We start from the raw sequence: 115,343 nt of genomic DNA on the forward strand, positions 1-115,343 counted from the left end.
AGACACCCGTAGCCCAACCTTCGCCGCCACTGTTGATTCGATGATCAAGTTGTGACAAAAGGAGAGCATGACCGCTAAAATGAACACTTCCTTCACAGGCAGCTCTAATGTCAAGATGGCTGCAATACCCGCATACAAGTTCAGCATATTTCCTAAAACAAGCGGAATGGCCGCTTCCCCTGAAAGACCAAACAGGCCCATAAATGGACGGATGAATTGTATAATCCAATCCATTACAGGTGTATGCTGCAAGATACTAACGAGAATGGTAACCGGAAAAATGACTTTTCCAAGTGTCCAAGTTGTCGATAACCCTGCTTTCAAGCCGTTTTTCCATGTCTCCCTCATCTCTTATCCCCCTTGCTTAATTTGATGAGTTGTTCTCTTTATACGGTATAGATGCATATCCCTTGATTCTTCTAAACACAATGAGCAAAACAGCCACTGCAAATATAGCAATTGAAATCATCTGTGCAATTCGAAGATGCTCGGTCAGCATTAAGCTGTCTGTTCTCATTCCTTCAATGAAGAAACGACCGATTGAATACCAGATTAAATAAGACAAGAACATTTCGCCTCGACGCAATGATGTTCTACGTAATAAGATTAATATCAAAACGCCTGCGATATTCCATAATGATTCATATAAGAACGTAGGGTGATAGTAAGTCCCGTCAATGTACATCTGATTAATAATAAACTCAGGCAGGTGCAAATTTTCTAAAAAGGCTCTTGAAACAGCCTCACCATGCGCTTCCTGATTAATAAAGTTCCCCCAGCGCCCGATGGCTTGCCCTAGTAAAATACTAGGCGCTGCGACATCGGCGATTTTCCAAAAGGACACCTTTCTCACTTTAGTAAAGACAATCGCTGTCAGCACCGCCCCTATCAGTCCGCCATGTATGGCAATTCCACCATTCCAAATCTTGATGATTTCATTTGGGTGCTGCTGATAATAATCCCATTCAAAGGATACATAATAAATTCGTGCACAAATAATGGCGATAGGAATGGCAAATAAGATGAGATCAATAAACATATCTTTATTGATGCCTCTTTTTTCACACTCCCTTAATGCGAGCCAGAGTCCAAGCAGGGCTCCGACCCCAATAATCACACCATACCAATGAACCGAAAGAGGTCCGAGCTGAAAAGCAATCGGATCAATTGGTTGAATTGCTTCATTCATATAGACAGCTCCTATTCATCCTGGCCATTGTCTTCAATGACATCGGCAAGTTTACTTGTAAATTGTTCCGCTGCATTATGTCCCATTCGTTTCAATCTGAAGTTCATTGCAGCTACCTCGATGATGACCGCTAAATTTCGTCCCGGACGTACAGGGATGGTCAGTTTTGGTACATCTGTATCGATGATCCGCATTTTTTCTTCCTCAAGTCCTAAACGGTCATACTGTTTGCCTTGTTCCCAAAGCTCAAGGTTCATAACAATCGTAATTCTCTTATAGCTTCTGACAGCGCCCGCTCCAAATAAGGTCATCACATTAATAATGCCTAATCCACGGATTTCTAGAAGGTGCTCAATCAGCTCTGGTGCGCTTCCAACTAACGTATCCTGATCCTCTTGCCTAATTTCCACGCAATCGTCTGCAACCAGCCTGTGTCCTCTCTTCACTAATTCTAAAGCCGTTTCACTTTTACCTACGCCACTTTTTCCAATTAACAGCACACCTACACCATATACATCTACGAGTACGCCATGAATCGCAGTCGTTGGTGCAAGCTTGCTTTCTAAGAAGTTCGTTAATCGACTCGAAAGTCTTGTCGTTTTTAAGCTTGAGCGTAAAACCGGCACTCCATTTTCGTTTGATGCTTCGATCAATTCTTTTGGGACTTCACGATCTCGTGACAAAATGATGGCAGGGGTAATATCTGTACAAAGAGACATCATTCTCTGCTTTCGTTCGCGTTCTGGGAGCTGTTCAAAAAAAGAAAGCTCTGTCTTCCCTAAAAGTTGAACTCTTTCTTTTGGGTAATATGTAAAATATCCAGCCATTTCAATACCTGGTCTGGAAAGATCACTGATTGTAATGGGACGATTAATCCCTTCTTCCCCACTTACCAGTTCAAGATGAAATTGTTCCATTATGTCCTTCGTACGAACTTTCGGCACGCTTCTTCCTCCTTTTATCACAGGCGTTTCAGAAATACAGCTCTATTTTATCACTTTCAATGATGAACCCAAAATAGTATTTTATCCTGATCCTGTTTCATCACATTTACTGGTATAGACAACTATACTTAAAAAAGGTAAACTGAATCTAACGACGAGAATAAGGGGGCACAATCATGAGCAGTTCTTTATTGCTCTCCAATATTCATATTGTGACAAAGACAGAAATCATTGAAAACGGTTTTGTCGGTTTACGCAATGGCAAGATCGACTATATTTCAACATCACCGCCGACAGGAAATTATGAAAAAGTATATATTTCCCGGGAAAACTTTTATTTACTCCCCGGAATGATTGATATTCACATCCATGGGGGATATGGTGCAGATATGATGGATGCGACACCAGAAGCCATGAATACACTTGCTGATCACTTACCCGCAGAAGGAACGACAAGCTTTTTAGCAACAACCATTACACAAAATCATCAAGAGATTGAGCAAGCACTTAAAAATGTCGCACAGTGGAGACCCTATAATAAAAAGCAGGCTGGAAGTCAGGCACAATGTTTAGGCATTCATCTAGAAGGTCCTTTTATTTCTAAAGATAAAGCTGGAGCGCAGCCTGCTCAATGGATTACACAGGCTAACCTTCCTCTTTTTGAGAAATGGCTGAGTGCATCAGATCAGCTGATTCGAATTGTCACTTTTGCTCCTGAGGAAGATACTGATTTTGCATTTCTTTCCCTGCTAAAAGAAAAAAATATCATTCCTTCTATTGGACATACAAATGCCCCTCATGACATGATTGAACTAGCAGCAAAGCACGGTGCGCGTCATGTCACGCATCTTTATAATGCGATGAGTTCATTTCAGCATCGTGAGCCAAATGTTGCAGGGGCTGCGCTTACAAACGAAAAGCTTTTAACTGAGCTGATTACAGATGGCATTCATTCACATCCTCTTTCCGTAAAGCTTGCGTATTTGGCAAAGGGTAGTGAACGTTTGATCATGATTACAGACTCAATGCGTGCAAAAGGACTTGGAGAGGGAACCTACGAATTTGGCGGACAGACTGTGACAGTCAGCGGTGAAAAAGCATTGCTGGCAGATGGAACACTTGCAGGATCGATTTTACAAATGAAAGATGGGGTCAAACGTATGAGACAGATCACACAATGTGGATGGACAGAAATTGCTCAAATGACCTCAACAAATGCAGCCACTCAGCTCGGGATCGATCATCAGCTCGGTTCGATCGAAGTTGGAAAACTAGCAGACTTGGTCATTTGGGATGAATCTGGCGAACTCATGATGACGATCTGCCATGGACAAATCGTTTATGAAAAAAAGGAGGCCACACACTGATGAACATCATCGAATTTGCAGATAAAGATCAATTAGGAAAAGCAGCAGCTGCTTTCATTGCACGTACCATTAAATCAAAAACAGATGCGGTTCTCGGTCTGGCAACTGGCGGTACACCAATTGAGACTTATAAAGAGTTAATTCAGTTGCATCAAACAGAACAATTATCTTTCAAACAAGCAAGAACAGTGAATCTGGATGAGTACGTGGGAATTGATCCAAATCATGAAAATAGTTATATGACTTACATGAAGCGTCATTTATTCGACCATATTGATCTCCCATCAGATCAATATTTCCTCCCCAATGGTGCTGCTTCTCACTTGGAGGAAGAGTGCTTAAGGTATGATCAGCTCATTGAAGATTTAGGGGGTATTGATCTTCAGCTACTTGGTATCGGACAAAATGGACATATCGGGTTTAATGAACCTGGTACTCCCTTTGACTCAAAGACGCATGTCGTCCAATTAGATGAACACACTCGCCAAGCCAATGCAAGGTACTTTTCTTCTATAGATGAGGTACCTACACATGCCATTACAATGGGAATTGCAAGCATTCTTTCAAGTAAAAAAATTCTCCTTCTCGCATCAGGAAAATCAAAAGCGAACGTGATACAATATTTAGAACGAACAGAGATTCACCCAGACTTCCCTGCATCTGCTCTGAAACTTCATGAAGATGTGACGATTTTTATTGATCGAGAAGCTGGTTCACTACGCTAAACACGAGAGGATTTTCACATGTTTATTGATAAGCAGTCACCTATCCCCATGTACCATCAGATTATGGAGAACTTGAAAAAGCAGATTGAGGATGGAACGTTAGCACCTGATACACTCATTCCTTCTGAAAGAGAATATGCCGAACGCTTTGGTATTAGCCGAATGACTGTCAGACAAGCCTTATCGAACCTTGTGAACGAAGGATATTTATACCGGCAAAAAGGAAAAGGAACATTTGTTAGCCGAAAGAAATTTGAACAACCGCTTCAAGGCTTAACAAGCTTTACAGAAGATATGCGTCAACGTGGGCTCAAAGCTTCAAGTCAGTTGATTGATTTCAAAAAAGTCGCATGCCCAGAGCACTTGCTGCAATCATTACAGCTGTCGAACAGTGAAGATGTCTATGAATTAAAACGAATCCGCCTTGCAAACGATGAACCAATGGCTATTGAAACGAGTTATATTCCTGAAAAATTTGCTGGCGAGCTCACAAAGGACCATTTAACTGGATCTTTATATGAATATATAGAAGCGAACACAGGTCTAACCATTGCCCATGCCAAGCAGGAGCTTGAAGCCAATGTTGCTTCAAAGGAAGAAGCTAACGTGCTGTCTATTTCATTAGGGGACCCTGTTCTCTCCATTGCAAGAACAACTTATTTTCAAAATGACCTTCCATTCGAGTATGTCATGTCCGTTTATAGAGGGGATCGATACAAGCTCACTCACACAATGGAAAGATAAAACTGTGCTCCTGAAAGCACAGTTTTTTATTTCCTAAGAAATGTTGATTGATCATCATTTTTTGTATGGATTTTCCATATAGGCGAAATCGCTTTCCCTTCGAAACGGTCTTTTGCGACAGTGTACCAATAATATTCTTGATTTGGCTTTAACCCTTTCCATTCAAAGGTTGCTTTTTTACCACTTTTCACACCTTTGACTTCTCCAAGAAGAACGTTTGTGTAGACATTCAATTCAAAATAATTGGTTTTAACGGATTTCATTTTTGGTGTTAAATCGACATCAATTGAAAATTCATCTTGATCTCCATACGTTTTTGGATCATAAAAATGTTCTTGATTCAAGTAAGGTGAGTATGTGGTGAAATGAAGCTTATTTTTTTCTTGATCCGCAGTGATCAGCCGCATAAAACCTTGACCGCCTTCAGGACCTGACTGGTAATCTGCAAGGATTTGATATACTTTTCTGTCCACTTTTCCATCATGATCATCGTCAATCTCATCTACTTTTCGACTGGCTCCGTGGTAGTGGCCACTAAATACTGCGACAATATTCGGGTGACGCTTTACCACTTGATGGAAGATCAAATCTCCAATTGGGCTTCGATTGCCGCTCACTAACAAATACTCATGGAAATTTAAAATGACAATGCGATCTGGATGTTCAGAAATGACTCGATTTAACCAGTCAATCTCATTTTGCTTGATCCCCCAGCCCATATACACCATCATATAATCATTGCCACCAGCAGAGATAAGATCATAATGACCTCGATTGTTTTGATAGGATTCACCGTAATATGGCTTGTCTTCAAAGCGTTTCGCTCCAAAGTATCTCCCATATTCCCTATAATGGCCGTCTTTGTGTCTGACATCATGATTACCAGCTAATACACCGTAAGGAATCTGATGCTGATCTAACACACGCATAAATGTATCGGCACGATTCCATTGCTTATCCTTTGAATCATCCACAATATCACCTGTATGGAACACATATTGAATATTCAATGGGTCCCTTTGATCTCTGATCCACTCGACCATTTTTTTGAAGATATGAGGATAACTTCTGGCATAATATTGAGTATCAGACATCCACACCATCTTATAAGGCTTTAACGTCTGACTGATCTCATCTTGTACAAGCAAATCAAACGTTTGATTTTTCATATACTGTCTGACTGACAGCAGCCCTTTCAGGTAAAATTCCTTTTCATCCTTGGCAAAGTGATGAGTGATTTTATCCCACTTTTCTTGCTGATGATTCCAAGCGTACATCGTTACCTTTCTCCCTGATAATGAGCTTCCTTTCCATACAGCCTCGACAACATCCTTTTCACGTACATCGTGATGAACCTTGATTTGAAAGCGATGATAAGGAAAATGCTGTAGATCTTTCGTTTCCACTGATTTACCATCAGCAAATGCAATGCGATTTCTTTCTCGATTAGAAAAAATCATTTCCCCTGTTTCATTTAAATGTTTTGGCGGCTCTGTTTCCGCTGCATATTTGAAAATCTTCATGGACGGATGCAGCGATGTATATTGATAGGCACGGTAAAAGGAGTAATCTAACTGATCATTAGTAGGATCATTGGTTAGCACTGTTTGCTTAGATGATTCCTTTTTTGTCCTATCTGACACTCTCTCTGGCGTTTCAGGGTGTTCATGTACCGTCTTAAAAACCTTTTTCAAAGTTGATTTGTTTCCAGCGGCATCTTTTGCTTTTATCTTCAATGTGTGTTCTCCAGGTTCTAATTCGCTAGAGGACGTTTGATAAGGCAAAGAGATCGGTTTTCCATCTAAAAACGCCTTCATCTCCGCTATGTCACTCCAACGATCCGTCACCTTTGCCTTTAACGTAAAGACGCCTTTATATTGGTCATTTGCCTGTATATTACTCTTGATTTTCGGACCCGTGTTATCGACTTTCACACGTACAGATTGAGATTCGTCTGCGGTTTTAGCCTGAACAACATGTACTCCTTCTTTCAGCCTTCTTGTATCCCACTGAATATAGCTTGAAGCATATGCCTGCTTCGGGATTTGAAACTGAAATGCTCTTACCTTCTTAGCGCTGCCACCGTCGCCCATTTTCCATTCCTCATGCTGGCTCGCATTTAGAGGCAGAATTTGAGTTCCATTCGATAAAATCATCTGGACATTTTTCAATTCAAAATCATCGTGATTTTCTCCAGGAAATCGGTCAAACGGCGATGACTTCGTCCCAGCATGAAATGATATCGTTTGTGGACCTGCCTTTTCTAAGTGTTTTTCTGGTATTGGTATCGTATAGGTGCGATACACTTTTGTCGAATCATCAAAAATGGAAAGTAAGTGCTTACCTATAGACACACCATTCTTAAAATATAAATTTGTCCCTTTGACATCAAATGCAAGATATGGATCTGCTTCAAGTGCAGGGAATACTTGTCGAATCGGTTTTCCATCTATCATTAATTTTATGCTTTTTTTCTGATCTGCTGTTGCTTTTAAGTGAAATACGCCAGAAACCGTATCTCCTTCTTCTACATTCAATCGAAGGCCGTGAGCTTTGCTTACTTGTTCCACATCAATTGTTTTTTTCATTGTCATTGCTTGATTTTCGCCGTCAGACGCTTCAATCTGATATTCCAATCGATCTTTACCGATGAGCTCAGGTGAATAAATAATATAGTGAAACAGCCGATCATTATGATCCTTTTGAAGCAGCACCTCTTTAAAATCTTCATGACGATTGGTTCGATATCGCAATTTGACTGTTTTGACGGACTGATCATCCTGCACATCTGCTCTCATTTCAATGCCTTCAGTTGGTTTTATCGGTTGATTGTCTGTCATATCTTCGATCACAGGTTTATGAACATCTTGTGATATTTCTTTTTTTTCAGTTGGAATTTGTGCTTTTAACACTTTTCCGGGTGTTGGCTCTTCCTCCACTTTCGAGATCAGCTTCATTTGTGTCGTACCATCCATTGGATACTTGAACAGTAACGATCTGTGCTCGCTAAACAATGAAGGCTTTAAACGATAGGATGCCGACGATACCTCTTCTCCTATATTTGTTGTGATAGAAACAAGGCGGGATTTAGAATTGGACAATCCTTTACTCTCAATGACCGATAGTTGCTCGCCCTCTTTTAAATGGCTTTTGTACATCGCATTAAAGTCCGCTACCGTTAAATGCTCCTGCCCTTTTTTTCTAAGCCAAAATACGTACGGCTTTCCAGGAGAAATGGTGATAGTACTTGTGTGAAATGAATATATATCATCCATCTCCACGCCTTGTGATGGATTGCGATAGCGAAGCTGGTAATGTCGAAGTGAAATGGGTGCATGAGTTGTGTTATACACCTCGATGAATTCAAAAGCATCCTTGCCTTTGCGGTTTTTTGAATTCACGACGATTTCTGTCATCAATAGCTCAGGAATTTGTGAGAGATCCTCTTCAAATCCGTTTAAGTGAACTGCTTGTTCGGTTGTTTTGATGACAGACTTCTGCGTCAGGAATTCTGTATAGTAATGAACTGTTGGATTCCACAATTGATCTGTCGGGATTTTCGCTGTGAATTCTGGTTTCATCCCCGGCAATCGTTCCATTGGGATCAATCGATATCCTAGCTCATCACTCTGTTTATAGTACAAGTTTGCAGACAAAATTTGCTCTGACTGACTAATAGATGCCCTAAATTGAAGATCACGTTTTTTTCCTTGAACCGGACGGACATCTACTTGAAATTGATCAAAGATAAAAGGTGAAAAGGGCTTATTTCGTATGTTCACTTGTGTTTGTGTCAAAGATCCTGCTGAAGCAGGCTGACTGAAACAAAAAAGAATGCTCAAAAAAAGGAAAAGAATGATTTGTCTGCTCACATTCACCATCGTGCACCGCCTCCCTTCGGATATTGTGTCTCCTGAAGACGGTTTTTATGACAGATGGAACGGGGAAACGATATAAATTCACACAAAAAAACCGTTAGCTTTTTTTCGCTAACGGTTCCACGATTCCTTTCTGTATGAGCAGATGGAAAATGGATAAAATGACAGCCATCCAAATGGCCGTTCCAAACCCATCAATGTTAAAACTATCTCCCATAAAGCTTGAGGTCATCATCAGTGTGATGGCATTAATGACAAAGAGGAACAATCCTAGTGAAAGTACTGTCACTGGCAGCGTTAAAATGATCAAAAACGGCTTCACTAAAATATTGAGCAAGGACAAAATAATACTTGCTACAATCGCTGCGCCAAAGCCTTCAATATACACACTACCAAGGCCTGGCAGAATGCCTGAATCAAAATATCCAGCAATGACGATTAAAAGTAATGCATTGACGAAAATACTAACGATCCATCTAAGCATTTAGTTAGTGCCTTCTTCCGGAACAACAAAATACCAGATGAAGTAGATCAAGAAGATCGGCATAAATGCTGTCATAAATCCGATGATCACCGTTAAAATACGAAGCAGGGATGCATCGACACTTAAGTATTCAGCAAGTCCACCGACAACTCCCGCTATTTTTTTATCTGTCGCTGAACGATAAAGCTTCTTCATGTAGAATCACTCCTTGTCTGATTGGTGCTTTACTTGGATTGAGCCTGTTTTTGTTTCTGCAAAAATGGATATATTGTGCTCCGCCTGTTGATTGGCTTTGATCATTTTCTCTTTTTGCAGCGTTTCATTTTTCTCTTTAATCATATTTGCATCAAGCAGCTCATGAGAGATCGATCCGAGATTGCTTTTCAGCTCTGCAGTCACTGCACAAGCACGCGGAATCTGAACGTCCACACTGCCTGTTGTCGTTTTTGCATAGATCGAACGGCATTTCTCATCTGACAGCTGAACAGCAATGTTCCCATTGAAGCTCTGTGCATCAATTGATTCACTTTTCCCGCGCAGGTCAATGAGCCCATTAATGGTTTCTACTTCAATCATACCACACTCGTGATCAGCCAGTTTGATTTGTCCATTTGCTGTTTCAATTCCGACCTTTTCTGCTTGTAAAGAGGCAAAAGAGACGACGCCATTTGTTGTTTTTGCAGCCAGTTCTTTTGTCTTTAGCTTTTCCCCGCGAATCGGTCCATTAAACAGTTTGACTTTGATTTTATCGTATTGGATACGTGGTACATACAGGGTGACATTGACCTTCATGGTCTTCTTTTCAGTTCGGATAAAAAATTTGTCCCCTTCAAGCCCGCAATCCAGATGTTGAAGAAATTGCTGTCTTGCCTGCTCTCCATCCTCTGCACGGTAAATTTTTGCATGACACTCTGCCCGAACATCCCCATCATCCCAAGGCATCAAATTGAGACTGCCGTTTGCCAATTGAATATCTAAATGGGACAGTGCCGCGTCTTTGAATTGAAAAATGTGTTCAACGTCGACGGACTGTCCAAAGTTCAAATCAAGATCTACATCTTTGACCTTTTTCACCGCCGAATCTAACCATCCAAACAGCTTTGCACCGAGGTTTTCAGTACCAGTTCCTTTATTCTCTGTGCCAGCTTTTTCTTCATGAAAAGTATGATCAGCCGTTGATTTTTCTAGTGAAATGGACTGATTTTCTTCTAGTTTTTCAAGCAGCGTAATCGCTTCTTTTGCAGATAATGTCCCGTCTTCTACTAATTTTAAAATGCGTTCTTTTTCATTCATACAAAGCCCTCCTACGATTTGATGGATTGAAGCACTTTAATACCTTGAATGATATTCCAAATGACAGAGATCAAAAAGCCAATGGCGACTAAAAAGGACAAGATAAGTACGGTGAACACTGGGATGAGTGAGTCGCTTGCCTGTGTCGTCAATAAAAAGGGGATAGCTCCAAAAACCAACAGCACGCACGCTGCGACTGGCAAAACATGTGACCACAATGCACGTAGCGAATGCCGTTTCGTTTCCTTTTGATCCACTACAAAATATGCCACGATCGGTACAATAAACGGCATGAAAAATACACTAAAATAACAAATAGATGCAATGATCGACTGATCTCTGTTCATATATATTCGCTCCTTCATGATGAAAATTCCTTTCTAACTCATACGTTTATGGCGTATAAAAAGTTTCAAACTCATTCGATTTACATATGACCTTAGACACAAATTATTTCTTTTTGCACCTAAGTGTAGATTCTTCATGGATTACCCTTTAAAATATGTTGAAAAGATGGTGATTATCATTATAGGGGGTAATTATTTTGACAGATCATCATAATGCTAACCACACGGCACAAACGCTTTTAGACCTTATACAGAAACAGAAAAGCATGAACAGCGATATGATCAAGGAGCTAGAGGCCATTCATCCGTCTCATCCGAAGTATGGTGATATCCGTTATTTAAAAGTACTGCTCGATAGTAGCAGCACTCATATTTTAAAGGATTTAACGCACCTCAGTAACTTAATGCCAAAGGAAGATGTGCAATAAAAGGAAAACCCCTCTTTCGGAGGGGTTTCAAATTGTTGACAAAGGGCTAAAATGAACTTGATTTTAGCCCTTTGTCTTCTTTTCAGCGTGATAGAAAACCTTTGCAGTCTAGGAAGGACGAGTACTGGCGCGGAGCGAATTTGACATTCGTGAGCACCGGCACGCAGGACTGACAAAGAATGCGAGGGTTTGTCTACACGCTGAAACCCCTCTTTCGGAGGGGTTTTTCTTTATGAGGATGTCACACTTTCTGTTTCTTTGACTAACTGTTTCATTCGCTCACGATCACGCTCTAAAATCGGTTTTAAGTATCGACCGGTGTAAGAAGCTTCTTCTTTAGCAATGTGTTCAGGTGTTCCTGAAGCAATAATCGTTCCTCCACCAGCACCGCCTTCTGGTCCTAGATCAACAAGGTAATCGGCTGCCTTAATAATATCAAGGTTGTGCTCAATGACCAATACCGTATCCCCGTTTTCGACCAAGCGCTGGAGCACTTTTAACAACCTAGCAATATCATCCACATGAAGACCGGTTGTCGGTTCGTCTAAAATATACAAGGATCTTCCGTTTGAACGGCGGTGAAGCTCAGATGCCAATTTCACACGCTGCGCCTCTCCACCAGACAATGTCGTGGCAGGCTGCCCAAGTGTAATGTATCCTAATCCAACATCAAAGATCGTTTGCAGCTTCCGCTTAATTTTCGGGATATTCTCGAAAAATTGAAGTGCGTCCTCTACCGTCATTTCAAGCACATCGGAAATATTTTTCCCTTTATACGTGACCTCTAACGTCTCGCGGTTATAACGTTTCCCGTGACACACTTCACAAGGCACATATACATCAGGTAAAAAGTGCATTTCAATTTTAATAATGCCATCTCCACGACATGCTTCGCAGCGTCCACCTTTCACGTTAAAGCTGAATCGCCCTTTTTTATAGCCTCGTACCTTCGCTTCATTGGTTTGCGCAAACACATCCCGCACGTCATCAAATACACCTGTATACGTAGCAGGATTGGATCTTGGTGTACGTCCAATTGGAGATTGATCAATATCAATGACTTTGTCTAAGTGATCCATTCCTTTGATTTCTTTGTGCTGTCCTGGCTTCGCTTTTGCTCTGTGCAGTTTTTGGGCAAGGGATTTCAATAAAATTTCATTCACAAGTGTACTTTTCCCTGATCCTGACACACCCGTCACAGCGGTAAAGACACCTAAAGGAAACTTCGCATTCACGTTTTTAAGGTTGTTTTCTTTTGCCCCTTTAATTTCAATGAATCGGCCGTCAGGCTTTCGTCTCTCAATCGGAAGCGGGATGAATTTCTCACCAGATAAATATTGTCCAGTCAACGATTTTGGGTCTTTCATGACTTCTTCTGGTGTTCCAGCTGAAATCACTTCTCCTCCATGAACCCCTGCACCTGGTCCAATATCAATGAGATAATCAGCGGCAAGCATCGTATCTTCATCATGTTCTACGACAATCAGTGTGTTTCCGATATCGCGCATGTTTTTCAATGTTCCAATCAATCGGTCATTATCCCGTTGATGCAGACCAATCGATGGTTCATCTAAAATATAAAGAACGCCTGTCAGTCTTGATCCAATTTGTGTCGCCAAACGAATCCGCTGCGCCTCCCCGCCTGATAATGTGCCAGCAGACCGGCTTAATGTCAAATAATCTAATCCGACATTATTTAAGAAGGATAAGCGCTCTTTGATTTCACGTAAAATGAGCTGGGCAATCTGCAAATCTTTCTCAGATAACTCAATTTTCTCATAGAAATCAAGGGCATCAGATACAGACAAATCGGTCATTTCTCCGATATGTTTGCCATTGATGAGAACCGCAAGTGTTTCTTTTTTCAGGCGATATCCTTTACAGGTCGGACATGGCTGATTGGCCATATATTTTTCCATTTGCTCCCGGATATAATCGGAGCTCGTTTCCTTGTAGCGCCGTTCAATGTTACGAAGCACACCTTCAAACTCGATTTCATTTTCACGGACCTGGCCAAAATCATTTTCATATTTAAAATAAATCAGCTCAGAGCCGCTGCCATATAAAATTTTATCAAATAAATGCGCCGGAATATCTTTTACTGGAATATCCATGTCAATTCCATAGTGTGTACATACCGCCTCAAGAAGCTGCGGGTAATATTGTGAGCTTTGAGGCTCCCATGGGGCAATGGCATGCTGACGTAAAGTCAAATCCTTATTCGGAATCACAAGCTCTGGATCTACTTCTAGTTTAGAACCAAGCCCATCACAGCTTGAGCAGGCACCGAAAGGGCTATTAAACGAGAACATTCTCGGCTCAAGTTCCCCAATAGAGAATCCGCAGTGCGGACAAGCATGATGCTCACTAAATAACAGCTCCTCTTGTCCAATCACATCAATCATCACACGACCTTCACCAAGTCGAAGTGCCGTTTCAAGAGAATCAGACAACCGTGCAGCCACACCTTCTTTCACGACAATTCGATCAATCACCACTTCAATGGAATGCTTTTTATTCTTTTCAAGCTCAATCTCTTCTGACAGGTCTTCCATCTCGCCATCAACTCTGACTCGAACGTAGCCCTGCTTCCGAATTTGATCAAGTATTTTCACGTGTGTTCCCTTACGTCCAGATACGATCGGAGCAAGCACTTGCAGTTTCGTTCGTTCTGGATACTCTAAAATACGGTCTGTCATTTGCTCAATCGTCTGTGATGTGATTTCGATCCCATGAATAGGACAAATCGGTTTTCCGACTCGAGCATATAATAGACGCAAGTAATCATAAATTTCTGTAACAGTCCCAACGGTTGATCGAGGGTTCCTGCTTGTCGTTTTCTGGTCAATACTAATCGCTGGAGAAAGCCCTTCAATCGCATCTACATCTGGTTTGTCCATTTGACCGAGAAATTGACGTGCATAGGCTGACAGTGATTCAACATACCTGCGCTGACCTTCTGCATAAATGGTATCGAAGGCAAGCGACGATTTTCCCGAACCAGATAAACCCGTAATGACCACTAGCTGATCGCGCGGGATATTGACATCAATATTTTTAAGGTTGTGGGCTCTTGCCCCTTTCACCTCTATTCGTTCCATAGCCATCTGGCATTCATCCTTCCGCTTTTAGCTCTAGCAATAGATCTCTTAATTCTGCTGCTTTTTCAAAATCAAGCGCTTTTGCTGCATCTTTCATTTCCATCTCGATGTTTTCGATCACTTTTTCTCGTTCTTTTTTGCTCATTTTTGACAACTTTGGTGCTGCTTTTGTTTCGTATTCTTCTGAATCCTCATGTACTTTTGTTGCCTTGATCACATCTCGAATCTTCTTATGGATCGTTTGCGGAGTGATACCAAATTTCTCATTATACGCTTCTTGCTGCTCACGTCTCCGCTTTGTTTCTTGTATGGCAATGTCCATTGATTTCGTCATATTGTCTGCATACATAATAACCCGGCCTTCTGCATTTCTTGCAGCACGGCCAATCGTCTGGATGAGGGATCTTTCTGAACGTAAAAAGCCTTCTTTATCCGCATCTAAAATCGCCACAAGCGACACCTCTGGAATATCCAAACCTTCTCGAAGAAGGTTGATCCCTACAAGCACATCATATTTTCCGAGACGTAAATCACGAATAATCTCAATCCGCTCTAGTGTCTTAATTTCTGAGTGCAGATAATTGACCTTGATTCCGATTTCTTTCAGATAATCTGTCAGATCCTCAGACATTTTCTTCGTTAAAGTCGTCACAAGTACACGCTCATTTTTTTCAACCCTTGCATGAATTTCCCCAATTAAGTCATCGATTTGTCCTTCAATCGGACGGACTTCAATGATTGGATCAAGCAAACCGGTTGGACGAATAATTTGTTCCACAACCTCTGGCGTTTTCTCAAGCTCGTATGGGCCAGGTGTTGCGGATACATGCACAATATGGTTAATGTGCTTTTCAAACTCATCAAATGTGAGTGGTCTATTATCAAGTGCTGACGGCAGACGGAACCCGTGATCAACAAGCACTTGTTTTCTTGCCTGGTCCCCATTGTACATGGCGCGAATTTGCGGGATGGTCACGTGTGACTCATCGACAACAATCATAAAATCATCCGGAAAATAATCAAGCAATGTATAAGGTGTTGAACCAGGCGGACGTAAGGTGAGATGTCTTGAGTAGTTCTCAATCCCTGAACAAAAGCCCATCTCTCTCATCATCTCAAGGTCATACCTTGTCCGCTGCTCAAGACGCTGTGCTTCAAGCAGTTTTCCGTTTTCACGAAGCTTTTCCAACTGTTCCTCAAGCTCTTTTTCAATATTAATGATCGCTTTTTCCATCTTTTCTTCTCTTGTGACGAAGTGAGATGCTGGGAAAATAGCAACGTGGTCACGATCACCGAGAATTTCTCCAGTGAGAGCATCTACTTCACGAATACGTTCAATTTCATCACCGAAAAACTCCACTCTGATACAATGCTCATCTCGTGAAGCAGGAAAAATTTCAACGACGTCTCCTCGAACTCTGAAGGTTCCGCGCTGAAAATCTATATCATTACGAGAATACTGAATATCCACAAGCTTACGCAGCAGCTGATTGCGTTCAATTTCCATTTCAGTTCGTAAAGACAGCACAAGCTCTCTGTATTCTTCAGGAGAACCTAAGCCATAAATACAGGACACACTGGCAATGATGATGACATCTCTCCGCTCAAATAATGAGGATGTGGCGGAGTGCCTTAGCTTATCGATCTCATCATTAATGCTGGCATCCTTTTCAATAAATGTATCAGTTTGAGGCACATACGCCTCAGGCTGGTAATAATCATAATAACTCACAAAATATTCAACAGCATTATTTGGAAAGAATTCCTTAAACTCGCTGTATAATTGTCCAGCAAGTGTCTTGTTATGCGCAATGACAAGTGTTGGTTTGTTCACTTCTTTGATCAGGTTGGATACAGTAAAGGTCTTTCCCGTACCTGTAGCACCTAACAGCGTTTGATGCTGTTTCCCCTGATGGATGCCCTCCACAAGCTTTTCAATGGCTTTTGGCTGATCTCCTTGGGGCTGATAGTTAGAAACTAATTCAAAGCGGTCACTCACATCAAAGCCTCCGTTTCGTTACGAAATCTATCTAATGAATATATTATCATAAAAGAACACAAAAATACGAACTAAAGTTCGTGTCTGACTTGATTTTTATTTCCAATACAACCATACCCTCTCTGCCGTGGCTCATAACCCTCTAAAGAAACCTTCCTTTCAGTATGGAACATTTTGGAGCGAGATATTCGATCAGCAGAAAAACCACAAAAAAGAAAGCTGCACTCACTAGAATCGTAAGCACAGCTCCTGCAATCAAAAACATTTTCTTTTCATCAAGAGGGATCACATCAATGATGTTTTTCAGCCTTCTCTCTTTTTTCGACTTCTTTCTTGGCCATAAACAATGCCCCGGCCACTAAAGAAATAATATCTAATCCTACGATAAAGTAGGTTTCTGTATAGCCTTTCATATACGAAGCAAATAAAAGCGCTGCTGTTAATGCAATGCCAACGTAATGATTATAAGTAACCTTTGAAAATAAAATAACGAGCAAGAAAGGAAAAACAAGTGCAAATATGGCTTTTGTAATCACAAAAACCCTCCCTCTACATGGTCTACTCCCTTGATTATAGTAAAGATTGGCATAATGAACAATTCACAGTTTTCAATTTCAGCTTTTTTCTTCTCGGTTGAAGACTTTTGATATAGATGAGGAGGAAAATTAGTGAAAACGTCCCCTTTCTAAAGATAGGTCTTTACGTCTTTGACAGTTACATCCAATAAATTCTATGATGAAAATGATAGTGCGCACTATCATTTTAAAAAACAAAAAGAGACAAATGAAACCATTGGCTATTTGGATAAGGGGGCATTCCCATGTATTCAGTATTATTTCATGCGGCTGAAGAATCCGCATCACTCGCAGGGGCAAAAGGCGTGAATTTAATTAAATTAAACAATCACGGACTGCCAGTTCCAGATGGATTTATTATTAAAACGAACAGCTTTGCAAGCTTTCTTTCATATCACAATTTCCATCCAACTGATCAAAATCTTGCCCGAAAAATCACAGAAGCTTCGTTTCCTTCACAAATGGAGACAGAATTACTTTCATCCTTTCAATCATTGTTGAAAACATATCCGTCCGTTGCAGTGCGATCCTCTTCTGTTTCGGAAGATCTTGAAGGCGCCTCCTTTGCAGGTCAATACGAGACCTATTTAAATATCAAAACAAATGAAGAATTCTTGCAAGCCGTCAAAGAATGTTGGTCGTCTTACTTCGCAGCAAGAGTCACAGAATATAAGGAAGAAATGATTGAGAACGAGGAAGAGATGCCGCTCATGGCTGTTGTTGTACAAGGATTGATCCATTCTGACATCTCTGGTGTCATCTTTAGTGAGAATCCTGTATCAGGAAAAACAAACGAAGTCATGATGACTGCAAGCTATGGACTAGGAGAAGCCATCGTCTCCGGCCTTGTGACGCCAGATACATTTATTGTAAACAAAGAAACGTACTCTATTGAAAAATCACTAGGAACAAAAGAAGTCCAAATTGTCCCCTGTCAAGAGGGCGTCATTGAACAACCCGTAGGTGAGGAGATGGCTGGCCAATTTTGTCTTCAAGATGATCAATTGATCCAAATCACGAAAATGACAAAACAAGTAGAAGAACTTTATGGACATGGAGTAGATATCGAATTCGGCATGTCAGATGGTACTTTTTATTTACTTCAAGCAAGACCGATTACTGCTTCTTTTTCCAATACAGCAAATGGCTCCTCAGGTGCAGCCTTTCAAATGAAACCTGAAGAGCTGCAAGACTTCTGGATCTCAATGGACGATCATATGCCTGGACCCACAAGTCCTCTTTTTTCAAGTTTGATCATACCTGCTTTAAAAAACGGGATGAAGAAAAACGGAGAGAAGTATCAAGTACCAGACCTTAATATTAAAGATATCAAGCTTTATAGAGGTCATTTGTATTCTTCACCGTCTATGCCAGAAGCGTCAGAGGAACCAGTTTTTGACGAGAGCCTATTCGAAATGTTTCCTCGTTTAAGCGAAAGAATGTATCGCATTTTAAAGCAAAACTTGTTCCCATTATACGAAAAACTTGATCAGCAAATCACTCAACCGCTAACAATTGAGGAAGCCATTAATGGCTTTCAAGAATTAAAGGAGATTTATCTAAGAGCGTATGACGACCATTTTGATATTGTCATACCTCAAGTCATTCTATCAGCGATCATTGAAGACATGCTTGTCACATATACTGGGGATCAAACACAAGTCGTTCTGCTGCATGAAATGATGATAGGTGTGATGAACAAGTCTCTTGAAACAGATCAAAAGCTATCTCACTTGGCAAAAGACGTTCTTCAAGATTCCGAGCTTCTTCAGGCATTTAAAGATCATTCAACGAATGCTGAACTATTATTTGCCCTCAATCACACAGATAAAGGAAAAAACTTCATTTCCGACGTAGAAGCTTTTCTCCAAGTCTATGGTTGGCGGTCTGTTAAAAGCCATGATTTCACAGAGGAAACATGGGTGGAAAATCCTGAATTTGTCTTGGACATCATTAGAAACAACATTCGGCACCAATCTGATTTTGATGAAGAATTTGCACAAGCCGTGATCAAAAGGCAAGAAACGTATGAACAGTTTATCAGTCAAGTGACAGATGAAGCGTTTAAAACAAAATTTGAGGAACTTTATCATTTTGCACTCCATGCAGCCAATATTCGAGATGATCATCACTTTTACATTGATGCCATGTTAGATGCAAAAGCGAGACTCTATCTCTTAAAAATTGGTGAACTTCTTGTTCAAAAAGGAGCGATCCCTCATCAAGAAGACCTTTGGTATCTTTACGATGATGAAGTACTCAATGCGCTCACAACTTCGACCACATACGATTCGATCATTCAGCAAAGAAAAATTGAAATGAAGGAAAATGAATCCATCCAACCACCAGCTTATACAGGAACGCCTTCTGAAGCTGAATTGCAGCAAGTAGAAAGAATGCTTGGTTCGCTAAGGGAAAATGAAAACAACACAGACGATGCAATCTATGGAATTGGTGCATCTAGCGGCATTACTTCCGGAAGAGTCAGAGTCATTACATCTGCTGATGAATTTTCACAATTTGAAAAAGATGACATTTTAGTTTGTAAAACAACGACACCTTTATGGACCAGCTTATTTAGAGACGCAAAAGCAGTCATCACCGATTCTGGCGGCATTTTGTCCCATTCCGCTATTATCGCTAGAGAATATATGATACCTGCTGTCTTAGGTACACGGATCGCAACTGAAAAACTAAAATCTGGTGACCTCGTGACAGTAGATGGAGCCAATGGGCGTATCCAGTTATTAAATCAGCATTCACGGGCATAGTCGTCACTGTTTGGATCATATTGGCGGTCACAGATTTTATCGGTATACTTACTTTGTTGCAAACACATTCATAACCTGAGGTGAGTATGCTTGTTAAAATCAACAAATCAGCGGATCATTCGCGCAACAATGGAATTATTGTCTGAAAAGGGCTATCAAAAAACAACGACAAAAGAAATTGCGACAAAAGCGAATGTAAGTGAAGCGACAATTTTTCGTAACTTTAAAAACAAACGCGGCGTGATTGCTGCCATTATGAAAATGAAATCAACACCGACCAAAACCCTTGAAGCTGAATTTAAAGACGATTTATACACCGATTTAAAATTTCTCGGTAGCTATTTCCTTGAAGATTTGACTTCAAAAAAAGAATTTATCTATATCAGCATGAGAGAACCCGCTATGTTTAAAGATTTAACAGACCATGAAAAAATTTATCCTCAAGAATTGAGAGATATGCTGATTCATTATTTCAAAAAAATGAGTGCTCAGCATCGTGTATTAGAAGGAAAAGAAGACATCTATGCAGATATATTTATTAGCACGTATTTTGGCTTTTTCATTCAACAGCTAGAGCAAGACATTCAGCTTGTTTTAACACAAAAAGAAGACTTTATTGAGACATGCACACACATTTTCATGAGAGGAATTTCCCCCACTTAATTGGGTGAAATTCTTCTTTTTTACAAAGGTGGTAAACACATTGAATCTTAAAAAAGAGAACTTGATCATTTATTCTTTGCTGCTTGGAGCTATTTTAGTTCCAGTCAATTCAACCATGATCGCAGTCGCTCTATCATCCATATCAACTTATTACGATCAATCCATATCAAACATTACTTGGGTGGTCACGATTTATCTAATTGTCATGGCAGTCACTCAACCTATTGCGGGTAAGCTGGGAGATATATACGGCCACCGTAGCATGTATTTAGCTGGTGTGATACTCTTTTTGATTGGCTCCATTGGATGTGCTTTCGCACCTAATCTTGCTTTTCTTATTAGCTTCCGATCAATTCAAGCGGCAGGCGGAGCTATATTAACACCGAACAGCATTGCTTTAATTCGAGCAACAGTATCACATGAAAAGCTTTCTAAAACTATGGGTTTTTTCGGTTTTGGAGCGGGAATTGGTGCCGCACTCGGACCTTTTATCGGCTCTATTCTCATTCAGAGCTTTGACTGGCATTCCATTTTCCTAGTGAATATACCATTTTTGATTCTCACACTTGTGACAGGCGTTTTTATGATTCCGAAGATGAAACATACGCGTTTACAAGCCAATGTAGATATCATCGGTTCGTTATACTTAACAATCGGGATCGCCACACTCATTTTGTTTACTAAAAGCCAATTATTAAACGAATACATGATCTATGGCGTTCTAGCGGTCATTTCCATTCCTTTATTTTTCAAACACGTACGGAAATTTACAAATCCCATCATTGATTTGACATTATTTAAAAACAGTACCTTTACGAACGCTAACCTTTCTATCATGCTTAGTAATTTTGTGATGTACGCGATTCTTCTCATTATGCCGCTGTTTATGGAGCAAAAACTCGCGCTTTCTCATACACAAAGCGGGATTTTCCTTTCGATCTTTTCACTCTGTATGTCTATTAGTGGATTACTCGGGGCAAAGCTCCATCCAATAAAAGGTGCCAAAAAAATGATTCGATTTTCATTTCTCTGTCTTACTTTATCAGGTGTTATGCTGATCACACTAAGCAGCTACCCAAATTTACCACTCCTTATCATCACATTAGTCGCTGGGGGGATCTCATCAGGTATTGGCATGACTAGCATGCAGATGGCTTCTTTAACATCTGTTGATCAGAGTTTATCCGGCTCTGCATCTGGGATTTTTTCCACCTTTAGATATTTCGGAAGTATCATTTCATCTACTTTAATTGGTATATTAAGTGGTTTTCAATCTTTATTTATCATATTAATGGGCGCAGGTATTCTTGGTTTCCTCCTCTCTCATCGTCTAAAAACGAAACCCACTTCTCATTCATCTGAACACTCTGCTTAATGACTCCCTTCGCTCTATTTAGGGCGGGGGAGCTATGATTATTTGTTACTGTAACCGATTATGGATACAATGATCAAACTGTGAAAATGATCTTTTACTCATGAAAAAATGTCATATGAATAAACGAAAAAGAAATTTCAGCTTTCATTTACCTCTACTTCCCCACCTAAAAACTTCTTTTCATTTCTTCCAGCATTCATAACTTCGATTTTTTTTCACAATTTTTGTGTTATGCTTTTTGAAAATAGAGCACAAAAGGAGCAGAAGGATGAAACGAGTGAAATATTTTTTAATATGCTTGTCAGCTCTACTATTTTTCCTAGCAGGCTGCGGAAAAGACCAGCAATTTACGCCCCCTGGCAGCTCTCAATCAATTGCTGTCATTTCTCAACTAAAAAAAGCCTCCTTTTCAATCGTTGATTTACAAAAAAATAAAATTGTCTCTTCCGTTGATTTAAAACATCCTCTCACTGATCTTGTTCACATCAACAAAGACGTGATCATTGCATCAAGTAAGGAAGGACAATCTCTTATAGAAATCAATTTAAAAAAAGGAACAGCAGCGGACTATATGGATGTGAATAAAGGTCTGACTTCACTTGCGTATGATGCAGATACCAACACTTTACTTGTGACCGATTCAGAGAAAAATGTCGTTTATTTTATCGATACAGTGCACAAGAAAATAAAAGCAACTGTGAAGACCGGGACATTACCCTCTTCTATGGCGTTGTCTTCTTCTGGAAAGTTGTTTGTTTTAAATGCAAAAAGTCATTCTGTTTCAGTCATTGATATTGAAAAGAAAAAAAAGATACGAACGATTTCCGTTCTAGAACGGCCATCTGGCATTCATTTCGATGGGCATTCCATTTGGGTTGGAGGACACGGTAAACCGGGCACATTAAATAAGAGCATTTTTGCTTACGACCCTAAAACAGGTAAGAAACAGCGAGAAATCAAACTAGGTGTTATGCCAGTCGCATTTTTTTCAGAAAAAAACTCTTCTACTTTATATGTATTATGTCATGGAGACCATACACTATATAAAGTAAATACCGAGAAAAACAAACTACTTTCCTCTGTTGAGACCGGTCAAAATCCGAATTATATCACTGCTGCTTCCTCATCTATATATGTCAGTAACTTAGATGACAATTCAGTATCCGTCATCGACAAACATACATTTATGTTGAAGAACCGACTGAACATCCCAGCAGGACCTTATGCTATCATGTTGGAGGAAAAGAAATGAAAGAACAGATGAATATTTTAATAGTAGATGATGAATTAGATATGCTTGAGTTAATCGAATCCTTTTTGCAAAGACAAGGCTTTCACGTGATAACTGCAAATAATGGCACGGGCGCCTTACATCAGCTTGAAAAAGAGGCCATTGACCTTGTTGTATTGGATATTATGATGCCAGATATGGATGGATTCGAAGTCTGCCAGCGCATCAGGCAAACCTCTCAAATCCCCATTTTATTTTTAACAGCTAGAAGTTATGAAGAGGATCGCATTAAGGGGCTGGAAATTGGAGCAGACGACTACATCATGAAGCCTTTTAGTCTACGTGAGCTTGCAGCTAGAATTGAAACGACATTAAGACGAATTAGAGGTCTTTCTTTAAAGCGCAGTCGAATCATGATTGGTGACTTGGAGATCGACCAAGATGGCAGACAAGTCTATCTCAAGCAAGAGCCCATCAATTTAACAAGAAGAGAATTTGATTTACTTATGTTTCTTCTGCTCAATCAAGGCCAAGTCTTTTCCCGTGAACAGCTCTATCAAAAATTGTGGGAATCACACTCACCTAGTGGCTCTTTAAGAACAGTCGATACACATATTAAAACACTAAGACTGAAATTAAAGGAAGCGGAACGGTATATTAAGACCGTTTGGGGTGTCGGCTATAAGTTTGAGGAGGACAAATGAAGCCATTATCTATTAAAAGGAAAGTGCTTTTCTTAATCCTTTCCGTTATAGGCATCGTTGCTGCCTCAGCTCTTGCCCTGACTTATTACTTATACCAGCACTTATATATAGATAAACAGATTGACTCTTTAAGTTTACAAGGAAAGAAGCTGGCAGAAATCTATCACAAACACGGGAAAGACACATATTTTACTGACAGAATGAAGTGGGCAAATGACTCAAGTCAGGCAAGTGTTATTTTTACTGATGATCCTATGGAGCTTTCAAGCGGTATTCCTTTTGATACGAATACAAACGATAACCTCATTACGTTTAAAGAACGCCAAAAGCTTCTTCAGGGGAAAACAGTTGTGTTAATTAGAGAACACCCCCAGTTTCATCAAGATATTCTCGGGATTGCCATCCCTGTGTTCTCAAACAAAAATGATTTATCAGGAACCATTTTCCTCTCTATGCCTTTATCTGATGTGTATGAACCGTTTGTTCAAATTCGATTAACGCTTGGCATCTCTATTTTAATTATCCTGCTTTTGATTTTCTTTATTGGATATAAAAGTTCTAATAAAGTCGTAAGGACGATCAATCAAATGAAAGAAATTGCAATGGAAATGGAATCTGGTGATTTTTCAAAACGCATGGCTGTGACCAAAAAAGGGGATGAGTTAAATCAGCTGAGCCGTTCCTTTAATAAACTGTCCTCTACCTTAGAAAAAGTTGAACAGCATCGCAGAGAGTTCCTTGCCAATGTCTCCCACGAACTGAGAACGCCTTTAAGTTATATGAAAGGCTATGCTGAAGGAATTGAAGAAGGCATTATTGATCAAAAGAAAGGCATGCAGATTATTCAAGACGAATCCACACGATTAAGCCGGCTCGTACATGACCTTCTTGATCTCGCACAGTTAGAGGGGGAATCTTACCCACTAACGATGGAGCCGATCGTCTTTGCGCAGCTTATTCATGATGTTCTTGATCAAATGACATTCATTGCTAGTCAAAAGAGAATCTCGTTCAACCGCGAACTCGAAGAGGATTGTATTATTTATGGTGATAGCGATCGACTTGAGCAAGTCGTTCGTAATTTATTGGACAATGCCATCCATTACACGCCTTCAGGAAAATCGATTTCGATTGAATTATTCGTTCACCAACAAACTGCTGAATTGAGAATTACAGATGAAGGCAGCGGAATTCCAAAAGGAGATCTCCCTCATGTTTCTGAGCGTTTTTATCGAGTGAATAAAGCCCGCACAAGAAAAGATGGCGGCTCTGGTCTTGGACTAGCCATTGTTTATCAAATTATAAAAAAACATCGTGGCACGTTCGTTCTTCAATCTGAACAAGGCCTAGGTACGACCGCTATTATACAATTACCAAGTGCAGAGACCACTGAAACTCCGCCTGTCTCCTCATAAAATAAGATGACATCTTAAACAAAACAGCTCTTTTCTAGAGCTGTTTTTATTCAACAGAAAAATAAAGAATTGGCCTTTTTTTATTAACAGTTTATTCATATTTGCTTGTTACACTTTTTTCAAGTTAAGAAAAAGGAGTGACAAGCTTTTGATTAGACGCTTTCAGAAATTTGATCTTTATTTATTTTTCATATTGATTTTATCTGCCATTTTAAACATTTATAACATTTGGAACGACGATACGGTGAACGCTTATTATACAGCGGCGGTCACAAGTATGATGCAAAGCTGGCATAATTTCTTCTTTGCTTCGTTCGATCCCTCAGGTTATGTCACGGTTGATAAACCACCGCTCGCCTTCTGGCTGCAAACGATCAGTGCCAAAATTTTCGGCCTGCATGGCTGGAGTGTGATCTTACCCCAAGCTTTAGCTGGCATTGGATCTGTTTATTTAATCTACCGCCTAGTCAAACCTACATTTGGCCAGGCTGCTGCAAGACTGTCAGCGCTTATTATGGCGTGTACACCAATCGCAGTTGCTGTATCTCGTACAAATAACATTGACAGCTTACTCGTCTTTATTCTTTTACTCGCAACAGCCATGATGTTCAAGGCTGTGAAACAGCAGAAAGTGCTTTGGGCGATTGCTTCTTTTGCAATGATCGGTGTCGGCTTTAATACAAAAATGCTACAAGCGTATATGATTGTACCGGCTCTCGTCCTGTTTTACATCATTGCCTATCGAACGACATGGAAGAAAAAGTTGTTATCGCTGATGATTTCAATGATTGTTCTTTTAGGTGTATCTGCTTCATGGTCTATAGCGGTTGATCTCACTTCCAAAGACAATCGTCCTTATATGGGATCAAGTCAATCGAACTCAGCACTAGAATTAGCCTTTGGTTACAATGGTCTGCAGCGGTTGACTGGTCAACAGTCTGGCGGAGGAGGCGGCACAAATCAGGGTGAGGGACAGCCACCTTCACAGCAGGGCGATCAGCAAAATGACAATAATTCATCCACCATGCCTCAGCCGCCATCAAATGGAACTCAAAACAACTCAGACAGTTCAAACCAATCATCCAGTCAGGAACAGCCCTCAATGCAAGGACCACCAAGCAGTGCAAACGGCACAACACCACCTGATATGCCTTCAGGCGGTAATGGTGATGGACCGCCAAATGGTGGGGGCGGAAAAATGGGAAGTGGTTCTGGCATGTTTGGAACAGGAACAAAAGGGCCATTACGTCTGTTCCAATCTGAACTGTCCGATCAAATCAGCTGGCTGCTTCCATTTGCGCTCTTTGGTGCGATTGGTCTCTTCTTCTCGACAGCCTTTGAAAGAAGACGTCTCAATACAAAACAAAAAGAAACACTATTTTGGTTAGCTTGGCTTATACCTGTTGCTGCATTTTTCAGTGTAGCAGGATTTTTCCATCACTATTATTTAATCATGCTGGCACCGCCAATTGCTGTATTAGCAGGAGCCGGATGGGTGTCTATGACTCAATTGTTTCAAACGGGAACTGGCTTTAAAAAATGGCTACTGCCAATTGCGATATTCGTCACAACCGCATTTGAAATCTTTATCCTATCCACATTTACAAGCACAATCGGTCTTGGATTAAGCATTGCAGTCGGTATCATTGGTATTGGAACGATCCTTTCTCTACTTTTGATAAAAGGAAAAGAAAAACTAAAACAATTCATGTCTCTCATTGCCATCCTTGGGATGCTGATCGCACCCCTATACTGGGCAAGCACACCTCTTCTTTACGGAGGAAACAGTATGCTGCCAGAGGCTGGTCCTCAGCTTGCAACTTCAAGTGGCAGCATGAGTTCACAAGTCAATGAAAAGCTGATCAGCTATCTTGAGAAAAACAATACGGGAGAAGAATTCCTATTCGGGACAACAGATGCAACCACTGCTTCGCCTTACATTATTAAAACAGGAAAAGCTGTTATGGCATTAGGTGGATTTAGTGGATCTGATAACATTCTCACGCTTAATGAATTCAAACAGCTCGTTAAAGACGGTAAAATCAAATACTTCTATATTTCTGGTATGAGAGGCGGCAGCTCTGACATTCTCACTTGGATTCAAAAAAATGGCAAAGAAGTATCTGCTTCTAAATGGCAGAACAGCTCTACATCCAAAACGAATCAGCAAACAGACAGCCAACAATCAAAACAAAATGATCAGTCAAATGGACGAATGGGCGGAATGGAGAGCGGTACTCTTTATGAACTATTCGTTGATTAATTCATCTATTAAAAGGGAGGAACGATGACTGATGGAAAAGAACATACAATACTCTGTTGTAGTCCCAGTGTATAATGAAGAACTTGTGATCCATGAATCGTATCAGCGCCTCAAGACCGTCATGGATTCGACGGGAGAAGCATATGAGCTTCTCTTCGTCAATGACGGCAGTATGGATCGAACAGCTGAACTGATTAAAGGGTACTGCCAGACCGATCCGCATGTGAGACTTATTGATTTTTCTCGTAACTTTGGGCATCAAATTGCCATTACAGCGGGAATGGATTATGCAAAGGGAGAAGCTGTCGTAGTGATTGATGCGGATTTACAAGATCCACCTGAATTGATTTTAGACATGATTGAAAAATGGAAGGAAGGCTATGAGGTCGTATACGCGGTCCGCACGCAACGAAAAGGCGAAACAGCTTTCAAAAAGTACACGGCTTCCCTTTTCTACCGAGTGCTACGTCAAATCACCGAAGTAGATATTCCTATTGACACCGGCGACTTTAGATTGATGGATCGTAAAGTGTGTCATGAAATGAAAAAAATACGCGAGAAAAACCCATTTGTCCGCGGATTAGTGAGCTGGGTTGGCTTCAAACAGATTGCGGTAGAATATGTTCGGGATGAGCGGTTGGCAGGAGAAACAAAGTACCCTCTCAAAAAGATGCTCAAGCTCTCGATGGATGGGATCACATCTTTTTCTTACAAACCTTTAAAGCTAGCCAGCGTGGCAGGTATTGCCCTTTCAGCTATTGGCTTCATTTCGATGTTTCTAGTTTTATATTTAAAGCTTTTTACAAACAGCACCATCACCGGCTGGAGTTCATTAATTGTCATTCAGCTATTCTTTAGTGGGATCATCCTCTTTATGTTAGGCATGATTGGGGAGTATATCGGCCGAATCTACGATGAAGCCAAGGACCGGCCGCTTTATATCGTCAGGGATAGCTATGGCCTTCAGGCAAAGCCACATCCCGTTCAATCCCCTGTCCACTTCAAGCAATATAAACAGCATTAAAAAAAGCGTGCGAGACCCTTCAGAAGGTCCTGCACGCTTTTTAATAAATTAGACGGCTGTTTCAAACCGTTTTCTGTTAATAAAGAAAGATAGTGTAATGATTAAATAAATGCCCATGGTGACCAGCGTTTGAACAATTGGTGTATTGAATACAACGCCGACAAAAATGGCCATGATCGCAATAACTGAAAACCACGTTGTGAAAGGATACAGCTTCACGCGATATCCGCCTGGCTGTGCGACGCTTCGAGATTTCAAATGACCGACGGCAATGATAAACCAGATGAATAGAACTGTGTAACTTAAAGAGCCCATTAAGTAATTAAACGTTTGACTTCCTACAAAAAGAGAAATCAATACAGCTGCATACAAGGTAGATGTACATACAAGGATGGCTCGAACAGGCACCTGCTGTTTTGACAGCTTGGAGAATCCTTTCCATACACGGCCATCCATTGCCTGTGTATAAAGCACCCGTGATGAAGCATACAAGCCAGAGTTCATAGAAGACAAAATCGCTAGTAAGATAATACCATTCATGATGTCACTAGCATACGGTACTCCGATTGTTGCAAACACTGTCACAAATGGACTTACTTGCTCATTGTTGACTTGATTCCAAGGGATTAAGCTGACAATGATAAAGAACGGTAGTACATAAAAACCGATGATGCGTACAAACGTACTTTGAATGGCCTTTGGGATGACTTTTTCAGGGTTTTTTGTTTCTGCTAAAGTGACCCCAATCATCTCCGTCCCACCATATGAATACACGACAACCAGCATTGCTGCAATTAATCCGCCAGTACCATTTGGGAAAAATCCACCGTGATCCGTTAAATTAGACAATCCAGGTGCTGCATGCTGTCCGAATGAGACAAATAGCATGGTAAATCCAATGATAATAAATAAGATGATGACAGCAATTTTAATAGAAGCTAACCAATACTCTGTCTCAGCAAACATTTTGACTGAGCAAACATTAATGATTGTGACTACAAGTGAAATGATTAACACAAGCATCCAGATTGGCACTTGTGGGAACCAGTACTGAATAAAGATGGCCGACACAATCGCTTCTGCTGCAATGTTCAGCACCCACATCTTCCAATAGATCCAGTCTAAGAAATAGGCCGGATACTTTCCTAACACAGGTTCAATCAAGTCACGGAATGTTCTTGCTCCAGGTCGTGCAACGGTCATTTCGGCAAGTCCTTGCATAATAAATAATAAAATAAGACCACCAATCATGTATGCCAAAATGACAGCAGGACCCGCAATATCAATGGCAGAACTGCTTCCTTTAAACAGACCAGCACCGATGGCACCGCCAAGCGCAAGCATCATAATATGCCTTGATGTCATTGTTCGTTTTAACTGCACATGTTCCTTTTCCATTTTCTATAGCTCCTTTAAATTTGAATCTTCAGACAAATATGAGATAAAAGCATATAAAAAGGCCAGCCATCTCCTGGAAGAGACGACTGACCTTGCAACCGCGTTACCACTCTTATTGATTCAGCCATGGCTGAATCCAACTTAAAACCCGATAACGGAGGTCACACGTAAAGACTTACTATTCATTCAGTCTTACCGCTCTTTGAGCGAGTTCAATGATTCGTTTTACTGCGTTGCACCGACCCGCAGCTCTCTTAAAAAACGGATGTTCATTTACTATTCTCAAGTCAAAGCGTTTATAGTCAAATTTGTATATTCGTCAAAGATTTTATTTTTTAAATATACTGACTAACCACGCAATTGTCAACAGCCTTTTTCAGACAAACAGCGATTAACGAATCCAAACAGCTACTTCATCCATCGGGCGACGTGTTTTGCCGCGTTTTGGCTCAGTGACACGATAACCGAAGGCTGCCATGACAGAGATGTCGTATTGACCATCCACCAGTAACCCTTCTTCTTCTAAGATACGATGGATGTGATCGTAGCTAAATCCTTCAACTGGGCATGAATCAATGCCGATCTGTGCCGCAGCTGTCATCATGTTACCTAAGGCAATATACGTTTGTTTTGAAGCCCAATCAAATAATGTACGGTCATTTTCTAGTAGATGAAGATCGTTCTCTTGGAATTCTCTGTAGCGCCCCTTGACCATTTCAAACGTTTCGTCTGTCATTCCTTTGATTTGCTTGTTGATGTATTCTGCATATGCTGAATCATAGCGGGCATCTGTTCTTGCCAAGATGATCACAAAATGGCTGGCAGTTGGAAGCTGCTTTTGCGCCCCCCATGTATACTCTTTTAATTTTTCTCTGAATGCTTCATTTTGAATAACGAGGAACTTCCAAGGCTCAAACCCTACAGAGCTTGGAGAAAGTCTTCCTGTTTCTAAAATAAATGCAAAATCATCCTCTGGAATCTTTTTCGCTGGGTCAAACTCTTTTGTCGCATGACGGAATTCATACGCCTCAATGATTTCTTTTTTTAATAGCTCTTTGTCTCGCATATTATTCATCCTTTCTAATGAACAGGTGTGTTCCCACAATCCAATTTCTTTCCATTCCCTAATAGAAATTGTTATGATAGGAAAACAAACAACCCGAATGTGTGATGTCTATCTCTATGGTAAAAGAAAAGCTTCCATTGATTCAAGTACGCACATTTTTGTTCGTTAGGTACAAACATGTTCGTTTATGACCATTTTCGTTTAAGAAAGGAATGTTGAGATGAGTGCACCATCCAATCCAGTCAGTATTGTGAATCATGGCTGTCCCGTGTCTATCACTACAAATGTCATCGGAGGGAAATGGAAAGGCGTCATCCTTTATCATTTGACTTGCGGTCCAAAGCGTTACAACGAAATACGCCGGCTTCTGCCAAGAATTTCGCAGCGTGTCCTGACGTTGCAATTACGAGAACTTGAACAAGACGGGATTGTTCACCGTGAAGTCTATGAGGAAGTTCCTCCTCGTGTCGAGTATTCACTGACTTCTCTTGGAAATACGTTAAAGCCCATTATCTTTGCCATGCGTGAATGGGGCGAATCCTATGGAAGAGAAACGCGCCCAAAAGAAAAAAGCTGCCATCTCTAGCAGCTTTTTTAAGATGAAATCGCCGTTGGCTCTTGCTGAGGATCGTCCTTCACAAACAGGATACCAAGCTGGTGATGCTCCCCTTCGTAAGAGGCGCGTTTCTCAAACCTTGTCTGACCATTGAGACCAATGATCTCAAGCTTTGTCAGAGCACGATTGGTTTGTAGTGCTTCATAAAATTCTGAAACGGTTTTGATCTCGATTCCATTGACCTTTGTAATAATTTCTCCGATCTCAAGCTTTAAATCAGCCGCAGGGGTATTCGGAATGATACCAAGCACCATAAGCCCTTGATTCCGCTTAGAGAAAAAGAATGGTGCAGCGTTGTCATTCGCCCTCTGCTTCCATGATAAAAAGGCTCTTCCTGCAATCGCTAGAACAACAGCTCCCCACGCAATCGGCTCAAACCAAATACTTGCCGCACCTACTGCAGCAACAACTAGACCGAGCATTATTATTCGGCGTGACGTAATTTGAATACTCACAATTGGCAGCGATCCTTGAATACGCTGGCCAAAGCCGATGATGTACGGGATCACAATAAATGAAAAGCTTTGATCGTGCACTTGAAGCACAGGCCACCATGGCAGAGAAGAAGTCCATTCACCTGCCGGCATCAGCAAAACAAGTGGTAAAAGCCACAGACGGTTTGCTCGCTGCTGGCCGATCAAAAGTCCTCTCGCACTCATCACCATTGCAGGCGATGTACGTAAATGCGCCGTTCGATAGGCTAAGATGCCTTCGGTCATTAACAGTAGCCCTAACAGGATCACAACGGCTGATGCATTCATCATTGAAAGCTGCGGCAGCCAAGAATGGCTCACTTGAACAGACATCAGTCCAAATGCCGCAATAAAACTGAAACCGAGTGTGTATGCAGACGAAAGCGCACTCGCCTTAAAGAATAAAGAGAAAACGATGGTCATCGCTGCAATCAGCACGATGAATCCAGGCGGAAGTGAAATCCCTAAGCCTACAGATATGATCGATAGACAAATTCCTGGAACCCATCCCTTTGAATATGTAAATTTCAGTTCATCGTAAACATCTTCTATTCTTGTTTGAAACGCTTTTCTCTCCCGCTTTACGCGGATGTAGCCATATAATAGGCTGATTAATATCATAAAATAAAAAAGAGGATGGATTAAAAACAGACCGACCGCTTTTAATCCGGCTCCCATCCACTCCGAGCTCATTATCGTTCACCGCCCAAGTCAAGCATTTTCTCTTATTCTATCAAATAAATCGATGCTTGACATCAGGTTTATTTCTCCTGATTCATCCAAAGTGTGACATTCGACAGTGAAAAATCTTTTAAATAGTGATTTACATCTACATCTAGTATGCCGCCGAGAAGCTGCATGGACCTCTTGATGTCGGTTAAGTTTATACCAAGTCTCTTATGATTATCCATTAAATAATTGAAGTATATCTCAGCACAGTCTTCATCGATCTCGTCGACTGATTCTACCGTTGTGTAATTGACCAAGTACCTGCTTAACAGCATGAGTAGACTTAATGCCTTTGTAGCCGAAAACGTCACATCTTTCGTACGACTCTTAAGCTCCTCTACCAACTCGTAATATTTTTTCTCTCTCACAATACTTGCCCTTTTCAATTGTGTACCCCCATTTACTAGTTCTTTTAAGAAAAGCGCAAACCTCGGTACAGCTCAATGCTTAAGCTGAATATCCGCAAAAAATAAAATATTTAAAATGAGTGCTACTTTTTATTGTAAGAATTATTTATGTAACATACAACTTTCAAAAGTTTCATTTTCATGACATGTTTAAATCAACAGAAAGTCTCTTATATAAATATGTTATCGGGTAAATTCGAAGGAATGTTATGTTTTTTGTAAAATAAATGAATATATTTCTCGATATAATATATTTTTAAGAATAAATTATTACATGTTCGTAACACTTATGAACCAAAAAAAAGAGGCATTTATTCGCCTCTTTATTTTTTGAGATATAGTGCTTTTAGTGCAGTTTGTAGCTGAAGATCATTCTTTTCATAAGATTTCACTTCATCTACCATCTTGTTCATCATTTTCGCTGTCTTTAAATCAATCACACCTGATTTTTCGAGATTGTATGTGCTTTGAAATGCGAGTACAGCCTTTTTCGTTTCTTCGTCAAAATATCCATCTACTCTGCCAGGGTCAAATGATAACCCTTTTAACAATGTCTGTGCTTGTCTGACTTCTTCGTTGTTCATATCAAGCTGAAGCGGTTCTTTCAGCTGGAGCGGGCCAACGGTGAAGTAATCTGGTTGATGAATCGCAATGGTCGGCACAACGCCTTTTTTGTGAATCCAATTCCCTTTCGGTGTCAGCCACTTATACAGCGTTAATTTAATGTTACTTCCATCTCCCATTGGTACCGCCTGCTGCACAGTCCCTTTACCAAAGGAAACGTCACCTACCACTTCATACTTCCCTGCTTCTTTCATGGCACCAGCCAGAATTTCAGAAGCGGATGCACTTCCTTTATCAATTAAGACATTAACCGGGTATGGTTTTTGTTCTTTTCGTTTTGAAAAATATCGTTTTCGATCGCCATTCCGTTCTGCAATTTGAATATATGGCTGATCCTTTGTGATAAAATGTTTCAAAATGTCTTCCACACTTTGTAGATAGCCGCCAGGATTTCCTCTCACGTCCAGCACAAGGCCTTCCATGCCCTTTTTCTCGAGCTTATTCAAGCTTGCCGTGAAATCCTTCGCCGTATCTTCAGAGAAGCTAGAGATCGCAATATAGCCTGTTTTATGACCATTGACCTCTTTCATTGAAGCCGTTACGGTTTCAAGCGGGATTTCTTCTCGTTTGATATGGAATGTTAGCTCTTTTTCAATTCCATTTCGTCTGATTTTCAAGGCGACAGACGTTCCTTTTTTTCCTCTTATTTTCAGTACAGCATCGTTTAGGCTTTTTTCTTTCATCGACTCACCGTCAATGCTGATGATTTCATCTTTCGGTTTCAGACCCGCCTTTGCCGCAGGGGATTTTTTAAAGGCAGAGACAATGATAATCTTTCCTTCATCCATTCCAACTTCTGCCCCAATTCCTTCAAATGAGGAATCAAGTGAATCCGAAAATTGCTTTGCGGTTTGCTTGTCCATGTATACTGAATACGGATCATTTAAGGTTGAAAGCATTCCTTGTATGGCACCTTCAAGCAGCTTTTGACGATCCACTTCCTCTACATATTCATTCGAAATGAGGTCATAGGCTTTCTCAATTTTCTCCATTCCGTTTTCCTTCGCTCGATCACTTGATTGAGCTTGTCCAGCCACTGCAGCCGCTTTCGGTGACTCCGCTTGAGTCGCCTCTTTATGCGTCATAACCCCTGCACTGATGATGAGAATGACACTTGCCATGATGGATGCGATTTGTTTTTTCATATTTGGCCTCCTTCTTCAACTCTTCCTGATGACCTGAGTTATTATATGCCAGAAGAAGGGATTTCATGTAAAGACATTCTCCTAAGGAGGCTTGACTAATCATTTCAATAGGTGTAATTTTTATTTTGTTACGATCGAGAAGGAGTCTTCGCTATGTATATTATATTGACGATGCTTTTATTAGGAATTTTACTAGGGTTTGTAGGAGCTGGCGGGGCTGGTTTTGTCATCGCATTGCTGACGTTAATCTTTGATGTACCAATCCATACTGCACTTGGGACATCTTTAGCTGCTATGGCATTTACGACTTTATCTGGTGCATACAGCCACTACCGGGAAGGAAATATCCAGCTCAAATCAGGTTTGATTGTCGGTGCACTAGCTTGTATTGCTTCATTTGCCGGAGCAAAAGTGGCTCCTTTTATTCCAGAGGATAGCCTGCACTATTTAACAGCTGGTATGCTCTTTTTATCTGCTGTTTTTATGATGATCAAATTGTTTGTCCTAAAAGAAGATGCTGAGCAGCAGCCGCTTTCTTCACGCCAATTGCTGATCAGGGGCATTATATTAGGCCTTGTATCAGGGATGCTTTCAGGGATGTTCGGTATCGGATCAGCACCATTTATTCAAGTGGGGCTTTTGATTTTGCTGAAGCTGTCTATTAGACAAGCTGTTGGCACAACGATGCTAGTGATTATTCCAATCTCTATTGGCGGTGGAATTGGTTATATTTCAGAAGGCTATGTTGACTTTATCCTGCTCGTTCAGATCTTAATCGGTACCGTATTAGGAGCTTTTATTGGGGCAAAATTTACACGCCTTGCGCCGAAACCTCTCTTAAAATCCGCTGTGCTTTTAACACCTATTATTGCCGGATTACTGCTGTTATTTTAACTTCATCTACTTGAAAAAAGCCGATAACATGCTGTTATCGGCTTTTTGTCAGCGGATATATTGCGCTGGATTGACTGCATTTGATTTCGCGCCATTCCATAATCCTTTATGAATTTCAAAATGAAGATGCTGGCCATAAGACTGACCTGTGTTGCCCATATATCCAAGGAATTGACCTTGCTCGACTCTTTGACCTGTTGACACACTTCTTGTTGAAAGATGAGCGTATACCGTTTGATACGTTTGGCCATTGATGTTATGTGTAATGAACACCACGTTCCCATAACTCGACGAGTAGCTTGAGTTCGTGACTGTTCCAGATGCGGCTGCAACGACAGATACAGTGCCTTTTGCAGCGATATCTAATCCGTAATGCTGTCCGCCAGAACGTCCGCCAAAGCCTGATGAGAAACGGCCTGCAGCTGGTTTAATGAAACCTGAGCTACTTGCTGGTGTATCTGACACTTGATCAGATCCTCCACTTGGTGCAGGTGCACTTTTCTCAGCAGCTGCTTGTTCTGCTTTCTTCGCTTCTTCTTTTTGACGACGTGCCTCTTCAGACTTTACCGCCGCTTTTTGATTCGCTAAAATTTCTTGTTCATTTTCAAGCTTTCCTAGTTCATCATGTGCATGTTCTTTTTCTTCCGTTACATGACCAAGGACTTTTCCTTTTTCTTTTTGCTGTTTAGATAGGTCCTTTTTCAACGTTTCAAGCTCTTTCAAAGATGTTTCAAGTCCACTTAGCTGTTTATTTAGCTCTGCTTCTTTTTGCTCTACTAGCTCCAAATCATTTTCGTGTTCTGTAATCATGTCTTTATCTGCTTCGACGATGGTTGTAACAGCTCCCACACGACTGACAAAATCACTAAAGCTACGAGCACCTAGCAGCACATCTAAATAGTTGATTGTACCGCCACTTTTTTGCATAGAACGAATTCGATCTTTGAAAATCGCTTTTCTCTTTTCAATTCGCTCGTTGATGACTTCAATTTCTTTTTTTAGTTTTTTGATCTCTTGTTTCGTCTGTTTGACCTCTTTTTCTTTTTCTGCGACTTTTTCAGTTGCGGCACTTACTTTTTGGTCAATTTTTTCAATTTCTTGCTTTAGCTTTGATTCTTTCTTTTCAAGCTTTGCCAGTTCTGATTTCTTTTTCTTCAAGGTTGATTCAGTCTTCGATGTTTTCTCTTCAATTTGTTGACGTTTTTGATCTAGGTCTTCGTATGCGAATGCACGATTTTCGTTCCCTGGAATGTATAGCCACGTTGTTCCAATAAACGCTGCCATTCCAGCCATTATCAGCTTTCTTTTCAAAACGATATTCCCCTCCCATGACAACTGCCTGCATGAAGAGTCGACCGGATGAATTGGATCAACCGGTCACACCTTCTATAGAATCTTCGAGTGCTGCCATCAATATAAATAGATTTATACTTTCAAGAATTTACGGATGGACGTTAAACTTCCCCACACACCGATAATGGCACCGATCAATAGAAGGATCAGTGATACTTGATAGACAAACGGATTGTATGGAAGCATTGAAATAAATGAACCTTGTACCCTTGGCGCCACCCAGCCGACAGCATAATGATATGTGCCAAGCAATACAGCGATTGGTATAATCGAGCCAAATACACCAAGTAGTAATCCTTCGATGAAGAACGGCCAGCGGATAAACCAGTTCGTTGCACCTACTAGTTTCATAATCTCAATTTCTTTACGTCTAGCAAAAATCGTAATTTTGATCGTATTGGAAATCAAGAACATCGCTGTAAATAAAAGCCCAATAATAAGTGCGATGCCGACATTACGCGCCACTCCGACAACATTAAAGAGTCGGCTGACCTCTTCTTTTCCATAAGTGACTTTATACGTCCCTTTTAGGTTTTCTAATTTCTTCGCTACTTTTGGTGTATCGTGAGGATCTGTTGTTTTCACAATAAACGCATCATTTAATGGGTTTTCTTGATCAACCAGTCCCATAGATTGTCCATTTTCACCAAAGCTTTTAATGAGTGCTTTTAGTTCATCATCCTTGGATGAGTATTTCACATCACTGATTTCAGGAATCTTCTCAATTTCTGCTTTTAATTCATCCTGCTGCTTTTGATTCGCAGTTAAATCGATGAGAACTTTTACTTCTACTTCTTTCTCAGCGTTCGATGCCATGTTATTCAAGTTGAGCATAATGACAAGAAAAACCCCAACTAAAATCAAAGTGACAGTGACCGCACTAATTGATGCAAATGTCATCCACGTGTTTCTTCCAAGTGAACGGAAGCTCTCACGTAAATGCCGCGAGAGAGTTTTAATCATAAATTCCGTACTCCCCTCTTGCTTCGTCACGCACAATCATTCCATCTTCGATTGCGATGACGCGTTTCTTCATGCTGTTTACAATCTCTTTGTTGTGTGTCGCCATGACGACTGTTGTTCCGCGGTTATTAATCTCTTCGAGTGTCTTCATGATTTCCCATGAAGTATCTGGATCAAGGTTTCCTGTCGGTTCGTCTGCAATGACAACCTCAGGATGATTGACGATCGAACGAGCGATCGATACACGCTGCTGTTCACCGCCGGAAAGCTGATCTGGAAATTGACGAGCTTTGTGCTTTAATTGCACCAAATCAAGTACCTCAAGCACTTTTTTCTTAATAATACTTGGCTGTTCACCAATGACTTCAAGAGCAAATGCCACGTTCTCAAAGACCGTGAGACTTGGAAGCAGTTTGAAATCTTGGAATACTACGCCAATTTCTCTTCTCACATAAGGAATTTCTTTTTCCTTCATCGAGCCTAAATCTTTGTTATTAATTAAGATTTTCCCTTTTGTTGGCTTCTCTTCACGATACATCATTTTAATGAACGTGGATTTACCAGCACCACTGGGACCAACAACATACACAAACTCTCCTGGATGGATAGAGACATTGATTCCATTGATCGCCTTTACACCATTAGGATAGATCTTATAGACTTCCTTCATTTCAATCATGTAATCACCTAATCTTTTCTTATTCGCTGTCAAACAGCTTATCATGATGTTCTGACACTTCTCGTCAAAAAACGTTATGTATGGTCACGCACATACCCTTCGATACGCACAAGCAATTTATGTCCTTTTCATCCAAAAAGATGAAAAAATTGAATCGTCTAAATTTCAACAACTCCAATTATACGTCATGAATCGACGCAATGGTATTACATTTATATTTCAAAACTTATAAATAAAAGGTAAATAGAGCAATCAAAACCGAAAAACGTGTCTTTTTACCCTTATTTTTTAAATAAAATTTAATATAATACGTTTTCATACTATCCAAAAGTCTTTTTCTACAAATAGAAAATAAAAAAACCTTGTCGATTAGACAAAGGTTTTATTTTTTCTCTGCAAGCCATTTGGCGACTTCTTTTGCTTGTTTTTCATCTACCATTCCGCTTGGCATAGATCCTTTACCGTTCTGGGCAATATCTGCAATTTGGCTTTCATTATATTTCTTCCCGACTTCTTTCAGGCTTGGGCCGCCTCCGCCAGATAAGTCTTTTCCATGACAGCCAATACAGTTTTGCTGATAAATCTCTTCACCACTGCTCACATTTGAAGCACTTTTACTGCCTTCTTTGTCACTGCTGCTTGAATTTCCTCCACAGGCCGCAAGTACAAAAAGCATAGCGACAAAAAGAAGCGTTAATCCGCTCTTTTTCATGTATTTCCCTCCCTTACAATCATTTGGTCAACGTTATTATATCCTTGTTTACGCCCTTTTAAAACCCTCACCAAGCACCTCTTTTGCATCCATGACGATGACAAACGCTGATGCATCGATCGCTTTTACCACTTGTTTCAACTTTGTGAATTGTGACTGCCCTACCACACACATTAAAATAGGCCGGTCATGGTCGGTGTACCCACCTACTGCTGAAATCTTCGTTACACCACGATCAATTTGATCAAACACCGCCTGTCTGACCTCATCCTCATGGTCCGTAATAATCATGGCCATCTTCGAGTGACTAAAGCCAGCCTGAACCACATCAATCGTCTTACTAGAAATGAACACTCCGATCACAGCGTACAGTCCTTCTTCAATCCCAAAAACAGTCATGGCCGCCAAAACAATCAAACCGTCCATCATCGCTAAACAAGTACCTAACGTCAGCCCTGTATATTTATTGATGATTTTGGCCGCAAGTGCCGTTCCTCCCGTTGAACCATTGCCGAGGAAAACGAGCCCAATCCCGATCCCAATCACTACACCGCCAAATATTGCGGCGAGCAGTGCTTCATGGGTGACAGGAGCAATGTGTCTTGTTAAGAACACCATTAAAGGTAAAAAGACAGAACCAACGAGCGTTTTTACCCCAAATGTTCCACCTAATAAATAAAAGCCTGCGATAAAGAGCGGAATATTGAGACCCCATTGTACATATGCAGCTTCAAAACCGAATGACTGCATAATGGTACTGATTCCGCTCACACCGCCAGCAGCAATCTGATTTGGTAATAATAACGTATTAAAGCCAACCGCCACGATGGCTGATCCTATTAAAATGAGTACATAATTTTTCACTTCAATCCAAAGTTGAGAATGTTCCTGCTTCATGTCTTTCTTCCTCCGTTACTTCTGAATGCACACCTATTTTAAGCCCTCTCATTCAGATTGTAAATAACAGCCAAATGCAGTGCTAATGGATTAATACTTTATCACACAGCCGGATCAGCGTACTTGCCGTTTGGCAGAAGAGTAAATGATGGTATATTTAATATGTACATGAGAAAGAAGGGACATACGATGAAGAAAATACTGAAGGTCACCGGTATTACATTACTTGCACTCATCATCTTAGCTTTTGGTGCTTTCTATACATGGAGCCGCTTTACATATGGACCATCGGAAGCGTTAAAAAAGCAGATGAAGATTGAGCAGGTCGATCATAAAAATGGGGTATATTCATTTGAAGCATCAAAAAGCGATACTGGCATCATTCTATATCCTGGGGCAAAAGTTGAACCTCTTGCTTATGCCTATCTAGGGAATGCGCTGATGAAGAAAGGCTATTCGGTCTTTATCCCAGACATGCCATTTTCCTTCGCGATTTTTAATACGAAGAAGGCAGAGGATATCCTCAAAAGTCATCCAGCCATCAAGCATTGGTACATTGGCGGACATTCGCTAGGCGGGACAGCTGCCGCTATGTATGCAGAGAAAAATCAAAGCAAGCTGGACGGCCTCTTTTTCCTTGCCTCCTATCCTGCATCAGATGATTTGAAACAGGCTTCCTTGCAAGTATTATCTATTTCAGGCGAAAAAGATGGGCTGGCGACACAAGAAAAAATCAAAAAATCGAAAAAACAGCTACCTTCTCAAACGGTGTACCATGAGATAAAAGGCGGTAATCATGCTCAATTTGGCATGTATGGCAAACAAAAAGGGGATCAGCCTGCAGATATTCCAGTCCTCACGCAACAAAAAGACATCGTTCAGACGATGCTGGAATGGTTAAAACCAGCAAAAAAGCTCCCGTAATGGGAGCTTTTCATTTTTTATGCCTTCGTCGCTTCTAAAAACTCTTCAGCATCTGCCACAGCCAGTGAAATGGCCTCTTCCCAAAATGCTTTTTGAGTCAGGTCGACACCTAGGTGCTTATATGCCAAATCTTCTACAGTCATTGACGCTGTATCTTTTAATAGCGCAATATATTTCTCTTCAAATGATGCCCCGGCTTGCAATGCTTTCGCGTAAATACCTAGCGAGAACATGTACCCGAAGGTGTAAGGGAAGTTATAAAACGGGACCCCTGTAATATGGAAATGCAGTTTAGACGCCCAGAAATGCGGATGGTATTCATCTAAAGAGTCACCAAAGGCTTCCTTCTGTGCTTCTACCATCAACTCATTCAAGCGGTCAGCTGGCACTTCTCCTTGTTTGCGCTCTTCATAAAAACGTTGTTCAAATAAGAAGCGTGATTGAATATTCATAAAGAATGCCACACTGCGCTGCAGCTTATCCTCTAGCAAACTGAGACGCTCTTCTTCATTGGCCGCCTCTTTTAATGAAGCATCTGCCACAATCATTTCTGCGAATGTCGACGCAGTTTCAGCTACATTCATCGCATATTTACGATTTAACATCCGAACATCCTGCATGACTTCCTGATGGAACGAATGACCAAGCTCATGTGCTAGTGTCGCTACATTGGATGGAGTCCCTGAGAAAGTCATAAAAATACGTGATTCTCCGCTATCAGGGAAATTCGTACAGAAACCGCCCACTCGTTTGTTTGGGCGATTCTCAGCTTCTACCCAGCGTTCATTAAAAGCTTTTTCAGTAAAAGCAGCAAGCTCTTTTCCAAACCCTGCGAAATGCTTGATAATAAAAGCGGCTGCGTCTTGATAAGAATAGGTTTTTGTCTCACTTCCAATAGGCGCTCCCACATCAAACCAGCTTAGTTTATCAACCCCAAGCATGTCAGCTTTACGTTGTAAATAATCAATGAATGGCTGTTTATGTTCATCAATGACAGACCACATTGTATCGAGCGTCTCTTGTTTCATCCGGCAAATATCAAGGGGCTCTTTTAATATATGATCCCATCCTCTTGCTTCATATACTTGTAGACGAAAACCAGCGAGATGATTGAGTGTGCTTGCAAACAAATGTTCATCCTGTGTCCATGCATGTTCTAAATTATGATACACGGCTTTTCTTACTTCACGATCTGAATCATCCATCGCATTTTCTGCTTGGCCTACAGAGATCATTTGTGTTTCACCATTTTGCTCAAATGGAATGGTAATTTTGTTCACCAAGCTAGAATAAAGTTCATCCCACGCATGATACCCATCTACTGCTAGTTTTTGAATGAGTGTTTCCTGTTCAACAGGCAGCTGATCTTTCACATGTTCTCTTCGTTCATTTAATATGTAACGAACATCTGAAAAAGCGGCTGAATCCATTAATTCTTCCCACTGGCTAGTAGGAATCTCAGCAAGTGATTGATCAAACCCTGCTAGAATGGTTCCTAATTCAGCTTCCAGCTTGGCAATAGACCCTCGGAGACTGCCCGCCTTCATATCCTTTGTATTTTGAGATTGTAGACAGGATACAAATGAACCTGCTTGCGCTAGTTTTTTATATGTGATTTCATACGTTTCAAGGACAGCTGTTAACTTTTTTTCAATTTGTGTATCTTCTTTTGAAAAGGCATCTACCTTTTGTCGTAACTCATCTAATAGCTGCTGAATGTTTTGCAGGTATGTCTTAAATTCTGGTGAAGAACTGCCTCCTTTAAAAAAGGCATCTAAATCCCACGTCTCTTGTAATGGTTTTAATCCCAAATTATTTCCCCCTTTAATTGCTAATTTCATCATACAAAGGATATAGAGTCAGTATGGCATATGTATTCCTTTATATTCATTATATTTTCTCACAATAAAAAAAACCCGGCAAGAAGCCGAGTTTTTATGATAATTTTGAACGTAAATACGCATCGATAAAGGAATCTAAATCTCCATCCATCACCGCTTGAACATTTCCCATCTCCGTGTTGGTACGATGGTCTTTCACAAGAGAATATGGGTGGAAAACATATGAGCGAATTTGGCTTCCCCAGCCAATTTCTTTCTGTTCTCCTCTGATTTCATCCAATTCCGCCTGCTGTTCTTCGATCCGTTTTTGATAAAGCTTAGATTTCAGCATTTTCATTGCACGTTCTCTGTTTTTGATTTGGGATCTTTCCGTTTGGCACGTCACGACGACATTTGTTGGGATGTGTGTGATACGAACCGCAGAGTCCGTCGTATTGACGTGCTGACCCCCTGCACCACTTGCACGATACGTATCCACCTTAATATCCTCTGTACGAATATCGATATCAATTTCTTCATTAAATTCTGGCATGACATCACAGGAAACGAAAGAGGTGTGTCTACGGCCAGATGAATCAAATGGAGAAATACGGACTAAACGATGGACACCTTTTTCTGCTTTTAAGTAACCGTAAGCGTTATGTCCTTTAATCAGTAATGTCACAGACTTAATTCCCGCTTCATCACCAGGAAGGTAATCAAGTGTTTCGACCTTAAAGCCTCTGCGCTCTGCCCAGCGAGTGTACATTCTGAGTAGCATAGAACCCCAGTCCTGTGATTCAGTACCACCTGCACCTGGGTGAAGCTCAAGAATGGCATTGTTTTTATCATAAGGTTCGCTTAAAAGAAGCTGTAGCTCAAATTCATTAAACTGCTTCGTTAAGTTCTTCAGCTCTTTTTCAAGCTCTGCATGAAGCTCCTCGTCATAATCTTCCTTTAATAAGTCATGTGTCATTTGTAGTTCTTCATGCGATTCACTGAGTTCATGATAGGAGTTCACAGAATCCTTTAGTGCATTGGCTTCATTGATTACCCCTTGAGCCTTTTGCTGATCGTTCCAAAAATCAGCCTCTGACATCGTCGCTTCAAGCTCTGCGATTTTGACTTCTTTTGTTTCTAGGTCAAAGAGACCCCCTAAAATCAGCTAGCCTGCTAGCCATATTTTCAAGCTCTTGTCTAATTTCTACTAATTCCATATCCTTCACCTCATAGATGTATGGGGGCTGACATGAATAGAAAGAGGTTTTCACCTCTTTCCATTACTTATTCTGTCTTCCCATGACAATTTTTATATTTCTTGCCGCTTCCGCAGTGACACGGTGAGTTTCTTCCGATATCCACCACTTTACGCACCGGCTTTTTCTTCACTGTTTTCTCCTCATCGCCTTCTTGAGGTTGATGAGCAGTTGTTTGTCCTTGAACGACTTCTTCACGTTCTAGGTTGTTTTGGATTTCTGATTTTAGCACATATTTAGCGACGTCATCTTCAATTGAAGCGACCATATGCTCAAACATCGCAAAACCTTCCATTTGATACTCACGAAGCGGATTGGTTTGTGCATATGCACGTAAATGGATTCCTTGACGCAGCTGATCCATTGCATCGATATGATCCATCCACTTAGAATCTACTGCACGAAGAACGATGACTTTTTCAAATTCACGCATTTGTTCATCGCCAAATGTCTCTTCTTTTGCATCATATTTCTCTTTAATCCGCTCCATGATGAATTCGGTGATCTCATCTGCTTCTTTACCGAAGATATCTTTGACCGAAATGGCACCTTCATCTAAATAGTTCGTGTTGATTAATTCAACAAGACCATCCAGTTTCCATTCTTCTGGAAGTTCTTCTTTCGGCGTGTAAGATCCAACAGCCCGCTCAATAGACGATTGAATCATATTGATCACAATCGATTTCAAGTTATCAGAATCGATGACTTCAAAACGCTGTTTGTAAATAACTTCACGCTGTTGACGAAGAACATCATCATATTGCAGAAGCTGCTTACGGGAATCAAAGTTATTCCCCTCAACACGTTTTTGAGAAGATTCAACAGCTTTTGAGACCATTTTACTTTGAATTGGAGTAGAGTCATCCATACCGAAGCGATCAAGCATCGCCATTGTCCGCTCTGCGCCAAATCGGCGCATCAATTCATCTTCCATTGAGAGATAGAATTGAGTAATCCCTGGGTCTCCTTGACGACCAGAACGACCACGGAGCTGGTTATCGATACGGCGTGATTCATGACGCTCTGTCCCAATAACAGCAAGACCGCCTAGTTCTTTCACACCTTCGCCAAGCTTGATGTCTGTTCCACGTCCCGCCATGTTTGTCGCAATTGTGACGGCACCTTTTTGTCCAGCTTCCTCAATAATTTGTGCTTCACGCTCATGGTTTTTCGCGTTTAACACTTGATGAGGGATGCCTTTATTTTTAAGCAGTTTTGAAATCAATTCAGATGTCTCAACCGCAACAGTTCCGACAAGGACCGGCTGTCCTGTCATATAACGCTGTGCGACGTCTTCAGCTACTGCTTTAAATTTGCCATCCATTGTACGGTAAATTAAATCAGGTCTGTCATCACGCACAACCGGTTTATTGGTTGGGATTGTGACAACTTGCATATTGTAAATGTTACGGAATTCCTCTTCTTCCGTTTTCGCTGTACCTGTCATACCAGATAGCTTTTCATACATACGGAAATAGTTCTGGAACGTAATGGTTGCAAGTGTCATGCTTTCATTCTGCACTTCAAGACCTTCTTTTGCTTCAATGGCTTGGTGCAGACCTTCACTATAGCGGCGTCCTTTCATTAAACGTCCTGTGAAGGAGTCAACGATGACGACTTGACCATCTTCCACAACATAATCAACGTCTTTTTGCATCGCAACATGCGCCTTAAGAGCCTGCGCGATATGGTGGTTAAGAGCAACATGTTTGACATCAAACAAGTTCTCGATGCCAAATGCTTTTTCCGCCTTCGTCATTCCGCTTTCAGTCAGCTGTACACTTTTTGTTTTAATATCATAAGTGAAATCGTCTTCTATTTTTAACGTACGAACAAAGGCATTTGCTTGTACGTAAAGTTTCGTCGATTTTGCAGCTTGTCCAGAAATAATAAGAGGTGTTCTCGCTTCATCAATTAAGATGGAGTCAACTTCATCGATGACGGCATAATGAAGTGGTCTTTGAACCATTTGCTCTTTATACAGCACCATGTTATCTCGTAAATAATCAAAGCCAAGCTCATTGTTTGTTGAATACGTGATATCAGCAGCGTACGCTTCTCTTTTTTCATCTTTGTCTAAACTGTTTAAGTTCAAGCCAACCGTTAATCCAAGAAATTCAAAAATCTTGCCCATTTCCTCTGCATCACGGCTTGCCAAATATTCGTTGACTGTTACAATGTGGACGCCTTTTCCAGAAAGAGCATTCAAATAAACAGGCATCGTTGATGTCAACGTTTTACCTTCACCTGTTTTCATCTCAGAGATATTCCCTTCATGTAGGGCAATCCCCCCCATGAGCTGCACCTTAAATGGGAACATTCCTGTCACGCGGCGGGAAGCCTCACGAACCGTTGCAAATGCTTCAACCAAAAGGTCGTCTACAGATTGTCCTTTTTCAAGTTTTTCTTTAAATTCGATCGTTTTATTTCGTAAAGCCTCGTCAGATAATTTCTCAAAATCTTGAGCGAGAGCTTCGATTTCATTTGCCTTTTTTTCATATCGGCTGATCGTACGTTTCGTAGGATCAAACACTTTGTTTAAGATTCCAAGCATATAATAACGCTCCTCTATTTCATGCAATTTTTCGGCATGTCCAAAAGTTTGACAGGTCCATATTTACCTGCATTTATCATACCATACCTTCCTTGATTTCCAAAGAATTTGCAATGATTTAGCACAAAAAACCCGCCCCTAATGAAGGGAGCGGGTTTACTTTTTTTAGGTCATTTTCGGATCAAAAGGAACGAATGATTAAGCGTTCGGCTCAATGAGTCCATATTTACCGTCATTTCGGCGGTATACCACATTGGTCAAATTTGTCTCAGCATTTGTGAAGACAAAGAAACTGTGACCTAACATGTTCATTTGGAGAATGGCCTCTTCGCTATCCATTGGTTTTAAATTGAAGCGTTTTTGTCTGACGATTTCTGTTTCATCAATCTCTTCGTCATCTTGAACTGCTACTTCGGACGCACCGTTTCCTCCAGCAAATAAATGCTTTTTCGCACCTTGCTCACGGAATTTACGGTTCACTTTCGTTTTATGTTTTCTAATTTGACGTTCTAATTTACTGGTTGCTAGGTCTACTGCATTGTACATATCCTCATTATGCACCTCTGCTCGAAGTGCTAGATCAGTCATTGGAATGGTAACCTCAACTTTAGATTCTTGATCGTTGTAAAATTTCAAGTTCACGTTGACTGAAGCATCAACATCTGACTCAAAATAACGCTCCAGCTTTCCAATTTTTTTCTCGACATGATCTCTTAGTGCAGGTGTTACTTCGATGTTTTCTCCTCGGACATTGTAATTCATGTAAAGAACGCCTCCTTTAAAATTAAGGATATGTAAACTTATTTCTACCTTTCCCTCCTTTTCTCCTGCTCAAACGTAAAAAAAATGTGAATTTTTATTGAAATTTGTCGAATCCTGCGGTGCTTCAGCTTTTACTTGATAGGTGATGAATATATATTCGCTTGAATCTTGAAAAAGACCATCGCACTGTTAAATCTTGAAAGATGAAATAGATGTTTTCAGTGATTGAGACAAAGATTTTAAATCTTCCGCAGCTGCTTTCATTTCCTCATTCGCCGCTAGTGATTCTTCAACAGCCGCCGACATGTACTCTGTCTCCTCAGAATTTCGCTTGGCTCCTTCTTCTATCACACCAATTGTTTGAGATATTTCTTCTGTACTAGCTGAGATTTGCTCTGTCGTGGCAGAAAGCTCCTCTGCTTTCATCGAGATATCACGGATGGATTCCAGAATTTCTTGAAAGCTCTGTTCAGACAATTGCGATACTTTCACACCTTCTGCTACATCTCGTTCCACTTTCGTCATAGACTGAGACGATCTTTCAGTATCTTTGTTCACGTTGGCGAGTAGATGACTAATTTGATCAGTCAGCTGACTTGATTCTTCCGCCAGCTTTCTGACTTCATCTGCAACAACAGCAAAACCTCGTCCATGTTCCCCAGCCCTTGCTGCTTCAATGGCTGCGTTTAAAGCAAGTAAATTTGTCTGATCTGCAATGGCATGAATATTCCCCAGCAGGTCTTGAATGCCGGTAAACTGTACTTGTACATTGGCCATTGTAGAATGATGTTCATTCACAGATTCCTTAATAGAACTCATTTGTTTCACAAATTGTTGAATGAGGGATGCGCCCTCTTCAGCCTTTTCAGTCACTGAAATTGAGTGACCCGAAACATCAGACGTATGTTCAGCGGCATTATGCATACCAGTCGAGACTTCTTGAATCGCCGAAGCTACTTTTCCTACTGCATCCGATTGTTCACGTGAAGCTTCGCTGACCTGTTCAATCGAGCTAGACGTCTGTTCACTAGCCGAAATGGTTTGACTGATGGTTTCTTCAAATTGAGCAGCAGAATCAGCTAATTGCCTTGACCCGTTTTGCACCTGTAAGATGAGCTGACGCAAATGAGCTGTCATTTGGTTAAAAGCCGTACCGAGCTGGCCAATTTCATTTTTAGAGGTTACTTCAATCTCTTCAAGTGTGAGGTCACCATCTGCCATTCTTCTTGCTGCATGTGTGACAGAGACAATCGGTTTTGTCATACGATGAACAAACCTTGTGCCAATGACTAAAAAGCCGACTATAATCGCTGCGCTAACGAGAATAAGCGTCAGCAATAATTGGTTACTTTCTTCATTGAGCTGACTGATTTTTTGATCCCGCTGTTTCAATTGTGTTTGAGCAAATTCTTTTGTAAAGGTATGTATTTCTTGTTCGATAGGTTGTAATTCTTGACTGAGGCGGGTGTTGAATTCTTTTTGATTTTGCATATTCAATGAATTAAATAATCGATTTGTTGAGGTGTAGTAAAGATAATTTTTTTCAGAAATTTGATCTAACAGATTTTTTGCTTGTTTAACAGTGCTCATTTTTGATGCTTCAGCTGTTTTCTTATTGATTTCTTCATATGTTTGCTCAATCTTCTGTAAATTTTCAGCATCTTGAACAACCACATACGTTTTAATTTGTGCTTCTTGCTTTTGTAGCAGTGCCTCTAATTCCAGCGAGGTCTGGTACAGCTTTACTTCTTTGGTGAGAAGTGCTTTATACGATTGATCTGTTTTGTAATAAATAAAACTAGAAAACCCCAAAATACTGACAAATAATACACATATGACAATAAGCCCAAATAAAAATTGATTTTTTAGTCTCATAAATTCCTCCGAATGGTCTGAATTGAACAAAAATTAATGAATGACATACGGCCTCATACAGGCATGTATTTCATCCATCCACTTTCTATATTCAGGTATAAAATATGATGTAAGGAATGACTGGAAGTGATTTGAAGGGAATGTATAGAAAGCTAGTATATCGAAACTTAAAAAAATTTGGTCAAACGATCGAATCGTCTTGGCAAAGTGCTCATTTTCAATAATTGAAAGCAGAAGCGGGTGTGTTGTCTCTAAATGAAAGAAGGCATGGATCAGATCATTAAAGATCCGATCCCCTTCTGTTTTAGCGAAATCCTTCTCAATTTCATCTAAATATTTTAGACTCTCTTCTATCGTATATAGAAGGTCATAATATGTGGTTAATAAAATATAGTCATCTGAACGATACGCCATAGGTCTCACCTATTTATTTCCGTTTATCGTAGTATACGCCATCACTTGTCATGGGCTGATACGGATTTTGATAATTCAGCTGTTTTGTTTTCTTACGTTGAATGGCTTGAATATCTGCCTTGATCCCATTTTGAATCTCCGTTAATTGCTTGGCCATCAGTTGATCTGTTTGAATGATTTCTTTGATTTTCTCTTTTTCTTGAACGGAAAGCTCATGTTGAATGTCTCTCATTAGTTCGTCTCTCTCAACTAAAAAAGCATCAAAGTCTTCAACGAGTGTCTCACTTTGCGGGTTGGCCTCTATTTCCGCTGCCATTTTTAACGTTTGGTCGTGCAGTTGGTCCACAATACTCATAGAGATCCTCCAATAGAGTGGTGACGCCCTTTTCGATCGGTTTGAATGACTTCCTTCCAAGCATCTCGGAAATCAGTCACATATTGCTCTACTTCATTCAGGATCTCTTCGTCATTTTGCAGATTGGCTTCAATCAGTCTTCGATAGATGTAGTCATACATACTTGCCATGCTCTTTGATACATCATACGTACGATTTAAGGTGACATTTAATTCTTGGATGATGTTTTGAGCCTTTTTCAGGTTCAAGTTTCTCATTTCAGCATCTTCTTTTTGAATGCCATGCTTTGCTAGTCTAATAAACTTTAAGCATCCTTCATAAAGCATAAGCGTTAACTCGGCCGGTGTTGCGGTCTCAATAGAATTTTTCTGATAGGCGGCATAAGGGTTCTGAATTGCCATATGTTATAAACCTCCAATTATTGTCCAAGCAGTTGAGAAAGATAGCCAGATTGGTTGTTTAGCTTTTGAATCGCACTATCCATGGCGTTAAACTTTTTGTAGTAACGAGCTTCCACCATTTTTAAACGATCTTGGAATGTGCTCATTCGTTGAGTCAAAGAATCAAGGTCCTTACCAAGTCCGTATTCCTTTGATGCCATCGTTGTGCTACCAGCCTTTGTTTGAATGCTCTTTGAAAAGGCTGATAAGGAATTTTTGATACGATGAATAATTCCTTGTTCTTTATATTGCTGCTGCGCTTTATCTTTATCTTTTGAATCTACATTTAGCGAACCTGACATAAATATTTGACTAATCTTCTGTGGGTCTTCTTGAATGGCTTTTCTTAGTTTCGGTTCATCAATGACAAGCTTTCCGCCATCTTTATATTTATCTGAAGTGGCAATTCCGATTTGTGTCATGTGAATTTTATTCCCATCACTTGTCGTAATATCAACATAAAAATCACTTCTTATTTTAGATGCACCAGATCGTAAAATTGAATCACTTCTCAGCAAGCCTGACTTCGCAGTCGTTTCCCATAGCTCGACTTCTTTGTCAGACATGGCTTTTTTCTCTTCTGCTGTTAATGGATAATAGTCTCTATTTCTTTTTTCGTTGACTTTACCATTGATCTCTTCAACAAGTTCATTGTATTTATCAACGAATTGTTTGATTTTATCAAAGATGGCATCGACATCTGTTGAAACGTTCAAACTGACAGGCTTATCTGTTGTTCCTTTAAGTTCATATGTGATACCAGCCTGCGTGAAGGTATTATTGTTATTTTCCATTTTGAGACCATTAATTTCGTATTGCGCTTTCTGCCCTTGAGTAGTCGCAACTAATTTATTATCTCCATCCACTTGGAATCCTAATTGCGTTAAAAATGAAGCAGAATTACCATCCGCTGCCTTAATACTGACACCTTCTCCAGTCGTACGGGAAGTCAGAGCGATTGTATCCACGTAGTTGGTCCCATCAAAGATTTGGCCTTTATAAGCCGTGACACCTAGTTGAGCGTTGTTCAATTTTGACACGATTGAATCAAGGGTATCTTTATCAGTCGTATTAATGGTCACTGTTTTGGGTGTCGTAGAATCTGGTGTCGTCACCTCAAATGTGAACGTACCGTTTGCAGCAGTAAATCCAGATGGACCAGAAGATTTGAATACGGAAGCTGTCGCTAGTTGGGTCACATTAATCGAGCCAGAGGTAGCATTTGTTGATCCAGTTGCTGTGACAGCAGATTCATCGGAGCTTGTGACCTTTTTTGCGCCATATGTAGTTGGACGCGTTAAATTTAAACTATTGATCAAATCATCTAATTCTTTGACCTTTGAATTGACCTCGCGATAGCTGTCTCTTTGCCATTCAAGTGTTTGTTTCTGGCGTGTCATTTTATCAAGCGGTGCTTGCTCAGTTTTCATTAGCTTTGAGACGATTTCATCAATATCAAATACATTTGAAAATCCAGTAATTCGATTAACCATTGTTTATGTTCTCCCTTCAATTACATTCTTTTATCGACAAATAAACCGACAATCTCTGTCATTGCCGCATAGAAATCAAGCCATTCTTTGGAAGGAATCTCTCTAATGACTTCTTCGGTTTGGTTATCTACGACTTTGACATAATATTCATTGAGTTTTTCATGTAATTCAAATTGAAGATGAAATTGAGTAGGTTCAATCAGCTTATTTGCTCCTTGAAGCGTTTTCTCAATTTCTTCTTTTGAAACGACTTTTCCATTTGCTTGTAAATCAGTGTTTGCATTGTCATTTTGATGATTCGTAACACGGGTTTGAAATGCATCAATCAGTGGCTCTAGCGAAGTTAACTTACCAACAGACATAGTTATTCAGCTCCTGTGCTTTAATCTACCTTTTATATCGGCTTTGAATTTTTAAATTAAATATAGATGAACCGATTTGTTAAAGTTTCATATAGATGGTGTCATACCCCTACATAGAAATGATTGTACACGGAGGTTTAAAGACGAATTGGATAAAAAAATCCTCACTTTTTTTGTGAGGATAATTGAGAAAGTAGATCAAAGGACAAGCTAGCAGCACGGCTGTTTTCTTCTTGAATAGACAGGTATACTTCCTTCCTGTGAATATCAATATGCTTAGGAGCCTCAATTCCGACTTTTACTTGGTCGCCTTCAATCGCAATAATTTTAACTTCAATATCGTCGCCTATTTGAATCGATTGATTTAATTTACGAGATAGAACTAACATGAGGAAGCCACCTCTAACAAATGTTTTGTATGATAGGCTGAATCATGCAAAATGACCTGCTTGGCTTTCATGTTTTTCCGATTCACAATAATAGGCGCTCTTAAATTGGCTGTCGTTTTTTCAATAGAAGATCCCATTGTTAAAATAACCATGACTTCCACATCATTGGCATCTTCTACCCCAAGAATGTCTACAACCGATTCTTCTAAGTCAAATTCATATTGATTGAAGAACAAAAATGGGCTGCTGACAATAAAGCCTAGTTCTGCATTTTTCAAAGATTGAAGAACTAAAAATGGGGATTCTTCTGATAAAGGTAAAATGACAAATTGTTTTTGATCCAGAAATCCTGGTATCCCATTAGAGAAGTGAATGATTTGCTCCTCTTTAATCGTCACTTCGCCATGGTATTTTGTTTGAATGATCATAATTCACGACCTTTTTCATTTTTCTTAACTATACCTTATCACCATTTTGACCTGTTTCGTCAACTTCTATTTTTAATTCTGGGTATTGTAACATATCAATATGAACTTTACCTGGCTGGTAGTTAACAATTGGTTTATGAGGTGTTGCCTCTATAATAGCTTTTTGCGGCTCCACATCAATTTTAAGTTCAGATGGCTGATAGTGAATTTTCACACTAAAAAATGAAGGAATCACACCGATGTTGAATTGTTTTGCTGGAGGACTGCCGTTGATTTTCGCAAACTCAGCAATCGCATTCCCGCCATTCTCGATCTTGATGAGTTCACTTCCTTCTTCCGCTCTACGCCCCATTCCTTCTCCAATCGCACGTTTCCCCTCAGCCGCCCATTCCTCTGAACGTCTAAAAATCGACTTAATATCCATATCGGCAAATGCCTCGGTTTGATCTATGGTTAATTTCGACGGTGTCCTTGTGATATTCATGACAGCTCTTGGCTGCTGAATGTCAAGATCCGCTCTTGGCTGCTCTACTTCTTGCTTGGAAGGGGTTGTCGACATTTGCAGCTTTGCATAAGTTTGCTCCATTAACAATCTAGGGATTTGCATAGGTTCACCTCCATGATGCAAAAAAGCACCCAACGGATGCTTTTTCTTATCTTAAGAAATCGACAAGGGATGGCTGAATCACTTTAGCTGTCGTCGCTAAAGCAGCTCTATTCACAGTCTCTTGTTGAAGAAGATCAAGAATGGCTTTTTCACTTTCTACATCTTCGGCATCTGATTTAGCCTTTTTCAGCACTTCAAATTGCGAAGTCAAACGGCTCCCGACTAAGTCGATACGATTGGATCTAGCCCCAAGATCTGAACGCTCAGCACTCATCACTTCTTTAAACTGATCGATATTTCCTAATGCATCATCTGAATTTGTAAACGTTCCATTTTTTAATGAGTTTTCTAAATCAGTCAGCATTTCAATGACATTTTGACCACTGGCAGATTGTCCACCAAAAGCTGAAAGAGGATTTGAATTCACATTTAATGTGATTCCATCAGAAATGTTCGACTGAACCACGTTTGCATCTGTATAGTTTTCAAAGTTAAATGTAAACGTACCATCTGCATTCTCTACAACTGGTTTAACGTTTGTATTCGTCCCATTAAAAACAAACTTACCTAACATCTGCGTGTTCATTGCATCAATGATTTGATTCTTCATCTGACCAATTTCCACTCCGATAGCAGCTAAATCTTCTGGCTGTTTTGTTCCATTGGCCGCATCAAGTACTTTATCACGTATATTTGACATGATATCAATTATTTCAGTGACACTTGTTTCAGATGTATCAATCCAGTTTCGTGCCTCATTTAAATTAGTTTGGTATTGCTCATTTCGAAACATGGCTGTACTATACTGAAGACTTTTCACTGCTGCAACAGGATCATCAGACGTTTTTGTGAAACGTTTTCCAGACTGTGCCTGCTCATTAATTTTAGAGAGTTTTTCATAACTTTTACTAATATTTCGAAGTGAATTTTGAGAAATCATACTTTGCGTGACTCGCATCAGTTACCCTACCTTCCTACGACTCCCATGCCGTTTATTATTTTATCTAATACTTCGTCTTGCATCGTCATAATTCTTGCTGCTGCATTATACGCATGCTGAAATTGAATCATGTTCGTCATTTCTTCATCTATAGATACAGCACTAGTTGACATCCTGCGTTCATTGGCTGAATTCACAAGAGCTGCTGAACTGCTTTCAAGGGTCATGTTCTTTTTAGCTTGTATCCCCATTTCGGCAATGACATTCTGATAGTAATCCTGAATTGTTGTGGTATTTCCGCCGATTGGTAGCTTTAAGTTTTGAATATTAGCTAATTTCGTAGCATTCGAACCATCACCTTGCGTTTGATTAAGAGATGCAGCAATGTTATCTGTCGATGCTAAAATCACGTCACTCACTTTGATACGGGCTGCCAAGCCTTTATTCAAATCATTGTTATTCTCAATATCGAAAAAGTCTTGTCCACTTGTGCCATTTAACGTGTATCCTTGCTTATGGACGTCGTTAAAAGCATCCATAAATACTTTTGCTACTTCATCCAGCTCAGCAAGCATATCCGGGTACATGCCTTTTTCATCTCCATTAGACATGTAGCCATACGCCTCAACAAGTGCTTTTACTTTACCATTCACTTGTAATTGATCAGCTGCGATGGTTGTCGTTCCAAATTGGAGTGAGTTAACAAGTCCCGTCGTATTATCATAGGAAAGTTGCAATTCAGATTTTTCATTGGTAATGCCATTTAAAATTGTTCCAGCAGATTGTCCATTTGCACCGATAATATCGATGTTAACGGTTCCTTCAGCAATTTCCAGAGCATTTCCTCCAGAAGGGTTGTAGCTCACTTTAATATCAACAAGTGAGGAAAGCTGATCTATAAGAGCGTCTCGCGTATCATAAAGATCATTGGGAAGATAACCATTTGGCTCAACTGTTGCAATCTGTTTATTCACTTCATCAATTTGAGTTAATAGGGTGTTCACATTTTTTGCCGTTGAATCGAGTTCAGTTTTTAAATTCTTTTGTATCGTTGTTAAAGAAGAATTTAGCAGGCGGAATTGATCTACTAAAGCTTGAGCACTTGTCTTAACAACTGTACGGGCTGAAGCAGTATCAGCATTTTTCGATTCCGATAAGACTTGTAATGATTTCCAGAGATTATCAAAGGCTCTATTCAAGCCTTCATCTGTCAAATCATTCATCACTCCTTCCATTTGTGAAAGAGCATCAGACTTCGTCGCATAATAAGACAAGTTATTGTTATGATCTCTATACTGAAGATCTAAAAAGCTGTCTCGAATTCTTTCAACAGTTCCAACTTGGACACCTGTCCCCATTTGGCCGTATGTCTTGCCATCATAAACAGAAATCACTGGGTAAGGATTCTCTGCTTTAAAGGTAACTCTCTGTCTTGAGTAGCCATCAGTATTTGCATTGGATACGTTGTTTGATGTGACATAAAGCCCTGCACGCTGGGCTGTGATTCCTCTTTTTGCCGTTTCTAGTCCCATGAATGTAGAACCCATAGATATCCTCCTTGTTTACGCCTTTGAATCAAACAAAGCCCTATGCTGTTTAGGCTTTGAACTCTCAAGACCATTTTGTCCGTAATTCATATTTTCTTTGTTAGGATTCACAAGATCGAATGTCAGTGAAATAAATTGAAGTGACTGCTGAATAAGCTGTTTGTTCAGTTCGTTTACATCTTTCAGTTCCACCATGATGTCATTCAGCTTCTCATATAACGAAATAAGCTGTTCTTGATCCGTTCCTGTAGCTTTTTCGATGCATGCGGTGATTGTCGGCGATTGATCACTTTGTAAAAATTGAACTGCTGCTTCAATCCGCTTTTCTTCTAATTGTGAAATGGCCTGAATATATTTTTGCTCAAGGTTCAGAACCTCTGAAAGAGCATCGATCTCATTATTTTTCAGCATTTCTGTTTTATTCTTAGACAGCTTTAGAAGCTGTTCATGTAATCCGTAGAGACGGTGCAGTTCTTCAATCATTATTTTTACTGACATTCACGCTACTCCCTTTTGTTATTGTTGTTTATAAAAATTCAACATTTTATCTGCAATGCCTTTTGTATCTACTTGATATGTTCCGGCTTCAATGCTTTTTTTAATTTGGTCTATTTTATCTTGACGTTCTTTCATGATATTCGGCACCTTTTGCATTTCGATTGCCTTTTTAGAAATTTCGACTTTGTCAGTTGATTTTGCTTGATTCGATTGCAACGTTTGTTTCTCATATGTTTTCTTGTAAGGATTTACTGGTTGTGTTCCATATCGATTAATTTTCACGGGATTCCTCTCGCTTTCCGTTACAGTCTGTCTTGATTCTATCCATTTTATCGACCAAACTGCAACTTAGTTTAGGGAATCAGTCGTTTTTAGGATTAATGGCATAATAGGTGTCTTTTTTCCTAGATTCAATCTCCCTTTTACGCTCTTCTTCTTGGTCCATTTGGCTGATTTGCGTCTTTATATCCTTTTCACAATGGCTACACAGCTTGTTTTTTCTGATCGGTTGGCCGCATCTTTCACAAGGATAATTGATATTCGGGAATTGACTAATTTGAAGTCTTTTTAAACGGATAAATTTCAGGATTAATTCTTCATCAACTTCTGTTGCGTCTACTATTTCAGCAATGGTTGATTGTCTATTACTTTGCTTACGCAAGAATTTATAAACGATATCAAAAGAACGTTCTTCTTCTTCAAAGCATTTGTTACAAACCGTTTGGATGGTGGTTTTTAAAAATAACTGATTACATTGTGGACAGTTTGCCAATTGATTCATAACCAAAACCCCTTACGTTATTTTCTTTTCTTAATATCGGTTGATTGTCATGATTTTTAACTACGAATCAACGTAAAAGAGGAAACACTTTTGGCGCCTGCGTCTTTTAAAATTTTTGCTGCATGATAGACTGTCGCCCCAGTTGTATAAATATCATCGATTAATATGACATCCTTTAGAACGATCGGGTTTGACTGCCTTAATTGGAACAAATTCTGTTGATGTAAACGTTCATTTTTTCTTTTCTTAGACTGCTTACTTTGATGTACTTTTATAAGTGGTTCCAATATAGGTCCGCCAATCATGGAAGCAAGCATCATTGACTGATTGAATCCTCTTTCCTTTAATCTCTCTTTACTCAAAGGAATTGGGACAAGCACCGGTTCTTTGATTGAAAAAGAACGTTTAAACGCTGACTGTACATCTTTTTTAAATAGATCAGCTAAAGCCGTATCACCTCGAAATTTAAATCGAGCTAGAATATCTTTCATAAAGTCGTTGTAAGCATAAACAGACCGATTCATTACAAGAATTTCAGCAAAATCCCGTCGTTTATTCCACCTTGAACAATCCTGACACAATTGATCATTTGATTGCGCTCTTCCGCATTTGGGACAAGTAGGACCTTGAATCTTCATCAGGTGGTTCTTACATGCTACACATAAACGATCTTCATTTAATAGCAGGAATGATTTCCATGTAAAAGCAGCCACAAAATAGCTCTCACAAATTGGACAAATCAACGCTTTTCTTTGTTCAACGGCAAATGATTTTCGCACCTTGGATATGTAGTGACCGTTGAAGCAGCTTCTGTCAGAATGACGAGCATCGCCGTATTTTTCTGTTTATCCACCATCTCGGATTTACTGTAGGATATTTTATCGATATCTGTTATATATTGCGGTTTCACTTGATTTAGAGAAATGGCTAATACATCTTCTATACATTTTTCACAATGACAAATCATGTTTAATTGGTTGAGATATTGATAGAGAATTTCTTTAAGTAGTATTTCTTTTGCGTTGAGTAGCATATTTTGTCTCTCCTGCCATTTGTGTTTTGTGAATATAATGTACCATGATTTAGTTGAACCCACACTATTTTTCAGAAAACTCTTTTTCAGCTGTATTATTCATTTTTACGATATGTTTCTTTGCTTGTTTCATACTTCTCGTTAAACCAAAATGAAAAAAGTACACGTCTCCGTTAAAAAAATCTGGATGTCTCCCTGCTCTACCAGAAATTTGGACAAGTGCACTTTCTGTAAAAATAGGAGATTCCGCACCTAATACGCCCACTTGAACATCTTGAATCGTAACGCCTCTTTCTAGAATAGTTGTTGTAACCAATACATCGTATCTATGATCTCTGAAATGCTGGACTTTTTGCTTCCTTTCTTGATCATCCGCAGAAACACCCTGTACATTTACATCTTGACCTTGAAGAATATGAGTTACCTTCTTCATAGTAGAAATAGAAGGAACAAAGAGTAACACTCTTTTTTTCTTTGTGATATGTTCATGCAGCCAGTTCATTGTAGATGCTGGAAGCCGATTTCTTTTTAATTTCTTTTTCCAATCTCCAACCCATTGAAATGTTGGGACAGGCAACGGTTTTTGGTGGAAGCGCAAAGGAATTTTGATCGCTTCTAATTGTCTACGAGCAACATCCTTTTGCATTTTTTTAGATGGTGTGGCACTTAAGTAAATTCTAACTCCTGTTTTTTTCATTGATTTTAAAACAGCAAACTGAAGCCGTTCATCCATTGAATAAGGAAATGCATCGACTTCGTCTACAATGAGGACATCAAAGGCGTTTTTATATCTCATTAGTTGATGGGTTGTAGCGATCATAAGCGGTGCCATTTGAAATCTTTGAGAACTCCCGCCATAAAGTGCAGCTATATTCAGTCCTTGAAATGCCTTTCTCATTCGAGGTTCAAGCTCAAGTACAACATCGGTTCTAGGCGTCGCAATACAAACACTCATTCCGTTATTTAGCGCATATTTTATTCCATGAAAAAGCACCTCCGTTTTCCCCGCACCACAAACAGCCCAAACGAGCAGATCAAATTTGTTTTGGATTGCTTCTACTAGCCTATCGGACGCTCTCTTTTGCCCTTTAGAAAGCTCTCCCTGCCATGTTAATTCAACTTGTCTTGTTTCTTTCTTTTGTGGACCCGTCCATTCATAGAGAAAGCCACATTCACTTACTTTTCCAAGCATGATGCAGGATCTACAGTATACACAGTCTTTTTTACATGTTTCACACGGAGAGAGGGCAAAGTAGCGCTTGTTTGATACACCGCACCGGCAGCAGGTCAAACCACTCGCCCCCCTATCGACAGCAGGTGTTCTATGGATGAATCCTTGATTCTCCAGCCACTCCAATTCGGACTGTATACACTGACATTCAACAGGAAGAAGGTGCCTTGATTGTAGCTTGTGACTGAGTTCCATTTCTTTTTCCAGATTCAATTTCACGCACTACCTTTCCATTCATGTTGACCCATTATGTACAAAGAGAAGGCCTTTCGTCTAATTGTAAAAATAGAAAAACAAATCCCCTTTTCCATGAGAAAAGGGGATTTTGATATCTACCTGATAATCCAGCCAAGTGCTAAAGAGCCTTCGCCTAGATGAGTGCCAATCACGGCACCAAAGTAGCTTTTATAAAATTCAACATGAGGATACTTTTCTAATAAGTGCGCAATTAATTCATCTGCTTCTTCTTCTCTATTACCATGTATCAGAGTTGCTCTCATTGGAACACCACGTGATGCATCTTCATCAAATAATTCAAAAATACGTGAAATGGCTTTTTTGCGTGTACGAATCTTCTCAAAAGGGACAATTAGCTTGTTGTCAAAATGCAAGATAGGCTTTACCTTTAAGAGGCTTCCAATAAAAGCCTGAGCACCATTTAATCTGCCGCCACGTTGTAAATGAGTTAAATCATCTACCATAAAATAAGCTCTTTGATTTTCTTTCAGATAATTGAGATGGGAAATCACTTCTTCTGGAGAAGCACCACCTTGGATTTTTTCAGCAGCTTCTAACACATAAAAACCTTGTGCCATACAGCTAGTCTCTGTATCAAACGGATAAATGTCGATTCCGTCAACTAGTTCATTCGCTGAGGCCGCACTATTGTATGTTCCACTAATTCCGCTTGACAGATGTATACTAATCACAGCATCATATGTTTCACTAAGTTTTTCATATAATTCTATAAGTTCACCGAAAGCAGGCTGAGAGGTTGTTGGAAGATCTTTATGTTTCTTGACTTCTTCATAATATGTCTTCCAATCCATTTCTACTTCTTCACGGTATGATTCAGTACCAAAGATGACATTCAGAGGGATCATATGAATATGATGTTTATCACGTAGTTCTTGTGGTATATAAGCAGTACTGTCTGTTACAACGGCTATTTTCATTCTTAAATACCTTCCTTATCCGTTAAGTTGCTTTTTAAAAAAGAATGATCATTGTTTTTCACTAGATTTATAATACTAATCAAAAAAGCTTGCCTAATCAATAGGCAAGCCCGCTATATCCGAAAAAGACTCCTTACCTGCCTATCATTGCTCTCTAACTTGAATGTGAGAGAACTAAAAACAGGCGAAAAAGGAGTACTTGTCCGGAACATTATCTCATTTCTACCCAACCGTTTTTAATTGCTACAACAACAGCTTGAGTACGGTCATTTACATTCATTTTTTGCAAAATGTTACTCACGTGGTTTTTGACTGTTTTCTCACTTATAAAGAGCGACTCACCAATACCTCTGTTGCTCTTTCCGTCAGCTAACATTTGAAGAACTTCACATTCACGTCTTGTTAAGATATGAAGTGGTCTGCGAATTTCAGGATATACCTCGTGCTGTGGATGTGCTGAAACGCCGCTTGTTGCTAAGCGTCGGAATTCATTTACTAAGTTATGAGTGACTTTCGGATGTAAATAAGAGCCTCCGTCAGCTACTACTTTTACTGCTTCAATGAGGGTATCTGCATCCATTTCTTTTAACAAGTAGCCTCTTGCTCCTGTTTTTAATGCATGTGTCACATAGTTTTCATCGTCATGAATAGATAGGATAATGACTTTTGATTCGGGATAAAGCTCTACTAGCTGTTTTGTAGCCTCCACACCATTTACATTCGGCATATTAATGTCCATAATGACAACATCCGGATGATAGTGTTCTACGATACGTGCAGCTTCGTCACCGTCGTCTCCTTCTGCAACTACTTCAAAAGTAGGTTCAAAATCTAAAATCCGTTTGACACCTTCACGGAATAATTGGTGGTCATCGATAATTACAATATTTACTTTAGTCACAAGCTACGCCTCCCCATGTTTATTGTTCTACACCTGAACTTTATGGTCAATATGTCTTTTGTCTCTATTTTACAATTTTATTTTGTAATGTTAACGGTACTCTAATCATGATGAATGTCCCTAGACCTATTTTTGAGTCTATGGTCATTTTACCTTCTAGTAAGTCTACGCGCTCTTTCATACCAAGTAACCCAAAGGATTTGTTTTTATTTGTTTTAACATCCTTCATATCAAAGCCTTTTCCATCGTCTTTGATAATTAAGGTGACAAAGTCTTTCGTCACTTCAACCTTCACAGAGATTTCTTCAGCTTCAGAATGCTTTAAAGAATTTGTGACAGCTTCTTGAGCTAGTCTAAATAGTGCCACTTCAAATTGAGAAGCAATTCTTTCGCTTTCTGTATCACCTATGCACTGGAACGTAATTTTGGTTTTTCCATCATATTCTTCAATTGTGTTTAAGTATTTTCGCAGTGTCGGAATGAGACCCAAATCATCTAAAGCCATCGGTCTTAAATCATAAATGATTCTTCTCACTTCGTACAGTGCATTTCGCACATTCTGTCTTAGACTTCTAATTTCTTTAAAACCTTCTTCTGTTCCACGGTCTCTAAAAATCCGTTCAATTAGTTCTGAACGCATCATCACGTTTGCCAGCATCTGAGCAGGTCCATCATGGATTTCTCGTGATACCCTTTTGCGCTCTTCTTCCTGGGCTTCAATAATTCTTAGTCCAAAATCTTGTTTTGCCTGAGCATCTTCAAGTAAAACACCGACCTGACGTAAATCTTGGTTCAAGTAGTTGAGGACGACCGTGATCTGGCTCACAAGCGTTTCTGAACGTTCAATGACATCTTGTAAGCTTAACAATCGTCTTTCCAGATCATCTCTTCTTTCCCTCAGCTGTTTTTCGCGCTGCTGGATCATGGTCAATTCTACTTGCAGGTTATGTGCTTTTTCATAGGCTTCTCGTATTTCTTCTTCGCTGAATTTGTTGAAGTTTCTGCTGACCTCAGATAATCGATTTCTAGCATGTCTCGTATGTACTTCTAGTTTATCCCCAAAATCAATTACTTCGTTGACTTGCTGTTTAATTTGCTTGAGCTCTTCTACTAGGCTTTCATATTGTTGACGGGACTGTTCGCCGATTCTAAATACTTCGTCCTTACTGCCATCAACTGTACTTAGCATTTTCATGATGATTGAATCCAATAACTTCGGATCCATTTTAGGTGTTGTCATGGCTTTTCCCTCCCGTAACAGTGATGTCATCTTTTTTTATTATAAATGTCATTGATCTGCATTTTATGTCGAATTATAATGAAAGAATGCGTATAAATCATGAAATTTTTATGACGACCCTTTTTCCGCTCCTATCATCATAACAAAATACGCTGTAAAATTCTAAAACCAATGCAAATTTTCTCTAGCCTTACAATTTGCTTGTCAGGAGGGTATGTCTTTTGCTGAACCGCTATCTCACAGTAAAAAGCCGTGGCGAGCATGAGATCGTCATTGAAAAATCACGTTTTATTTGTCATATACAACGTGCTGTCTCAGAAGAAGAAGCACAAGCCTTTATACAATCCATAAAAAAACAGCATTGGAACGCCACTCATAATTGTTCCGCCTATTTGATCGGTGAACATGATCTGATTCAAAAAGCAAATGATGATGGTGAACCAAGCGGTACAGCAGGGGTACCCATGCTTGAAGTGCTAAAAAAACGCAAGCTGAAAGATACAGTTGTTGTCGTCACTCGTTATTTCGGCGGTATTAAGCTAGGTGCCGGTGGATTAATTCGCGCGTACGGAAAATCTGTGTCTGAAGCAATCAATCATGTTGGTATGGTAGAACGCTGTTTAATGCGTACGATGCACACAACAATAGATTATACATGGTTTGGAAAGGTAGAGAATGAGCTTAGAGCCTCATCTTTTCAGCTAAAAGACATCCATTATGCAGAAGATGTGATTTTTGAAACGTATGTAGAAGAAACACAAACAGAGCAGTTCATTGAATGGATGACTGAGTTAACTAATGGAAAGAGTGTTACTAAAGAAGGCGAATTGATTTATTTAGAAAAGGACGTTGGTCCGATAAAGGAGACAGATGAATGGCACAACGAGTAAAAGTGCGTGTACGAAAGAAAAAGAGTAAGAAGAAAAAGATTTTCAAACGGATTCTGGTCTTATTTTTGCTTCTCTTCATCTGCATGGGCGGATTTGCAGTTTATAAGATTGTGAATACACTCCAGGCTGCTGACAAAACTTATGATGAATTAGAGCGTGGGGAGAAATCGAAACTCCGTGATGCTGTCATTGATATAAAGAAAAAACCTTTCTCTGTCCTATTTGTTGGTATAGAGGATTACGCCACAAATGGTGATCACGGCCGTTCAGATTCACTCATCGTCGCAACGATTAATCCTCAGGATAAAACGATGAAAATGGTCAGTATCCCCCGTGACACACGAGTACAGCTTGCTAGTGACACAACGGGAAATAAAGTAAAGATCAATGCGGCATTTGCTAAAGGCGGTAAAGACGAAACGATTGAAACTGTCGAACAATTCTTGCATATCCCAATTGACAAATATGCAACAGTAGACTTTGACGGTTTTAAGGATGTCATTGATGAAGTTGGGGGAATCGATATTGACGTTCCATTTGACTTCAATGAAAAAAGTGACGTCAAAAAGTCGAAAAAGATTTACTTTAAAAAAGGAAATATGCATTTAAACGGTGAAGAGGCACTTGCTTATGCGCGAATGAGAAAACAAGATCCACGTGGTGATTTCGGGCGTAACGATCGTCAGAAACAAATCTTACGTGCCATGATTGATCAAATGGCGAAACCTCATAACATTGCAAACGTGGATAATATCGCAAAAGAAGTAAGTGATCATATAACAACCAACTTCCGCATCACAGAAGGACTTGCTCTACAGCAAATTTACAGTGGTTTTAAAGGAGACGATACTGAAACACTATCTATTAAAGGATCAGACCTTTATTTAGGACCAAATCGAACATACTTCTTTGAGCCAGATCAAACCAACTTGGCTGAGGTGCAAAATGAGTTAAGGACACATTTAAAGCTTCCTGCTGAGTCATCGTCCTCAACTGAAACAAATACACAAACCGATTCATCTTCTGGTACAACAGGGTCAGCCAATACACAGGCCCCTTCGACCAGCACATCAGGACAATAATAGGAAAACAGCCCGTTCCTTGGAAGCGGGCTGTTTTTTTATTGTCTTTTGACCATACGTTTGTAGAATTTCGTAAATGGTTTAAACTCTTCGTTCACCAAACCAGTGACTTCAGCGATAACTTGCATAAACATGACCAGTAAAAAGATGATGATCAATGACAGCCAAATGGTGGCACTTGTCAGCAAAATCGCACTTAAGCTGAAGACTAAACCAATCATGTAAATCACAATCACTGCCATTCGATGTGATAAGCCAAAGGCCATCAGTCGATGATGGATGTGTGATTTGTCAGGTGCTGAGATAGGCTGTTTATTCAATATTCGTCTTATGATCGCAAAGGTCGTATCAAAAATAGGCACACCTAAAATAATTACAGGGACAACAACACTAAACAAAGTAACACTTTTGTACAATCCTAAAAGTGACAGGACCGAGATCATATAGCCTAAAAATAACGAACCTGTATCACCCATAAATATTTTTGCTGGATGGAAGTTATAAAAAAGAAAACCGATGGTACTGCCAATGACGACAAGAGATAACGAAAGAATCAGGATCTTGTCCGCAGAAAATGCCATGACGGCAATCGTGGTTAAACCGATAACCGAAATTCCGGCAGCCAGTCCATCTAATCCGTCAATTAAATTGATCGCATTTGTAATCCCAACAATCCATAGTACAGTCAGGGGATACGCCATCCATCCTAACTCCAGTCGATCTGTTAAGAAAGGAACAGAGAAAAAGTCCATTTTTAAGCCCGTGCTCACGATTAAGCAAGCAACGAGAACTTGCACAAGAAATTTAAATTTTGCACTTAAATTATATTTATCATCAAATATACCTAAAATGACGATGAGTACAGCGCCAACTGATATAGCTGTAATTTTATTATGTAGAAACAGCCCGCCTGCTAGTGCTCCAGCCGCTACCCCAATAAAAATCGCCAAACCGCCCATTCGAGGCATTACTCTATCATGAACTTTTCGTTTATTCGGCTGGTCCACTGCACCAATCTTAATTGCAAACTTTTTGACGATTGGTGTCACAATTAAAACTGTAGCCAGAGAGACAAAAAACGCTAATAAGGCGCGTTCGTAATCCATAGGTCAGTCTCCTTCTAAATTGAAATCTGTATTTTGTATATTGGCCGCTCTTTCCATTATACAATTGAATATAGGATGATCACAAGCTCCCCCTAAGAAGAAGAAACAAATAAAAACGCACAATCCTGAATGAATTATGCGTTTTCTTTAATATTCGTTAATTCCACCATGTTTGTGAACAGTGCGTGCCAATCTTTTTTCTTTGCCCGGCTTTGTCTTAGATGTCTGCATGTCATGTCATCTTTTTTACTGATCACTTTCTGGCAGGCTTCTACGAAGAGAGCTGGATCTTCGCCCTCTACATATTCATACACATCATTCTCTTTTAGCCTTTCCGTTGATGGAAGATTTAAACCAACAACAGGGATTCCGGCAGCTAAAAATTCATACAGCTTGAGCGGAAAAACCGCTTGATTGTAAGGAGACTGTTTGTATGGCATCATCCCTACATCAATTAATTTCATATAAGCAGGCACTTCTTCTGGTGCGACTGCTCCAGTCCATAGGACATTGGGCAGTTTGAGTGCATGCTGAAAAGATGGATCTCCATTCGTTCCATCCGGACCGACAAATAAAAATGTCCAATCTGGCTGCATGCGAGCAGCTTGAGCGATCATGTCAAAATCGAGCTTCGGCTTGATCCCACCTATAAAGCCAAGAACCGTTCCCTCTCTTCCCTCTAGCACGTCTTCCCTGCTAGGGAGGTTGCTTTTTGCAAACACATCATACTCGACGCCATTTTCCACTGTAAAGACATCTTTCGGTTCACCCATGAGCCTTTTTTTGATTTGATCATGTAAGTATTGTGAAGAGCATGTAATGCTGTGTGCATATTTAATAATGCGGTTTTCTGCTTTTACAATGACTCGCTGTCTCATATAAGAGAGAATGTTGTTTTTTCCACTGATAGGCTCTCCCCACAGGTCACTGCAATCATACACAATATGTTTCCATTCAAATAAAGAAGATAAGAGCGGAAATCCCGGAAACGTATACCATAAACAGACGGCTATGCCCTGCTTTTCTTCTTGACGCAAATGCTCAAGAAGAGGAGATAATTTATGAAAATAAAACATATCTTGATAACGGCCAAAGCGAAAAAACTTGCTCTTGAGCACATCAGGAATGGTCATTTGCTTCATTCGATCCGTTATAGGCTGAAAGGGAGCTGAATGACGAGTGGCAGATGGGCATACCCAGATGACCTCTTTCGTTTCTGGATCAGATGCAAGAAATTCCGCCAGTCGATGCCGTCTGTACCTTAGGCCATCGTGTCCCCATTCTCCCGTTGCGACAATCACATGTATGATCGACTCTGCTTTCACCTTCATCACCTTTTTTCCCTTCTGTTTATAAGCGCTTTTTGACAGCATTTGTGGCATAGTGCATAAAACACCAAGATGCTTTCACAAAATGAAGCTGCTCAATTTCTCTGTAGACAAACCATGTTTTTTTTGCTGCTTTCCACTTGTTACTAGAAATCGAGTTTCCCACGATGCGATATTCACTGAGCGGCTCACTCATTCCATAGGCAGTAAATCCTTTTTTTAAAATAGAGAGCCATGTGGCTAAGTCCTGCCTTGTTCGAATGTTTGGCATTTCCACGTGTCCTACTTGTTGAAGATCGAGCATCACCGTCAAACAGCCGATAATCGTATTTTTTAAAGCTTCATTGTAGTTCAACTGAGCCGGCGCTGTGACGGTTTTTTGTAACGGCTCTCCATTTTCTGAAATGATGTCATATGCCGTGAAAGTAAAGGCATGATCATTTTCTAACATAAACTTGACCTGCTTTTCGAGCTTTGTCTGTTTCCACATATCATCACTATCTAAAAAAGCGATAAAGCGGCCTTTCGCCTGTTTGATGGCTGTGTTTCTAGCAATAGCAGCTCCCCCGTTTTCCTCTAAATAAATGACGTTGATTCTGTCGTCCGTCTGACTTAATTCCCCTAACAGCTTCCTTGTGCCATCTGTTGAGCAATCATCTGCAATGATCAGCTCCCAGTTGGAATAGGTTTGGGCAAGGACGGAATGAACTGTATCCGTTAAATAACGTTCCGCATTATACGCCGGTGTAATAATTGATACTAACGGTTGATTGTTCACCTAAGACTCATCTCCAGTTCATCATTAAGATTCTTTGAACACTTCAGGTAACACCACAAACATAAGCGAGATGCTAAGGCCAATGACAAGTCCAAGCAGTGCTCGTTTTTTCGCTGACATGCCTTTGCCTGCTTCATCAAGCACTTGGGCAGGATCGACAATCTTTGCCTGCTTCATCCCGAGCTTTGTCGATTCCAATTCATATAAAAATCGTTCTTTATCGACCTTGGAGTCATTGCTGACAGATTCATCTTCAAGAGCGGATAGTCTCCTTTCAATGACTTGCTGTCTTTTCGTAAATAAGGCTTTGTCCTGCTTTAAAAATGTATCTGACACTTGTTTCACTACCGCCAAAGCTCGAGCTTGATCAGCATCTGTAAACGACAACTGCAATAGTGTATCGGACTGGTTAGTGAGAATCAAACGATTTTTCACATCCTGCCTTTCTTCTTCATTTACATCACGGAGTGCTTGATTCAGAAATGCATCACTTTTTAATAGAGATGTCACTTCTGCCATATTGTTATACACACCGTCGTCATATTTCCCAAGCGTCAAGGTCACAGCAGCTGTGTAACTAGACTGTTCTACTGTCCCCTTGGCAAAAAAGAAACCAAAAGCAGCCAATACAACAGGCAGCAGCACAAGCCAGACGATATATTTTTTCATTCGCTTCCCTATTCTTAACATAAAACCAGACATGCTCATTCTCCCAACATTGACGTATTTAATTTTTCACTAGTGTAGCCATACAAACTCAGCATCACACGTTTGCCCACGGCTTGAAGCGCTGTTTATTTTTCATGATATTGACCGCTGCGATCACTAGACCTAGAAACACCCAGTGGAAATATAAATTCGAGACCGAACTCGGACTGATACTTGAGACGAGAAAGCTCAGCATGGCAGCAAATAGACCTTCAATGATCATCTTGGCTAATCTCGTGTCAGCCAATTGGTATTGTTTGTACAGTGAGAACATGAGATAGGCATACACTGAGATATAACCTAGCATGACGGCAAACCCAAAATTCGTCATCACCTCTAGCAGCCAATTGTGAACTTCCACGACCTGATCTGTATCAAAGATAGAAAAGTGAGCTAAGTAATAAGACACATTGCCCGCTCCGACTCCGAAACCGTATGAATTCGTAAAGAAATACCAAGCGTTTTTGATTAAATTTGCCCGGGCAATGTTGGACGGAAGTGGTTCGCTAAAAGAATGAGCGACCTGAGAAGCGAGAAACAAGTCATAAAAGACAGAATAGATTTTGGCTGAAAAAATGGCGATACAGATGATAACAAGCCCGCCTGCTGCCATGATGGACCACTTTTTTAAAAAGCGAGGCATCAACAGCCCTACATAGATTGCCGCTCCGGCTAATATGCCAAGCAAGCTGGCGCGCGATTCTGTTAACAAAATGAGATACAGCGCTAAGATGGCTCCTAGTAATCCGAACGCTTTGATATAACCATTTTTCATTTGGCGCATGCACGCCACATATAAGAAAAAGCTAATAGATAAAAAAGTCGCAAAATCATTTTGGTTAAAGAAGACAGCTGTAGGATAGTGCTGTTTGTATGCTGGTCCAAGATACAATGAGGTATTCGGTAAATGGTTCAAGGTCAAGTGATTATAGAACCCGATTCCCATCACAAATACGGTCATGACTAGCCAAATACTATAAAAAGTTACGATCTGATCCATTCGCTGAATGTACATGACCACAAGAAAGACAAAACCCATTCCCATCGCAAGAAGAGACATATATTTCAGGCCATCTGTGACCGAATGAGCCCAAAGCAGTGAGATGAGTCCGTAAAGAAACCATGCAGCGAAAAAACCAAGAATGCCTTTAACGCGAATTTGCTGCCACTGAGATATGTACGTTCCTTTGCCCCTCATCCGCCATATGAATAAAGCAAAGACAACCAAGAGCATGACGCGGTAGAGAAAGAGACTAAAGAATCCGGCACTGATAGAGAAAAAAGCGTTATTGAGAAATGTTAATGCAATCAAAAGGTAAATGGCTGACATGAATATGTGCTCACCATTCATGTAGAGCTTCATACATATAGCAGCCGCTATGAGCACCACAATCAAAACCGGAATGACTACCATCTTCTTTAACCCGATAGGCTGCGTGGATGCCATTTGTACAAGCCAAATACCTGCTGCTAATAAAATACATCCGATTATGATTTGCCATGCTGTTTGTTTCACACTCATACCCATGTTCCTCCTAAGCAACCCATCCGATTTGAGGGATTAAGCCTTTACTTCCTGTTCATAGAAGGAAATGGTACGAGCCAAACCTTCTTGTAAAGTCACAACAGGCTCCCATGCTAAGACTTGTTTCGTTTCCTCATTTTCCAATGTACTATGCACAATATCTCCTGCACGCTGAGGCTTATAAATCGGTTCAAGATCTGATCTCGTGACTCGCTTCATCGTTTGAAACAGCTCATTCACCGTGATGGAATGACCACTTGAGATATTTAAACAAACGTTTGATTGAGCTGTTAAAGCTGCAACATTCGCTGCGGCTAGATCGCCTACATAGATGAAATCTCTTGTTTGTTCTCCGTTCCCGAAGATGAAAGGTGCCTCGTGCTTTGCAAACTTATCAGAAAAAATTGAGACAACACCGCCTTCACCAAGTGCGTCTTGGCGCGGACCATATACATTGCTGTACCGCATAATACAATAGTCCACATCATAGAGTGATTTTGCCATCTGTAAGTATCGTTCAACTGTCAGTTTCGACAAGCCATAAGGTGAACCAGGCTGCAGTGGATGAGCTGTGTCGACCGGCAGATAGACTGGGTCTCCATAGACTGCTGCCGATGAGGCAAACACCACTTTCTCCACCCCGGCTTCAGCCGCTGCTTTGATCACATGCAGCGAACCTTTAATATTGACCTCTTCGTCGTAGACGAAATGTTGAACCGAAACGGCTACACTCACTTGCGCTGCAAGATGAATGATATAATCTGGTGCAATGTGTTTGATCAAATCGACCGTTTCTGATTTTGTGACATCTGCTTCAATGCATTGTACGGAAAGATGAGCGATATTTTCCTTCGATCCAGTTGAAAAGTTATCAAGAACGATGGGCTCATAACCTTTCTCTAATAAAGCCTCTACTGTATGAGATCCTATAAATCCACTTCCCCCAGTTACCAATACTTTCTTCATCCAAGTTCCCCCTATTATTGTGCCTTCGATACCAATTCTGTTTCCCATACGCCTGGGCGGCCGATGGACTGGTAAATAAATCCTCTCTCTTTCATTTCTGCTGGATCAAACAAATTCCTTCCATCAATTAAAATGGGAGAACGAAGCAGCTGCTTGATCTGATCCTTATCCATCTTCTGTACGTCATCCCATTCCGTTAAGATGAGACAAGCATCTGTATCTTTCACTGTTTCATAGAGATCATTGCTGAAGACCGCCTGCGGGCCAAGCTCTCTTTCTGCTTCTACATAAGCAATTGGATCATAGGCTTTGACAAAAGCTCCGAGCTCTCTCAGCATTGGGATAATATCTAGTGCTGGCGCTGAACGCATATCGTTTGTATTTGGTTTAAATGCGAGCCCTAAAACGGAAATCGTTTTTCCTTTAATATCACCGAACACACTCATCAGTTTGCTGACAAGATGGGCTCTTTGGTGGTTGTTAGTTTCAATGACAGATTCGATCAGCTTGAACCGGTAGCCAGCTGTTTCGGCAATTTTGAGAAGAGCCATCGTATCTTTTGGGAAACAAGAACCACCAAATCCAATGCCTGCTTTTAAAAATTTATGCCCGATCCGACTGTCTAACCCAACGCCTTCGCTGACTTTTTCCACATCAGCACCAACTCTCTCGCAAATGTTCGCAATGTCATTGATGAATGAGATTTTTGTGGCGAGCATGGCATTTGCCGCATACTTAATCATTTCTGCACTTTCTAGATTGGTCTCAACCACTTCTGTTTGAAACGGATCATGCAATTTTTTAATGATCGTGGATGCATGTGAGCTTGTAGAGCCAATGACCGCTCTCTCCATATTCATCGTATCTTGAATAGCTGAACCTTCCCGCAGAAACTCTGGGTTGGAGACGACGTCAAATGGATATTTACTGCGTGAAGCCTTTTGAACAATGGCTTGAACAAGACGTCCTGTTCCAACTGGCACTGTGCTCTTATTCACGATGATTTTGTAGCCATTCAGGTGTTCCCCAACCGTTTGAGCCACAGCTTTCACGAATGTTAAATCCGCTTCCCCCTGAGGTGTCATTGGTGTTCCTACAGCAATATAAATAATCTCTGATTCTCGAATTGCAGCGGGAATATTGGTTGTAAAACACAATCTTCCTTCTTCTGTATTCTTCTCAATCAATTCCTTTAAGCCCGGTTCATAAATTGGAACGAGACCGCTTTTTAAGCTGTTGATTTTTGATTCGTCGATGTCACAACAAATGACGCGATTTCCGATATCAGCAAAACAAGTACCCGATACTAACCCGACATATCCTGTTCCAATCACAGCAATTTTCTTCAACATGTTTCATCCTCTCAGTAAAAGCATATTGGTCGTTCCAAACTGTTTATCTATCAGTCTTTGCACATTTCATCCTGTTTAAACAGTGGATGTTGATTGATTCAGCACCTTCTCATATTGCTGAATCAGGAGCGAAGCATTATGTGATGATGAATAATCTGTATGGACGATGTGGTGAAGATCGGTCTTCACTTGCTCGTTCCATCTGTTTTCATAAAGATAAGCGTGAATCGCTTCTTTTAGCTGACTCGTTGAACGCGGTTCAATGAGCAGATGTTGATAGGTAGAAAATAGTGATGGGAGACCACCAACCCGTGTTGCGATGACAGGCATTTTTAAAGCGAGCGCCTCAAGAACGACAGTCGGCATTCCTTCACTGTAGGAAGGAAGGGCAAACAGGTCAGCTGCCATTAAATAATGTTTGACTTGTTCATTCGGCACCTGCCCCGGGAGTATAATGGATTCTCCCGCCCGTTCGGTCAGCTCCTTTGCGAGGGGGCCTTTTCCGACAAAGACGACTTTTACACCCTCCATCCCGCTGACAGCTTCCGCTAATTCAAGCAAACCTTTCTCTTTGACTAAACGGCCGACATAAACGACGAGCTTGTCGTGAAGCGGTAAACCAATCTGCTTTCTGATGGCTGTTTGATCCCCCAGTGTTCTAGAAAATGACTTGAGCGGAATTCCAAGCGGGAGGCATTGTGCATCCACCTCTGTCATGTCATGTGTTTTCTTTGCCAGCTCTTCACTCACTGTGAGAACAGCAGACGCCTGTTTTACTGCTGCTTTAAAGGCGGCAAGCGCCCCTTGACTATAGGTTGGATAGACGTTCACATCACTGCCGTGTAAGGTCAGAAGATAAGGGATGTTTGCTTCCTTTTTGATCATAGCTGCTGCGCCGCCAGACGGCATGGCAAAGTGCGCATGGATGAAATCCGGTGACAGTTCATAACGCTCCATTGTGCGCAGGACAGAAGCTGCGATTCGTTTACTCGGCTGAGCCCATTTTAGCTGTCCAGGCAGCGCTGTATAGGGCGGTCTGTAAACCGGCACGCCGCACCTCACTTCCTGCTGGGGAAGATCTTTTCTCTGACGATAGGAAGCTTTAAGCATCCGTAAGATGGGCGGATTGACAGGAGTAGGACAAATCACGCTCACTTCTACGCCCTGTTTGACCAGCTCCTGCACTTGCGTTTCATGGAAGACGCCTTCACTTGGATGTTTTTCACTAGGATATACACTTGTCAGCCATAGCACCTTCATGACGAACGACCTCTTCTCCATAATTTTCCTGCCATTTGCGGATACATTTTGACAAGTAGCAAGCTATATAAAACCGCACTTAAACCAATCGTCAGTAGTAATTGAAGCAGTATATCCGCTGATGTCAGCTTCATCCCTTGATGAATAGTCACTGCGCAGGCGGCCATTAACAACGTCATGACAGCAGGCTTTACGAGAGATTTTACATATACCTTCATATCTAGCTGAATGACATAAGCCATCAGCCACCTGCCGACAATGAAATTCAGCAGACTGACCCCTGAGTAGACCCAAGCTACAGTCAATAGACTGCCAGTATGGACTCCTGCATATAAGGCGCATCCATATACGATGAGCATGCCTGTATCCCAATAAAATGCTAAGTCAGTTCTCCCTTTTGCAAGAAGGATGGAACCATTTGGATTCATCAGCACACGGAGTAGACCGACAATGCACAAAATATTCAAAACCGGGACCGCCACTAGCCATTTCTCTCCAAACACCACTTCTATAAAGCTATCTGATACGGCAGCAAGACCAATGAGTAGTGGAAAACTAATGAGTGCAAGCATATTCGTCATGCTGAGGAAGCCCTCACGCAGCCTAGAGTGATCACGCTGACTTTTTGCGAAAACTGGGAAAGCCACTCTCGTCACAATCGGGTTAATTTTCAGCACCGGGATTGTGACGATTTGATAAGCCAGGCTGTAAATCCCTAATGCCTCTGCTCCAAGAAACCGTCCTATTAAAATCATGTCGATGTTTGAGCCTGCCCGATTGACGAGTCTTGACGCAAGCTGGAAAGCCCCGAAGGAGAAAAACTCTTTCACTTCCCCTAATGCGAAAACGGGTGCTGGGCGCCACTTCTTCCAATAAGCCGCTGCATACATGAGACCTTTTCCTGATTGAAGCAGCACTTGAGAGATCACATAGGCCACAATTGGATTGATAAAAAAGGCTAGAATAAGTAGAACAATCAGCGAAATGATCGTCGCTATCGTTTCAATCGTACTTAAGGTTTTAAAGGCTAAATCTTTCTGCATCATATATTGATATTGCTGACCAATTGGTGCAATGAGAAACATGATTGATAATAACTTGAGCAAGCCTTCCAGCTCAGGTCTGGCATAAAAGGCGGCAATCAAGGGACTTGCGAGGATCAATACACAAAACAAGAGAATTCCCGTCAGCAAGTTGATCCAATATAATGTAGATAATTGACGTTCCGTCGTTTGTTCCTTTTGAATGATCGCAGCACCGATGCCTAGATCAAGTAAAATCTGTGTAAATATTGTGACCGTTGTGATCATGCCAACGAGTCCAAATTCTTTCAGTGACATTACGTTTCCTAAAAAGGCGAACTGTGCAATTTGGATGATGGTAATGATCAATGCGGACAAGCTTGTCCATTTTGCTCCGCCCAGCAGGCGATTTTTCATACTTGCCATTTCTCTTCCCTACTTTACTTATCTGGCTCCGTCACCAGTCACGATGACTTTTAACGTTTTTACCATAATCTTCGTGTCGAGAGAAAATGTCAAGTTTTGAATATACTGTAAGTCGTGTGATAATTTTTCACTTGGACTCATTTCATATCCCCCATTTACTTGAGCAAGACCTGTCAGCCCCGGCTTCACTGTCAGTCTTTTTGTAAAGCCTGGAATCGTCCGATTAAATTCGGCAGTAAACATTGGTCTTTCAGGACGTGGACCTACAATACTCATTTCTCCTTTTAACACGTTGATAAATTGCGGCAGTTCATCAATTCTTGTTTTTCTGATGAATGCCCCCACTTTGGTGATACGAGGGTCATTTTTTTGCGCCCATTTCGCTCCTCCGCTTTCTGCGTTGGTTCTCATCGATCTGAGCTTCCATAATTTAAAGTAGACACCGTCTTTTCCGACCCTTTCCTGCATATAAAAGGCTGGCCCTGGTGTTTCTAGCTTAATTAAAAGGGCAAACAGTAAAATGATTGGCGTACTCAACATCAATCCGATGAACGAGAACACGACATCTATGAAACGTTTTGCAAATAAATATCGAACCATATGTTCTGTTAAAGCAAAAGAGTGGTTTCGTCTCACTTCATATTCTCTGTAAAGGTTCATCGCTTTCTCTGCGCTCACTGACCTGCACCTCACCATTCAAAGTAGTTGTTGTGTAAAGAGATGTTCTATGAAAGTCAGTTTAGCAGAGCAACATTAAGCAAATGTAAATGGGCTGTTAAGTCTTGTAAAAGTGTGTTAAGAATGTGCCCTTATATCAAGTTATGCCCTTTTAAACGTAAAAAAGACCCGCATTTCTGCGGGTCTACGTGTCTTTTTTTTATTTTGCCTTTACGGATTCGATCGTCTTCAGTCTAAGCGTTCCATTTGCATCTTTTGTATAAGTTACTTTCACTTTTGACTCTTCTTTTAGGCTGTTCACTTGTTTAGAAAATGTATTTCCGAATTGAATGGCTACTTCTTTTCCATCAATGTTGACAGCAATTGTATGTCCATCAGCCAAACCGACATATGTGCCTTCTTTGGTGACTTCATTTTTCTTCGTTGTAGATTCTTTTTTTGTTTTAGATTCAGCTTTTGACTGATCGTTTGTCGTTTCTTCTTTTGTGATTTCCTTACTTGAGCTTTCTTTTGCATCTTCATCAGATTGACCTGCTTGGTCTTCTGTTTGAGCAGCTGTTTCTTTGCTTTCATCATCTGCTTTTTCACTTGCGGACTTGTCTTCCGTCTTTTCATCTGTTGCATTTTCTTTCTTTTGATCTGCTGCTTCAGTTGTTTCTTTTTTGCTGTTATCCGTATTGTTATCGTTAGACTGATTTGATGTGCCGCATGCTGTGAGCATTACTCCTAGAAGTAAGACTAAAAACGGCATTGTGATTAATTTTTTCAAGATCGTCACCTCTTCATGATTTGTCGATTTGCTGTCATTGGAAGGTAAATACGTGAAAAATCCACCCTCTATGTTTCGATTATAACAAAAATAACCTGAAATGAAATGTATTTTTAACTTGACATATCATTCATCCGATCTATTTTATTCAAAATATTGAGATACACCTGCTGCGATTCCTGAAGCCAGCCGCTCCTTGGCAGTCGTTGATTTTAATATACTGGCATCAATCGGACTGGTTACGAACCCCGTTTCAAGCAAGATGCTGGGCATTTTTGAATACTTGATCACGTAGAATCCTGCAGTCTTCACACCGCGATCTCTTGTGCCAAGGGCTTTCACCATCTGGGGCTGTACCTTTTGTGCCAGCTTTAAACTATTGGCCGAAGCATACGTCGCATCATAATACGTTTCTGTTCCATTTGCACCGCTATTATCATTTGCATTGGCATGGATGCTGATGAACACATCCGCACCAGCCTGTGATCCTTTGCTTACACGTGTTTGCAAGGAATCAAATGTATCAGATGTTCTAGACATGACCGTCAGCGCACCCGCTTGTTTGAGCCTTGCTTGCAGTTTTAACGCGACATCCAGATTAACATTTTTTTCAAAAAGCCCATTTCCTACCGCTCCAGCATCCTGTGCACCATGACCTGGATCAATAAAGATGGTTTCACCTAACACATGATTTTTCAGCTGTGTGATCACACTGGTTCGTATGGTTGATGTTCCGCCCACCACTGTAAATGTTGAAATCTTTTTAGTCCCAATGACACGACGAATCGCATCTGGCACTGATTGAGCGTCTGTAAGAAGAAGGGTTTGCCCTTGCTTGGCTGCCGTACTTGCCGCAGCTGCCGCATCGGCATATGCATAGCCGTTACTCATATACGTTTGGGTTGTCTTCATCGGGTATGTTTTCGCAATTCGGGCTGCCACTTCATACCGATTGGCTCCGCTGATTCTCACGGGTGATGGCAGCTTTTGATAGGCCGCTTGATTGACACTTGTTTCCCCGCCAATCACAATCGTCCGTTTCACCGCTTTGCTTTTTAATAGATTGGCTGTTTCCTGCCGCAGCCCTTTTGCATCGGTTAATAAAATAGGAAAGCCCTGTTTTGCAGCATATGGAGCAATCGCCACAGCATCTGCATAAGCAGAACCATTCACAATCACAGCTGTATCAACACTCTTCATTTGCTTAGCAACGTTTGCCGCCAATTCATATCGATTCTTTCCTTGTATTCGCGATACGGATAGATTCATTGCTTTTAGCTGCGCTACGACTTTTTGAGAAATGCTTGCGGTTCCGCCAAGAATGATGACACGCTTCGTTCTCAACTGCTGAAGACCTGATTTAGTTGCACCAGAAAGACTGCTAGTATTCGTTAACAGCACTGGGGCTCCTTGCTGAAAGGCATACGGCACAGCACTTAGCGCATCAGCATAAGCTTCACCGCCTACTAAAACAACTGTAGGTGCTGTCGACCAGCCTCGTTTTGCAGCGTTAACTGCCACCTCATATCGATTACTTCCCTCAATCTTCGATACATTGTGCTGCGCAAATGCTGATGGTGCATATAAACATAGTGAAACCACAATTAAAACAAAACATTTGATATAAGAACGCATGAAGTCAACCTCCTTGGTTTTGAACCCTTCATCATGGAACCCAGGAAACACTTCATGTACTTTTGAAAAAAGGCTGCCGAGAGTCGTTTCTCGAGCAGCCTAAGAGGTGTATCTTCGGCACCCCTCATCTGTATGTTTTCTTATCTAAAATAGCCTGAAACACCGCTTGAAATACCTGACGCCAATCGATCTTTATAAGTAGCGGATTTCAAAATATTTGAATCAACTGGACTGGAAACAAAACCAGTTTCTAAGAGAACACTTGGCATCTTAGAATATTTAATGACGTAGAAGGCAGCTGTCTTCACGCCACGGTCTCTTGTGCCTAATGCACTGACCATTTTAGGCTGAATATTTTGCGCGAGCTTCAAGCTGTTTGTTGCTGCATATGTTTTGTCATAATACGTTTCAGTTCCATTTGCACTGCTGTTATCATTTGAGTTCGCATGGACACTGATGAAGATATCTGCATTTGCTGACGCACCTTTGCTCACCCGTGTTTGAAGACTGTCGAATGTGTCTGATGTTCTTGACATCGTCACAAGTGCACCTGCGTTGTTTAACTTTGTATTTAGACGTTTGGCTACATCTAAGTTTAAGTTCTTCTCATATAATCCGTAGCCTACCGCTCCTGAATCATGAGCGCCATGACCTGGGTCAATGAATACTTTTTTGCCAACGACAGGGTTTTTCAATTGATTCACAACAGTTGGTGTCACTGTATTTGTACTACCAACGACGGTAAATTTGGTGATTTTTTTGCTGCTAATCGTCGCTCTTGTTACCTTTGGCAGCGTCTTTTCATTCGTTAGGAGCAATGCTTTGTTTTGCTTTGCTGCAATTCCTGCCGCAGAAGATGAAGTGGCATAGCCAAACCCTCTTCCTACATAGGTATTATTTGTGCTCATATTGTATTTTTTCACAATATTCGCAGCCACGTCATAACGAGTAGAGCCTTTGATTCGCGTTGGAGATTTTAATTGATTATAAGCTGCTTTTGTGACGTAATTCTCTCCGCCTACGACAATGGTTTGTTTCACATTGCTTGCTTTTGCAACAGAAGCGATTTCAGAACGAAGGCCCTTTTTATCTGTATATAGAATTGGGAACCCTTTTTGTGCCGCTACAGGTGCAATGGCAATTCCATGTGCATAGAATGACCCTTCAACCACAACGACGCCAGCTGGCGTTTTCATTTTTTTCGCGATATTTGCCGATAGCTCATATCGGTTTTTTCCTGAAATACGTTGTGTAGAGATGCCCATTTTCTTTACTTGATTGACCACGTTGTTTGACACACTTGATGTGCTGCCTAAAACAATAACTGTCTTCGTTTTTAAAGCCGTTAAGGCTTTTTTTGTATCTCCAGAAAGGCTTGTACTATTTGTGTAAAGAACTGGTCCATTTTTTTGATGTGCCAGTGGAATTCCTGCTGTTGCATCTGCATATGCAGTTTTCCCCACTAAAACAACTGTACTTGCTGTTCCCCATCCTTTTTTCGCTACGTTTGCTGCTACAGCATACCGGCTCCCACCATCAATTCGGGAGACCGAGTTATCTGCTGAAGCTGTTGGAACAATAACGAAAATGGCGATGAGGCTGAGGATGGCTGTTTTGATCATTGAGCGCATCTTCTAAGTCCTCCTTTTATTCTTAATAGTTTGTTAGTTTTGTACCTGGATAGTAGAACGAAAGTATGGAAGAATACGAGTTTCCAGATTCAGCTCTAGCTTTGGCGCCGTATTGACTCATACCAATACCGTGACCATAGCCTTTTCCTGAAATCGTGAAATCATTTGTATTATTCTTTACTGACGCAAACGTACTTTTCACCTTTGTTGCGCCCATGACTGTTCTAAACTCTGTCATTTTCATACTTGCCGTTGTACTTTTGTTCACTGTATACGTACCTGTTTTGTTTTTCAGATGGTAATTCAGCTTGATTGAAACGGTCTTCGCACGCTGACCTTTTGTTTTTCCTGAGAATGTCAGGCTTGAAATAGATGCAATTCTCATGTCAGATGCAGCTGTTTCTTTATTTTTCAACAGCCATGATTTTAGACCAGCAAGGTCGGCAGCATTGGCTTCTTTTGCCTTAGACCACTCAGAAGCTGCTTTACTAGCAGTCAACGTAGTGCCTAATTGCTTTTTAGACAACTTCAGTGTCCACACATTGACAGGATCTTTTGTGTCCTGCTTGGCGACTAAGTATGGCAGTGCATTCCCCCATACTTCTTCACTCGCCTCAGTGTATCCGCCATTACTAGAATAATAGGTGGCTGAAATAAGTTGGTTGTTGTATTTTAGAACCTTGCCTTTTGTGGCATCAACAGCTTTTGTTGAATTTGTGTACCAGTTATATCCTCCATATACTTGGAAGGCTGTTGTATCAGGTACGACTTTTCCAATACTTTTCACTGAATACGTTCTAGCGGCAACCGCTTGTGCTTTTAATGCCTCAACATGCCAGCTTGCAGGCATTTCGTTTGGCACAACACCTTTTAGATAGTCTTCAAATGGAATATTTTCATTAGTCGGCCTGATATATCCTGATTCAATGGCAAAGTTGACGTTACCTAAGTATGGCTTCCCTGCGATTTGAAGGACATTTTTGGTTGAATATTTCTCAGGAACAACTCTTAATGTGTTATACGTCTTAATGCCTTTCAATGAAATTTTTCCGTTAGAAATATTCAATTGGTAGTTTTGATTTTTTTTCAGATAGACTTGTTTGGCTAAAGAATTTTTTAAGCTATCTGTAATCGCACTTGTGCTACCAGCAAGATGGTAAGCATATGTACCTTTTTCTTTCAGCAATGCTTTTAATGACGCTGTGACAGAATCCGGCTTCACATACACAACGGTACTGTTAGATTTTGCAGCCAATTGCGACAAAGGCATTGCATAAATATAGCTAGAGGCTTTTGCCAAGTACACTTTATCTGCATTAATGTTTAATTTTTTAATGATATTCACAGATAATTCGTAGCGATTGGCACCGCTGATTCGTGTCACCTGTGAGGTTTTCTTGATTTGATTTTCTACTTTTTGTCCCGTACTTTTTGTACTGCCGATGATAATGACTTTACTTGGCATTTTATATGACGGAATGGAATCTTTTTTTGTTAATAGGATTGGGTATCCTTTTCTCGATGCATAGGATGCAATTGCAATCCCATTCATGAATGAGTTCCCGCCGACAACAATTGCTTGCTTATAATTACCCATCTCTTTGGCGATTTTTTGGGAAATTTCAAATTTGTCTTTCCCACTAATGCGTCTCACTTTTCCATACTTTTTGATTGATTTCTCAGCAGCTGTTGAAATACTTTTTGTATTCCCGACAATTAAGATGTTATCAGGATTCATTTTTTTTAACTGATTTTCGGTTGTCTTCGTTAGCTTTTCAATGTTCGTGTACAAAATTGGTGCGCCTAATTTGTATGCTAACGGCGATACAGAAATGGCATGATCAAATGCATCTCGGCTCACAATCACAACAGTTGAAGGATTTTTCCAGCCTGCAGAAGCGATACTATTGGCTACTTCGTAACGATTTTTGCCGTCATATCTTTTCGTCACAGCAACATTGGATCCTGACAGCTTGTATTCCCCAGTTGTTGAAATATCCATGCTTGTTTTGTTTCCGATATAATTAGACAATTTCACTGAAATTGTCGAGCTGGCCATGGCAGACTGAAAAGGTGCAATTAGTAGTGTCATTGTCATGAGAACGATAAATGTAATGCCTGTTTTCTTCAATTTTGTTCATCCCGCCCATCTTTTTTTACTTCTGTTTTTCAATCTTCTGTATTTCTTTTTGACCATTGTCATTGATAAAGTAAGAGATTTCTACTTTGTCACCTGGTTTAAATTCATTTAATACATCTTTAAAATTATCCGTAAATTCATAGCTTAAGGTCGTATTCACTTTTTTTACTTCGACTGTATGTGCATCAGCCATTCCAATAAATTCAGCTTTTTCTTCTAGCACCTGAGGAGTTGAACTGCTTGTCTTGTTTTCTCCTGAGGATTGCTCAGCCGTTCCACATGCTGTGAGCACGATACCTAGTAGTAGTATTAAGAACGGTAAAACGACGATTTTCTTCATTTTTTTCACCTCATGTCTTTGTATCGTCTTATAACTTAATATTTTAAGGTAAATTTAAGGTTTTTTGAAACCTTTTTTTTGTTACAACGTCTATATCTAGGTTCAGAGTAAAAAAATAACTTGTTTATCAAGATTCGTAAACCTATAATCATGGAAGAATGATAGAAAAGGTGAGGGACATTATGAGAGCTGAGAGAAAAAGAAAGAAAAAGAAGGTTCTTTGGATTGTTTTATCGATTATTGGCTTATTCGTATTAGCCACTGGCGGATACGCGTATCATCTTTGGAATACAGCCGCATCAACTGTCGCAGGCATTCAAGAGAACTTAAAGAAGTCAGATAAGCGTGACAAAGATGTCGATTTAAGTAAAAAAGACCCGATCTCCATTTTAGTCATGGGTGTCGATGAAAGAAAGAATGACCGAGGCCGTGCAGATACATTAATATACATGACTGTGAATCCGAAAACGAAAACAACTGAGATGGTGAGTATCCCCCGTGATACGTATACAAAAATTGTCGGAAAAGGCACAATGGATAAAATCAACCACTCCTACGCTTTCGGCGGTACACAAATGGCGGCAGATACAGTAGAGGAACTGCTTGATGTACCTGTGGATTACTTTGTAAAAGTCAATATGGAAAGTTTTAAAGACATTGTGGATACACTTGGCGGCATTACGGTGAACAGTACGTTTGCTTTCAGCTATGATGGCCATTCATTTGGTACAGGAGAAATTAACCTGAACGGTGATCAAGCCCTGGCCTATACAAGAATGAGAAAGCAAGATCCTAAAGGTGACTTCGGCCGTCAGCAAAGACAGCGACAAGTCATTGAAGGCATCATTGCAAAAGGGGCTAACATTTCATCTATTACGAAATTCGGTGATATGTTTAAAGTCGTTGAAAATAACATGAAAACGAATATGTCCTTTGACGACATGTGGACGATGATGAATGATTATCGTGATGCAAGACAAAATGTGAAACAGCACGAGCTGAAAGGTACAGGCGCACGAATCAATAATATTTATTACTATCAGCTTGATGACAGCAGTTTAGCGAAAGTGAAGAAGGAATTGAAGGATAGTTTGGAGCAGTAAAAAAGAAGACTACATTCCTGTAGTCTTCTTTTTTTATGATTGAAATGGGGCTGGTTTTTCATCACTTAAAGCAAAACGATGAAGGAGTTCTTGGACAATTCGTTTCGACGCTTGTCCATCACCATAAGGGTTAGAAGCCTTCGACATGTTATCGTACTCTTGCTGGTCTTCTAACAGCTCTTTTGCCATCTGATAAATGGTTTCCTCATCGGTTCCTGCAAGCTTAAGCGTACCAGCTTTCACGCCTTCAGGACGTTCTGTTGTATCACGCAGCACTAATACTGGCTTTCCTAAAGAGGGAGCTTCCTCTTGCACACCGCCTGAATCCGTTAAAATAAAGTGCGACGCAGCAGCGAAGTTATGGAAATCAACTACTTCAAGCGGCTCAATTAAGTGCACACGATCAAGATCACTGAATTCTGTCTGAGCCGCATCACGAACAGCAGGATTTAGATGGACAGGGTATACGACTTGAACATCTTCAAATTCTTCGACAACACGGCGAATCGCTCTAAACATGTTCTTCATCGGCTGACCGAGATTTTCTCTGCGATGAGCCGTTAATAAGATCATTTTATCTGAACCGATCTTCTCTAGAATTGGATGTTGATAGTGTTCTGTGACTGTTGTTTGCAGGGCGTCAATGGCCGTATTCCCTGTCACACAGATGGTCTCTTCTTTTTTATTTTCTACTAAAAGATTCTGCTTCGCCTCAGCCGTAGGGGCAAAATGAATGTCAGCAATAGTGCCTGTCATTTGGCGGTTCAATTCCTCAGGGAACGGTGAGTATTTATTGTGAGTTCTTAAGCCAGCTTCGACGTGGCCGACAGAAATTTGGTGATAGAACGCAGCCAAACTTCCTGCAAAGGTTGTCGTTGTGTCGCCATGAACAAGCACAATATCAGGTTTTTCTTCTTGGAATAATTGATCTAGTTTCAACAATGCATTTGATGTAATTTCAGATAATGTTTGGCGCTGCTTCATGATGTTTAGATCATGGTCTGGCGTAATAGAAAATGCCTCAAGAACTTGATCTAGCATTTCTCTATGCTGAGCTGTTACAGTGACAATTGAATTTATTTGTGGATGTTTATTAAGTTCAAGGACAAGTGGAGCCATTTTGATTGCTTCAGGTCTAGTACCGAAAATAGTCATTACATTTAGTTTTTTCACTGGTCTATGCCTCTTTCCTAGTATAATACTTTCAATTATACACAATTTGGAGGATAAATTTAATGATATAAAAAAGAAATTTACATTGAATTAACGTTATCATTCACCCTCCTTTACATTTAACATATAAAATGTAAACTATCTAAAATTCATTTTTAGTGAAATCATTTGTCTTTCCTATGATTTGTAAGTTACACTTTATAAAGACGACCAAGAACTAACATTGATTATTAAATCGGTTATCTATGTAAGGAAGGTGCAAAGTTCATTGAAAAAAGTACGTAAAGCCATTATACCAGCTGCAGGTCTTGGGACACGTTTCCTCCCTGCCACAAAGGCTATGCCTAAAGAAATGCTACCAATCGTTGATAAACCAACCATTCAATATATTATTGAAGAAGCTGTTGAGTCAGGAATTGAAGACATTATTATTGTCACTGGAAAAGGGAAAAGAGCCATTGAGGATCATTTTGATTTTGCGCCAGAGCTGGAGCGTAACCTTGAAGAAAAAGGAAAAAGTGAACTTTTAGAAAAAGTGAGAAAATCCTCTAATATTGCTGATATTCATTACATCCGCCAAAAGGAACCTAAAGGACTCGGACATGCCGTTTGGTGCGCACGCAACTTTATCGGTGATGAACCCTTTGCTGTTTTATTAGGTGATGATATTGTCCAAGCCGAAACACCTGGACTTCGCCAGCTAATGGATGAATATGAAAAAACCCTTTCGTCCGTGATCGGCGTTCAGCAAGTCGCAGACAGTGATACGCATCGCTACGGGATCATTGATCCTCTTACCCAAGAAGGGCGCCGCTACCAAGTGAAAAACTTTGTTGAAAAGCCGCCGCAAGGAACCGCACCATCCAATTTAGCCATTTTAGGGCGCTACATTTTCACGCCAGAGATCTTTATGTACCTTGATCAACAAGAAATTGGTGCAGGTGGAGAAATTCAGCTGACAGATGCCATCCAAAAGCTCAATGACATCCAGCGTGTATTTGCCTATGATTTTGAAGGAAAACGATATGATGTCGGAGAGAAGCAAGGTTTCATTGAAACAACGCTAGAGTTTGCCCTTCAAGATGAAGAGCTAAAGAAAAAACTCATACCATTTATGAAACAACTTCTTGAAAAAGAAGAAGTGAATTAAAAAAGCTGCCATATCGGCAGCTTTTCTTTTTATTTACTCTCTGAAATGGTCAACGTATGCTGTTCATTATCGATAACAAATAGATGATTTTCGCCTTTTACTGCGAATTTCGTTTGTTTCTCATTCATCCAGACATTCTGTTCTGTCAGTCCAAGTGTTGCAGGAGAGATAGGCATGATCTCGCGGAACACCATCGTATTCGCCTGACCATTTTGAATCACATAATCGGTCTTCTCAGTGGTCAGGCGCTCAATGGTATCGCCTTGCTCACTTTTGACCGAGCTGAGTGTTTGCATTCTTTGCTTCAGCACAGACTCTTCTTTTCCAAGGAAAGAAAGTAAGTACTCATACGAACCCGCAGATGCGGGTGATACGTAGGAATTGAACTGTGCTGGTCCGATGGATAACGGCTTTAATTCATCTGCGCTTTGTAGCGCATCAGGTTTCACATAATACGTCTCTGATGCTGTTTTGATTTGAACGGCTTGTTTATTTTTAGCCACAGCCTTTACTTCTTGTCCAAACGATAATGTGACGTCTGCCTTTTTTTTCATGGCTCTGTCTGTATAAACCGTCATTGGATCTGCCTTAACTATGCCCTGTTGATCAATCTTTTTCATATCATTAGGGGCACCTTTCGTCTCATGGTTCGTTGACTGGGGCGCCTCTGTTTTACCTGAAGGAATTGCACCAAATGTTGCCAGTGTACGCAGCGGACGATCCGAAAACATAGAAAGGGCAAGTAAGATGGTTAAAACAGCTATCATGGTCACTTGAAATGCCGGTCCAAAAAATGAACGTCGTTTCTCGTTCTCATGATAACGAGACACCTTCTCTGTCTTTTGTACGCCTTTTCGACCTTCTTTGTGCTTCAATTGGTATTCCTTTTTTTCTTTCTTGGAAAGCTTGTTAAACCAATCAACAAACTCCTTATACTCTTTCACAACCTTTTTCGTATCATCAAACATACGAAGTTCACCATAATGCATCCAAGCAACACGATCACAGATTTTTTGGATTTGACTAATGGAGTGACTGACAAAAAAGATCGTCTTTCCTTGTTCTTTGAATTCGGTGATCCGATCCACACATTTTTGATAGAAGGTTTGGTCTCCTACAGACAGTGCCTCATCAATAATGAGGATATCTGGATCAATATGTGCTGATATGGCAAAGCCAAGACGAGATTTCATTCCGCTTGAATAGCTCTTTACAGGCTGATCAATAAAGTCTCCAATATCCGCAAAATCTACGATTTTTTCATAAAGATCATCAATTTCCTTATTTGTCAGACCCATCATTAAGCATTTTAAACGAATGTTGTCTTTACCACTTAACTGATTGTTCAGCCCTGCCGCAATGGCAATTAACGATGGCTGGCCGTCCATATCAATCTCACCGCTTGTCGGTGGAATGATTTTCGCTAGAAGGTTCGACATCGTGGATTTCCCAGAACCGTTGATCCCTACAAAACCAATCGTCTCTCCTTCATAGACATCAAACGACACATCACGAACGGCAAAGAAACCTTTTTCATTTTTATTAGGAAAAAACAGCCCTTTGATCTTGTCAGACTGCTTTTTATATAAGACGTATTGCTTGGATACGTTTCGAAACGAAACCTTTAGTTTCATCGTATAATCTCCTTACTTTTTAAAGAAAATCGACAAATTTATCCCTAAATTTCATATGAAGCAATGAACCGACTGTTAAAAAAAGAAGCGTAATCAGCCAGAAATAAAGCGTATATTTCACATCATGGAAGAACCATTCTCCCTTTAACAAGCTATTTCTGAAACCATCAATAATGTAGAAAAGAGGATTTAATCTTAAAATATCTCCTATCCATGCTTTGTCTCCAGTGAGCTTCTCTGAGATATTCCAAAAAATCGGCAGCAAAAAGAAAAGTAAACGTGTCACTGATTGTAAAAGAAATTGATAGTCCCTTACGAGTACACTAATTGTTGAATTAAATAAACTAAACGAAAACATAAACGCGATCATACATATAAGATAGTAAATATATTGTAGCCAATGCGCGTCAGGATATATGCCATAAGAAATAAGCACAATCAGATAGACACCCATCATGACAAAATAGCTGAACAAGTTGGACATGATGACCACAGACGGCAGCGCACTAATCGGAAAATTCATTTTTGATACCATATTAATGCGTTTAAACACACTGTTTGATCCATCAAGGATCGTCGGACTAATGAAGAACCAAGGTATTAATCCAGCAAGCATCCAGATGATAAATGGAACCTCCATGCCTCCAATGACAATCGGCTGTCCTCCACGAATGCCTAAACCAAAAACAAACCAGTAAGCCAGCATTTGAATCAATGGATTTAAAAACTGCCATAAAACACCTAAATAATTCATCTGATATTTTGATTTTGTTTCATAAACAGCAAGTCGCATAATCAGCGAAAATGAGCTGATTTGCTCCTTCAGTATCGTCAACATTGCGTTCATTCTAATCTTCCTTAGATATAAGTTTTTGGGATCACTTTTTTAAAAAGCACCGCTCATAATTGTAACAGATAACGATTCACATTTCATCTTATAACAAAAGTCGTATCATTTATTCTAGAAACTAAAAATCCCCCTGAATCCTTGCGATCGTAGATTCAGGGGCCCCTCAGATGTTAGATGATTTGATGCTCTTTTAAGAAATCAGTAATTCTTTTTGTATTTTGATTATCGTTAAAGCTATTGATCTTCAAATATTTTTCTTTATACTCATCTTCTACCACATACTGATGATCGATTGCATGTTTGACAATACGAATCAGGTCTTGAGTGTTATATGCAATTGGACCTGGTGCATTCTCTTCGTTCACAGGCGGAATGGCCTTGTACTGTCTAATTAAGTAATCTTTCTCTTCCCAATAAAAGATCGGGTAGGCTCCTCTATATTGCGCATCATATATAGCAGAAGAATAATCTGTAATAAATACTTTCGACACTTTTAGCGCTTCTGAAGGGTTATCAGAAATAATATGTTTATACTGCGGTAAATTCTGATACACATATTGTGAAAATTTATTATGCGGTACAATTAAAAGACGATCAAGCAAGCCTGCTTCTTCAAAGCTTTTGATGATTTTAATTAGAACTCTATAATAAGAGGTTTCCTCAATTCTATTCGTATAAATAAGCCCCTCTTCCCAATATCGGTAAGTTGGCATGAAGGCAATTTTATCTGCACCCTCTACTAACTTTGCATGGTCAAAGGTCGCGAGCCCAGTCAAAATTAAATCATCACGGTCATAGTTCATTTTATAAAATTCACCTGCTTCTAATTCAGAGCTGATGACTGATTTATAAATATTGTATTGGTTCTTGTCTTTATGGAATCCAAAAGCCATTGGATTATCAACTGGCTTAGCAAACATAATGCCATGCTGTAAAAATACGAGCGGAACACTCATGATTCTCTCTCTAAGATGATCAATATATAGTCTATCATTCAGAACATGGTTAGATAGCTCACTTGAAATAAAATAGCTGGCATTAAAAATACTTAAATAGTGTCTCAGACTATATTTCGGAATGATTCCTTTTCCATATTTCGCTTTCAATGCTGGATAGGCACTGGATTTCTTATTGAGAATAAAGTAATTCTTTGAGTCTGTTTGACAATTCTCTTGAACATAGTCATAAACCCTAATAGCTGATTCATCTGCTTTGTCACTCTTTTTCTCAAAAAACAAATTGACACCATATTTTTTGTCTTTATAAAACGATGATAAAATGCTTGCTACTTTTATTTTGACCTTACTAAATAAAGAATATTCCTCAGAATAAGGAATAATAGTTGACGTGACATTTCCAAAAAGATTTGTTCTTAGTACTTGTAGCTTGTCCCCATTCTTTTTCGTGATATATGTCTTAACCTTTTTATCTCTTTTTTTCAATCTTAAACTATGGATAATCCGGTGATCATTTCCTACGAACAAGTTATTGTGGATTCTGCTATCTAAATCAAGATCATTTAACGAAATTTTAAAGAAGCCATATCTTTTCAGAAACTTGATCTTTCTAAATGGTCTTGTAAATTTCGCCAATTGGTGCTCAGAGTTTCTAATGTAAAGATATTCATACTTCTGGTCTGAATTATATGCGTAATGAGTCAATCTTCCATAAACATAGAAGCTATTAAACAAACTAAAAATACGCAATCTAGAAGTGTGTTTTGTGACAAGATATGGATTTCCTCTTACTAAATAAACACCATTTGTTCTTACATATATGTAATATCTTTGTTTATTTATCACTAGAATATTAAGAATGTTATCTTCTTTGAATTGCTCTAATGTATCTTTACCGAAAATCTTAAGCGGCTGATATGTAGGAACGAGTCTAAAGTTGACGATTTTCTTTTGCTCAGTAACCTTATTTAGGATTTTGATTTGATTACGGTTATTTACAGTCACTTCAATTTCTTTATGTTCCTGCATCACATCAAACAAGATTTTTCTAACATTTAGTTCTTTATTTTGACAATCGTACGTAATGACAAAGTGGAAAAGACCATATATGATAAAGGAGATGTCCACAAATCTTTTTTCTTCTCCCTCAATGGCTAAATCCATTTTGTAATTTTGATTGATCTCATCTACATTTAGCAGCCCTGAGAATAACAACAGTTCCTTTTCGCCACTGTACAAGCCATAGCGGTCTAATCCTAATTGTTTAACATAGATTTTTTCAAATTGATTGTTAATTTCAATTGAATGTATTTGTTTTGGCTGAATCATGTCAGAGCTTTCTTTCAAAATATACAAATTTTGATCCTTAGCATAGAGATAAATCATTTCATTAGAATGATCTATTGTGGATTCAAAAATCATTTGATCCTTTACATCAATTTTACAAATCCACTTTGAATCGTTTACATTTAACTCTTTAAATTCAAAAGTGGACAACTTCTCTATTTCGTCAATATATATTACTAGCTTATGTTCATCTAAATTTAGAATTTCTATAAAATTATGATAAAGTTTGTACATTGAAGCACCTCTATATTATTTTCAGCATATTTACAATACCGGATAATCTTATCTAAATTTAGCATGTTTACTGTTAAATTTCTATGTTTTTTTATTTTTACCATTACTTTTAAATATGTGTACAATGGAATAAAAAAACCAAAAAAGTACCGTTCTACATGAGTGGAACGGTACTTTTTTACTATTTTTCAGAAAACACTACTTCCACCACACGCTTCGATGACTCTCCGGCCTCTAGGTAGCAGAATTTTTCATAAAACGGCGTAAATGAATGTGGTAATGTAAATGTCGGCTGTTCTGTTTCTCTTACCCATTCAATCACGCGTGATGTTTCTTTTACAAGTGGTCCTGGTGCTTCTTGTTCAAAGTCAAAATAGAAGCCTCTCAGTTTGTCACGATATGTTTCGATGTCTGGTACATAGAACAGCATCGGACGTTTAAGGTTTGCATAATCAAAGAACACGGAAGAGTAATCTGTAATGAGTAGGTCAGAAATCATATAAAGGTCTCGAATGTCTTCGTAATGAGAGAAGTCATAGGCAAAGCCTTCATATGGTCCGAGATCAAAGTTTTCCGCTACTAAATAGTGCATACGAAGGATGATGATATATTCTTCTCCGATTGATGCTCGTAGCTCATGCAGATCAAGGTCTAAATCAAATTTGTACTGCCCTTTTTTATAAAATTGATCGTCTCTCCATGTCGGTGCATATAAAATCAATTTTTTATCAAGCGGCAGGTTCATTTTTTGTTTGAGCGCTCTCATTGTTTCTTCATTGTTTTGATTGTGAAGGAAATCATTTCTCGGATATCCTGACTCAATCATGGTCTTTTGGAATTGGAACGCACGGGTAAAGATTTCGGTCGAGTATGCATTAGGAGAAATCAGATAATCCCAATTCGATGCTTCTTTCGTGAAATTCCTTTTGTACTTCTTCGTGTTTGTTCCAGGCATATGCACTTCGTCCATGTCCATTGCCAGTCGTTTTAACGGCGTGCCATGCCATGTTTGTAAGTATGTGGTGTGTTCTGGCTTTGGAATCCATAGTGGCAAACGGCTGTTTACGACCCAATACTCGGCTCTTGCCATTGCAAAAATCCATTTCAATGACAGACGATTGATATAGTAGATGCCCTTTTCTTTAAATGGTGCTTCATGCCCTTTTTTAACACTCCAGATCAGCGTATATTCAGGGTGATTTTCTTTCATATATTCATAAATAGCACGCGGGTTACAGCTGAATTGTTTCCCATTAAAGCTCTCAAAAATAACGGTTTTCTTTTTGACAGACAGTTTACTCGCCAGTGTAAAGGTCGTTTGGAAAGTACTTGTCACAAGGCGATTGCGAACTTTTTTAATCTTACCCACTTGCTTCTTGAATTTCTTCCACTTGCTTTTTACGTAGTACTTAGCACGTGTCTTCATGGTGTAATCATTAATTCGGATGCCTAAAGTTTGTCTTTTTTTCTTTCTGTACACTTCATATCGAATCGGTACATCGTTTCTTTTATGAATTTGAACAAGTCCCTTGAGTTTGTTTGAACGATCTCCAAGCACTAAAGAAGTTGTTGTTAACGTTTCTTCCACTCCGTTAACATCGCAAATAAACTCAAAATAGAAGCGATAGACAAACCGTTTGTTTAAGGAATAAGTTAACTCCTCTAAAGGAACTTCTGCTGAAAATTGATACAGTTGTGGTGTTTTATGGTCGTCACGATATTGAATGACTTCATCTTTTTTATGTGTCATCTTGACAGGAAAACGATGCTCAACTGGTTCCTCACCATTTTTCTTCAATAGAAGCTTTACTTCTTTGATCTGATAAGGATGCTCTGCACTTAGAACGCCTGCATACCCAGATAAGGATAGCGTGCATTCTTTGTTGAGCTCGATGTGATGGAATTTCACAACTTTGAGCTCCCGTTTGATTTTCAATGAAGCATTGCCTTTGTCTGTACGATATGGAATAACATACAACAGCGCTTCTTTATTTTCTAAAAATGTCAGTTCTGGCGTTTCAATTTCCATTTTCAAACGACGTTTGTAATATGGTGTTTTTTCTTCTATTTCGAAAGTTGCGCTGGTATCCGCTTCTTTTGCGTCTTCATCCTCTTCTTCCGAATCAGAATCATAAGCTGAGTCTTCAAGCTCGTCTTCGTCCTCTTCTTTGTTTGCGCTCACATAGTCCGTGACATATAAGTTGTATGTCTGGCCTTGCTCTAACGCAAGCGGAAGCGATGCTTCACTCAGTACCAATTTGAATAGATTCTCTTCTTGATGAACAAGCGGGAGGAATAGTTCTTGTTTTGAGACCCTTTCCCTCATAAACAGATAAAACTCTCTATCTGCTAATGGCATGTCATCGTAGATGCGAACGAGCATTTCCAATTTTTCATGATGATTTTTTAAACCTTCAACGACACTCTTCTTATGGATTCCCTCTTCAATCATTAATCGTTAATCTCCTCTGTTCAAAAATCTTACCGTTATTTGTATCATTATTTTACTTTCCAAGAATAGTTCCCCTGTTTCGTTTGATACGACCAACCATCAATTGAAGATGGTTTATTGGTAAGGAGCTCTCCCTCTACTTCTAGACGTTGCAAAACTTCTTGAAGTTCTTCTGTTTTAAAGCGGATGTAAAAATCCACAAATTTTGTTTGGTTTGTTTCGATGTTTTTCTTTGTTTGAAAATGACCAATTGGGAAACTGACTTGATCATTCTCATCAATTGTTTGAGAAATGATTTCAGCTCCATTCACTCGATCATATCCTGCAAAATCAATTTCCACATGATCCGCTTGGCTCATTTCGTCTGTCATCTTAAGCTGAAGATGAAGAACATGGTGTTCAGAGCTAAGACCATGCAGCACCCATTTCGTGCGATCCACGACCTTTCTCAGCTCATCTTTACGTATACGGTTTTCCAGCATCTGATGAAGTACTGTTTTCCAAGCTGACATTTCATCAGAAGGCACATGGTAGAAATAAGTTTGTTCTCCTAAAACCTTCTCAACATCTTCTTTATGCTTAGTATCGCCAAAGAAGACGGCATCCACTTGCTGTTTTCTTATTTGTTTAAATAATTCTCCATATTGAGAATAGATATGGTGCGGATTTTCCTCATAATGGGCTTCATGCACAAAAGCAGCATAATAAGTTGATTCCGGTTGATCTATTTTAAACAAGTGGCGGTCCTGGTCCCGGTCCTCTGTGACCATCAGTTTCAACCGGTCATTTTGTAATTGAATGCTGGATAGCCATTGTTGTTTTATATCCGTCTTCTTTGTAAATGTTTGAATTCCTGTTTTTTTATACCAATTAATGTGGCGGACTGGATTCTTTTTTGCATCACCAGCATAGGTGATCTCCATAAAAATGCTGCCATCGTCCTTGATCAATTCTTCTAAATAGAGAGCACCTGTATGAGGAACAAAGCTTTGAACTCTGCGTAAAGCTCCCTGCCAATTGTATTCTTCTCTCTTCACTAATTGCTGCTCTTCATTATATTGATCAATCATACAGATTGGGGAAGAAGGCAGTTCATATCTCGTCACCTGAATGGCCGATGTATCTGCCGGAATAACTGCTTCATTGATGGATTGAGGGACTTCACCCGCAATAAACTCCGAATAATACCTTTTACTTCCGCTCTCTGGCAGAATATAATGTTCAAATACATTCAGGATGTCAATTTGAGGATGAAAGGTCTCCTCCAAGCGGCGAATACGTTCCTTCACATTTACATCGAAATTCAAAGTTAACATCGCAGTACGTTTATGTTTCTCAGCCAATGGCTCTATTCTTGCTTTTAAAGACTTCGTTAAGCCGTCTTCCTCATTTGGTACGTCACCTACAATAAAGTAGTAGTCCATGTCAGGAATTTCAACTAAAGTCATCGTTTCATTTTGTTCAGGTTGATCCAATATATCTTCAACTTTTTTCTTCATCCAATTTTGAAACAAAGGAAGCTCTCCTTAAAAATCATGATAACTTGCTCATTGTATTTTACATGAAAAAGCACTTCTCACCAAAAGATAAGAAGTACTTTTTTTCGATCTATTAAAGTCCCGCAATTTCTTCTTTAATTTGAGTTGTCGAGATACCTTCTGTTCTCTTCAAGTAAACGACTTCGCAATGCTCTTTCAAGAAATCGAATTTACCTTCCCAGTCATCTCCCATGACAAAGACATCAATGTCATGCTCTTGTACATCGCGGACTTTTTGATCCCAGCTGTTTTCTGGAATGACTTCGTCTACATAACGAATGGTTTCTAAAATCAGCTTTCGATGCTCGTAGCTGTGATAAGCCTTTTTGGATTTTTGTAAATTAAATTCATCTGTCGAGATGGCAACCACTAAGTAATCTCCAAGCTGCTTTGCACGCTCTAGCAACTTAATGTGCCCCCAGTGTAATAAATCAAATGTACCGTAAGTAATAACTTTCTTCATTGCAAACATAAACTCCTTTCTTCATTCCTTATTCGACTGCTTCAAGCAGTAATGTTTATCCGTAATCCTATTATCTTCGATCGTGTTTTTCGCTCTTCGGAACCTCATTATATCACAGCGCCTAACAAACGTTAAGCAGATGTAAAGACAAACTATTTCCAATTTAATGGGCACGGAACGGAAAGTCCGAAAAATCAATGTTTTATGAAGCACCTTCCATATGAAGTTATTAAAATGTCACGAAATTTAAAGGATTGTAAAGTTATTGTTAATATTTCATGGAGCAACTGTGATAAAATGATGAGTAGGCGAAGAATGAATTTACAATGAACGTTTCATAGATAACAAAATGAAAAAGGAGGTCTGAACAATGCAAACAGAAGTGGTCTCTAACCTTTCTTATGTAAATGGTGACTTAGATGAATTTATTAGCTATATCAACCAGCATCATATTTCCCAGAGAAGAGGCGCCATGATTGCGACAGTGAACCCAGAGATCGGCTATGCTGTCATGAAGGATGATGCATATCATCAAGTGGTTTCTTCCGCGGATTATGTACTGCCGGATGGTGTAGGCGTTGTGTTGATGTCACGCATGACGCAAAGTCCATTGAAATCAAGAATTGCAGGTTTTGATGTGTTCATGTCTATGCTCGATCTCGCAAACAAGCAATCTAAAAGTATTTTTTTATATGGTGCGAAAAAAGAAGTGCTTGAGGCTGTCAAACAGCGAATTGATACGGAATATCCGAATGTGGTGATTGCAGGCAGCTGTGATGGTTATCAAGCGGATAAACGGTTTGTGGCAAAACAAATTGCTCGTTCAAAAGCAGATATGGTGTTTGTTGCTTTAGGTTATCCAAACCAAGAGAACTTTATTTATGAATACCGTCATTTGTTCCCGCAAGCTGTTTGCATCGGTTTAGGCGGAAGCTTTGATGTATTTAGCGGAACGGTGAAGCGTGCACCACGCTGGATGATTAAAACAAATACGGAATGGCTGTACAGACTCATTGTCAATCCGTGGAGATGGAAACGAATGCTGAATATCCCAAAGTACGCTTTTGCCGTATTAAAAGAAAACAAAGGGAAAAAGCGCTACTATCCTGAGCAAGTAAAAGATCAGACGAAGCAGCTGTGAGAGACTGATACATGATGAATATACGCTCAATGATCATCTCATGCTATGCAGCCTTTGTTTCTTTTGCTGGATGGCTCATGAGCGGCGTGAAACCTCGTGACAATCAGGTGACGCTGCTTGTTTCATTCCAAGAGAATGCAGCTGCTCTCATCGATACTTATCAAAAACGGGCGAATATGACAATGAAGCTCACTGTCCTCTATACGAAGCATGCTTCCGTGATAGAAAAGGACGTGCCTCATGTGTCATTTCGCTATTTTCATGAAAAAAATCCCATCCATCTCATTCAATGTATCTATACGATGCTAAAAAGCAAAGTCGTCGTCACAGATAATTATTTTCTGATGACAAGTGTGCTAAGAAATAGACCTTCTACCTCTTGTATTCAAGTGTGGCACGCCAATGGTGCTTTGAAAAAGTTCGGTCTTGAAGATGCTTCAAATCATCACCGTAGTTCTCGTGATCTGCAGCGTTTCAAGCGGGTCTATGCGTCTTTCGATTATATCGTTACTGGCTCAGATCACATGCGCGAGATTTTCAAAACTTCATTTGGCGTCAACGACGATCGTTTTTTGCCAACAGGTGTCCCCTTCACAGATGCGTACTATGATGAGCGCCCTATTTCCTTTCAGACGGATATTTTTCCAAAAGGCAAAAAAGTGCTGCTGTATGCGCCGACCTACCGGGACTTTGCAATGGACGGTCTTGTCTTACCTTTTTCTAAAGAACAATTGCAGAGTGAGCTGAATGGCGACTATATTCTGCTCGTCAAGCTTCATCCTGCGGTGAAACATTTAGCCAAAGCAGAAACAGATGGTGAGTGGATCTTTGATGTGTCCGATCAGCCGCTCTTTCCATTGCTCTCTGTATGCGATGTCCTGATTACAGATTATTCGTCCATTGTGTTTGAATATGCGCTGCTCCAAAAGCCTGTTTTGTTCTTCACTTACGATCTAGAGACTTATCGCACAAAACGCGGCTTAGTCGAACGTTATGAAGACATCATTCCAGGAAAGGCTTGCGTCACTCAAGATATGCTCTTAACGGAGCTTAAGCAGCTAAACGAATCAGCCAATCAAGACTTATTGAAAACCTTTGCTGAGGAATGGAATCAATATTCAAAAGGGAAATCAAGTCAGCAGCTTCTTTCCTTTATTGAACATCAGCTCTTACACAAAAAACGTCCGGCTTCTCATTAAGAAGCACGGACGTTTTTTTTATTTGTTATACACGGGGATATCATAATACAGCGTATAGTTATCAAGTAAGTTATACAAACTATACATACGAGTGACCTGTTTAGAAGCCCAGCCAATATCTGTTGCATATTGGTGAGTGGCTGTCGCAGACCAGCGCATTTTGTAAATGGTATCTTGTTTGTATGTGGCATTATTGATGTAGCTGTTGCCAATGAATTTTGCCCCGCCAATAATGGCTGCCTCAGGCGTGAACCATTGCTGTTCATACGCATACTTTGCACCGAGGTAATTCGGGTTACTGTCATATGCACCAATGCCATACATGTTGTACACGATTCTATCATTAAACTTCGTACCGTTCGCTAAAATGGAACTGCCGTTGCCTGTTTCAAGCAATGCATGTGAAATGAGATAGATTTCGTTAATATGATACGTTTTCGCTGCTGTGATAAAGGCTTGTCCTTTTCCGGCAAGAATGCCTTTCCCTGCTAAAATCTTCGTATTCACTTCAGTCGGATTGAGATTTGCAGCTTCAGAGAGTTTGAGAAATTGAAAATAAGATTGAGTGCCCTCCGCGATATTCGCTGGGTCTACATATTTTAATACTTCTGCTGAACTCGCATTTCTCCAGCCGAGGCTGATCTTGATCCAGTTGCCTTCTTTTCCAAGCTGCTTCACTTTTGTCCCTTTGTTCAGCTGTGCGACGATGTTGCTAGCCGAACTTGAATCAGGTGTAGAACGTACATTTAGCCCGTCTGTATTCACTGTAGACGTCGCTGGGTCTACATATGTCGCATAGACGTAGGCTGCACCATCTGTCTGCGGCGACACCTTCATTTGTTTGTTTACCATCTCATTGACTGTGAGGTTATAATTCGTCTGCATCACCATTGGACCATTTTTGATTTTTGTCGCAGTGGCTGTCCAGCCGTATTGGCTTTTCACAAAAGCAATAGCCGCATTCGCATTTGGTAACCCTGTAAACTGCTGTGTGATGTTGATTTTATATGCCGGTTTTGTCGTTGTTGTATAAGCAGCTGGTTCATTTCGTTTTTTGAAGAATGTCATGCCTTGGTCTCTTAAGGCAGCAGTCGAAATGACCCCTGTTTTGATCTGATATTGACCATAATCAGTTGCTCCCGTTTTTTGAGCGGCTGCTTTCATTTTTTGTTTGGTTAAATAACTTAAGGCTTGATTCAGCTTTGTCTGATTCACAGTTGCCTCTGTCGTAATACGGTATTGCTTAACAGCTTCTGTTAATGTTTTTGTACTGCTGGCAACTCCATTTTTTTTCATGATCTCTTGTGCCTGCTTCACTTTGCTTTGATCATATACAGGAGCTGTCATTAGGCTGTATGCTTTACTGACGGCTTGTCCCTTGCCTGTTGTGATGTTGCTTGTCACCTTTTGTGCTTTTAAGTATGCAGCACCTTTATTTACTTTTGTTTGATCTGTTGCTTGATTCACAACAAGTCGATACGTGCTGTCAGACGCTTTGCCTGTTTTTTTCGTTGTGGCGGATACTTTTTTCTTTTGGAAAAATGCCGTTGCTTTTTTCGCTTGATCATCGCCCAAAAGATTCCCAGTCACTACTTGATATGGCTGTGTAGAGGAGATCTTTTTAGACGTATAGCGCCATTTCTTTTTCTTGAAAAAGGCAACTGTTTTTGCGTAAGTTGTGTCATTTAATTGATTAAGCTTTACGATATAATTTTTCGTTTTTCCTACTCGCTGCACAGTCCCTGACACACCAGCTTGTTTTTTGATCTGAGCCGCCGCTGAGGCTGCTTGCTTATTGTCTTTGAAATAGCCTGATTCCATGCTATATACATTTTTAACAGCTCCAGCCTTCTGAATCTTTCCGCTGATTTTCGCTTCTTTTTGCAGCTGGGTCAGAAGGGTTTGCGCTTTAGACTGATTCGTTTGTGCAGCAGATGTGACGATGTAATACGGTTTGCCTGCTGCTACCGTTTGGAGTACTGCTTTTAAACCAGATTCCTTTTGAAAACCTTGCAGGATGGTATTTGCCTTACTCTGTCCGACAATATTGCCTGAGATCAGCTGATACACGGTGCCAGCTTTGTTTTCGGTTTGATATGTACTAGTGACTCCGGCCTGTTTTTGTAGTTCGGTTTGAATATTTTTGACTTTCGTTTCAGAATCAATGACTCCTGATATGACCTGATATAATGGTCTGCTTTGATTGATAGCTTCATACGTGCTATTGAGTCCTGATGTTTTCGTCAGCTCGAGCGTCAGTTTTTTCGCCTGACTTTCATCGTTGATTGGATCAGATACGATTTTCTGTAAAGGAAGGCGGTCACCTACTGGAGACACCGTACCGCTCATGCCTAACTCTTTTTTTAATGCAGCGGCACTTGCACTCGCTGCTGCTTGTGAGTCATATCCTGAGGCAGTCAGTTGATAAGTCGATGTATTTCCTGAGGTTTGATAAGTGGCTGTCCACTTCTTATCCTTTTTCAACGTGTCAACCGCTTTTTTCACTTCTGCTTCTGTTGTAAATACTTTTGAGGTGTTAATCGTATAAATGGATTGATCGACATAGGAGGCTGCTTGCACTTCTTTGCCCGTGTGTAATGTCATACCAAAGGCAGCTGCGAGTAACATAATCTTGATGGTTTTTTTCACGGTCCCTGTCCCTCTCTTAACTTTGCATAATAGTCTACTAATCTCTTTATCGACAAAAATAAGTCTCTTTCAAGTCCTTTATGCAATAGAAAAATAGAGGACTCCCGAAGTCCTCTCAGAATTGACAAAGGGGTAAAATGAACTTTATTTTACCCCTTTGTCTTCTTTTCAGCGTGATAGAAAACCTTTGCAGCCCTAGGAAGGACGAGTACTGGCGCGGAGCGAATTTGACATTCGTGAGCACCGGCACGCAGGACTGACACCGAATGCGAGGGTTTGTCTACACGCTGAGAGGACTCCCTCGAAGTCCTCTTTATCTTTATATATGTGACACAATCAGTTCACAAGATCCTTCAATGGTGAAGTTCCCTGTTTCAGCCGGCAGGATAAAATGGGCTCCTTTTGGCAGCGGATATGTATGTCCATTATGCTCTAAGGACCCTTCCCCATTAATAACGCTGCACAGCAAAAACGGATAATCTTGCGATAGCTCTACTTTTTGATCAATTTCCCATTTATACACAGAAAAATATTCTGCTTCTACAAATGTTCTAATGGTCACCCCTGGACGAGTTTCTACTGATTCATCTGCATAACCGTCTACATGAGGAACCGTGGTAACATCAATGGCCTGCGTGAAGTGAAGTTCACGTTCATGGCCATTTTGGTCTTTTCGTTCATAATCATACACCCGATAGGTCGTATCTGAACTTTGCTGCGTTTCAAGAACCAGTGTGCCTTCACATAGCGCATGAATGGTACCGCTTGGCACATAATAAAAATCGCCCGGCTTAATTTTCACTCGCCGCAAAAGGCCTTCCCAATCTCCGCTGTTCATCATGGTCACAAGCTCAGTTCTCGTCCTTGCATTATGACCATAGATCATTTCTGCGCCTTCTTTGCAGTCAATGATATACCAGCACTCTGTTTTCCCAAGCTCGCCATTTTCATGTCTTTCCGCATAATCATCATCTGGATGAACTTGAACGGATAAGTCTTGGTTTGCATCTAAAATTTTGGTTAAGAGCGGGAAGCGATCGCCTTCTATTCCCCCAAACAATTCTCTGTGATTGTTCCATAGTTCGATCAGCGTTTTCCCTTTATATGGACCGTCTTGCACGACACTTGGTCCGTTTGGATGAGCAGAAATTGCCCAGCATTCTCCCGTTTGATCAGAAGGAATATCATAGCCAAATTGATCCCTTAAGGCTGTACCTCCCCATATTCTCTCCTTCAATTCAGGCAGTAAAAAAATTGGTGACTGCTTCATTCAGGATGACTCCTCCCTTTGCTACCCTTTGATAATCCTTGCCTAGCATGATGAAAACTAGCAAGTCTCAACTTTTATTATGACGCTATCTAAAGAGAAGTCAATCCTTTCAGTACACTGAATGAAAACGATAACAAGAAAATCAATTCACCCTTTGACAGAGCCTGCAAGAAGCCCTTTCACAAAGTATTTTCCGAGTAGAATATAGACAAAAAGTGTCGGCAGCGCAGCCAAGATGGCACCTGCCATTTGAACATTCCATTGCACAATTTGACTGCCTGATAAATTTTGCAGTGCAACCATGACCGGCTGATTCTCTGCCGTGGTCATAGTAACCGCAAATAGAAACTCATTCCACACATTTGTGAACTGCCAAATGGCAACCACGACAAACCCTGTGATGGAAAGCGGCAGAATCATATGTCTGAAGATCCCGATAAACCCAGCTCCATCCATCTTCGCTGATTCAATCATTTCATCAGGAATGCTCACATAAAAATTGCGGAACATGAGTGTTGTGATTGGCAGGCCATATACGACATGGACAAGCACAAGTCCCGGAATGGAGTTATACAAGCCGATTTCACGTAAAAATTGAATAAGTGGAATGAGGATACTTTGGTATGGAATAAACATACCGAACAACATGAAGGTAAACACCACTTCTGATCCTTTAAAGCGCCATTTAGACAGCACATAGCCATTCATCGCACCTAATACAGCTGACAATAAGGTAGCAGGAATGACTAGATAAAGAGAATTCATTAAATTGGGTGATAACTTTTCAAAAGCGATTTTGTAGCTTGAGAAATCAAGTGTAGATGGAAGCGCCCACATTCGCTCAAGGGTAACTTCACCTAATGGCTTTAAGCTTGTGACGAGCATGACATAAACAGGCATGAGAAAAAACAAACTGCACAGTATTAATAAAGCATAAAGAACTGGACGGACAAACCCTCTTGCGATCATGATGAAGCCCCCTTCCGGCTAGACAGGAGATACGGCACGATAAAGACCGCAACAGAAATCAACATGACGATCGCAATGGCGGCACCACCTGCATAATGGTTTCCTCTAAAGGTCATTTCAAACATATAAACACCTGGCACATCGGTGACAAAGTTTGCACCTGGTCCTGTCATCGAGTAAATCAAATCGAAGATCTTTAAAGAAATATGTGCCATGATAATGACGACGCTTGCTGTGATTGGTTTTAACAGCGGAAAAATGATTTTCCAGTAGATTTGCCACTCGGTTGCGCCATCCATTCTAGCAGCCTCTCTCACTTCCTCTGGAATGCCTCTAAGACCAGCCAAATACATCGCAAGTGAGAACCCTGTCATCTGCCACACAGCAGCGATGACAACTGCAATCATTGCTGCCGGTACACCAAACTCAATTTTTCCCCAGACAAATCCAGCTAAAATGTTCGTATCCGTGTACCACTTGGGCTGGATGCCGAGTGTTTTTAAAAACAGATTCACCCCAGTAGATGGATTTAGGATCCATTGCCACACAACACCTGTGACAACAAAGGAAAGGGCCATCGGAAAGAAAAAGATATTCCGAAAAAGTGATTCTCCCTTGATCTTCTGGTCTAGTAAAATGGCCAGTACAAGCCCAGAAGCAATGACTGCTCCAATAAAGAATAAAGTAAAAAAGACCGTGTTTCGAAGATCTGACTGAAAGCGAAAATCTTGAAACAGCATGACATAATTTTTCATACCTGCGAAAGAAAAATCAGGAACAAGCGAGGTCCAGTTCGATAATGAAACATATCCTGTCCACCCAATAAAGCCGTAAACAAAAATGAATAATAAAACAGCTGACGGTGCTAAAAATAGCAGGGCAAGCAGCTGGTCTCCATTCCATTTTTTCCGAACACGTTTCACTTTTGCTGCTGGTGTTTTTGTGATCGGCGATGTGTCCATGCGCATGAAGCTACACTCCTTTTTTAAAAAAGAGGCGGTGCCTAACGGCCGCCTCTTTCATCTTTATTTCATTGAATCTTTTAAAGAAGAAACGAACTGACTGCTGTCTTTTTGTGTCACGAAAATATTGACGGCTTGGTTCGCCTTCGTGACAAAACCTTCTTCAGCAGCTGAGCCATGCGCAAGAGACGGTGCCAGCTTTGACTCTTTAAACGCCTTCATTGCCGATTTTCCGTATTCATCATATTTTGATACGTCTGCATCCACACGTGCCGGTATTGACCCTTTCAACGGATTAAACGCATCCTGTCCTTCCACAGATCCTAAGACAGATAAGAATTTTTTCACGTTTTCTGGCTGTTTGACACCCTTTGGCAGTCCGAATGTATCCGTGATGACCATAAAGCTGCCCTCCGTACCAGGAGTAGCCACGTATCCAAAGTCTTTATTCACCTTCAAATCTAGATCATTTACAAAGTATCCTTTTGCCCAATCGCCCATGACATTCATTGCAGCTTCCCCTTTTGCCACGAGCTGTGAGGCATCCTGCCAGTTACGCGAGCTATGATCGTCGTTGACGTATTCGAGCATACGTCCAAAGATGTCTGCCGCTTCCTTCACTTTTGCATCATCCATTTTTAAGTCGCCCGCCCAAAGTTTTTGATAGTCATCTGCACCTAGTACACCTAGAAGAACGCTCTCAAACAAATGAGTCGCCGCCCAAGGTTCTTTATCCCCAAGCGCAAGTGGAGTAATCCCTTTTTTCTTTAAGGCATCGGCTGTTTTGAAAAATTCATCAAACGTCGTTGGCGGTTCTAAGCCCTGATCTTCAAATACTTTTTTGTTATACCAAAGCACATTACCTCTATGAATATTTACTGGAACGGAATAGATTTTCCCGTCTTTACTCACAAGGTCAATCAGTGATTCTGGAAATTTATCCTTCCAGCCTTCTTTCTCATAAAGGTCATCCAGCGGCTCCATTTTACCTGCGGCTACCCAGCTCTCATTCAGCTCTGCTCCCCCGTGTACTTGGAAAGTAGCTGGCGGATCATCTCCTTGCATCCGGCTTGTTAGAACAGCCTTTGCATTCGTACCAGCGCCACCAGCGACAGCTGCATTTTCAATGGGAATGTCTTTATTTTTCTCTTCAAACAATTGAATGAGTGCCTTCAGTCCGTCTTCCTCACCTGCACCAGTCCACCAAGAGAAAATTTCTAGTTTCTCCGCTCCGCCCTCTTTTTTTGCATCTGAGTTCGTCGATGAACTGCAAGCAGAGACGACCAGCATACAGAGTGCCAATAAAGTAAAGCCTAATTTAAACTTCATCATGGATCCCCCATCCCTATTTTGTAAGCGTTATCAAAATAAGTATACTGGCAGATCCTTGCCTTTTTTCAGGCAAACTTCTTCACTTTTTTATGAAATTCTTCATTTTTTTACGACCTGTTTTCGATATTCCTTCGGTGAACAGCCAACCATTTTTTTAAACACACGACTGACGTAATTCGGATCAGTATATCCTGCTTGATAGGTGATTTCTTTTAAACTAAGCGAACTCTCTTTCAGTAGCTTCTTCATTTTATCCATCCTACAGGTCGTCACATATTCTTTAAACGTCAGACCTGTCTCATCCTTAAAGCGTTTGGTGAAATACGTCGGGCTTAAATCAACATAGGCGGCCGTTTGCTCCAGCGTGATATGTTCGCAAAAATGTGTTTGAATGTATCGTTTCGCCCGTTCTATATCATTCACCGTCTGGGTTCTTGCTTCATACAGATCAAATAAATGTTCACAGCATTGGCGGCATTCTGTTTCTGTGGTGATAGCTAGAATCGGCACATCTGCACGAAGTCGTGATTTGAGTAAAATGAGCAGCTCTTTCACATGAGAAATGGTTGCCCCTTCTAATTGGAAGGCATCATAGTAAGCAAGAGCATCATCTCTTCTCCCTTCTTCTAGTGCCAGCATCATGTCATCGGCAAGCTCAGGCAAGTTGATCAATACGTAAGATTGTCTATCTGTATAGTAAAAGCCATAACGAACCGCACCGTCATCTTTTTTTCGCTGATAATAGGAAAGCTTCGCTTCTGCCGCACTTTTCTGAAGTTGAAGTGGATTTGAGACAGGATGACCCATGCCAACAATGACAGGAGAATGCTGCTCGCTTGTCATGGTAGCGCGAATGGCTTGCAGTACATTCGCCTTTAGATGACCAGGTGATTGATGGCTGTAAATCAAGCATGTAAACAGCTCACCGCTCACTTTGATAGGCACTGTTTGAAAAAGAGCAGACTCCTGCAAATGATTCAGGAGTTGATCCCCGCCTGTCCGCTGAACAGCGATCACTAGACCTGCTTGAAAATCCTGAAACAGCCGCTCAAACGCTGTGGAGGAATAAGATTGACCGTTCAACACATGAGCTTCCAGCCATTTTGACTGCTGATTGACTTTCTCCGCCTGCCGCAGGGAGACCTCCTGCTGAATTTCTGCCGCAACAGAACGAATCGCTGTAATGGTTTCGTCTTTATCAGCTGGTTTGACAAGGTATTGTTTGACCCCTTCCTGCATGGCTTGCTTGGCATAATCAAACGTATCGTAGGCTGTCAGCATAATAAATTTAGTATGAAGACAGCTTGCCTTGATCTGTTTGATCGCTGTGAGTCCATCCATGCCTGGCATCTGAATATCCATGAGCACAAGGTCAATTGACTTAGACCGCGCCAATTCCACCGCCTTTTTTCCATTCGCAGCTTCCCCTGCAATATGACAGTCTGGCAGCCATTCGGTCATGAACTTACGCATCGCCATTCGTTCAATTTTTTCATCATCCACAATCAGCACGTTCAGCATGCTCGTTCCTCCTTGATTGGTATTGTCAATTGAATGGTGGTCCCTTCGTTTGGCTTTGAATCAATTTGAAGGGCATCCTGCACTCCGTAAAACAAACGCAGCCTCGACATCACATTTCGAAGACCAATTCCTGTCGAGTGACCTTTACTACGTGTGTCTGGATGATCTTCTTCCTCTTGCGATAGCAATCTCTTTTTCTCTTGATCACTGATGCCAAGTCCATTATCCCGAATCCGAATCATGACAAAGCCATCATCTCGATCAATAGAGAGCTCTACAAGCCCCCCCTCCTCTTTTGGTTCTACCCCATGAATAAAGGCATTTTCGACAAGCGGCTGCAATGTAAGGCTCGGAATGTGAACAGATAGACACGACTCATCTATGGTCGTTTTGCATGTAATACGATCGGAAAATCTTGTTTCTTGTATATGAAAATATTCTTTTACCACTTTCACTTCTTGTTCTAACGTAACAGATGCGCTGAGAGGAGATAGCGAATACCGCATCAGCGTAGAAACGGATTGTATCAATCTCGATGTCGCATCAGCTGATTCTAAGTACGCCATACGTGAAACGATGTTTAATGTATTAAATAAAAAATGTGGATTCATTTGGTTTTGTAGTGTTTTCAGCTTCATGTCTTTAATTTTCTGATCTAAAGCGGCCTTTTGTTTCATCTCTTCAATCATGACCTTCATCTCTCGCCGCATTCGCTCAAAGGCATGATTTAACACAGAGATTTCGTCCTTTGATGACACATGCAAATTCGGACCGTCAAAATTTCCTTCTGATACTTCTTTGGCACTTCGAGACAGATGAACGATCGGTCTTGAAATTCCACCCGCAATGATATAGGCCATCCATAAAGCGATGCCTATCGATAATGTAAACAGACATAGAGTAAAAAGCGCATACGTTTGATGTCTTTTTTGAAGGGATTGGTAGAGTACTTGATACTCAGATAATTCATCATCCAAAAGAGTCATTGTCTGCTCTTGGATATAAGAGGACACGGTTCTTACTTCTTTCACACTTGCAGCATATTCTTTGATTTTCCCTTCTTTGACATGATTCATTGTCGCATCACTTTCGTTTATGAGCGTCCGCATCATATATCGATATTTTTCAATGGAGGGGATGGCGGCATGAAGCCCTGCATCTTTGAGTAATGTTTGATCATATGATGTCATTTTCTGTTTTGATTCAGCATACCCCTTGGCAAACGCCTGATCCTTTTCGATGGCAAAGGCGTTGACCTTTTCATACATCGTTTTTGCTTCTGTCGAAATATCATTCAGCAGGAGAAAGGAACGAAAGCTCTTGCTATATTCTGATGTGATTTTTGAACTGCTCCAATACACAAAAAAAGCGGCCACATTACCAAGGAGCACAAGAATTAAAAATGCCAATAATAATTTACTTCGTATTTTTCTCATGGCTGAACCCCCTGTGGTCTTTCCGTTTGATGAAGGGGCAGGTCTCCTCGCCGAATCACACTCGTCCCTGTGTACTGAAGCGGTTCTTGTTTATCCCCTTGCTGCAAACGAACAAGAGATTCAACCGCTTGATAGCCCATTTCATAAGGGTGCTGTACAACCACTGCATCAATTTTCCCATCATCCAGCGCTTGAATCGTATCAGGCAGAGTATCAAATGCGAGCACATAAACATCTTTAGATGAATGATATTGCTCTGTTGCTTGAATAATGCCGACACCGTCTAATGCGCTTGTTCCATAAAATGCGGTGAGCTGCGTATGATCATTTAACAATTTATACGCAGCACCGGAAGCACCTGATTTCGTAATCGCCGACTCTTCTATTCCAGCAATATGAATGCGTTTCTCACCAGAGACGGCATCTCGAAACCCCTTCACGCGAAGCTTCTGGTGAATCGCATCAAGCCGTCCCGTCACAATGCCCACATACTGTTCGCCTTTTGTATCGGCGATGAGTGCCTGTCCGGCGATAAAGCCAGAATAATAGTTATCTGTTCCGACATACACTTGACGCTTGCTCCCCTCTGCATCGGTATCGACTGTGACGACATCTATACCTTTCTCTCTTGCTTTTTGAAAGAGCGGTTTGTATCTCTTTGCATCGAGCCCTTGCGTCATAATGCCATCCACATGACCAGCAATCGCCATATCAATGGTTTTCAGGTGATCATCCAAATCAGCCTGCTTTGGACCTAGGTATTCAAGATACACCCGATGAACTTCCGCCGCATCAGCAGCTCCCTTTTGCACCAATTGCCAATATTCATTATCAAGTTCCTCTGGTACAAGAACAAAGTGATATTGATAAGTTGATACCGCCTCATCGGAAGCGCTTTCAATTTTAACTAAATCTTGACCTAATATAGATAAAAAAAGAACAGATACGACACAAAATGTGAGAAATGTGCCCACTCCGAACAACTTCGACCATTTCATTCACATTCTCCTCCTTCCATTGTTTCCGCATAAAAAAAGAGCTGCTTATAAAAGCATACTCTCTCGACCTCTATAATTCCTTTGTCATAAATAAACTGTTCGGATCTTCTTGGTATGAACCAAAAGGCGGACAATATTGAAATCCAAAGCTTTCATATAATTTTCTTGCCGGTTCAAAGAAAGCAATCGCACCTGTTTCAAGGCTCACTCTTTTATACCCCCGCCGCTTCGCCTCTTGGAGAAGGTGGGTCAACAGATACTTCGCCACGCCTTTTCGCATATGGGCTGCTGCCGTCCTCATCGATTTGAGTTCACCATGTTCACTTGATAGCTCCTTGATGGCTCCGCAGCCAAGAAGCACCTCTCCATCCCTTGCACTCCATACTGTGACATCATGTTTTTTCAGATCGTCTAACGGAAGGGCATGAATGCTTTCTGGCGGTGAATGTGTTTTCATCTCTTCTAAATGAGCTTTAATCAATTGTTCAATTTGACCATCTTTTAGTTCATCTTCTTGAATGTACATATCGACCTCTCCTTTATGATCATTTTACGTGAAAAGAAGCGCCTTCCCATCTTTTATGTTAGATAAACGAACAAACAACCGGCAGTCATCAGCCGGTTGTTTATGTGAACTACATGATGGTGGAAGAAAGTACAGCCTGTAATTCTTCTGCTGTACTGCTTTCAAGCTGGCTGCCGACACCTACTGCCACGGCTCCTGCTTCAAGCCACTTTGGCACATCGACTGGATGAATGCCTCCTGTTGGGATGAACTCAATCTCTGGAAACGGACCTTGCAAATTTTTCATATAGGACAAACCGAAGGAGCCGCTCGGAAAAAGCTTTAACACGCTGTATCCATTTGCTTTTGCCTGCATAATTTCACTCGGGGTCAAAACACCTGGCACGTAGAGTGTATCGTGAAAAGATAGGTGCTCTCCGATGACAGGAAGGTATCCAGGGCTGACGATAAATTGAGAGCCGGCTTCAATGGCTGATTGTGCCTGCTCAAGTGTTGTAATCGTTCCGGCTCCGACAATCAAGTCGTCGTCATGCTGGTAAGATGCAATGATTCGCTCTGCATTGGGCGTGGTATATGTCACTTCGATGGCCCGCACCCCTTTTTTCTTTAAACGACCAATCATCTCTATCCCGTCTGCTTCACTACCTGCTCTGACCACCGCAATGAGTTTACAAGCTGCGAGCTTCTCTTTAACGCTCATACTTGCTGACCTTCCCATACCTCTCATCTCCCTTCATATCGTGTCGCCTTTGATATCGTTTGGATTCTTTTATAAATGCCTGAAGCTCTTTCCGAGTCGGCAGGCCCTCGTGATCTCCTGGGGACATGACTGCAAGTGCTCCAATGGCATTGCCTCTTGCAACCGATTTTTCATATGATAATCCGTCCAGCAGACCGCTCATCACTCCCACTGCAAATCCATCACCAGCTCCGACTGTATCCACGACATGAGACACATGGAAACCATCCACTACACCTTGGCCGGATGCACTTTTGAAATAGGCTCCTTCCGCTCCCAGTTTAATGACCACAAGCTTGACACCTTTTTGTAAATAAATATCCGCAATCGCTTCCGGCTCATGACATCCTGTGAGTCTTTGACCTTCTGCAAGCCCTGGGAAAAACCAATCTACTTGAGCAGCCATCTGGTTTACCGTATGAATCATGTCTTCTTCCTCTTCCCATAATTGAAGTCTAAGGTTCGGGTCAAAAGAAATGGTTTTTCCTGCTTCTTTCATTTCTTTAAGGGCATGAAAAGAAAACGCTCTCATTTCACTAGACACAGCAGGCGGGATTCCGGTCATATGAAGATGTCCTGCCTGATGAAAATAAGTGGACGGGAAATCGCTTGCGTTCAATGTGCTCGCAGCAGAGCCTTTTCGGTAGTACGTCACATCAGGGTCTCCATCGATGACTTTCGATTTAAGCAATATCCCTGTTTTGGCCCCATCATTTGAACGGAGTACTGCCTTCGTATCGACCCCTTCTTTTTGAAGCTCTTCTAAAATAAATGTACCAAGTGAGTCTGCCCCGACCTTGCTCATCCAGCCTACGCTAAAGCCTAATCTTGCCAAGCCGACCGCAACATTACTCTCTGCACCAGCAAGTGCTTTTTGAAACGTATGCACTTGGTGAAGCTCGCCAATTTCTTTTGCATAAAACATCGCCATTGATTCCCCAAATGTGATCACATCCAATGCTTTCACTGATTTCTCCCCTTTCTTGGTACCGGTTTTAAAACAGTTGAAAAAGAGAGAGCATGCACGTATGTATACTCTTCTCTGCCTGACGTTTATAAAGATTTTCTCACAATGATTTCTCCATCAAGTTGAATGGTCTGGGGTGCACTCTTATCCCCTTCAAGACGCGTCTTGATTTTTTGCATCGCCGCTTTCCCCATCTCATGAGATGGCTGCGCCACCGTAGTGATGCCTGGCCCGATCAGCTTATACCATTCTGTATCATCAAATCCGGCAATGCCTATCTCCTCAGGAATCTTCACCCCAAGATCGACGAGTTCACTGATGAGCTTCAGCATGAGTAATCCATTGCCTGCTAAAATCGCTTTTTTCTGATGGTTTGATTGTAAAAAACGACAAATCTCATCTCGCATTTGTTCCTTTTGCTTCAAATTGATTTCTGCAATCATAGGTGTCTTATGTTGACTCATGGCCGTCTGTTCATAGGCTTCTTTTCGTTCTTCACGTGGACTAATCCCATCGACCGGCTCAGTAAAGAAAGCGATATGTTCGTAGCCTTTTTCATACATTTGGTGAAGTAGACGAGCCGTGATGTCACGGTTATTCGTTGTGACGGTATCGACCTTGAGTTCAGGTAACTTACGGTCAACAAGAACAATCGGTACACCGTTTTGCTTAAAGTCTTGCAAAATGTCATTGTTTTGACCGGTCGTATTAATGATCAGCCCTTCAATATAATGCGCATTCAGCTTCAGAAGCATTTCTCGTTCTTTTTCTGGACGATTATCTGTGTTGCACACCATAATGCTGTATCCATATTCATCACAAATCTCTTCCACACCACGAAGTGTCGCAACAGAGAAAGGATTCGTAATATCAGCCACAATAAAACCAATGACCTTGCTCTTTCTTACTTTCAATCCTTGGGCAAGCTGACTCGGACGGTAATGGAGCTCCTCAATGGCTTTTTTAATCTTTTTTACCTTTTCAGGAGAAATTTCATTTGTTCTGCCATTGATGTATCTGGATACCGTTGATTTTGAGACACCTGCATATGCTGCAACTTCGTTAATGGTGACTTTCGTTTGCTTTTTCTCTTTCATACAAAAAACTCCCAAGATCGATCTTCTCATTTGTTTCGAAACCGATTTCAAATAAACTTAAAAAAAGCATACCACAAGTTGAACTGTATCAGAAGATTTTTTTCATGAACATGAAGAAAAAAAGCTTTTATATAATTAAAGAAAGCGATTTCAAATTAACGGTTGACGCCGCTCTCTTTTTCCTCTAGAATTTTCCTTGAAACCGATACCAAATAAAACAATCATATGTTTCAGATGGAAAGGGAGGCTTATCTCAAATGGAAAATCGTTATGCTGTACATCCTGAGCAGGTCAAGCGTTTTACAACAGAGGAACTTCGTCGTCATTTTCATATTCCGACACTCTTTGTCAGTGGTGAATTGAAGCTATATTATTCGCATGAGGACCGTGTGGTGATTGGCGGTGTTATGCCGACATCAGAACCGATCAAGCTAGATGCCGGCGACTTTTTACGTACAGAATATTTCCTTGAAAGACGGGAAATTGGCATTGTGAATGTCGGCGGCCAAGGTACGGTTACAGTCGATGGTGAGTCATTTGTGCTGGAGCATAAAGATTTCTTATATATTGGACTTGGACACGAACATGTACAGTTTGCTAGTTCATCAGGTGAGCAGGCCAAATTTTATCTTGTGTCAGCCACAGCTCATAGAGCGTATCCGACACAAAAGGCTGCGATTGCTGAATTAACACCGAATCATTTAGGGGAAGCATCCGCCTCAAACGTACGGAATCTGTATCAGGTCATTCATGCAGACGGCATCCAAAGCTGCCAGCTTATGATGGGCATCACTCAGCTTGAAACCAATAACACATGGAACACGATGCCTGCTCATATACATGACCGGCGGATGGAAGTGTACTTATATCTTGATATAGAGGAAGACGCACGTGTCTTTCATTTTATGGGGGAGCCATCTGAAACGAGACATCTCGTTGTAGCAAATGAAGAAGCCGTCATCTCACCTGCCTGGTCCATTCATTCAGGCTCAGGTACCGCAAATTATTCATTTATTTGGGCAATGGCGGGAGAAAACTATACGTTTAAAGATATGGACTTTGTCCCGATGGACCAGCTGAGGTAATGAAATGACGACGACATCATATGTAGCGTCCCTCTTTTCCCTCGAAGGCAAAACAGCTCTTGTCACAGGTCCTGGAACTGGTATTGGGCAAGGTATTGCCGTAGCGCTTGCCCGTTCAGGTGCAGATATCATCGGCACCTACCACCATACGCCGCTTGATGAAACAAAAGAACTTGTCGAACAGACCGGCAGATCATTTCATGCGATTCAAGTAGACTTTTCAGATCCTAAGTCCGCAAAGCGGGATGTTGATGCCCTTTTAAAGCAGCATTCAATTGATATTTTGATCAATAATGCTGGGACCATTAAAAGAGAAGAGGCCGCTCAATATTCAGAGGAAAACTGGCATACTGTGATGGATGTGAATATCAACAGTCTCTTTTTCCTCACGCAAAAGGTCGGACAGCAGATGCTGAATAAAGGGCAAGGGAAAATCGTCAATATCGCTTCCCTTCTATCATTTCAAGGCGGTGTCTTTGTTCCCGCTTATACAGCAAGTAAGCATGCTGTCGCAGGTTTGACGAAAGCTTTTGCAAATGAATGGGCAAGTCAGCATATTCAGGTCAATGCGATCGCGCCTGGTTATATTGCAACCAATAACACGCAAGCCATTCGTGACGATGCGAACCGGAATGAAGAGATTCTGAAACGAATCCCCGCTGGACGCTGGGGACGGCCTGAAGATCTAGCAGGTGCCGCCGTCTTTCTCAGCTCCCCTGCCTCTGATTATATGAACGGTCATATTTTAGCCGTAGATGGCGGCTGGCTGGCGAGATAAACATGTGAAGAGAATTCCTATTTTAGGGGATTCTCTTTTTTCTATTTGCATAATTCTTCTCCTTCCGAGTCACTCTATAAAAAAAGACATGAGGGTGAGGTATTATGAAAAGTCGTATTGAACAAGATATAGAGTCCGTCATTCAGCGTGTCAAAAGCTTTGCCGGCAAAAGTGATGATATCGTGTTCCACTCTTTTTCATTTGGTCCTTCCGCTGTCTCTGCATGTCTCGTGTACGTTGAAGGACTCACAGAATTTGAGATGCTTTCCAAACAAATTATTTCACCTATGCAAAAGGAACTGACCATCACTGAGGTCGACCACACCACACTTTCTCTCCTTTCTAAAACGTTCTTTGGTATTCAAAATGATGTGCTGGAAGATATGAACCTTGCCATCGAGCAGTTATACAGCGGCAGGGCTATTTTATTTGTGGATAGGGCCACTCAAGCGCTTGCGCTCCATACGAATCTTTTTCAATTTAGAGAAGTAGAGGAGCCGCAATCAGAAGTCCTTGTTAGAGGACCAAGGATTGGATTTATTGAAAATCTTGAAAAAAACACGGCATTGCTTCGTGAAAGAGCAAACGATCCGAACCTTGTCATTCAAAAGGTAAACATAGGAACTCGCAACAAGAA

Annotated in this window: 103 protein-coding genes and 1 other annotated feature (2 of these 104 running past the window's edge); of the genes, 24 read left to right on the forward strand and 79 right to left on the reverse strand. The window is 40.5% G+C overall.

Translation table 11 applies throughout. From position 1 onward, the window contains the following. The 3 genes in view from NSQ70_RS15980 to hprK are tightly spaced (at most 16 nt apart) and all read right to left on the reverse strand, a layout consistent with a single transcriptional unit that may run on beyond the window. Positions 1–348, reverse strand: the start of a protein-coding gene (locus NSQ70_RS15980) for a nucleoside recognition domain-containing protein (protein WP_342502271.1). The gene continues 597 nt to the left of window position 1, outside the view; 348 of the gene's 945 nt are visible here — the first part of the coding sequence; the start codon lies at positions 346–348; the stop codon falls past the left edge of the window. A gap of 16 nt (positions 349–364) precedes the next feature. Beyond that, the gene (lgt, locus tag NSQ70_RS15985; RefSeq protein WP_268430548.1) at positions 365–1,189 is read right to left on the reverse strand and encodes a prolipoprotein diacylglyceryl transferase; all 825 of its coding nucleotides are present in this window, start codon (positions 1,187–1,189) and stop codon (positions 365–367) included. An 11-nt stretch (positions 1,190–1,200) separates the two neighbouring features. After that, the gene (gene hprK / locus NSQ70_RS15990; RefSeq protein ID WP_003212943.1) at positions 1,201–2,133 is read right to left on the reverse strand and encodes an HPr(Ser) kinase/phosphatase; all 933 of its coding nucleotides are present in this window, start codon (positions 2,131–2,133) and stop codon (positions 1,201–1,203) included. Between the two features lie 176 nt (positions 2,134–2,309). Here hprK and nagA point away from each other — a divergent pair, with 176 nt between their 5' ends. From nagA to NSQ70_RS16005, 3 genes are read left to right on the forward strand one after another with little or no spacing between them, the layout of a single operon-like run. Next, positions 2,310–3,500, forward strand: coding sequence for an N-acetylglucosamine-6-phosphate deacetylase (gene nagA / locus NSQ70_RS15995; protein WP_342502272.1), 1,191 nt, complete (start codon positions 2,310–2,312; stop codon positions 3,498–3,500). Next, complete coding sequence (gene nagB, locus NSQ70_RS16000) at positions 3,500–4,225, forward strand: glucosamine-6-phosphate deaminase (protein WP_342502273.1); 726 nt, start codon at positions 3,500–3,502, stop codon at positions 4,223–4,225. The genes nagA and nagB overlap by 1 nt, the downstream gene beginning before the upstream one ends. 18 nt (positions 4,226–4,243) lie before the next feature. Then, a complete protein-coding gene (locus NSQ70_RS16005) occupies positions 4,244–4,969 on the forward strand; it encodes a GntR family transcriptional regulator (RefSeq protein ID WP_041507821.1) in 726 nt (241 codons plus the stop codon). A 26-nt stretch (positions 4,970–4,995) separates the two neighbouring features. Here NSQ70_RS16005 and NSQ70_RS16010 read toward each other — a convergent pair whose 3' ends face one another. From NSQ70_RS16010 to NSQ70_RS16030, 5 genes are all read right to left on the reverse strand, one after another. Continuing rightward, the gene (locus tag NSQ70_RS16010; RefSeq protein WP_326848690.1) at positions 4,996–8,850 is read right to left on the reverse strand and encodes a metallophosphoesterase; all 3,855 of its coding nucleotides are present in this window, start codon (positions 8,848–8,850) and stop codon (positions 4,996–4,998) included. 94 nt (positions 8,851–8,944) lie between these two features. Further along, positions 8,945–9,331 carry a phage holin family protein gene (locus NSQ70_RS16015; protein WP_007500042.1) on the reverse strand — a complete coding sequence of 129 codons (387 nt, stop codon included), beginning with the start codon at positions 9,329–9,331 and terminating at the stop codon, positions 8,945–8,947. After that, positions 9,332–9,526: a PspC domain-containing protein gene (locus NSQ70_RS16020; RefSeq protein ID WP_008348183.1), complete on the reverse strand. Its 195-nt coding sequence runs from the start codon at positions 9,524–9,526 to the stop codon at positions 9,332–9,334. It abuts the gene before it with no gap. Between the two features lie 6 nt (positions 9,527–9,532). Continuing rightward, positions 9,533–10,624 carry a DUF4097 domain-containing protein gene (locus tag NSQ70_RS16025; RefSeq protein ID WP_007500040.1) on the reverse strand — a complete coding sequence of 364 codons (1,092 nt, stop codon included), beginning with the start codon at positions 10,622–10,624 and terminating at the stop codon, positions 9,533–9,535. Positions 10,625–10,635: 11 nt separating this feature from the next. After that, positions 10,636–10,971, reverse strand: coding sequence for a hypothetical protein (locus NSQ70_RS16030; RefSeq protein ID WP_072368060.1), 336 nt, complete (start codon positions 10,969–10,971; stop codon positions 10,636–10,638). 197 nt (positions 10,972–11,168) lie between these two features. Between NSQ70_RS16030 and NSQ70_RS16035 the strand changes: the two genes are divergently transcribed. Then, complete coding sequence (locus NSQ70_RS16035) at positions 11,169–11,399, forward strand: hypothetical protein (RefSeq protein WP_008348188.1); 231 nt, start codon at positions 11,169–11,171, stop codon at positions 11,397–11,399. A gap of 230 nt (positions 11,400–11,629) precedes the next feature. Here NSQ70_RS16035 and uvrA read toward each other — a convergent pair whose 3' ends face one another. From uvrA to NSQ70_RS16050, 3 genes are all read right to left on the reverse strand, one after another. Continuing rightward, positions 11,630–14,506 carry an excinuclease ABC subunit UvrA gene (uvrA, locus tag NSQ70_RS16040; protein WP_144666187.1) on the reverse strand — a complete coding sequence of 959 codons (2,877 nt, stop codon included), beginning with the start codon at positions 14,504–14,506 and terminating at the stop codon, positions 11,630–11,632. A 7-nt stretch (positions 14,507–14,513) separates the two neighbouring features. After that, entirely contained in the window at positions 14,514–16,499 is a 1,986-nt protein-coding gene (gene uvrB / locus NSQ70_RS16045) for an excinuclease ABC subunit UvrB (protein WP_025208044.1), read from the reverse strand. Between the two features lie 290 nt (positions 16,500–16,789). Next, complete coding sequence (locus NSQ70_RS16050) at positions 16,790–17,035, reverse strand: CsbA family protein (RefSeq protein ID WP_008348197.1); 246 nt, start codon at positions 17,033–17,035, stop codon at positions 16,790–16,792. A gap of 284 nt (positions 17,036–17,319) precedes the next feature. Between NSQ70_RS16050 and NSQ70_RS16055 the strand changes: the two genes are divergently transcribed. The 8 genes from NSQ70_RS16055 (at position 17,320) to NSQ70_RS16090 (ending at position 28,520) form a co-directional block, all read left to right on the forward strand. Then, positions 17,320–19,845, forward strand: a complete 2,526-nt coding sequence (locus NSQ70_RS16055) for a PEP/pyruvate-binding domain-containing protein (protein ID WP_159160012.1) — start codon at positions 17,320–17,322, stop codon at positions 19,843–19,845. Positions 19,846–19,935: 90 nt separating this feature from the next. Further along, positions 19,936–20,508, forward strand: a complete 573-nt coding sequence (locus NSQ70_RS16060; RefSeq protein WP_008348201.1) for a TetR/AcrR family transcriptional regulator — start codon at positions 19,936–19,938, stop codon at positions 20,506–20,508. Between the two features lie 40 nt (positions 20,509–20,548). After that, positions 20,549–21,883, forward strand: a complete 1,335-nt coding sequence (locus NSQ70_RS16065; protein ID WP_159160013.1) for an MFS transporter — start codon at positions 20,549–20,551, stop codon at positions 21,881–21,883. A gap of 268 nt (positions 21,884–22,151) precedes the next feature. Continuing rightward, complete coding sequence (locus NSQ70_RS16070; protein ID WP_342502274.1) at positions 22,152–23,135, forward strand: YncE family protein; 984 nt, start codon at positions 22,152–22,154, stop codon at positions 23,133–23,135. Continuing rightward, positions 23,132–23,818 carry a response regulator transcription factor gene (locus NSQ70_RS16075; RefSeq protein ID WP_159160015.1) on the forward strand — a complete coding sequence of 229 codons (687 nt, stop codon included), beginning with the start codon at positions 23,132–23,134 and terminating at the stop codon, positions 23,816–23,818. The genes NSQ70_RS16070 and NSQ70_RS16075 overlap by 4 nt, the downstream gene beginning before the upstream one ends. Further along, on the forward strand, positions 23,815–25,233 hold the full coding sequence (locus NSQ70_RS16080; RefSeq protein WP_047945637.1) for an ATP-binding protein: 1,419 nt from the start codon (positions 23,815–23,817) through the stop codon (positions 25,231–25,233). The genes NSQ70_RS16075 and NSQ70_RS16080 overlap by 4 nt, the downstream gene beginning before the upstream one ends. A 148-nt stretch (positions 25,234–25,381) precedes the next feature. Next, entirely contained in the window at positions 25,382–27,496 is a 2,115-nt protein-coding gene (locus NSQ70_RS16085) for a glycosyltransferase family 39 protein (RefSeq protein ID WP_342502275.1), read from the forward strand. Positions 27,497–27,527: 31 nt separating this feature from the next. Further along, positions 27,528–28,520, forward strand: a complete 993-nt coding sequence (locus tag NSQ70_RS16090; protein ID WP_056702903.1) for a glycosyltransferase family 2 protein — start codon at positions 27,528–27,530, stop codon at positions 28,518–28,520. Between the two features lie 48 nt (positions 28,521–28,568). On the opposite strand, the gene NSQ70_RS16095 is transcribed toward NSQ70_RS16090, so the two are convergent. Both NSQ70_RS16095 and NSQ70_RS16100 read right to left on the reverse strand, forming a co-directional pair. Further along, positions 28,569–29,918 (reverse strand): amino acid permease, encoded by a 1,350-nt coding sequence (locus NSQ70_RS16095; RefSeq protein ID WP_008348215.1) that lies wholly within the window; start codon positions 29,916–29,918, stop codon positions 28,569–28,571. A 75-nt stretch (positions 29,919–29,993) separates the two neighbouring features. Beyond that, positions 29,994–30,218: a binding site (T-box leader), on the reverse strand. A gap of 91 nt (positions 30,219–30,309) precedes the next feature. Further along, positions 30,310–30,984, reverse strand: a complete 675-nt coding sequence (locus tag NSQ70_RS16100; protein ID WP_024719911.1) for an NAD(P)H-dependent oxidoreductase — start codon at positions 30,982–30,984, stop codon at positions 30,310–30,312. A 220-nt stretch (positions 30,985–31,204) separates the two neighbouring features. Between NSQ70_RS16100 and NSQ70_RS16105 the strand changes: the two genes are divergently transcribed. Beyond that, positions 31,205–31,570 (forward strand): winged helix-turn-helix transcriptional regulator, encoded by a 366-nt coding sequence (locus tag NSQ70_RS16105; protein WP_017357877.1) that lies wholly within the window; start codon positions 31,205–31,207, stop codon positions 31,568–31,570. A gap of 8 nt (positions 31,571–31,578) precedes the next feature. On the opposite strand, the gene NSQ70_RS16110 is transcribed toward NSQ70_RS16105, so the two are convergent. The 3 genes from NSQ70_RS16110 to NSQ70_RS16120 form a co-directional block, all read right to left on the reverse strand. Then, a complete protein-coding gene (locus NSQ70_RS16110; RefSeq protein ID WP_100324731.1) occupies positions 31,579–32,751 on the reverse strand; it encodes a PDZ domain-containing protein in 1,173 nt (390 codons plus the stop codon). An 83-nt stretch (positions 32,752–32,834) separates the two neighbouring features. Beyond that, positions 32,835–33,188: a swarming motility protein SwrAA gene (locus NSQ70_RS16115; protein WP_007500014.1), complete on the reverse strand. Its 354-nt coding sequence runs from the start codon at positions 33,186–33,188 to the stop codon at positions 32,835–32,837. Between the two features lie 344 nt (positions 33,189–33,532). Next, positions 33,533–34,978, reverse strand: coding sequence for a S41 family peptidase (locus NSQ70_RS16120; protein ID WP_041091482.1), 1,446 nt, complete (start codon positions 34,976–34,978; stop codon positions 33,533–33,535). 153 nt (positions 34,979–35,131) lie between these two features. Here NSQ70_RS16120 and NSQ70_RS16125 point away from each other — a divergent pair, with 153 nt between their 5' ends. Next, positions 35,132–35,872, forward strand: coding sequence for a sulfite exporter TauE/SafE family protein (locus NSQ70_RS16125; protein ID WP_017368130.1), 741 nt, complete (start codon positions 35,132–35,134; stop codon positions 35,870–35,872). Between the two features lie 48 nt (positions 35,873–35,920). Here the strand turns inward: NSQ70_RS16125 and NSQ70_RS16130 are convergent, their stop codons facing one another. From NSQ70_RS16130 to NSQ70_RS16150, 5 genes are all read right to left on the reverse strand, one after another. Next, positions 35,921–37,183, reverse strand: a complete 1,263-nt coding sequence (locus NSQ70_RS16130; RefSeq protein WP_039169766.1) for a M23 family metallopeptidase — start codon at positions 37,181–37,183, stop codon at positions 35,921–35,923. A 114-nt stretch (positions 37,184–37,297) separates the two neighbouring features. Further along, positions 37,298–38,188: a permease-like cell division protein FtsX gene (ftsX, locus tag NSQ70_RS16135; RefSeq protein ID WP_025208057.1), complete on the reverse strand. Its 891-nt coding sequence runs from the start codon at positions 38,186–38,188 to the stop codon at positions 37,298–37,300. Beyond that, positions 38,181–38,867: a cell division ATP-binding protein FtsE gene (gene ftsE, locus NSQ70_RS16140; RefSeq protein WP_008348229.1), complete on the reverse strand. Its 687-nt coding sequence runs from the start codon at positions 38,865–38,867 to the stop codon at positions 38,181–38,183. The genes ftsX and ftsE overlap by 8 nt, the downstream gene beginning before the upstream one ends. 382 nt (positions 38,868–39,249) lie before the next feature. Continuing rightward, positions 39,250–39,579, reverse strand: coding sequence for a cytochrome c551 (gene cccB, locus NSQ70_RS16145; protein ID WP_007500002.1), 330 nt, complete (start codon positions 39,577–39,579; stop codon positions 39,250–39,252). 48 nt (positions 39,580–39,627) lie between these two features. Then, complete coding sequence (locus NSQ70_RS16150; RefSeq protein WP_041091479.1) at positions 39,628–40,476, reverse strand: YitT family protein; 849 nt, start codon at positions 40,474–40,476, stop codon at positions 39,628–39,630. Between the two features lie 189 nt (positions 40,477–40,665). Here NSQ70_RS16150 and NSQ70_RS16155 point away from each other — a divergent pair, with 189 nt between their 5' ends. Next, complete coding sequence (locus tag NSQ70_RS16155) at positions 40,666–41,400, forward strand: alpha/beta family hydrolase (RefSeq protein WP_041507837.1); 735 nt, start codon at positions 40,666–40,668, stop codon at positions 41,398–41,400. A gap of 17 nt (positions 41,401–41,417) precedes the next feature. Here NSQ70_RS16155 and NSQ70_RS16160 read toward each other — a convergent pair whose 3' ends face one another. The 24 genes from NSQ70_RS16160 to NSQ70_RS16275 all read right to left on the reverse strand — a co-directional run bounded on the left by NSQ70_RS16160 (position 41,418) and on the right by NSQ70_RS16275 (position 63,501). After that, the gene (locus NSQ70_RS16160; RefSeq protein ID WP_017368134.1) at positions 41,418–43,211 is read right to left on the reverse strand and encodes a M3 family oligoendopeptidase; all 1,794 of its coding nucleotides are present in this window, start codon (positions 43,209–43,211) and stop codon (positions 41,418–41,420) included. 124 nt (positions 43,212–43,335) lie between these two features. Next, a protein-coding gene (gene prfB / locus NSQ70_RS16165; RefSeq protein ID WP_096881918.1) for a peptide chain release factor 2 occupies positions 43,336–44,437 on the reverse strand; the annotation gives its coding sequence in 2 pieces (ribosomal slippage) (positions 43,336–44,364 and positions 44,366–44,437; 1,101 coding nt in all). Positions 44,438–44,504: 67 nt separating this feature from the next. Continuing rightward, on the reverse strand, positions 44,505–47,030 hold the full coding sequence (secA, locus tag NSQ70_RS16170; protein ID WP_035701569.1) for a preprotein translocase subunit SecA: 2,526 nt from the start codon (positions 47,028–47,030) through the stop codon (positions 44,505–44,507). 198 nt (positions 47,031–47,228) lie between these two features. Next, a complete protein-coding gene (raiA, locus tag NSQ70_RS16175; RefSeq protein ID WP_007499992.1) occupies positions 47,229–47,792 on the reverse strand; it encodes a ribosome-associated translation inhibitor RaiA in 564 nt (187 codons plus the stop codon). A 189-nt stretch (positions 47,793–47,981) separates the two neighbouring features. Further along, positions 47,982–49,667 carry a methyl-accepting chemotaxis protein gene (locus NSQ70_RS16180; RefSeq protein WP_061420320.1) on the reverse strand — a complete coding sequence of 562 codons (1,686 nt, stop codon included), beginning with the start codon at positions 49,665–49,667 and terminating at the stop codon, positions 47,982–47,984. Positions 49,668–49,700: 33 nt separating this feature from the next. Continuing rightward, positions 49,701–50,081: a hypothetical protein gene (locus tag NSQ70_RS16185; protein WP_008348244.1), complete on the reverse strand. Its 381-nt coding sequence runs from the start codon at positions 50,079–50,081 to the stop codon at positions 49,701–49,703. 13 nt (positions 50,082–50,094) lie between these two features. Next, entirely contained in the window at positions 50,095–50,436 is a 342-nt protein-coding gene (locus tag NSQ70_RS16190; protein WP_008348246.1) for a flagellar protein FliT, read from the reverse strand. Then, a complete protein-coding gene (gene fliS, locus NSQ70_RS16195; protein ID WP_008348247.1) occupies positions 50,433–50,837 on the reverse strand; it encodes a flagellar export chaperone FliS in 405 nt (134 codons plus the stop codon). The genes NSQ70_RS16190 and fliS overlap by 4 nt, the downstream gene beginning before the upstream one ends. Before the next feature lie 17 nt (positions 50,838–50,854). Further along, positions 50,855–52,369: a flagellar hook-associated protein 2 gene (locus NSQ70_RS16200; RefSeq protein WP_251185084.1), complete on the reverse strand. Its 1,515-nt coding sequence runs from the start codon at positions 52,367–52,369 to the stop codon at positions 50,855–50,857. A 20-nt stretch (positions 52,370–52,389) separates the two neighbouring features. Next, the gene (flaG, locus tag NSQ70_RS16205) at positions 52,390–52,731 is read right to left on the reverse strand and encodes a flagellar protein FlaG (protein WP_007499987.1); all 342 of its coding nucleotides are present in this window, start codon (positions 52,729–52,731) and stop codon (positions 52,390–52,392) included. 164 nt (positions 52,732–52,895) lie between these two features. Continuing rightward, positions 52,896–53,120, reverse strand: coding sequence for a carbon storage regulator CsrA (gene csrA, locus NSQ70_RS16210; protein WP_008348252.1), 225 nt, complete (start codon positions 53,118–53,120; stop codon positions 52,896–52,898). Further along, complete coding sequence (gene fliW, locus NSQ70_RS16215; RefSeq protein WP_025208061.1) at positions 53,114–53,548, reverse strand: flagellar assembly protein FliW; 435 nt, start codon at positions 53,546–53,548, stop codon at positions 53,114–53,116. The genes csrA and fliW overlap by 7 nt, the downstream gene beginning before the upstream one ends. Before the next feature lie 28 nt (positions 53,549–53,576). Continuing rightward, complete coding sequence (locus NSQ70_RS16220; protein WP_041091473.1) at positions 53,577–54,155, reverse strand: DUF6470 family protein; 579 nt, start codon at positions 54,153–54,155, stop codon at positions 53,577–53,579. Between the two features lie 46 nt (positions 54,156–54,201). Continuing rightward, entirely contained in the window at positions 54,202–55,113 is a 912-nt protein-coding gene (gene flgL, locus NSQ70_RS16225; RefSeq protein ID WP_008348257.1) for a flagellar hook-associated protein FlgL, read from the reverse strand. Between the two features lie 8 nt (positions 55,114–55,121). Then, entirely contained in the window at positions 55,122–56,642 is a 1,521-nt protein-coding gene (gene flgK, locus NSQ70_RS16230; RefSeq protein WP_058336981.1) for a flagellar hook-associated protein FlgK, read from the reverse strand. A 15-nt stretch (positions 56,643–56,657) separates the two neighbouring features. Next, complete coding sequence (locus NSQ70_RS16235; RefSeq protein ID WP_113766912.1) at positions 56,658–57,140, reverse strand: flagellar protein FlgN; 483 nt, start codon at positions 57,138–57,140, stop codon at positions 56,658–56,660. An 18-nt stretch (positions 57,141–57,158) separates the two neighbouring features. Continuing rightward, positions 57,159–57,422: a flagellar biosynthesis anti-sigma factor FlgM gene (flgM, locus tag NSQ70_RS16240; protein WP_003213252.1), complete on the reverse strand. Its 264-nt coding sequence runs from the start codon at positions 57,420–57,422 to the stop codon at positions 57,159–57,161. Between the two features lie 79 nt (positions 57,423–57,501). Beyond that, positions 57,502–57,921, reverse strand: coding sequence for a TIGR03826 family flagellar region protein (locus NSQ70_RS16245; protein WP_017357864.1), 420 nt, complete (start codon positions 57,919–57,921; stop codon positions 57,502–57,504). Between the two features lie 56 nt (positions 57,922–57,977). Continuing rightward, the gene (locus NSQ70_RS16250) at positions 57,978–58,559 is read right to left on the reverse strand and encodes a ComF family protein (protein ID WP_342502276.1); all 582 of its coding nucleotides are present in this window, start codon (positions 58,557–58,559) and stop codon (positions 57,978–57,980) included. 101 nt (positions 58,560–58,660) lie between these two features. Continuing rightward, a complete protein-coding gene (locus NSQ70_RS16255; protein WP_008348267.1) occupies positions 58,661–58,954 on the reverse strand; it encodes a competence protein ComFB in 294 nt (97 codons plus the stop codon). A 64-nt stretch (positions 58,955–59,018) separates the two neighbouring features. Next, positions 59,019–60,146, reverse strand: a complete 1,128-nt coding sequence (locus tag NSQ70_RS16260; protein WP_251185086.1) for a DEAD/DEAH box helicase — start codon at positions 60,144–60,146, stop codon at positions 59,019–59,021. Between the two features lie 371 nt (positions 60,147–60,517). Then, complete coding sequence (locus NSQ70_RS16265; protein WP_024719242.1) at positions 60,518–61,360, reverse strand: DegV family protein; 843 nt, start codon at positions 61,358–61,360, stop codon at positions 60,518–60,520. A 211-nt stretch (positions 61,361–61,571) separates the two neighbouring features. Further along, positions 61,572–62,261, reverse strand: coding sequence for a two-component system response regulator DegU (degU, locus tag NSQ70_RS16270; RefSeq protein ID WP_008348273.1), 690 nt, complete (start codon positions 62,259–62,261; stop codon positions 61,572–61,574). 64 nt (positions 62,262–62,325) lie between these two features. Beyond that, positions 62,326–63,501, reverse strand: coding sequence for a sensor histidine kinase (locus NSQ70_RS16275; protein WP_008360205.1), 1,176 nt, complete (start codon positions 63,499–63,501; stop codon positions 62,326–62,328). A 221-nt stretch (positions 63,502–63,722) separates the two neighbouring features. Here NSQ70_RS16275 and NSQ70_RS16280 point away from each other — a divergent pair, with 221 nt between their 5' ends. Both NSQ70_RS16280 and NSQ70_RS16285 read left to right on the forward strand, forming a co-directional pair. Continuing rightward, on the forward strand, positions 63,723–64,391 hold the full coding sequence (locus NSQ70_RS16280; RefSeq protein WP_251185087.1) for a YigZ family protein: 669 nt from the start codon (positions 63,723–63,725) through the stop codon (positions 64,389–64,391). Continuing rightward, on the forward strand, positions 64,376–65,473 hold the full coding sequence (locus NSQ70_RS16285; protein WP_144679134.1) for an LCP family protein: 1,098 nt from the start codon (positions 64,376–64,378) through the stop codon (positions 65,471–65,473). The genes NSQ70_RS16280 and NSQ70_RS16285 overlap by 16 nt, the downstream gene beginning before the upstream one ends. 38 nt (positions 65,474–65,511) lie before the next feature. Here the strand turns inward: NSQ70_RS16285 and NSQ70_RS16290 are convergent, their stop codons facing one another. The 15 genes from NSQ70_RS16290 to NSQ70_RS16360 all read right to left on the reverse strand — a co-directional run bounded on the left by NSQ70_RS16290 (position 65,512) and on the right by NSQ70_RS16360 (position 83,137). Continuing rightward, positions 65,512–66,579 carry an MraY family glycosyltransferase gene (locus NSQ70_RS16290; RefSeq protein ID WP_007499956.1) on the reverse strand — a complete coding sequence of 356 codons (1,068 nt, stop codon included), beginning with the start codon at positions 66,577–66,579 and terminating at the stop codon, positions 65,512–65,514. 134 nt (positions 66,580–66,713) lie between these two features. Next, positions 66,714–67,910: a glycosyltransferase gene (locus NSQ70_RS16295; RefSeq protein WP_041508115.1), complete on the reverse strand. Its 1,197-nt coding sequence runs from the start codon at positions 67,908–67,910 to the stop codon at positions 66,714–66,716. 19 nt (positions 67,911–67,929) lie between these two features. Continuing rightward, a complete protein-coding gene (locus NSQ70_RS16300; RefSeq protein WP_008348281.1) occupies positions 67,930–68,685 on the reverse strand; it encodes a glycosyltransferase family 2 protein in 756 nt (251 codons plus the stop codon). A 24-nt stretch (positions 68,686–68,709) separates the two neighbouring features. Then, positions 68,710–69,387: a hypothetical protein gene (locus tag NSQ70_RS16305; protein ID WP_251185089.1), complete on the reverse strand. Its 678-nt coding sequence runs from the start codon at positions 69,385–69,387 to the stop codon at positions 68,710–68,712. Between the two features lie 61 nt (positions 69,388–69,448). After that, positions 69,449–70,915, reverse strand: a complete 1,467-nt coding sequence (locus NSQ70_RS16310; RefSeq protein WP_342502277.1) for an O-antigen ligase family protein — start codon at positions 70,913–70,915, stop codon at positions 69,449–69,451. A 39-nt stretch (positions 70,916–70,954) separates the two neighbouring features. Further along, positions 70,955–71,884 (reverse strand): NAD-dependent epimerase/dehydratase family protein, encoded by a 930-nt coding sequence (locus NSQ70_RS16315; RefSeq protein WP_251185091.1) that lies wholly within the window; start codon positions 71,882–71,884, stop codon positions 70,955–70,957. A 14-nt stretch (positions 71,885–71,898) separates the two neighbouring features. Next, the gene (locus tag NSQ70_RS16320) at positions 71,899–73,236 is read right to left on the reverse strand and encodes a UDP-glucose/GDP-mannose dehydrogenase family protein (protein ID WP_008348289.1); all 1,338 of its coding nucleotides are present in this window, start codon (positions 73,234–73,236) and stop codon (positions 71,899–71,901) included. 75 nt (positions 73,237–73,311) lie between these two features. After that, positions 73,312–74,496, reverse strand: a complete 1,185-nt coding sequence (locus tag NSQ70_RS16325; protein WP_251185092.1) for a glycosyltransferase — start codon at positions 74,494–74,496, stop codon at positions 73,312–73,314. Beyond that, complete coding sequence (locus NSQ70_RS16330) at positions 74,493–75,944, reverse strand: MOP flippase family protein (RefSeq protein WP_061420338.1); 1,452 nt, start codon at positions 75,942–75,944, stop codon at positions 74,493–74,495. Before NSQ70_RS16330 ends, NSQ70_RS16325 begins: the two co-directional genes overlap by 4 nt. 18 nt (positions 75,945–75,962) lie before the next feature. Beyond that, entirely contained in the window at positions 75,963–76,622 is a 660-nt protein-coding gene (locus NSQ70_RS16335; RefSeq protein ID WP_008348294.1) for an exopolysaccharide biosynthesis polyprenyl glycosylphosphotransferase, read from the reverse strand. Between the two features lie 199 nt (positions 76,623–76,821). Further along, positions 76,822–77,400 (reverse strand): hypothetical protein, encoded by a 579-nt coding sequence (locus tag NSQ70_RS16340; RefSeq protein ID WP_223255607.1) that lies wholly within the window; start codon positions 77,398–77,400, stop codon positions 76,822–76,824. A gap of 135 nt (positions 77,401–77,535) precedes the next feature. Next, on the reverse strand, positions 77,536–79,026 hold the full coding sequence (locus tag NSQ70_RS16345) for an N-acetylmuramoyl-L-alanine amidase (protein ID WP_342502278.1): 1,491 nt from the start codon (positions 79,024–79,026) through the stop codon (positions 77,536–77,538). 140 nt (positions 79,027–79,166) lie between these two features. Further along, positions 79,167–80,657 (reverse strand): N-acetylmuramoyl-L-alanine amidase, encoded by a 1,491-nt coding sequence (locus NSQ70_RS16350; RefSeq protein WP_024719256.1) that lies wholly within the window; start codon positions 80,655–80,657, stop codon positions 79,167–79,169. Positions 80,658–80,679: 22 nt separating this feature from the next. Then, a complete protein-coding gene (locus NSQ70_RS16355) occupies positions 80,680–82,788 on the reverse strand; it encodes a SpoIID/LytB domain-containing protein (RefSeq protein WP_159160025.1) in 2,109 nt (702 codons plus the stop codon). Between the two features lie 25 nt (positions 82,789–82,813). Further along, the gene (locus NSQ70_RS16360; RefSeq protein WP_024719258.1) at positions 82,814–83,137 is read right to left on the reverse strand and encodes a hypothetical protein; all 324 of its coding nucleotides are present in this window, start codon (positions 83,135–83,137) and stop codon (positions 82,814–82,816) included. 182 nt (positions 83,138–83,319) lie between these two features. On the opposite strand from NSQ70_RS16360, the gene NSQ70_RS16365 reads away from it, so the two are divergent. Beyond that, the gene (locus NSQ70_RS16365) at positions 83,320–84,240 is read left to right on the forward strand and encodes a LytR family transcriptional regulator (protein ID WP_008348305.1); all 921 of its coding nucleotides are present in this window, start codon (positions 83,320–83,322) and stop codon (positions 84,238–84,240) included. 33 nt (positions 84,241–84,273) lie between these two features. Here the strand turns inward: NSQ70_RS16365 and wecB are convergent, their stop codons facing one another. Beyond that, positions 84,274–85,413: a UDP-N-acetylglucosamine 2-epimerase (non-hydrolyzing) gene (gene wecB, locus NSQ70_RS16370; RefSeq protein WP_061420356.1), complete on the reverse strand. Its 1,140-nt coding sequence runs from the start codon at positions 85,411–85,413 to the stop codon at positions 84,274–84,276. A 268-nt stretch (positions 85,414–85,681) separates the two neighbouring features. Here wecB and galU point away from each other — a divergent pair, with 268 nt between their 5' ends. Then, positions 85,682–86,563 carry a UTP--glucose-1-phosphate uridylyltransferase GalU gene (gene galU / locus NSQ70_RS16375; RefSeq protein ID WP_008343198.1) on the forward strand — a complete coding sequence of 294 codons (882 nt, stop codon included), beginning with the start codon at positions 85,682–85,684 and terminating at the stop codon, positions 86,561–86,563. A 29-nt stretch (positions 86,564–86,592) separates the two neighbouring features. Here galU and tagH read toward each other — a convergent pair whose 3' ends face one another. From tagH to tagD, 6 genes are all read right to left on the reverse strand, one after another. After that, positions 86,593–88,197: a teichoic acids export ABC transporter ATP-binding subunit TagH gene (tagH, locus tag NSQ70_RS16380; protein WP_342502279.1), complete on the reverse strand. Its 1,605-nt coding sequence runs from the start codon at positions 88,195–88,197 to the stop codon at positions 86,593–86,595. Between the two features lie 19 nt (positions 88,198–88,216). After that, positions 88,217–89,044, reverse strand: a complete 828-nt coding sequence (locus NSQ70_RS16385) for an ABC transporter permease (RefSeq protein ID WP_008343200.1) — start codon at positions 89,042–89,044, stop codon at positions 88,217–88,219. A 173-nt stretch (positions 89,045–89,217) separates the two neighbouring features. After that, a complete protein-coding gene (locus tag NSQ70_RS16390) occupies positions 89,218–91,584 on the reverse strand; it encodes a CDP-glycerol glycerophosphotransferase family protein (RefSeq protein WP_159160027.1) in 2,367 nt (788 codons plus the stop codon). Positions 91,585–91,765: 181 nt separating this feature from the next. Next, positions 91,766–94,036 (reverse strand): CDP-glycerol glycerophosphotransferase family protein, encoded by a 2,271-nt coding sequence (locus NSQ70_RS16395; protein WP_342502280.1) that lies wholly within the window; start codon positions 94,034–94,036, stop codon positions 91,766–91,768. A 47-nt stretch (positions 94,037–94,083) separates the two neighbouring features. Beyond that, positions 94,084–95,550: an alpha-glucosyltransferase N-terminal domain-containing protein gene (locus NSQ70_RS16400; RefSeq protein WP_256688758.1), complete on the reverse strand. Its 1,467-nt coding sequence runs from the start codon at positions 95,548–95,550 to the stop codon at positions 94,084–94,086. Positions 95,551–95,647: 97 nt separating this feature from the next. After that, positions 95,648–96,037, reverse strand: coding sequence for a glycerol-3-phosphate cytidylyltransferase (gene tagD, locus NSQ70_RS16405; RefSeq protein WP_008343212.1), 390 nt, complete (start codon positions 96,035–96,037; stop codon positions 95,648–95,650). A 370-nt stretch (positions 96,038–96,407) separates the two neighbouring features. Here tagD and NSQ70_RS16410 point away from each other — a divergent pair, with 370 nt between their 5' ends. Then, positions 96,408–97,178: a WecB/TagA/CpsF family glycosyltransferase gene (locus NSQ70_RS16410; protein WP_024719265.1), complete on the forward strand. Its 771-nt coding sequence runs from the start codon at positions 96,408–96,410 to the stop codon at positions 97,176–97,178. 11 nt (positions 97,179–97,189) lie between these two features. Then, positions 97,190–98,377: a CDP-glycerol glycerophosphotransferase family protein gene (locus tag NSQ70_RS16415; protein WP_178897380.1), complete on the forward strand. Its 1,188-nt coding sequence runs from the start codon at positions 97,190–97,192 to the stop codon at positions 98,375–98,377. An 18-nt stretch (positions 98,378–98,395) separates the two neighbouring features. On the opposite strand, the gene NSQ70_RS16420 is transcribed toward NSQ70_RS16415, so the two are convergent. From NSQ70_RS16420 to NSQ70_RS16475, 12 genes are all read right to left on the reverse strand, one after another. After that, positions 98,396–101,026, reverse strand: coding sequence for an N-acetylglucosaminidase (locus tag NSQ70_RS16420; protein ID WP_327871957.1), 2,631 nt, complete (start codon positions 101,024–101,026; stop codon positions 98,396–98,398). Positions 101,027–101,345: 319 nt separating this feature from the next. After that, positions 101,346–102,296 carry a mannose-6-phosphate isomerase, class I gene (gene manA, locus NSQ70_RS16425; RefSeq protein ID WP_041507862.1) on the reverse strand — a complete coding sequence of 317 codons (951 nt, stop codon included), beginning with the start codon at positions 102,294–102,296 and terminating at the stop codon, positions 101,346–101,348. 147 nt (positions 102,297–102,443) lie between these two features. Then, a complete protein-coding gene (locus NSQ70_RS16430; RefSeq protein WP_072367384.1) occupies positions 102,444–103,265 on the reverse strand; it encodes a carbohydrate ABC transporter permease in 822 nt (273 codons plus the stop codon). Continuing rightward, positions 103,262–104,233: a sugar ABC transporter permease gene (locus tag NSQ70_RS16435; protein ID WP_342502281.1), complete on the reverse strand. Its 972-nt coding sequence runs from the start codon at positions 104,231–104,233 to the stop codon at positions 103,262–103,264. Before NSQ70_RS16435 ends, NSQ70_RS16430 begins: the two co-directional genes overlap by 4 nt. Positions 104,234–104,290: 57 nt before the next feature. Beyond that, a complete protein-coding gene (locus tag NSQ70_RS16440) occupies positions 104,291–105,559 on the reverse strand; it encodes an ABC transporter substrate-binding protein (RefSeq protein ID WP_035389707.1) in 1,269 nt (422 codons plus the stop codon). 99 nt (positions 105,560–105,658) lie between these two features. Continuing rightward, complete coding sequence (locus tag NSQ70_RS16445; RefSeq protein ID WP_342502282.1) at positions 105,659–107,080, reverse strand: response regulator; 1,422 nt, start codon at positions 107,078–107,080, stop codon at positions 105,659–105,661. Continuing rightward, positions 107,074–108,516, reverse strand: a complete 1,443-nt coding sequence (locus tag NSQ70_RS16450) for a sensor histidine kinase (protein WP_342501636.1) — start codon at positions 108,514–108,516, stop codon at positions 107,074–107,076. Before NSQ70_RS16450 ends, NSQ70_RS16445 begins: the two co-directional genes overlap by 7 nt. Then, complete coding sequence (locus NSQ70_RS16455; protein ID WP_342502283.1) at positions 108,513–109,514, reverse strand: sugar-binding protein; 1,002 nt, start codon at positions 109,512–109,514, stop codon at positions 108,513–108,515. The genes NSQ70_RS16450 and NSQ70_RS16455 overlap by 4 nt, the downstream gene beginning before the upstream one ends. 70 nt (positions 109,515–109,584) lie before the next feature. After that, the gene (locus tag NSQ70_RS16460) at positions 109,585–110,040 is read right to left on the reverse strand and encodes a GNAT family N-acetyltransferase (RefSeq protein ID WP_327861864.1); all 456 of its coding nucleotides are present in this window, start codon (positions 110,038–110,040) and stop codon (positions 109,585–109,587) included. A gap of 109 nt (positions 110,041–110,149) precedes the next feature. Continuing rightward, on the reverse strand, positions 110,150–110,758 hold the full coding sequence (locus tag NSQ70_RS16465; protein WP_327871960.1) for a bifunctional 4-hydroxy-2-oxoglutarate aldolase/2-dehydro-3-deoxy-phosphogluconate aldolase: 609 nt from the start codon (positions 110,756–110,758) through the stop codon (positions 110,150–110,152). Continuing rightward, the gene (locus NSQ70_RS16470; RefSeq protein WP_327871961.1) at positions 110,730–111,746 is read right to left on the reverse strand and encodes a sugar kinase; all 1,017 of its coding nucleotides are present in this window, start codon (positions 111,744–111,746) and stop codon (positions 110,730–110,732) included. The genes NSQ70_RS16465 and NSQ70_RS16470 overlap by 29 nt, the downstream gene beginning before the upstream one ends. An 86-nt stretch (positions 111,747–111,832) precedes the next feature. Continuing rightward, positions 111,833–112,843 carry a LacI family DNA-binding transcriptional regulator gene (locus NSQ70_RS16475; RefSeq protein WP_024719275.1) on the reverse strand — a complete coding sequence of 337 codons (1,011 nt, stop codon included), beginning with the start codon at positions 112,841–112,843 and terminating at the stop codon, positions 111,833–111,835. Between the two features lie 257 nt (positions 112,844–113,100). Here NSQ70_RS16475 and kduI point away from each other — a divergent pair, with 257 nt between their 5' ends. The 3 genes from kduI to NSQ70_RS16490 form a co-directional block, all read left to right on the forward strand. Next, positions 113,101–113,928: a 5-dehydro-4-deoxy-D-glucuronate isomerase gene (kduI, locus tag NSQ70_RS16480; RefSeq protein ID WP_017368169.1), complete on the forward strand. Its 828-nt coding sequence runs from the start codon at positions 113,101–113,103 to the stop codon at positions 113,926–113,928. Positions 113,929–113,932: 4 nt separating this feature from the next. Beyond that, entirely contained in the window at positions 113,933–114,706 is a 774-nt protein-coding gene (gene kduD / locus NSQ70_RS16485; protein ID WP_041091449.1) for a 2-dehydro-3-deoxy-D-gluconate 5-dehydrogenase KduD, read from the forward strand. Between the two features lie 104 nt (positions 114,707–114,810). Further along, positions 114,811–115,343: the beginning of a spore germination protein gene (locus NSQ70_RS16490; RefSeq protein ID WP_024719277.1), read on the forward strand. It continues 934 nt past the right edge of the window; 533 of the gene's 1,467 nt are visible here — the first part of the coding sequence; it begins with the start codon at positions 114,811–114,813; its stop codon lies off the right edge, out of view.

The sequence above is a fragment of the Bacillus sp. FSL R5-0397 genome (genome assembly GCF_038593395.1).
GTDB lineage: Bacteria > Bacillota > Bacilli > Bacillales > Bacillaceae > Bacillus > Bacillus altitudinis.

Coding starts and splice junctions, on each gene's coding strand:
- lgt (WP_268430548.1), bottom strand. CDS start 1,189: ATGAATGAAGCAATTCAACCAATTGATCCGATTGCTTTTCAGCTCGGA.
- nagA (WP_342502272.1), top strand. CDS start 2,310: ATGAGCAGTTCTTTATTGCTCTCCAATATTCATATTGTGACAAAGACA.
- nagB (WP_342502273.1), top strand. CDS start 3,500: ATGAACATCATCGAATTTGCAGATAAAGATCAATTAGGAAAAGCAGCA.
- NSQ70_RS16005 (WP_041507821.1), top strand. CDS start 4,244: ATGTTTATTGATAAGCAGTCACCTATCCCCATGTACCATCAGATTATG.
- NSQ70_RS16010 (WP_326848690.1), bottom strand. CDS start 8,850: ATGGTGAATGTGAGCAGACAAATCATTCTTTTCCTTTTTTTGAGCATT.
- NSQ70_RS16015 (WP_007500042.1), bottom strand. CDS start 9,331: ATGCTTAGATGGATCGTTAGTATTTTCGTCAATGCATTACTTTTAATC.
- NSQ70_RS16020 (WP_008348183.1), bottom strand. CDS start 9,526: ATGAAGAAGCTTTATCGTTCAGCGACAGATAAAAAAATAGCGGGAGTT.
- NSQ70_RS16025 (WP_007500040.1), bottom strand. CDS start 10,624: ATGAATGAAAAAGAACGCATTTTAAAATTAGTAGAAGACGGGACATTA.
- NSQ70_RS16030 (WP_072368060.1), bottom strand. CDS start 10,971: ATGAACAGAGATCAGTCGATCATTGCATCTATTTGTTATTTTAGTGTA.
- uvrA (WP_144666187.1), bottom strand. CDS start 14,506: ATGGCTATGGAACGAATAGAGGTGAAAGGGGCAAGAGCCCACAACCTT.
- NSQ70_RS16055 (WP_159160012.1), top strand. CDS start 17,320: ATGTATTCAGTATTATTTCATGCGGCTGAAGAATCCGCATCACTCGCA.
- NSQ70_RS16070 (WP_342502274.1), top strand. CDS start 22,152: ATGAAACGAGTGAAATATTTTTTAATATGCTTGTCAGCTCTACTATTT.
- NSQ70_RS16075 (WP_159160015.1), top strand. CDS start 23,132: ATGAAAGAACAGATGAATATTTTAATAGTAGATGATGAATTAGATATG.
- NSQ70_RS16080 (WP_047945637.1), top strand. CDS start 23,815: ATGAAGCCATTATCTATTAAAAGGAAAGTGCTTTTCTTAATCCTTTCC.
- NSQ70_RS16090 (WP_056702903.1), top strand. CDS start 27,528: ATGGAAAAGAACATACAATACTCTGTTGTAGTCCCAGTGTATAATGAA.
- NSQ70_RS16095 (WP_008348215.1), bottom strand. CDS start 29,918: ATGGAAAAGGAACATGTGCAGTTAAAACGAACAATGACATCAAGGCAT.
- NSQ70_RS16100 (WP_024719911.1), bottom strand. CDS start 30,984: ATGCGAGACAAAGAGCTATTAAAAAAAGAAATCATTGAGGCGTATGAA.
- NSQ70_RS16105 (WP_017357877.1), top strand. CDS start 31,205: ATGAGTGCACCATCCAATCCAGTCAGTATTGTGAATCATGGCTGTCCC.
- NSQ70_RS16110 (WP_100324731.1), bottom strand. CDS start 32,751: ATGGGAGCCGGATTAAAAGCGGTCGGTCTGTTTTTAATCCATCCTCTT.
- NSQ70_RS16120 (WP_041091482.1), bottom strand. CDS start 34,978: ATGAAAAAACAAATCGCATCCATCATGGCAAGTGTCATTCTCATCATC.
- NSQ70_RS16125 (WP_017368130.1), top strand. CDS start 35,132: ATGTATATTATATTGACGATGCTTTTATTAGGAATTTTACTAGGGTTT.
- ftsX (WP_025208057.1), bottom strand. CDS start 38,188: ATGATTAAAACTCTCTCGCGGCATTTACGTGAGAGCTTCCGTTCACTT.
- ftsE (WP_008348229.1), bottom strand. CDS start 38,867: ATGATTGAAATGAAGGAAGTCTATAAGATCTATCCTAATGGTGTAAAG.
- cccB (WP_007500002.1), bottom strand. CDS start 39,579: ATGAAAAAGAGCGGATTAACGCTTCTTTTTGTCGCTATGCTTTTTGTA.
- NSQ70_RS16150 (WP_041091479.1), bottom strand. CDS start 40,476: ATGAAGCAGGAACATTCTCAACTTTGGATTGAAGTGAAAAATTATGTA.
- NSQ70_RS16155 (WP_041507837.1), top strand. CDS start 40,666: ATGAAGAAAATACTGAAGGTCACCGGTATTACATTACTTGCACTCATC.
- secA (WP_035701569.1), bottom strand. CDS start 47,030: ATGCTTGGAATCTTAAACAAAGTGTTTGATCCTACGAAACGTACGATC.
- raiA (WP_007499992.1), bottom strand. CDS start 47,792: ATGAATTACAATGTCCGAGGAGAAAACATCGAAGTAACACCTGCACTA.
- NSQ70_RS16180 (WP_061420320.1), bottom strand. CDS start 49,667: ATGAGACTAAAAAATCAATTTTTATTTGGGCTTATTGTCATATGTGTA.
- NSQ70_RS16185 (WP_008348244.1), bottom strand. CDS start 50,081: ATGGCGTATCGTTCAGATGACTATATTTTATTAACCACATATTATGAC.
- NSQ70_RS16190 (WP_008348246.1), bottom strand. CDS start 50,436: ATGAGTATTGTGGACCAACTGCACGACCAAACGTTAAAAATGGCAGCG.
- fliS (WP_008348247.1), bottom strand. CDS start 50,837: ATGGCAATTCAGAACCCTTATGCCGCCTATCAGAAAAATTCTATTGAG.
- NSQ70_RS16200 (WP_251185084.1), bottom strand. CDS start 52,369: ATGGTTAATCGAATTACTGGATTTTCAAATGTATTTGATATTGATGAA.
- flaG (WP_007499987.1), bottom strand. CDS start 52,731: ATGTCTGTTGGTAAGTTAACTTCGCTAGAGCCACTGATTGATGCATTT.
- csrA (WP_008348252.1), bottom strand. CDS start 53,120: ATGTTAGTTCTATCTCGTAAATTAAATCAATCGATTCAAATAGGCGAC.
- fliW (WP_025208061.1), bottom strand. CDS start 53,548: ATGATCATTCAAACAAAATACCATGGCGAAGTGACGATTAAAGAGGAG.
- NSQ70_RS16220 (WP_041091473.1), bottom strand. CDS start 54,155: ATGCAAATCCCTAGATTGTTAATGGAGCAAACTTATGCAAAGCTGCAA.
- flgL (WP_008348257.1), bottom strand. CDS start 55,113: ATGCGAGTCACGCAAAGTATGATTTCTCAAAATTCACTTCGAAATATT.
- flgK (WP_058336981.1), bottom strand. CDS start 56,642: ATGGGTTCTACATTCATGGGACTAGAAACGGCAAAAAGAGGAATCACA.
- NSQ70_RS16235 (WP_113766912.1), bottom strand. CDS start 57,140: ATGTCAGTAAAAATAATGATTGAAGAACTGCACCGTCTCTACGGATTA.
- NSQ70_RS16245 (WP_017357864.1), bottom strand. CDS start 57,921: ATGAATCAATTGGCAAACTGTCCACAATGTAATCAGTTATTTTTAAAA.
- NSQ70_RS16250 (WP_342502276.1), bottom strand. CDS start 58,559: ATGAAGATTCAAGGTCCTACTTGTCCCAAATGCGGAAGAGCGCAATCA.
- NSQ70_RS16255 (WP_008348267.1), bottom strand. CDS start 58,954: ATGCTACTCAACGCAAAAGAAATACTACTTAAAGAAATTCTCTATCAA.
- NSQ70_RS16260 (WP_251185086.1), bottom strand. CDS start 60,146: ATGCTTGGAAAAGTAAGTGAATGTGGCTTTCTCTATGAATGGACGGGT.
- NSQ70_RS16265 (WP_024719242.1), bottom strand. CDS start 61,360: ATGAAAATAGCCGTTGTAACAGACAGTACTGCTTATATACCACAAGAA.
- NSQ70_RS16275 (WP_008360205.1), bottom strand. CDS start 63,501: ATGACAACACCTAAAATGGATCCGAAGTTATTGGATTCAATCATCATG.
- NSQ70_RS16285 (WP_144679134.1), top strand. CDS start 64,376: ATGGCACAACGAGTAAAAGTGCGTGTACGAAAGAAAAAGAGTAAGAAG.
- NSQ70_RS16290 (WP_007499956.1), bottom strand. CDS start 66,579: ATGGATTACGAACGCGCCTTATTAGCGTTTTTTGTCTCTCTGGCTACA.
- NSQ70_RS16295 (WP_041508115.1), bottom strand. CDS start 67,910: ATGAAGGTGAAAGCAGAGTCGATCATACATGTGATTGTCGCAACGGGA.
- NSQ70_RS16305 (WP_251185089.1), bottom strand. CDS start 69,387: ATGTCTGGTTTTATGTTAAGAATAGGGAAGCGAATGAAAAAATATATC.
- NSQ70_RS16310 (WP_342502277.1), bottom strand. CDS start 70,915: ATGAGTGTGAAACAAACAGCATGGCAAATCATAATCGGATGTATTTTA.
- NSQ70_RS16315 (WP_251185091.1), bottom strand. CDS start 71,884: ATGAAGAAAGTATTGGTAACTGGGGGAAGTGGATTTATAGGATCTCAT.
- NSQ70_RS16320 (WP_008348289.1), bottom strand. CDS start 73,236: ATGTTGAAGAAAATTGCTGTGATTGGAACAGGATATGTCGGGTTAGTA.
- NSQ70_RS16325 (WP_251185092.1), bottom strand. CDS start 74,496: ATGAAGGTGCTATGGCTGACAAGTGTATATCCTAGTGAAAAACATCCA.
- NSQ70_RS16330 (WP_061420338.1), bottom strand. CDS start 75,944: ATGGCAAGTATGAAAAATCGCCTGCTGGGCGGAGCAAAATGGACAAGC.
- NSQ70_RS16345 (WP_342502278.1), bottom strand. CDS start 79,026: ATGCGTTCTTATATCAAATGTTTTGTTTTAATTGTGGTTTCACTATGT.
- NSQ70_RS16350 (WP_024719256.1), bottom strand. CDS start 80,657: ATGCGCTCAATGATCAAAACAGCCATCCTCAGCCTCATCGCCATTTTC.
- NSQ70_RS16360 (WP_024719258.1), bottom strand. CDS start 83,137: ATGAAGAAAATCGTCGTTTTACCGTTCTTAATACTACTACTAGGTATC.
- NSQ70_RS16365 (WP_008348305.1), top strand. CDS start 83,320: ATGAGAGCTGAGAGAAAAAGAAAGAAAAAGAAGGTTCTTTGGATTGTT.
- tagH (WP_342502279.1), bottom strand. CDS start 88,197: ATGAAACTAAAGGTTTCGTTTCGAAACGTATCCAAGCAATACGTCTTA.
- NSQ70_RS16385 (WP_008343200.1), bottom strand. CDS start 89,044: ATGAACGCAATGTTGACGATACTGAAGGAGCAAATCAGCTCATTTTCG.
- NSQ70_RS16390 (WP_159160027.1), bottom strand. CDS start 91,584: ATGTACAAACTTTATCATAATTTTATAGAAATTCTAAATTTAGATGAA.
- NSQ70_RS16395 (WP_342502280.1), bottom strand. CDS start 94,036: ATGATTGAAGAGGGAATCCATAAGAAGAGTGTCGTTGAAGGTTTAAAA.
- tagD (WP_008343212.1), bottom strand. CDS start 96,037: ATGAAGAAAGTTATTACTTACGGTACATTTGATTTATTACACTGGGGG.
- NSQ70_RS16410 (WP_024719265.1), top strand. CDS start 96,408: ATGCAAACAGAAGTGGTCTCTAACCTTTCTTATGTAAATGGTGACTTA.
- NSQ70_RS16415 (WP_178897380.1), top strand. CDS start 97,190: ATGATGAATATACGCTCAATGATCATCTCATGCTATGCAGCCTTTGTT.
- manA (WP_041507862.1), bottom strand. CDS start 102,296: ATGAAGCAGTCACCAATTTTTTTACTGCCTGAATTGAAGGAGAGAATA.
- NSQ70_RS16430 (WP_072367384.1), bottom strand. CDS start 103,265: ATGATCGCAAGAGGGTTTGTCCGTCCAGTTCTTTATGCTTTATTAATA.
- NSQ70_RS16435 (WP_342502281.1), bottom strand. CDS start 104,233: ATGCGCATGGACACATCGCCGATCACAAAAACACCAGCAGCAAAAGTG.
- NSQ70_RS16440 (WP_035389707.1), bottom strand. CDS start 105,559: ATGATGAAGTTTAAATTAGGCTTTACTTTATTGGCACTCTGTATGCTG.
- NSQ70_RS16445 (WP_342502282.1), bottom strand. CDS start 107,080: ATGCTGAACGTGCTGATTGTGGATGATGAAAAAATTGAACGAATGGCG.
- NSQ70_RS16450 (WP_342501636.1), bottom strand. CDS start 108,516: ATGAGAAAAATACGAAGTAAATTATTATTGGCATTTTTAATTCTTGTG.
- NSQ70_RS16455 (WP_342502283.1), bottom strand. CDS start 109,514: ATGAAATGGTCGAAGTTGTTCGGAGTGGGCACATTTCTCACATTTTGT.
- NSQ70_RS16460 (WP_327861864.1), bottom strand. CDS start 110,040: ATGTACATTCAAGAAGATGAACTAAAAGATGGTCAAATTGAACAATTG.
- NSQ70_RS16465 (WP_327871960.1), bottom strand. CDS start 110,758: ATGGGAAGGTCAGCAAGTATGAGCGTTAAAGAGAAGCTCGCAGCTTGT.
- NSQ70_RS16475 (WP_024719275.1), bottom strand. CDS start 112,843: ATGAAAGAGAAAAAGCAAACGAAAGTCACCATTAACGAAGTTGCAGCA.
- kduI (WP_017368169.1), top strand. CDS start 113,101: ATGGAAAATCGTTATGCTGTACATCCTGAGCAGGTCAAGCGTTTTACA.
- kduD (WP_041091449.1), top strand. CDS start 113,933: ATGACGACGACATCATATGTAGCGTCCCTCTTTTCCCTCGAAGGCAAA.